This is a genomic window from Deinococcus depolymerans (assembly GCF_039522025.1).
GTDB lineage: Bacteria > Deinococcota > Deinococci > Deinococcales > Deinococcaceae > Deinococcus > Deinococcus depolymerans.
Genome location: NZ_BAAADB010000003.1, coordinates 252143 through 365442 on the forward strand (window position 1 = coordinate 252143; position 113300 = coordinate 365442).

Consider the following 113300-nt stretch of genomic DNA (forward strand, 5'->3'; position numbering starts at 1 on the left):
TGGGGAACAACACCATCTTCAGCAAGGCCGACGACACCCCCGCCAGCACCGACACCGGCTGGGACTACACCCGCCGCACCAACTCCTTCAGCGTCAGCCTGGGCCGCAACCTCGCCAGGAACCTCTACGCCACGGCCGGCGTCAGCACCGGGTACTCCACGTACTACCTCGAGGCGCTCAAGGATAAGGAAAACGTCGTCACGTACAAGGACGCCAGCGGCGCCGAACAGACCCGCACCTTCGAGAAGGCCACCGCCGAGGGCCTCGTGCCGGCCGCCTCGCTGACCACCAGCGTCAACACCGGCCTGAACTACGACAGCACCACCAACCCCGACTTCCCTGACAGCGGCGTGCGCGCCAGCGTCGGCGCCGGGTACAACTTCGGCCGGCAGAACAACACCGACGTCCGCTGGGGCACCGTCGAGGGCGGCGCCAGCACCTACCTGGGCTTCGGGAACACCCTGGAAAAAACCCTGGGCACCACCAGCAAGCAGCAGGTGTTCGCCGTGCGCGCCAACGCCGGCACCACCCTGGGCCTCGGCACGGCTCCCAGCGGCACCGGCTACGCGATCGGCGGCGGCAGCAGCGCCAGCGCCGCCCGTCAGATCCGCGGCCTTGAGGACGGCGCGCTGTTCGGCACGAACTACCTGACCACCAGCGCCGAGTACCGTTACGACTTCGGCCTGAAGGCCGGCATCGCGCAGGGACTGTACGGCGTGGTCTTCGCGGACGCCGGCAGCGCCTGGGGCGGCACGGCCGCCAACACCAACTTCGACCTGAAGTACGGCGTCGGGGCCGGCGTGCAGCTCGACCTCGGCATCGGCGGGGCGCTGCTGCCCAGCCTGCGCTTCGACTACGGCTTCAGCCCCCAGACCGGCAACGGCAAGTTCTACTTCCGTCTCGGCAAGTTCTTCTGAAGCCAGGGCTCTGACACGACCCCGGATTGAACGGTTGACCGACACCGTTCAATCCGAGCGAAGCGAGTCGGAGAGCGGCTCCGCACCGTGGGAGCAGACCGGACTGCCGGGCGTGGCGTTGGCAACCCGGCGCGTGGGCGGATGGTGAGAGCCGTTCTCCGAAGGGAGGCATCGGAAGTCTGGTCTTCCGATGCCTCCCCATTCTGTGTTTCATACGGACTCCGATTGAACGGCTTTGTCAGCCATTCAATCGGAGTCCGTATCACAGCTGTGCCAGTCCGTCCGGCCCGTCATCTTCACCCGCTCTCCTGCGGAGCTTTCCCAGTCTGCCCGGCCATGCAGACGGCCTCTTCATGGCAACTGCTCTGACGAACCAGCCGGCAGATCGCGCTGCATGAAGTGTTCGCGGCCTGCCGGCGCCACTGCCCGCACGCGTCCACGCCGCCCGGAGGGGTAGCATGCCCGGATGACGTTCCCACCCTCCCCCCCCGTACCCGGAGGTCCGGCATGGAAGGCCTGATGCTCGCGCGGGTGCTGCGCGACCTGCAAGGTCACCTGCCGCTGCGGACCCTCGGCTGGGTGTTCCCGGACGAAACCACCGCCGCCCTGCTGCTCGAACGGCCGGGCGAGGGCCGCACCAACCTGGTGCTGTCGTACCGGCCGCCGCAGCCGGTGGTGTTCCTGTCGCGCGAGCGGCTGCGCGGCGATCCCCGCAGTCCCTTCCAGCGGTTCCTGGCGAACCGCGTACGCGGCGACCTGCTGGCTGCCGAGCAGTTGAAACTCGACCGGGTGATCGCGCTGCACTTTGCCGGCGAGACGGGGTTCGTGGACCAGCCGCCCACCCGACTGCTGTTCGAGGTCACGGGCCGCAACGCCAACCTGCTCGTCCTGGACGCCGGCGAGGGCTTCACCGGCCGGATCGTGATGGCCGCGCGCGAGATCACCGGCAGCCGCAACCGCTTCCGCACCATCCGCACCGGCGGGCCGTACACGCCCCCGCCGCCCTACGAGAAACTCGACCCGCGCACCCTGAACGCCGATCAGGCACGCGAACTGGCCGCGCTGCCCATCGGCCGCTGGCGCGAGCGGCTCGACGGGCTGGGACCGCTGCTGAGCGCGGAACTGGCCCGCCGCGCCGGCCTGAACCCCGACCAGCCGCCGGGCGAACGCTGGCCCGAGGCGCTGGCCGCCGCGCAGTCCGTCGCAGCGGACCCCACCGTCAGCGAGGGCGTCATGGAGGGCGGCGCGCGCGAGGTCGCCCGCAGCGAGAAGGCCGCGAACCTCCGCAAGGCGCTGCGCGAACCGCTGGAGAAACGCGTGACCCTGCTGCGCAACCAGCTGGCCGACGTGACCCGCGCCGAGGCCGGCCTGAACGACGCCGCGCAGGACCGCGGGGAGGCCGACCTGCTGATGGCCTACGCGCACACCGTTCCGCCCGGCGCGACCAGCGTCCTGCTGAGCGCCTTCGACGGCAGCGGCGAGCGTCCGGTCGCGCTGGAACCCAACCTGAGTGCCGTGCAGAACGCCGAGAAGCGCTACGCCCGCGCCCGCCGCCGCGAGGACGTGTACCTGCGGCTCGCCGAGCGCGAGGGCCCCCTGCGGGCCGAGCTGGCCGAAGCCGAGGCCCGCGTGCGCGACCTTGACCTTGCGCCGCTGGAACAGCTCAGCGCGCTGGCTGAGCAGGTGCAGAGCGAGAAACCCGAGAAGAGCCCCTACGGCACCCGCTTCGTGAGCCCCTCCGGGCTGGAGGTACTCGTGGGCCGCAACAACAAGGAGAACGCCACCCTGACCCACCGGGTCGGGCGCAGCATGGACTTCTGGTTCCACGCGCAGGGCTACCCTGGCAGTCACGTGCTGGTCCGGAGCGGGCCGCGCGAACTGGACCTGCCCGACATCCTGTTCGCCGCGCGACTGGCCGCCGCGAACAGCAAGGCGCGCGGCAGCAGCAACGTCCCGGTGGACTACACCCGCATCAAGCACGTCTGGAAACCCCGCGGCGCGCCGGCCGGGCAGGTTCACTACACCGACCAGAAGACCGTGTTCGTGGACGGCACCCTCCCGGACTGACCGGTCCGGGCGTTCCTGGTGAGCGGGCTCGCTGTTGCCCGGTCCGGGACGGGTACAATGCCCGCTCGTGGAACGCATCATGTTCAGGGCCAAGATTCACCGCGCGACCGTCACCCAGGCGGACCTCGACTACGTCGGCAGCGTCACCATCGACCAGGACCTGCTCGACGCGGCGGACATCCTGGTGAACGAGCGCGTCGACATCTACAACATCACCAACGGCAACCGCCTGAGCACCTACGCCCTCAGCGGCCCGCGTGGCAGCGGCGTGATCGGCATCAACGGCGCGGCCGCGCACCTCGTGCAGCCGGGTGACATGGTCATCATCGCCGCGTACGGCAACTTCACCGAGCAGGAGGCCCGCACGCTGGAACCCCGTGTGGTGCTCGTCGATGCCCGCAACCGCGCGCTCGACGCCCTGCAGCCTGCCTGAGCGCCGCGGGGCGGGGAAGGGCCCAGGGGCTGAACGCGGAATGAAGCCCGTCTGTCCGTCCCGCTCCTCTGCGGGGCAGCGCTCCGGGTCCGTATGAGCAATGGTGCGGACAGGTTCATACTTTCCTTGCAGACCAGCGATGAACACCCAGTGTTCACCCCTCCCCCTTGAGGGGGGAGGCTGGGAGGGGGTGAGCAGGAATGGCGTTACAGAGGACGTTTTCCATGCCCGTCCCCTCCGGCGCTTGAAAAGTGTCCGCACCATTGATGAGACGGACTGCCGTTTGTTTCGCCGACCATCCGGAACTTCGCCGGATGGCCAGCTCCACGGCCGGCAGCCCGCTGTTGCTCCTTCTCTGCGGAGCAGCTCTCCGAGTCGCATCCGCTCGGACCCAGCGGGCTTTGCAGCCCCTTCAATCGGAGTCCGTATGACCCCGCCCCGGCTTCCCGGGACACCCGTCCGGCCAGCCGGTCAGGCACCTTTAATCAAGGTTCATGCTGGTGCTACACTCCCGGGGTGCCCCGCCCGAATCACTGGAGGTCCCTGCTGCTGGTACTCGCCGCAGCCCTGCTCGGCTACGCCGCCTACCGGGACCTGCAGGGACTGATGGCGGCCGGCGCCCTCCTGATGGCCGCCGTCACCATGGACAGCAGCGGACCGCTGCGCTGGAGCGCCCTGGGCGCCTACTCGGCCGCGTTCATCGTGTCGCTGGCGCTGCCCGGCGCGTCCGCCACGCCCCTGGACCTGCTGGGCGCGCTGCTGGTGCTGGGTGCCGCCGGGTACATGATCCTGCGCGAGCAGGGCGTCGTGCGGGAACTCGCCTGGCAGCGCAACACCATCACGGCCCTGCGCGCCGGGAGCGAACGCCTCGCCGAGGCCCGCGACGCCGACGCCATCATCCGCGCCGGCATCGGCATCCTCGACAAACTCCAGGTCGCGCCGAACCTCGCCTTCGTCGCCTACCGCCAGGGCACGCCCCACATCCTGGCCGCCAAGGGCGCCTTCGAACCCTTCCTCGAACGGCCCATCCATCCCAGCGACAACGACAGCCGCAGCGTCCAGGCCGACCACTGGGTGGCCGAGGAAGCCCTGGCGCTGCTCAAGAAACCCCAGCGGCAGAGTTACCACGTCGCCCCGGTCTACGGCCGCGCGTCCACCCACCTGGGCGTGCTGATCCTCACCCGCAACGACGGCAGCGCCTTCGACGAGGTCGAGAAGAGCGTCGTCGCGTCCTTCGCGCGGATCCTGGGCGCGCAGCTGGGCCAGTGGAACGCCATCCGCGACCTGCGTGACGCGAACGACCTGACGCTGCGCTCGCTGGGTGCCGCGCTGGAACGCCGCGACGACGACACCGGCGGTCACACCACCCGCGTCGTCAGCATGAGCGTCCGCCTGGCCCGCCGCCTCGGCTGGGACGAGGATCAGGTCAAGGCCCTGCGCTGGGGCGCGTACCTGCACGACCTGGGCAAGCTGGCCATCCCCGACCGGGTGCTGCACAAACGCGGCCCCCTGGACCCCGACGAGCGCAAGGTCATCCAGACGCACACCACCATCGGGTACGACATGCTGCAGGACCTGCACTTCCTGCCGGCCGAGACCCTGGACCTCGTCCGCTACCACCACGAACGCTGGGACGGCACCGGCTACCCCAGTGGCCTGCGCGGCCCCACCATTCCCGACACGGCGCGCCTGTTCACCATCATCGACGTGTTCGACGCCCTCACGAACGCCCGCCCCTACAAGCCCGCCTGGACCCGCGAACGCGCCGTGAACGAGATCCGCCTGCAGGCCAGCCGGCAGTTCGACCCGCAGTACGTGGACGCCTTCCTGCGCATGATGGCCGAACACGACGACGCCCACCTCGTGCTGTAAGGGCCCGGAGGGCAGCTGAACGTCAACAGTCGATGGTCGGTAGAGGGAAGGTCCGCGCTATCGACCATCGACTTTTAACCATCAACGACTACAGGTTCAGGTCGGCCCGCGTGGGGGCGTACGCGCCGGCATGCGCGCAGGCGGCAGCGGCGGCGGCCAGTCCGACCCGCAGGTGCTCGCTCCAGAGGGCCTCGGGGCGTTCGGCGGCGCTGACCAGCAGACCCGCGCACAGGGCGTCCCCGGCCCCCACGGTGTCCACGACCTGCACGGGCGCCGCCGGCAGGTTCGCCTGACCCGCCGCGTGGTACAGGGTCGCCCCCTGCGCGCCGCGCGTGACGATGATGGGCGCCTGGGCGTTCAGGCCGCGCAGGCGGCGCAGCACGTCCGCCTCGCTGAGCCCGGGAAAGAAGAACGCGAGGTCCTCGTCACTGAACTTCATCAGGTCCGCGCGGCGGGCGACCGCCTCGAACACCCGCGGGTAGTCCGGGTGGCGGTGCGTGACGCGGGCATTCGGGTCGAAGCTGATCTTCACGCCGGCCGCGCGGGCCGTCTCGATCAGGCCCAGCAGCGTGTCTGCCAGCGGCCAGCGCGCCAGACTGATGCCGCCCACGTGCAACCAGCGGGCCTCGCGCAGCCACCCGGCGGGCAGGCGCGTCGGGTCGAAGTGCAGGTCGGCGCTGTTCTCCCCCAGGAACCGGTACGCGGGCGGGTTGGCGCTGTACACCACCGCCAGCAGGGTCGGGGCGGGCACGCGCTGCATGAAGCGCAGGTCCAGCCCGGCCTCCACGGACGCGCGGATCAGGTCGTCCCCGAAGTTGTCCTGCCCGACCGCCCCGGCAAAGGCGCTGGGCACGCCCAGGGACGCGCAGGCCCGCGCGACGTTCCAGGCCGCGCCGCCCGGATGGGCGTGCCAGACGTTGCCCCCGGCGGTCACGAGGTCAGTCAGGGCTTCCCCGGCACTCACGATGAACGGTAGTTGCATTCCCCCAAATCTACCGCGCGCCGCGCCGGGCCGGGCCGCGCACACGGCCGGCCCTCCAGTCATGGCCGCAGGCCAACCTGATCACAGGCTGATCATGGCCTGATCACGGGCCCTGAGGAAGATGGCCTCAGGCGAGGTTCAGAGCAGCTTCCGGGGGGGAGTCAACAGCCTGAACCCGCCCCCCCACCCAGGAGGACACCGCATGAAGGATGCAGCCACCCACACGCCCACACCCGTACCCGGCACCCCTGCACCGCAGGCCGCCCCGGCCGTCCTGACCCACAGGGAACGCGACCTGAACCGCCTGACCCGCGAGATCGACACCCTGCGCGGCGACCTGCGAGCCCTGGCCGACACCCCGCACCTGGACGAACTGCTGAAGTTGATTCCCCGCCCCGGCTGGACCACCCCGGCCGAATTCGAACTGGTCAGCGCGGGCGTGCGGCAGCTGAACGCGCACGTGCACCTGCTCCGTGACGCGCAGGAGCGGCTGCTGCGCGGCGCGCGACTGGTCGGCCACCCCTGAGACGGACTCCGGCTGAACGGCTTGCAGAACCGCCGGGTCCGAGCGGAGGCGACTCGCAGGGCGGCCCGGCAGTCCGTAGGACGCTCCCTCCCGGCACTCCACGTACCCCGTCCCCCACGCGCACAGGAGAACCCATCATGCCCCAGCACACCCAGTCCAGGTCCGCCCCGCTGTCCCTCCGCCCGCCCCGCCGCTCCCTGGGCGCCCTGCTGGGCCTGTCGCTGCTGGCCTCGTGCGGCGGCCCCGCCGCAACGCCCGCCCCGACCACGCCCACCGCCACGACCATGCAACTGAACGGCACGCGCGTGCTGGGCCCGGCGCAGGTGCAGTTCGGCGTGACCCCCCTGAACGGCACGCAGACGGTCAGCGGCACCCTCAGCAACCCGTCCGTGACCTTCAGCACAGCGGGCGTGAGCGGCGCGGTCAGCGTGTGCGGACAGGTGACCGTGCAGAACACCGTGACGGCCGCCGTGACCCTCGACGCGACGGGCAGCATGACCACCACCGACCCGAACGAGAAACGCCGCGACGCCGCCCGGGCATTCGTGGGCCGCCTGACCGGCGGCAGTCAGGCGGCCGTGCTGTCCTTCGAGGCCAGCAGTACACCGTCGGCCGGCATGATCGGCAGCGTGCTGCACCAGGACCTCACGGCCGATCAGGCCCTCCTGAACACCGCCATCGACCGCGCCACGTACGCCCGCGGCAGCACCAACTTCTACGACGCGGTCATCGACGCCGTGAAGGTCGCCAGCCGCGCCGGACGGCCCGGACCGATCGTGCTGGCCCTCACGGACGGCATCGACAACCGCAGCAGCAACTCGCCGGACAACGCCATCGCCGCCGCGAAGGCCGCGGGTGTGCCCGTGTACACCATCGGCCTGGACGCCACGGGCAGCCTCGACTTCACCGAGATGGAACGCATCGCCAGCGAGACCGGCGGCCTGTTCCGCAGCAACGTCGCCGCCGGGGACCTCGACGCGTACTTCTCGCAGCTGTACAACGCCTTCACCGCGCAGGGCTGCCTGGAACTGAACCTCGCCGCCGCGCCCGCCCCCGGCACGACCGTCGCCGGCACGCTGTGGGTGGACGTCACCGACTACGGCAAGGCCACCTCGCGCCTGAGCGTCCCCTTCAGTTACGCCGTCCGGGACAGCGGCGCTCCCAAGTAATACGGATTCCGTTTGTTTCGTTAACAACCCGGAACAGCACCGGGTTGCCAACTCCACGTCCGGAACCCGCCCAGCTCCCACTCGCATCCGCTCGGATTGAACGGGCCTTGCAGCCCATTCAATCGGAGTCCGTATAACGACGCACGTGCAGCGGGCGGCGGCCCCCCGTCACGGGGGGCCGCCGCCCGCTGCGGGGATGGGCAGGCGGTACAGGATGACGGTCAGGCCGAACACGTCGCGCTGGCCGCAGCGTTCGAACCCGAACGAGTCGTACAGGTGGTGCAGGGCGGGCCGCGCGGCGTCGGTGTCGAGTTTCAGCCACGGTCGCCCGGCCAGGGCGGTCACGCGGGCCGCCTCGCGCAGCAGCGTGTGCGCCAGCCCCTGCCCCTGCGCGGACGGATGCACGGCCAGTTTGTGCAGGTACAGCGCCTCGCCCGGCGGGTCGTCCGGCCAGAAGGGCGGGTCGCTGGTCAGCAGGCAGAAACACCCGACAGGCTGACCGGTCGCCGCTGCGTCACTCCACGCGACGTGCCACCCGCCGGGCGGATAGTGCCGCTGTAGGTGCTCCGGCGTGAGCCTATCCGGCGGCCAGAGCGTTCGCCCGCGCACCTGCAGCTGCGTGGCGGTGGCCGTGAGCACGGCGCTGGCGGCCTGCGCGTCCCCGGTGGTGAAGGACAGGGGGGCGTGGGTGGGCTTCATCCCGTGAAGTCCGGGGCGGGTTCGATGCCGGTGGCCCACAGGTCCGCGCCGCGCCGCTCCAGCTGCACGCGCGGCAGCGGCAGCAGCGCCTTGCCGAATACCGCCTCACCGGAGCGCAGCGGATCGAACACGCTGTAATGGCAGCGGCAACCCAGTTGCGGGTGCTGCTCTTCGCGCGGCGGGCGGTAATTGAACGCGAAGGCCAGGATCTCCGGGTCGCGCACCAGGTTCACGTTGCAGCCCAGGTGCGTGCACACCCGCGAGTACGCGATCAGGAACGACCCGCCGTCCGGCAGCGCGCCCGGCACGTCCCGCGGCACGCGCAGCGCCGTGCAGGGCCGCCCGGCATACGTGAAGGTCCGTTCGGCCCACTCGCCGTTCAGGTCGCTCAGGGCCGCCACCCGCTGCGGGGGTGCGGGCCGGAAGTCAGGCGTTCCGGCGGTGCGTTTCCCGGTGGTGACGCGCGTGGCGTACCAGCCCATGTACCCGAACGCGCCGGCCGTCCCGGCGACCGGCAGCAGCCACCAGCGGTCCAGCAGGGCGCGGCGGGTCAGGCGGCGGGCCGGAGTCCTGTCATCCGGCACGCTCAGCGGCTCCCGGTGTCCTGCCAGCTTTCCAGCAGGTTCAGCAGGGCGTTCAGATCGCTGGCCTTCAGGTCCGGGAAGGCGGGCATGGCCCCCTTGCCCTGCACGATGACCTGCCGCGCGGCCTCGCGGGTCAGGGCCGAGTCGCGCAGGCTGGGGCCGATCCCGCCGCCGCCGCTGGGACCGTGGCAGCTGGCGCAACTGGCGGCGTACACGCGCAGGGCCGGGTCACTGTCGTTCTGGCGGGCGCGGATGGCGGTGATCAGGTCGTCGGCGTCCCGGCCGCCGGGATCCAGGGTGCGGTAGCGTTCCAGCGCCGTCAGCGCCTGATCGTCCTGCCCGAAACGGGCCAGCGCGAAGCCCAGCAGCAACTGGGATTCCGGTTCGTCCGGCGCGAGCTGCGCGCCCGTGCGGATCAGCAGCGCGGCCCGCCGGGCGTCCTCGGCACTCAGGGGCTGGCCGCTCTGCTCGCCGCGCGTGAGGAGCAGGATGCCCAGTCGCCGCAGCGCCTCGGGTTGCCGGGGGTCGAGTTTCAGGGCGTTCCCGTACGCCGTGACCGCCTGATCGTACTTCGAGGAATCGAACGCCGCCTTCCCCCACGCGAGGTAATCGGCGGCCGCGCCGGTCCGCTCGGCCTGCGCTTTCAGGCCCGGCAGGCGCAGCGTGGCCTGCACGTTCGCCGCCTCGGCCGGTTGCAGGGACGCCAGTTGCCAGCGCGGCACGAACGTCACGGCCCCCACGGCGATCAGCGCAAACGCGGCGACCAGCGCGCCCAGCGCCAGGGTGCGGGTGCGCGGCGCGGGGCGCGGGCGGGGCGGCAGGGCGTCCAGGGCGCGCAGGGTCAGCGCGGCGCGGCGTTCCAGGTCCGGGCGGCGGCGTTCACCGTCCGGCCCGTCCGGCAGCGCGGCCAGTTCGGCGTACAGCTGCGCCTGCTGGGCGCTCAGGCGGTCGCGTTCCGGGGCGTCCGGGTCGCTGGGCTGCCCGGAACGCAGGGGTTCCAGCACCAGCCACAGCGCGGCTCCCACGATCAGGATCAGCAGGATCAGGCTCGGGACACTCACGCGTTTCCTCCGTCCGGGTGGTCGCCGGGCGCGCGGGTCTCGCGGCGCACCTGTTCCAGGAACGGGTCGAAGGTCTCGTCCGGTGCGGGTGTGGCGGCCGCACGGGGCGCGCGGCGCAGGAACGACCACAGGAACACGCCGCCCAGCGCCAGGGCCAGCAGCGGCGCCCCCCACAGCAGCAGGTTCCGGCCGGTGCGGGGCGGGTCGAGCAGCACGAAATTCCCGTACCGCTGCGCGAAGAACACGTAGATGTCCCCGTCGGTGCGTCCGGCCGCCACCTGTTCGCGCACGGACTGGCGCATCTTCACGCTGATGTCACTGCGGGAATCCGCGATGGACTCGCCGGTATCGCACAGCGGGCAGCGCAGGTTCTTCTGGATGGCGAGTGCCCGCTGCTCCTGCACGGCACTCAGGGCCGGGCCGGACGGCAGACTGGACGTGGCGTCCTGCGCCGCTGCCCGGCTGCCCAGCAGGGCCAGCAGGCACAGCAGCGCCGCCAGCAGCGGCCACCGGAGCAGAGCGGGGATGTGGGCGCGGCGGGACACGGCGTGCGTCACAGCGGGGGCACGCCGATCTTTTCCAGGCCGGCATTCAGGCGTTCGCGCGTCAGGCCGCCCCGGTCCATGTGCTGCACCACGCCGTCACGGTCGATGAACACCGTTTCCGGAATGCCGCTCACGCCGTACTCCACCCCGGTATCGATGCGGGGGTCTTTCAGGTTCGGGTACGCCAGCGCGTACTCGCGGATGAAGTCCCGCGCGTTCTGCTCGTTCGTCTCCTGGAACAGGATGCCGACCACCGCCAGGCCCTGCGCGCCGCCCTGACGGGTACTCAGTTCCCGGAACATCGGGGCTTCCTCACGGCACGGGCCGCACCAGGACGCCCAGAAGTTCAGGACCACGGGCCGGCCCCGCAGGCTGTCCAGGCTGACCTTCACGCCGTCCAGGCTTTCCAGCGCGAAGGCCGGGGCGGGCTTGCCGATCAGGGGGCCGCCGGTCGTGGCGTTCCGGGCGGGTTGCAGCAGCGCCGCGCCCAGCCCGGCGACCAGCCCGGCCGCGACCAGCGGCGGCAGGAATCGCCGCCACGCGGGCGGGGCGGAGGTCGGTGCAGGAGGGTTGGCCGGAGGGGGTGTATGGGTCATGGAAGTCCTTTTCAGGCTGGCGGGCCGTCACGGGCGTTCAGGCGGAAGCCGCCAGGGCAGGGGAGAGGAAAGGAATCGAAGGCGTGAAGCGGGGGGGGAGCTTCAGTCGGTCGCGGCGGCCAGTCCGGACGGCGCGCGCACGGTGGCCCGGCGGGGCGAGGCCAGCGTCAGGGCCGCGCCCACGCAGATGATCAGCGTGCCCCACCAGATCCACGACACCAGCGGCGACTCGATCAGGCGCACGCTGGCCCACTGGCCCCTGGGGTCCACGCTGGTCATCACGAGGTACGTGTCACCCAGCGGGCCGTAACGCACGGCAGGCGCGGGGAAGGCCGTGTCGCCGCCCTGCGTGTACGTGTTCAACCGTGCCTGGAAGGGCCGCCCGTCGATCTGCACGTCCGCGACCACGGACTTCCCGTCCGGGCGGGTCACGGCGTTCAGGCCGGTCAGCTGCAGCCGCTCGGCCAGCAGCGTGACGGGCGCGGCATTCAGGTTCAGGGTCACCTGCGCGTCCCGCCGGAACGACCCGCTGAACGCCAGTCCCAGCGCCACCACGATCAGACCCAGGTGCGCCAGGTACGCCCCGTAGCGGCGCGGCTGCGCGCCCAGCGCGGCGCCCAGCCCCCCGGCCTGCCGGGCAGCGCGGGTACTCAGCAGGATCAGGCCGATCACGTTGTACGCCGACAGCGCCAGCGTGCCCAGCACCCCGGCGTGCCGCACGCCCAGCGCGAACGCGGCCGCGGCCGTGACCACGCCGCCCGCCAGCAGCGGCAGCAGCGCCCGCCACAGGCTCTGGCCGTCCGCGCGCCGCCACGGCAGCAGCGGCCCCACGCCCATCAGCGCCAGCAGGCCCAGGCCCAGCGGAATGGCGAAGGCGTTGTAGAAGGCCGGCCCGACGCTGGCGTCGCGGCGTCCCTGCGCGGCCTCCACGAACGTCGGGAACAGCGTGCCCACCAGCACCATCACCGCGAATACCAGGAACAGCCAGTTCCCGGCCAGGAACGCTCCCTCGCGGCTCAGCGGGGCGGGCGGGTCCGTCTCGTCGCGCAGGGCCGGGGCGCGCCACGCGGCCAGCAGCGTGCCCGACACCAGCAGGAACGCCAGGAAACCCAGGAACACCGGCCCGACCGGACCGCCCGCGAAGGCATGCACGCTCTGCACGATGCCGCTGCGGTTCAGGAAGGTGCCCAGCACGGTGCTGGAGTACGCCAGCACGATCAGCCACACGTTCCACGAGCGCATCAGGCCCCGGCGTTCCTGAATCTGGATGGAATGCAGGAACGCGGTGGTCAGCAGCCACGGAATGAAACTGGCGTTCTCGACCGGATCCCACGCCCAGTACCCGCCCCAGCCGAGCGTCTCGTAACTCCACCAGCCGCCGGCCACGATCGCGGCCGTCAGGAACGCCCAGGCGATCAGCGTCCAGCGGCGCGTGACGACCACCCAGTGGTCCGACAGGCGGCCCGTGACGAGCGCCGCGACCGCGTACGCGAACGGCACGCTCAGGCCCACGAAGCCCAGGTACAGCAGCACCGGGTGCACCGCCATCATCCAGTGGTTCTGCAGGGCGGGGTTCGGGCCGCGCCCGTCGAGCGGCACGCTCGCCACCGGCGTGAACGGCGAGGCGACCGTGGCCACCACGCCCACGAAGAACAGCAGGCTCACGAACATCGCGCCCAGCGCCCAGGGCCGCAGCGCGTCGCGGCGCAGCGTGAGGCTCAGGATGAACGTGAAGCCGCCCAGCAACCACGCCCACAGCAGGATGCTGCCCTCCAGCGCCCCCCACAGCGCCGTGACCTTCACCCAGGTCGGGGAGGCCCGCATGGAATGCTCGGCCACGAACCGCACCGTGAAGTCGTCACGCAGCAGCGCCTTCAGCAGGATCAGGGTGCCCAGGGTCAGCAGCGCGAACACTGCCCAGGTGGCGCGGCGGGCCGCCTCGGTCACGTGGGCGTCGCCGCGCAGGCCGCCCAGCACCGCCAGCAGCAATCCCGCCACGCTGAAGGCCAGTGCGCCCAGCAGGCTCAGCTGTCCCAGCGCGCCCAGCGGACTGGCGGAGAACGAGATCAGGTTCAGCAGATTCACAACGGGTTACCTCTCTGGGGGGGCCGCGCAGGAGCGGCGCGCGGGGCCCGCGGCGGGCAGGCCCCGCGCGGCCGGGCGTGAACGGAGCAGGGCTACTCGGTGGTCCGGAGCAGGTCCTTGAGTTCCGCCTGCGTCTTGGGCACGTTGTACTCCTCGCTGTGCTTCACCACGAGGTCCGAGGCGTGGAAGGTGTCTCCCTCGAACTCGCCGCGCACGACCACACCCTGGTTCTCCTTGAACAGGTCACTGACCGCCCCCCGGTACTGCACGGGGAAACTGGCCCCGCCGTCCGAGACGGTGAAGCGCAGGTTCAGGGACTGCGGGTCGTACTGCACGTCCCGCACCAGACCGCCGATACGGATGGCGCGGCCCTGAAGCTGCGCCTGCTGCTGCCGGTACTCGGTGGGCGTCACGAAGTACTCCAGCGAGCGGTTCAGGTTCCCGAGGGCGATGAAGCCCGTCAGACCCACCAGCGCGGCCACGCCCAGCACGGCGGGCCAGGGACTGCGCCGCCGCCGCCGCGCCCGGCCCAGCGGGGCGGCCGGGGGCAGGGGAGAGGACGGCCGGGGGGAAGGCACGTTCACCGGGGCGCCTCCGGGAGCGGCTCGTCGCGCACGGCGCGCAGCCGCAGCCAGATCCACGCGAGGTACCCGACCAGCAGCACGAACGTCACGACGTACACGATCACCACGTACGCGGTGTACTTATCCACGGGCCACCTCCGCGCGGGTGTGCGCCGCGCCCAGTTCGTTCATCAGTTCGCGTTCCTCACGGGCTTCCTCACGGGCGGCCAGTGCGCCGCGCACCCGCAGCATGTACAGGTACAGGAACGTGAAGGCCACGACCGCCACCAGCAGCACCCACCCGTAGATGGGCGCCGCGTCGAAGCGCATCTTGCCCAGCAGTTTCAGCGTCTGCGTCTGGTGCACGCCGCGCCACCACTCGACCGCCATGTAGTTCACGGGCACGTACAGCGTCCCCACGATGCCCACCACGGCCGACACCCGCGCCCGGCGTTCCGGGTCGTCGATCAGCGTGCGGATCAGCAGGTACCCGCCGTACACCACGAGGCTCAGCGCGGTGGTCGTCAGGCGCGCGTCCCACACCCAGTACGTGCCCCAGGTGGGTTTGGCCCACAGCATCCCGCCCACGATGGTCACCACCGTGAACAGCACCCCGATCTCGGCGCTGGCCATCGCCAGCCGGTCCCAGCGGCGCTGACGCTGCAGGAGGTACAGCAGCCCGAACAGGCCCGTGCCGCCGTACGCGAGGTAACTCAGCCACGCGCTGGGCACATGCACGAACATCAGCCGCACCAGCGACCCCTGATTGATGTCCAGCGGCGCACTCAGGCCCAGTCCGACCGCGATCAGCAGCGTGACCAGGGTCGCGCCGCCCAGCAGTGTTGTCGTGAGGTCTCTCTTCATGTCGCTCCTCATTCTGAACCCCGGACGTGAGTCGGGACCGTGACGGTCACCGCGCCGGGCATTCCAACCGAATGCCCGCAGCATCGCGCCCAGGCGCTCACGCGGGCAAGTGCGAGTGTCCCCGTCACCTGTCCCTGTCGCCCCCCGCAGCAGACGGACGGCGGTCTCCTGCCACACGCGGGCGCGGCCGGGCATCCCTGGGGACGCCCGGCCGCGCTTGTACGGATTTCCACTTCTCTCCTGCTCGCCTCCGCTCGGATGGAACGGTCGTCACCGTTCCATCCGAGTCCGGATTACTGCTTGACGATGCGGTCCACCGACGCCTTGCCCGTGTAACTGGTGGGGGCGTTCAGGTAACCCTTGAGCACCACGCGCCAGTTCCCGGCCACCGGACGCGGCACCGACACGGCCTCACCGGTGCTGGCCCCCTGGGCGCTGGACCCCACCAGCTGCCCGGCCGGGTTGTACACCTCCAGGTCCAGGTCGTAGGCGGGGTTGCCCCACTCGGTCGAGACGCGCAGCACGCTCGCGCCGGACGGCACGTTCAGGACGTAGCTGTCCTGCGCGTTCTGCACGCAGTTCACGGTCGGGCCGCACACGGCGGTCTGCACCGTGCCGGTCCAGCCGGGCAGCGCGGTCGTCTGCACCGTGAAACGGTTGGGGTTCAGCTTGGCCGCCTCGCGCACCGCCGCGTCGGCGTTCACGTAGCCGTACCCGACCTCCCACTCCTCACGCTGCTTCACGACCACCTGGGCGGGATCGAAGCCGTTCGTGGCGGTCGCCACGTAGTACATGTTGCGGCTGGTCTTGCTGAAGATGTTCAGGACGCCGTCCATGTTCAGTTTCGGGTTGGCTTCCAGCATCAGCGCCACCACGCCGCTGATGTGCGGGGTCGCCATGCTGGTCCCGCTGATGGTCGAGTAGCGCGGGTTGTCGGTGTCGGGCGCGGTCGTGGCGGCCAGACCGGTCAGGGCGCGGGCGGCGCTGATCTTCACGCCGGGCGCGGTCACGTCGGGGTGCACCAGCGCGTCGCCGGGCCGGCCACGCGAGCTGAAGTCCGCCAGGTAGCCTTTCTTGTCACCGGCCGCGACGCTGATCACGCAGGGGCTGGCCGAGTAGGGGTTGAGGGTATTGGCGCCCGGGCCCTCGTTGCCGGCGGCGAACACCACGACCATCCCGGCGTCGTAGGCGCGCTTGGCGGCGATGCTGATCGGGTTGTACGGCGCGAACTCGCCGCTGCTGCCCCAGGAGTTGCTGATCACGCGGACGTTGTACGTCTCGCGGATCTCGGGTTTCATCAGGTAGTCGAAGCCCTGCAGCGCGTACAGGATGCTCAGGCCGTCGCCGGCGCCCACGCCCACCAGGGTCGCGCCGGGCGCCACGCCGCGGCGCATGCGGGTGCTGCCGGCCGAGGCGGCGCCGCTGCCGCCGATGGTGCTGGCCACGTGCGAACCGTGCCCGCTGCTGGTGTCGGTGTTGGGCAGGTCCACGTACAGGTACCCGCCGGCCGGGGTGTCGGTGATCGGTCCGACCAGCTTGACGTTCTTGGCGACGTGCGCCAGGTCGGGGTGCGTGCCGTCCACGCCGGAATCGATGATGCCCACGCCGATGCCCTTGCCGCTGACGCCGTAGGAGCTCTGGGCGGTGTCGGCCCCGATGAACTTCACGCTCTCGGCCAGCTTGTAGTCCAGCGGCGCGTCCTGGTAGATCGACGCGAGGCCCGGCAGGTTCGCCTTCAGGCTCTCGATGACCTCGGGGGTGATCAGGGTGCGGACCGCCACGATCGGCAGGTTCTCGAACGCGCCCAGCCCGTCACCCAGGTCCACGTCCCAGGTGGAGTCCATCCACGTGATGGCGCGGCCCTTGCTGCTGTCATCCAGGAAGGTCAGGATCAGCGTGCCGGTCTGGCCGTAGCGCATGTTGCTGTCCACCTGCACGCCGGTGGGTTCCTGGGCGTACAGGGCGCTGCACGCGGAAGGCGCCGTACCCTGCGCCGTCAGGTTGCCCTGCGGCGCGGCGGCGCGCAGGGAGCCCTGCGGGGTGCTCTGACCGCAGGCGGCGAGAAGGACCGTCAGACCCAGACCAATCGTGGACACTTTCTTCATCGTGAACTCCTTGTTACTGCGGGGATGGGACCGGTGAGGCGTGCCGTCATTCAAGCAGGCGGTCCTCAAAAAAATCGCAAACACCCCCGTTCGGGCCGGTCATTGCGCCGCCCACCAGCCACGGCCGTTGGGGGGAAGCCGGCCCGAAAGACGCGCCCTATAGTGGACAGATGGTTCCACTGCCCCTGCGTCTGCTGCCCCGGTTGGACCGGGCCAGCGGCGTCGTGGCCCCGGTCGACGCCGGAGCGAACCAGTCCGCGCTGCTCGCCTGGGCGGCCGCGCGCGGCTGGACCACCCAGCGCACCCCGCCCGACCCCGATCAGCGCAACTGGCTGTGGTGCCCGGAACGCCGCGCCGACCTGGCCCACCTGCCGCCCGAGCAGGCCGGCGCCCTGGTCCTCAGCGGCGCGGACCTGCTGCTCGACGCGGCCGACTGGAGGGCCGCGCTGCCGCAGCTGAGCGCCGACCAGCAGGAAGCGACCCTGGCCTACAGCGGCGGCTGGCCCGCCGCGCTGCCGCTCGCCGCCCGGCTACCGGACGACCCGGACCCCCACCTGCACCCGCTGGCGACCGCGCTGCTCTCCCCGCTGCTGCCGCCCGGCCCCCTGCTGGCCAGCGCCGCCCGGCTGGCCGTCGCCACCCTGGTCACGCCCACGACCGCCGCCCTCCTGAACGTGCCGCGCCCCGACGTGGACGCCCTGCACGGCGGCGGGTGGCTGTGGCCCGAACGGGACGGCTGGACCTTCCCCGCCCCGCTGCGCCGCCTGCTGGCCCCCCACCCGGACCCGCACGACGCCCGGCAGGCGGCCCGCGCGCTCGAGGACACCCACCCGGACGCCGCGCTGGACACCCTGGCCCGCGCCGGCCTGTGGGACGAACACCTGAACCTGCTGGCCCGCGTGGCCCGCGCCGGGCAGGGCGAGGGCAGCCTGCGCGCCGCGCTGCGCCGCCTGCCGGAAGCGTGGCGGGCCGCGCCGCCGGCCCTGTACCTCGCCGGACTGCTGGCCCGCGCCGCCCACGACCCCCACAACGCCGAGGCGCTGTACACCCGCGCCCTGAGCGGCCCCCTGAGCGGCCCCCTGAGCGCCACCGTCCACAACGCCCGCGGGGTGGTGCGCGCCCTGCAGGGCGACACCGAAGCGGCGCTGCGGGACTTCGGGCGGGCCGCGCAGGGGCAGGGCGTCACGGCCGGCGAGGCCGGGTACAACCGCGCCACGCTGCTCGTGCAGCTCGGCCAGCACGCCGAGGCGGAACGCAGCCTGCAGGACGCCGTCGCCGCCTTCCGCGAGGCGGGCGACCTGCCCCGCGAGGCCCAGAGTCTCGAAACCCTGGGCGCGCTGCACTTCGGGCGCGGCCTGCTGCGCGAGGCCCTCGGCCCGTACCGCCGCGCGCTGGCGCTGTTCCTGCCGGACCACCCCCACGACGCCGCCCTGACCCACCTGAACCTCGCCGAGTGCCACGTCTACCTGGGAGAACTCCCGCATGTCGAGCGGCACCTCGACGAGGCCGTCCGTCTCGGCGAGCAGCACCCCTCGGCGCAGACGCTCGGCTGGCTGCGCCGCGTGAAGGCGCTCATGGCCCTGCAGGCCGGGGAGCCCGCGCAGGCCCTGGCGCTGCTGGACCGCATTCAGTCCGACGACCGCACCCTGCAGGCCGAGACGGCCCTGCTGCGCGCCCGCGCGTACCGCGAACAGGGGCAGCTGGCCGCCGCGCACAGCGCGCTGCGCGGCGCGGGTTCCCTGGGCCTGCGCGCCGATCTGGAAGGCGCGCTGCTGGGCGACGACGGGTACAGCGGCGACCAGCACAGCGCCCTGGACGCCGTCATCGCCGCCGCCCGCCGCGAGGAGGCGCGGCTGGAACTCGTGACCGCGCTGCTGCACCGCGCCAACCCCGACGACCTGCGCGAGGCACTCGACCTGATCCGCACGCACGGATACCTGTCCCTGCTCGGCAGCCGCGCCGCCGCGCCCCTCACCAACCTCGCGCAGGACCCCGCCACCCGCGCGCTGTTCCCGCTGCGCGTGCAGACGCTCGGACCGCTGCGGTTCACGCACGCCGGACGGCAGGTGCAGCTCAGCGACTTCCCGACCCGCAAGAGCGCCGCGCTGCTGGTCGCCCTGGCCCTCAGCGAACACCCGCAACCCCGCGAGACGCTCGCGGAGCGCTTCTGGCCCGGCGCGAAGAACCCGCTGGCCAGCCTGCAGACCGCCGTGTACCACCTGCGCTCCACCTTCGGCGTGCCGGTGGTCGGCACCGAACGCGGCCTGCTGTACCTGCTGTTCCCGGTCAGCAGTGACCTCGGCGAACTGCGCCGCCTGCTGCGCAGCCAGGACCTGAAGGGACTGGCCGAGCTGCTGCGTCCCCTGACCGCCCCGCTGAGCGTCCTGCCGGACCTGCCGGTCGAACTCGGCGAGGAGCGCGCCGAGGTCGAACGCCTGCTGCACGACGCGCTGCGCGTCCACGCCAACGCCCAGCCGGACACCGACATCCGCCGGCGTGACGCGCTGCGCATCCTGATCGCGGCCGACCCCATGGACACCGACAGCCGCGAGGACCTGATCCGCTGGCACGAACTGCACGGCGAGCACGAACTCGCCGAGAGCGAACGGCAGCATCTGCGCGAGACTCGCGCCGCGCTGGGCCTCGACTGATACGGACTCCGATTGAATGGGCTGCAAAGCCCGTTCAATCCGAGCGGATGCGACTCGGAGAGCTGCGCCGCAGAGAAGGAGCAAAACGGGTTCCGGACGTGGAGTTGACGGATCGGTGGCGTTCCTATCTGTGAACGAAACAAACGGCAGTCCGTATGAGGCAGCGGGAACCCGGTTCAGCCCTCGGCGGCGTAGGGGAACAGCAGGGTCGCCAGGATCACGGTGCCCAGATCGAACGCCGCCAGGAAGGTCAGCCAGGTGCCCACCTCGGCCGTCCACCCGTCCGAGAGGAGCAGCGACGTGGCCTTCACGGTCGCGATCACGGCCGGCACCAGGATCGGGAAGGCCAGCGCCGGCAGCAGCGCCTCGCGGGCCCGCAGGCTGACCGTGACGCTCCCGTAGAAGGTCGTGCCGGCCGCAAAGCCGAGCACGCCCAGAACGGTCGTCAGCGCCAGGGCCGCCCACGGCACCGCGCGGCCGGCCGCGCTGACCGCCTCGGCCGCACCGAACAGCACCAGTCCGGCCGGGACCGTGAATGCCGCGACCAGCAGCAGCGGCCCCAGCACGCCCAGCAGCTTGCCCAGGTACAGCGCTCCGTGCGGGCCGGGGTACAGCAGCAGCTGCTCGAGCGCGCCGGCCTCCTGCTCCTGCGCGAAGGCCCGCTGCGCTCCCACGGCGGCAGCCAGCGCCAGCGCCGTCCAGATCGACCCGGCGGCCAGGGCCGCTCCCTGTGCGTCGCTGCGCACCGTGCCGCTCAGCGCCAGGCCCAGGATCAGCAGCACCAGCCCCGCGAAGAAGGCCGTGGCGAGCAGCGTGTCGCGGGTACGTCCGGCCACACGCAGGTCCTTGCCGGCCACCGCGCGGATCACGCGCCCCGCCTCCCCGTTCACGCAGACTCCGTCAGTTGCCCGGCGTGCAGCCGCAGGGTACGCGGGGCCACCTGCCGCGCCAGGGCCGGTTCGTGCGCCGCGACGACCAGCGTGCGCCCCCCGGCCCGCAGTTCGCCCAGCAGCGTCAGGACCAGCTGACGGCCGGCGTCGTCGAGGTTCGCGAACGGTTCGTCCACCAGCGTGACCGGCCGCGCCAGCAGGTGCGCGCGGGCCAGCGCCAGCCGCTTGCGCATGCCCGCCGACAGGAACCGCGTGCGGCGCGTGGCGGCGCCGTGCAGGTCCACGCGGCGCAGCGCGGCCCCCACGTCGCCGGACTGCCCGTGCATGGTGAGCGCGAAGTTCAGGTTCTCCTCGCAGGTCAGGTCGGGGTACAGGCCGCCGTCGACGGGCATCAGGTGCACGGCGTCCCGCACGGCGCGGCCGTCGCGCAGGTCGAAGCCCAGCACCCGTCCCTCGCCGCGGGTGGGTTTCAGGCCCGATCCCAGCAGGCGCAGCAGCGTGGTCTTCCCGGCGCCGTTCTCGCCGAGCAGGGTCAGGCCCTCACCGGCCGTGACGTCCAGCGTCACGCCACGCAGGATCACCTCACGGCCCAGGCGCAGCCAGACGTCCCGCAGCTGCAGCGCGAAGCCCGGTCCGGCCGGGGCGCTCACACCCGCAGCCAGTCAGGGGTCACCTGATAGAAGAACGTCGCCAGACGCGTGAACTGCCCGGTCAGCATCAGCAGGCCCACCGCGACGAGGACCGCGCCGCCCACCCGCTCGAACACGCCGGAGAAGCGGTTCAGGCGGCGCAGGTTCAGCCGGTGCCACAGCAGCGCGGCCAGCAGGAACGGCACGGCCAGCCCCAGCGTGTAGGCGGTCAGCAGCGCCACCCCGCTGCCCAGGCTGGCCGTGCTGGCCGCCAGGCCCAGAATGCTGCCCAGCGCCGGCCCCAGGCACGGGGACCACCCGAACGCGAACGCGGCGCCCAGCGTGACCGGCCCGTACCCGCCCGCGTCGGCCAGGGCGCGGGTGTCACGCATCAGCAGCGGCAGGCGCACCACCCCCAGCATCACCAGTCCGAAGAACACGATCAGCACGGCCGAAACCTGCCCCAGCAGCGCCTTGTGCGGCGCGAGCAGGCTACCCAGACTGCTGGCCGTCGCGCCCAGCGCCACGAAAACCAGCCCGAACCCCAGAACGAACCCCAGGGCGCGCGGCAGTGGCGCCCGCGCCCCGCCGATCACGCCCAGGTAACTCGGGACCAGGGGCAGCACGCAGGGACTCAGGAACGACACCAGCCCCGCCACAAAGGCCACCGCGAACGTCGGAGAGGCAGTCATACGCCGCGCAGTCTAGCCGCCGGACGGTCCCGCGCAGCAGAGGCGGGCGTCCCGGTCCCCTCGCGGCGGGCTCCACCCGGTGGGAATCCGCCCGGACGGGGGGAGCGGCGGCTCATGCGGACCGCTGTTGGTTTCGTTCACAGACCGGAACACCACCGATCTGTCAACTCCACGTCCGGAACCCGTGTTGCTCCTTCTCTGCGGCGCAGCTCTCCGAGTCGCATCCGCTCGGATTGAACGGGCTGCAAAGCCCATTCAACCGGAGTCCGTCTTACTCGAGCCGGCCGTCGAAGGTGCCCTCCCAGACGTTCAGAATGCGGCCCTCCTGCACGAGCAGTACCGCCGGGTACGTTCCCACCCGCAGCGCCCGCGAGAACCGGGTGGCGCCCTCGCCCTGCCACGCCTGCAGGCCGCCCGGTGCGGGGGACGGGCGGCCCTCGGCGTTCACGGCCCGGACCGGCAGGCCGCTGCCCAGCAGGGCGCCCCACAGGGCTCCCAGGTCGCCGCAGTCGTGCGTGTACACCACCACGACCTCCCGCCCGGCCGACACCCACGGATGCGCGGGCAGCGGCTCGCCCAGCCGCACGCGCGCCCCGGCCAGTGGGGCACCGAGAATCAGCAGCAGGGACAGCAGCGGCGCGCGGCGCAGGATCATGCCGCCCATCATGCCTTGCCCGGCGCCCCCCCGCGTGACGCCCGCATGAGGACCCGCCCGGCGGCAACGAGGAACCCCCGGTCAGGGGCCGGGGGTCGGACAGGGTGAAGGTCAGGGCGGGGCCGGCGTCGGCGCGGCCGGTCAGGGCGGGGTGGGTGCGGGTGAACCCGGCGTCGCAGCCGGCGCGGCCTGCGGCGCGCCACCCTGACTCCTGGCGGCCTTCAGGGCCGCCGGGTCGGCCTGCTCGTCCTTCAGCGGGGTGGGGGAGGGATCCGGCGCGTAGGCGGGCAGCGCCTCGATCTCCACGCGGCGTTCCACGATGTTCTCGGGCGGCGTGAACTCGGTCGCCAGGCGGTTGGTGACGCGGTCGAGGCTGACCATCACGGTGCGGGCATCGCTGCTGCCCGGCGTGTAGTCCGACTCGCGGTACTGCACGGGGGGCGGCGCGTCCGCCTGCAGGTCCGTGTTCGCCGCGTCACGGTAGCGGGGGTCCAGGACGGCCATTTTCACGCCCGGCAGGAACTGCTGGTCCGGGGCGTCCACGTACTGGATGCCCGGCGGCTCACTGAACTGGCGCAGCGGCTGCCCGGCGTGCGCGAGTTCCATCATGCGCCGCCAGATCGGCGCGTTCACGTACCCCGAGTAGTAGTAGATGGGCATCTCGCCGCCCTGCTGCCGGCCCACCCACACGGACCCGGTGTACAGCGGGGTGGTGCCCACGAACCAGAAGTCCTTCGGGCCGTTACTCGTGCCGGTCTTGCCGCCGACCGGCCAGTCACCGAATCTGGCGCGGCTGGCCAGACCGCCCTGACGTTCGCTCAGGTCGTTCACGACGCCGCGGATCATGTCCAGGCCCAGCCACGCCACCTGCGGCGTCCAGACCCGCGCCGGACGCAGCGCCTCGCTGCTGGCGTCGTACAGGATCTCGCCGCGCGCGGTCGTGACCTTGCTGAGGTACCGGGGCGCGCGGTACAGGCCGCCGTTCACGAACGGGGCGTACGCGGCCGCCATCTTGACCGGCGTGGTCTCCACGGCGCCCAGCGCGGCGGCCAGGCCGGTGCCGTCGTTCGTCTGCAGGCCCAGCTCGCGGATCTTCCCGAAGAAGGTCTGCAGGCCGATCCGGTCGGCCAGGCGCACCGTCACGAGGTTCAGGGAGCGGTCCAGGGCCTCGCGGATGGTCATGTCGCGGTAGGTGGTGGCACCCTCGAAGTTCTGCGGGGCGTACACGCCGTTACGGCAACCGGTACACGGGAAGCTGATCGGGCGGTCCTCCTCCCGGTGAGACTGGTCCAGGCCGGTGGACAGCGCCGTGGTGTACAGCAGCGGCTTGATGGTCGATCCGATCTGCCGCTGCCCCTGGGCGGCGTTGTTCCACGCGGCCGGCGGTTCGCTGCCCCGCAGTTTCTGCCCGATCATGCCCAGCACCTCGCCGGTGTACGGGTCCAGGATGGTGGCGGCCAGGGTGGCGCCGGGCGGCAGGCCGCTGGCCTCGCGGCTGGCGGTTTCCACGGCGTTCTGCACGCGGGGATCCAGGGTGGTGTACACGCGCAGCCCGCCGGAACCGTAGACCTTCTCCCGCCCGAAGCGGCGGATCAGTTCGTTCTCGACCTGCCCCATGAAGTGCGGCGCGCGGGTGGTGGTGACGGCCTTGAGTTCCTTCTGCGTGCGGTCGACCAGCTGCGCGGACCGGACGTTCCCGGCCGCGTCGTAGGTGACCTTCCAGCCGCGCGGCTGCAGGTTCTCCTTCCAGGCGGCGTCCATCTGCGCCTGCGTGATCCAGCGGTCCTCGACCATGCGGGTCAGCAGCACGCGCATCAGCGGGCGCATCGCCTGGTAGTTGAAGTACCGCCCGGCGCTGGGGACCAGGACCGTCAGGTACGCACTCTGCGCCAGCGTCAGGTTCTTCGGGGTGGTCCGGAAGTACGCCTGCGCCGCCGAGTAGATGCCGTACAGCTCGACCGGGCCGCCGTCGCCCCAGTAGATGGCGTTCAGGTAGTTCTGGAGGATCTCTTCCTTGGTGAAGGACCGCTCGACCTGCACGCTCAGGATCCACTCCTTGAACTTGCGGTCCGGGGCGCGCGACTGCTGGTACTCCTCGAGCAGCAGCGTGTTCTTGATCAGCTGGTTGGTCAGGGTGCTGCCGCCCTGCACGGAATCCCCGCGCGCGATCCGCTGGAACTGCCGGCCCAGCCCGTAGGGGTCCAGCCCGTAGTGCTCGAAGAACCGGCGGTCCTCGTTACTCACGAGCGCCGCGACCATGAACGGACTGATCTCGTTGAGGTTCACGATGGTCCGGCTGATCGCCTGATCTCCCACCTTGGGAATCAGACTGCCGAGCGGCGTGTTGTCACGCGCGTAGATTTTCGTCTCGGCCCCCAGGGACCGGGTCAGGTTGTCCAGTTCGCGGTAGTCCGGCAGTTCCCGGCCCCACTTGATCGCGAAGGTCGCCGCGACCCCCAGCCCGGCCACCAGCGCGGCCAGCAGGAACGACGTCAGGAATTTCAGGAAACGGCCGATGAAGATCATGCGGGCCCCGGTCGTGCGGCGCGCCTCAACGGCGGCGCGCCTCGATGAGCTGGTTCACGCGGCCGCGCAGGTTCTTGCCGGACAGCGGCTTGTACACGATGTCGTCCGCGCCGACCAGTTTCGCGTGATCGCGGGTCTGGTCGTCGTCGAACCCGGTGAGCAGCAGCACCGGGGTGTCCCGCAGCCGCTTGATGCGCTTGACGCGCGAGCAGATCTCGAATCCGTCCATGTGCGGCATCTTCACGTCCAGCAGCATCGCGTCCGGAGTGTGTTCACGCAGGTAATCCAGCGCCGACTTGCCATCAGAAACAGCCACGATATCGTGCCCGTCCGCCGACAGAATGACCTCCAGCATGGTCCGGATGGCCGGTTCGTCGTCTGCGACGAGAATGGTATACGCCATGCGGCCCATGATAGTGCAGCGGCCCGCAAAAATCCCACACGCCCCCGCCGGGACTGGCCGGGCCGGCTGCCGCCGCGCCGCGCCCCAAAGTCCTTCAGCCGATCTGGGTGCGCCGCAGGTCCGCAAGGTGAATGTCGTTGCGGCCCTGCTCCTTGACGGTGTACATCGCCGTGTCGGCCCGGCCCAGCACCCGCTCCGGGTCCTCGCCGGCCGTGGCGGTCGCCACGCCGAAACACGCCGTGACCCCGCTGACCTTCCCGTGCCGCTGGTGGCGCAGCTCCAGCCGCAGGGCGTCCAGCATGGCACGCACCTGCCGGTCGCGCTGTTCCGGCAGGATCAGCAGGAATTCCTCGCCGCCCCAGCGGGTCGCCAGTCCGCCCGGCGGCAGATGACTGAGCGCCGCCTGCGCCACGCCCTTGAGGACCAGGTCGCCGGCCGCGTGCCCGTGCATGTCGTTCACGCGCTTGAAGTGATCGAGGTCGAACATCACCAGGGTGTAGGTCTGCTGCGCCCGCGTGAGTTCCGCCAGCCGCTCCTCCGCCGCCCGGCGGTTCCCGATGCCGGTCAGGGTGTCGGTGTGCGCCGCCGCGTGAGACGCGAGCAGCTGCATGCGGTGAACGCCCAGCGTGGCCTGCATGACCGTCATGACCGTCCCCATCAGCAGGAACTGCACCGACGCGCCGGTCAGGTGCGTGCGGGTCAGCGGGGACACCGTGAACCCCAGGTGGTACGCGCAGATGGCGGCCGACAGCGCCAGCAGCCCCGATGCCAGGTACGTCGCCTGCCGCGGCGGGAACACCAGGAACGCGGCCGCGTACAGCACCGCGAACCAGTAGGTGTTCTCCATCAGCGTCCAGGAGGTGCGCGGCATCACGTTGAACTGGTGGTTCAGGGCCAGCAGCACGTACGCGGCCGCGCCCACGAAGGCCCCGGTCACGGCCGTCTGCAGCGTGATGCGCTGCGCCGAGAGCAGCAGTTGCAGCGCCACCATGTTCATGGCGAGCAGCGGCAGCGCCCAGCGGTCCAGCGGGTCGAGCGCCGGGAACTGCGCCAGCAGCGCCGCCCCGCAGGCCGCGCAGGCCAGCCACACCAGCAGCGTGAACATGCGGCGCTGCCCGGCGTGCCAGGAGGCCGGTTCGGACAGCACTTCGGGAACGGGACGGAAGAGACGCAGGATACGCAAGGTAACTCCGTGTTGGTGGGGGAAACGTGGGCGCGGCGCGGGTCCAGGTGCGGCGGGCCGGGTTCACGCGGCAGGCTGGCAGCGCGAGACGCAGCCCGGAAGGGAGCGGCACGCAAGCGGTGCGGGGCCGCGAACTGCGAACGGACGAGGGGAGTCTACAACTTCGCGGCGCGGCGCACCCCGGTCCGGCCCTCCCCGGAGCGGTTCAGGAACCGGGGGCCGGCGGCCGGACCTCGTGATGCACCCGGCAGCGCGCCTCGTAGCTCTCCAGGGCCCCCACCAGGACCACCGGGTCGTCGGCGCGGGCGGGTTCCCCGCCGATCAGCCGCTGCGAGCGGGTGGCGGGCGCACCGCACACCGTGCAGATGGCCGTCAGCTTCTCCACGCTCTCGGCGCGGGCCAGCAGGTCCGGCATGAACCCGAACGGCTCGGCCCGGAAGTCCAGGTCCAGGCCGGCCAGGATCACGCGCACGCCGGCGTCGGCGAGTTCCAGCACCAGCGGCACCAGGGCCGGGTCCAGGAACTGCACCTCGTCGATCCCGACCACGTCCGGCAGGTCGGCCGCGCCGGCACTCAGCAGCGCGCCCTCGCCGCTCAGGTGCGCGCGGATCTCGGCGGCGCCGCGCACCGGCACGGCCTCCAGGCTGCGTCCGGCGTGGCTGGCGACGGCCGCGCTGTGATACCGGTCGTCCAGGGCGGGCTTGAACACCTGCACGTTCTGCCGGGCGATCACCGCGCGGGTCAGGCGGCGGATGAGTTCCTCGCTCTTGCCGCTGAACATCGGGCCGACGATGACCTCCAGGTGACCGCCGTGGTAGGGGGACTTCAACACACGCGCGAGCATACCGCATGGGGTCGCGGCGCCGGCAGCAGGGCAGAAAGAACCCCCCGTTCACGCGGAACGGGGGGCGCACAGGGCAGGGTCTTACTTCTTCTTGTTGCGGTAGCTGTCGCCGAAGCGCTTGTTGAACTTGTCGACGCGGCCCTCGGTGTCGACGAAACGCTCCTCGCCGGTCCAGAAGGGGTGCACGCCGCTCCAGACGTCCACGTGGATCTCGGGCTTGGTGCTCAGGGTCTCCATGACGACCTTGCCCTGGTAGATGATCTTGGTGGGAACGGCTTTCGGGTGGATGTCTTTCTTCATATGCGCCTCCTCCGCCACGTCTGCCACCACCGGGGTGGGTGTGCGTAGCGGGCAACCCTGGCAGTATACACGCCGGCAAGCGGCCTGAACAGTGGCGCGGTCTGCCCCGGGCGGCGGGCCACCGTTCAGGGAACGGCCGGCACCAGCGGCGGCAGGTGGTCCGCGCAGGCCCACGCGCGCTGCCAGCCGGGCCAGGAGTGCCCCAGCCGCAGGGGTGGGCGCAGGGCTGCCGGGACCGTCAGGCCGCGCGCCCCGATCAGCGCGCCCACCACGCAGGCGACCGTGTCGCTGTCGTCCCCCAGCAGCGCCGCGGGTTCCACGCAGGCCAGCCAGTTCGCGCCCCGCGCGTGGACGAGCGCGGCCTCCAGCGTGTCCAGCACGAACCCGCTCTGCGCCGTCAGGTGCCCGTCCAGGGCCCGCCGGACCCGGGCGCGGACCAGCGCCCGCGCCTCCCGGTCCCGCTCGCGGAAGGCGCGGTGCGCCGCCTGCGTCTCCAGGCCCAGCACGCCGGCGTCCACCAGCGCGGCGCGGCTGTCGAGGGTGTCCGTGACCCGCAGGGCCGCGGCCGCCGCGTCCGGCAGGGCCGCCCCGGCCGCGAGCGCCTCCAGGCAGCCGGTCAGGAACACCGAGGCGTGCACGCAGCGCGGGTCGGCGTGCGTGAGGGCCGTCACGACCGCCGCTTCCGCCGCGAGCGCCTCGCCCCGGAAGCCGGCGATCCACACGGCGGCGACGCGCATCAGACCGCCGTTCCCGGCCCCGTCCAGTCCGCCCTGCTGCCAGGCCAGGGCCCCCCCGTCCAGCCGCGCCGGGTCGCTTGCCGTCACGCGCAGGGCGCTGCGGGTCAGGCTGCCCACGTCCGGCGGCGCGGCCGTCAACCAGTCACGCAGGCCCGCCAGGACCGCCCGGTGACGCGCGCCGGCCGTGGCGCCCGGCCCGGCCGCCCGGTAGCCCAGCAGGGTCGCGGCGACCATCTGACTGTCGTCGGTCGCCTCGCCCGGCGCGAACCCGAACACGCTGCCCGGCTGGTACGTCAGGATCCGCTCCCCGTACTGCGCGTGGATCGCGGCCGGACTCTTGAACTCGGTCGCGGCGCCCAGGGCGTCGGCGGCGCACAGGGACAGCAGGGTCGCCGTTCGGCGGTCGGGGCCAGGCGCGGCCGGCAAGGGCAGGGAATGCGGGTCGGTCATGCCGTGATCCTGACACAGGCCCGCGCGCGCCCCCCGCCCCGGCGGCGGCCACGCACGTCCGCCGGGGGGGAGGGGCGCAGACGCCGGTCAGGCCGCGCTAGACTGGAGCGCATATGGTGCGTGGCGACCTGAACGTGTTCCCCTTCCTGTCCGTGATGCAGATGTTCCTGACCAGCGGACGTTCCGGACGGCTGAGCATCGACCACGTGCGTGGCGGGCAGCTGTGGATCGAGCGGGGCGAGATCATTCACGCCGAGGTGGGCCGCCTGCGGGGTGACGCGGCGCTGCAACTGCTGTCCAGCCTGGACGGCGGCACCTTCACCTTCGAGGCGGAGCAGACGCCCAGCCAGCGCACCCTGAGCCTGCGCCGCGACTCCGCGCTGCGGCGACTGCTCGAGGACAGCGAGGCCTGGACGCCGCTGCTGCGCACCTTCCCCGACTGGACCCAGCGGCTGAGTTTCACCGACCGCTGGAACGAGGCGCAGCCCGTCACGCGCGGCCAGTACCGGATGCTGCACCTGATCTCCGACAGCAGCAGCATCCGCGCGCTGCTGGAACGCGCACCGGAGCCGCCCCGCGCGGCGCTGGACACCCTGCGGCCCTTCCTGCTGGCCGGCCTGATCGAACTGGTCTGACCGCCCGCACGGACCCGGTCCACCACAAGTGACGTCCGGTCAGGCATGATGAGGGCAGCAGCGGAGGACCCATGAGCGCGATCACGCGAACGAACAACCGAGGCACCCCCGAAGGCGACCCCACCAGACGGGACCCCCAGGCGCGCCATGAACAGCGTCAGGACCAGACCGAACGGTCCGGCGCCAGCCTGCCCACCCATCCCAGCTGGCGCTTCCAGGACCGCTTCGAACTGTGGGTCGACTGGCTCGAACGCGATTCCGGCGGGCACTGGAACCCGCACCAGAGCGTCCTGCAACGCAGCTTCCGCACCCGCGAGGACACCCTGCTGCAGGCCGAACGCTTCATCGGCCGCGGGGACTTTCCCATGAACGGCGGCAGCGCCACGCCGGTCACGCTGCTGCGCAACCGCCGCGAGGCCCTGCTGGCGGCCTTCCGTGAGGCCGAGGGAGACGGCGTGACCCTGATCCGCGAGGTGATCTTCCCGGTCGGGGAGTACGCCCTGAGCCTGAAAGTCACCCGCGAACGCCTCGCGGACCCCATCCGCGCCAGTTTCGGCAGCGCCGCCAACCCGCTGCGCAGCCTCGCCGGGCAACCCGTGAAACTCACGGTGCTGATCGAACACCCCTACGACGTACTGGAACGCGCGGGCGGCCTGCTGACCCTGGGTGACCGGGCCGCGCAGGTCGGCGCGCACACCCAGGACTTCGCGGCGGGAACGCCGGTCACGGGCGTCCCGTACCGCCACGCGACCGTCAGCGTGTCACGCGGCCTGCTGAAAAAACCCCTGCTGTACCGCTACGAGGTCATGGAACCCGATCCCGAAGACCCCCCGTCCCCGCCCGGCCCCTGACGGTCAGGCGCGCAGTTCACCCAGCGCCCCCAGCGGCACGCTTCCCCTGTACAGCACGTGCGGCACGTCCATCCACAGGATCAGCGGCGCGCCGACCGGCAGGGCGTGCAGGCGCGCGAGCGTCCCGGCTGGTGGCTCACTGACGGCCCGCAGCGTCCGGGCATCCAGCGGCCGCTCGTCGGCCGGGTCGTGGTCCGGTTTCACCCCACCCGGCCAGGGCCGCGGCAGGTGCACGCAGGCCCGCGCCGGGTCCAGATCGGCCGCGCTGAGCGTCCAGAACCGGACAGGCGGCACCTCGCGCCCGCCGGCCCGCACGGCGTCCAGCAGTGGCCCCGGATGCACCGGGGAGAAGAACAGCACGTCGTTCCACAGACAGGCCAGCCGCTCCACCCGCTCCTGCATCAGGGCCTCGCGGCCCACGTACTTGGCGGCCTCACGGGCATACACGTCCGGATGAAGCTCCCGCAGGACATTCAGGGACAGCAGTGAGTCGCCGCGCACGTCCCGCACCGCCCGGTGGTACAGCGTGAAAGGGCGCAGGGCCTCAGGGTCACTCGATTCCGGCATCGGCCCATCATGCGGCCCAGCTGGCCGGGAGGACCATGCGCCCTCTGGCAGATGCGCCGGCCCCCCCGCCCGCCCTATACTGCGTGGGCAGTGACCGGGAAGAGTACCCGGGGAACGCGCCCACAGGAAGCCCGCCCCGTGACTGAGAGGGCGGCGCGGGAGGCACCCGGCGAACGTCGCCCGCGAGCAGGTCGGCAGAAATCCCCCGCGCCGGGGGAGAGTAGATCCGTCCGGGTGCGCCCGACACAGCGCGACGAGCGCCCCGCCCGCAGCGGGGAACAGCGGTGGTACCGCGGGACGGTCACGTGACGTCTCGTCCGCAGGAGGCCTGTTCAGCAGAGGCCCGGCGGACGGGACGTTTTTCTGATTCCCGCCGCCCCATTCCCACCGGAGGTGCTCTTTTCGCATGGTCACGTTCTACCCAACCCAGCCGGCTGCCCGCGCCGACGCCGCCGTGCGCGGCCTGCGCGAGAAGGTCGTGTGCTTCGTGGTGCGCGGCGAGGCCAGCCCGGAACTGCTGGTGTTCGATCACGTGCCGGACGACAGCGGCGTGCAACTCCCGGCAGGCGGCGTGGAACCCGGCGAGACGCCAGAGCAGGCCGCCGTGCGTGAACTGCGCGAGGAATCCGGCCTGAACCTCACCGGCCCGGAGTTCCTGACCTCCTACCTGTGGGAGGCGCACCTGCCCACCCGGTTCACGCGGCAGGTCTGCCACGCGTTCCTGCTGCGCGCCCCGCACGACCTGCCCCACACCTGGGCGTGCGACGCGGACGGCGAGCGCTTCGCATTCCGCTGGGCCCCGCTGCCCGCCCCCGCGCTGGACTGGGAGATGGACGCCGCCCTGCCGTGGGCGTGCGCGGCCCTGCGTCCCGCTCCCTCCTGCGCCACCCCGGACAGCGCTGAATCTGTCATCCTACCGAATTGACTGCCGACTGGCCCGCTGCCCCTGTTCTGACCGCCCCCGTACCAAGGAGACCCGCGCATGACTGACCACACCCCCGACACCACCCCCGACCTGGACACCACCCCGGATCAGACGCCCGAGAACGACGCCGGTACGCTGGCGAAGGCCTTCGATCCGCAGGCCATCGAGCCCGCCTGGGCCGCCAAGTGGCGCAGCGAACCGTTCCGCGCGGACGCGACGAGCGGCAAGCCGCCCTTCACCATCGTGATCCCGCCGCCCAACGTGACCGGAAACCTGCACCTGGGGCACGCGCTGGACAACACCCTGATCGACACGCTGATCCGCTTCAAGCGCATGGCGGGCTTCGAGGCGCTGTACCTGCCGGGCATGGACCACGCGGGCATCAGCACGCAGGTGGTCGTGGAACGGCAGCTGCGCGATCAGGGCGTGAGCCGTCACGACCTGGGCCGCGAGGAGTTCCTGAAGCGCGTCTGGGACTGGAAGGCCGAGTCCGGCGGGATGATCCTGAACCAGCTCTCGCGCCTGGGCGTCAGCGCCGACTGGACCCGCGAGCGCTTCACCATGGACGAGGGCCTGAGCCGCGCCGTGCGCCATCAGTTCGTGCGGCTGTACCACGACGGCCTCGCGTACCGGGGCGAGCGGATCGTGAACTGGGACGTGGCGGCGCAGACGACCCTCTCGGAACTGGAAATCGACCGCGAGGTCCGCAAGGGCAAGATGACGACCCTGTCCTACAAACTGCGCGACCCGAACGCGGCGGCCAGCAACGGCGAGCCCGGCGAGATCCGCATTGCCACCGTGCGCCCCGAGACGATCTTCGCGGATCAGGCGATCGCCGTTCACCCCAGCGACCCCCGCTTCGCTCATCTGGTCGGGCAGGAGGCCCGCATTCCCCTCACCGACCGCTGGGTGCCGATCATCGCCGACGAGGCGGTCGAGATGGAGTTCGGGGTGGGCGCCCTGAAGATCACGCCCGCGCACGACCCCACCGACTTCGAGGTCGGGGAACGCCACGGTCTGAGCCGGCCCAGCGTGATCGACCTGCACGGCAACCTGACGGGCGACCTCGTGCCCGAAGCCTTCCGGGGCCTGGAACGCTTCGCGGCCCGCAAGGCGGTCGTGAAGGCCCTGACCGAGAGCGGCGACCTGATCGAGGAGAAGGACCACGACACCGCCATCGGCCTCTCGGAACGCACCAAGGTGCCGGTCGAACCGATCATCAGCGAGCAGTGGTACGTGAAGACCCGGCCCTTCGCCGAGCAGGTCCTCGCCGGACTGGAAGGCGGCGACATGACGCTGGTCCCCGACCGTTACGGCAAGGTGAACCGTGACTGGCTGGAGAACATCCGCGACTGGAACATCAGCCGCCAGCTGTGGTGGGGCCACCAGATTCCCGCGTGGTACGACGACCAGGGCAACATCTACGTGCCGGACCCCGAGAACCCCGACCTGGACTGCGATCAGGACCCCCGCTACGCGCACCTGAACCTGCGCCGCGACCCCGACGTGTTCGACACGTGGTTCTCCAGCAACCTCTGGCCGTTCAGCACCCTCGGCTGGCCCGACACGGACAGCGAGGACTTCCGTAAGTTCTACCCCACCCAGGTCCTCGTGACCGGCTACGACATCCTGTTCTTCTGGGTGGCCCGCATGCAGATGGCCGCCTACGGCCTGACCGGCCAGGCCCCCTTCGGCACGGTCATGCTGCACGGCCTGTACCTGGACGCCAAGGGCCAGAAGATGTCCAAGAGCAAGGGCAACGGCATCGACCCCCTGAACCTCTTCGACCAGTACGGCGTGGACGCCAGCCGCTTCGCCTTCGCGTACCTCTCGACCGGCGGGCAGGACATCCGCCACGACCCGCGCCGCTTCGAGCAGGGCCGCAACTTCGCGAACAAACTCTGGAACGCCGCCCGCTTCGCCCTGCTGCGCCTCGGTGAGGCCCTCCCCAACCTCGCCACCAGCGGCGCCGAGGGCGACACCGACCTGATCCGCTACGTGCAGAGCGCCCTGGACGACACCGCAGGCGAACCCGTCCGCAGCCGCGACGCCCTGAGCATGCTGCGCGCCCGGACGGACCTGAGCCTCGCCGACCGCTGGATCCTGTCCCGCCTGAACGCCGTGACCGCCGAGGCGACCGCGCAGCTGAACGCCTTCGACATCGGCGCCGCCACCCGCACGCTGTACTCGTTCACCTGGGACGAATTCTGCGACTGGTACATCGAGGCCGCCAAACCCGCCCTGGCTGAAGGCAAACTGAGCACGCTGGTCACCCTGAAAGCCACGCTGGAACACATCCTGAAGATGCTGCACCCCATCATGCCGTTCATCACCAGCGAACTGTACGCCGCGCTCGGCCACCGCCGCCAGCTGGCCGTGCACACCTGGCCGGAACCCGACGCCGCCCTGCACGACGCCGAAGCCACCCGCGCCTTCGACGCCCTGCGCGCCGCCGTCGCCGCCGCCCGCAACCTCAAGAACGAACTCGGCATGGCCCCCCAGGAACGCCTGAACATGGCCGTCGAGGGCGACCTGGCCCCCACCGTGCTGGAAAACGCCCGCGTGGTCGAGAGCATCGCCCGCGTCACCCTGACCACCCTGGAAGCCCGCACCCTCAGCGCTGTCGAGCAGGGTGTCACCCTGCGCGCCCCGCTGGAAGGCACCGTGGACATCGCCGACTGGCTGGGCAAGCAGAAAAAACGCCTGACCGAACTGGACAAGCAGATCAAGCAGGCGCAGAACAAGCTCGGGAACGAGAGCTTCGTCGCCCGCGCCCCCGCCGAGGTCATCGAGGAAGAGAAACGCCGCGTGACCGACTTCGGCGCGCAGAAAGAGCGGCTCCAGGCCGTGCTGGCGCAGTTCGAGTAATCCCATGAGAGAAAGGCCGGACCCTGCACCGGGGTCCGGCCTTCCTGTCTGTCGGGAGCGGGCGTGCCCTCCCTTCAGGTCAGGCGCGGCTCCAGGCGGCGGCCTGCGCCAGCGCGTGCACGGCGGCGTCCACATCCTGCTCGGTGGTGGCGGCCCCGAAGGAGAAGCGCAGGGTGGCGCGGGCGTCGGCGTCGTTCAGGCCCACGGCGGTCAGGACGTGGCTGGGCTGCATGGTCCCGGCGCTGCACGCGCTGCCGGCGCTGGCGGCCACGCCCAGCATGTCGAGGTTCATCAGCAGGGCCTCGCCGTCCGCGCCGGGCAGGGTGACGCTGGCGACCTTGGGGCTGCCGTGCGGGGCGTGGTTCACGCGCAGGTCCGGGATGGCCCGCGCGCCCGCCTCGAACCGGGCGCGCAGGGCGCTCAGGTGGGCGTGCGTGGTTTCGCGCGTCTGCTCGGCGTGCGTGAGGGCCACGCCGGCCGCGTACACCCCGGCGGTGTCCTGCGTGCCGGGGCGGGTGCCGCCCTCCTGCCCGCCGCCGAGCGTGACGGCGTTCAGGTGCGTGCCGCGCTGCACGTACAGGAAACCCACGCCGCGCGGCCCGCCCCACTTGTGCGCGCTGAACGTGGCGAACGTGACGCCCCAGGCGCCCAGGTCGACCGGCAGGACGCCGGGGGCCTGCACGGCGTCCGTGTGGTACGGCACGCCCCGCGCGGCGGCCAGCGCGGCCAGGGCGGGTGTGTCCTGCACGCTGCCGAGTTCGTTGTTGGCGTGGTGGATGGACACCAGCGCCGTGTCGTCCCGCAGCGCGCCCGCCAGTTCGGCCGGGTCGTACTGCCCGTGCCGGTCGGGGGTCAGGAACGTGACCTGCCAGCCCTGCGCGGCCAGGGCGCGTGCCGGGGCCAGCACCGCCGAGTGCTCGGTGGGCGTGGTGATCAGGTGACCGGGCCGGCCGCGCGCGTCCTGCCACGCGCGGGTCACGCTCAGCAGCACGTGGTTGTCGCCCTCGGTGCCGCCCCCGTTGGCGATCAGGGTGCGCGGGTCGACCCGCAGCGCGGCGGCCACGCGGGCACGCCCTTCCTCCAGGCGTTCGCGGGCGGCCTGCCCGGCGGCGTGCACGCTGGCCGGGTTGCCGGGCAGCGCGGCGGCCTGCGCGTACGCGGCGAGCGCCTCGGGCGTCATGGGGTGCGTGGCGGCGTAGTCGAGGTAGATCATCTCTGGTCAGCGTGTCACGTGGGTCAGGGCGTGACCGTGGCGTAATCCACGCCGTCGCGGCGGATGATGAACACCGCGTCGCCGCGCACGGGAATCGCGCCGGCCGCCCGCTGGTTCGCCAGGGTCGCTGCGGGCGCGGCCGAGCGCACCACCCGTTCACCGTCGGCGTCCCGCACCAGGATGGCGTAGTTTCCGTCCGGCAGGTCACCGGGGAACACGTACTCGAAATTCACGGTGCGGGTCGCCGCGCTGCTGGGCGCAATTTCTGGCGTGACCGGCGCGGGCGCGCTGGTATCCGGCGTGACCGGCGTGCGGTCCGGAACGGCGGGTTCCGGTTCGGGCGGTGTGACCGGCGCTTCCGGCTGGGTCGGGACGGGCGGCACGTAGGCGGGCGGCAGGGGCAGGTTGCCGGCCGGGCGACTGGGCGCACTGTAGCGGGCGGAGGCGACCGTGAGTTTCACGGGGCTGCCGACCGCCACGCGCACGTAGGGGGCGGGTGACTGTTCCAGTACGCTGTTCTCCGGTTTGTCGCTGGGCCGGCGTTCCACGGACGTCACGACCAGCCCGGCGGCGCGGGCGTGTTCGCGCGCCTGCTCGTAGGTCAGGCCGGCGAGGTCTGTCAGCCACGTCTCCTTGCCGCTGACGCCGGTGCTGATCAGCAGCTGCACCGGCTGGCCGCGCTGGGCGCTGGACCCGGCCTCCGGCAGCTGCGCGATCACGCGGCCCTCGGCGGTGTTCGACAGCGTGCCGTCCACCTTCAGGACCTTGCCGATCAGCATGTTGCGGTCCTTCAGCGCGTCGCGCGCCTGATCGAGGTTCATCTCCTCCAGGCGCGGCACCTCGATGGCCGGCGGGTTGTTCACGGTCAGGGTCACGAGGCGACCCATCGGGAGTTTCGTGCCGCCCGCCGGGTCCTGCCGGATGATGCTGCCGATGGCCCGGCCGCCCGCCTGTCCCTGCGTGTACTCCACGCGGAACCCGGCGTCCGTGAGGGCGCGGGCGGCGACCTTGGCTTCCTGCCCGGTGACGCTGACCACGTCCCTGACCGGAGGATTGAGGTAGATGGTGACGGCCTGCGATCCCAGGTACGCCGCGCCGCCCAGCAGCAGCAGGCCCGGCACGAAGGTCAGCCACGCGCCGGGCTCGCGGCGGCGGCGGACCCGGCCCGTCTGCAGGGGCGCGAGCGTCTGGGCGTTGCGGGCCGCGATGTCCTCCGGGGAGCGCGGGGCGGGCAGCGGCGTCAGGTACGCGATCTGGGCGGCGTGATCCTCGATCAGGATCTCGGCGTCCGAGAGGGCGTACCCCTGCTCGGCCAGACGGGCAGCGAGGGTCTGCACGGCGTCCACGGTCTCCTGCGGCCGGACCTTGTGCGCCAGTGCCGCCGCGAGCGGCTGCCCGGTCACGGGTTTCCACACGGCGTAGTAGGCGCCGGGGCGGGCGACCACGTCCGTCAGGCCCGCCGGTTCCAGGGCGCGCAGCGCGGTGCGGTACGCGTGGAAGACCTGCCGGTCGGCGGGTGTGGCCACGGCGAACCACGCCACCCGCCGCGTGACCCCCTCGGCCGCGCGAACCTCCGAGAGGGTCACCATGCCTCCAGCCGAGAGTTCACGAAGAACCTCGTACTTGCCGTCGATGACCCTGACCCTGCCCTCCTGACCCGTCATGCGCTGCCCAGCATAGCGCGGCCGCGTGCGAACGCGCCGCCGCCAGCGGGTGGCCCGCACGCCCCCCGCTTCACAGGCCGGCCGCGCGGGCCACCCAGTACGCCGCGAAGCCCCCCAGGATGCCCGCGGCGAGGTTGCGGCTGCGCCACATCAGCAGCCCGCCGGCCACCGCTCCCACCAGCCGCCGCGCCCACTCGGGGCTGCCCAGCACGTCCGGCACGACCAGCGCCGCGAACACGCTGACCGGCACGAAGCGCAGGAACGCCAGCCAGAACGGCGGCAGGTGCAGGCGGCCCAGGCTGAGACCCAGCAGCCGGGCCGGGTACGTGACCGCCCACATCAGCAGCGTGACCAGCCAGCCGCTCACGTCGCCTTCCCGCGGGCGGCGCGGCGGGTGGTGATCCGCGCGCCCAGCAGCGCCCCGCCCACCCCGGCCAGCAGGATCACCACTCCGCCCGGCAGCACCCGCCCCAGCAGCCACGCGCCCACCCCGGACGCCAGCGCCACCAGCAGCGTCACGCGGCCGTCCAGCAGCGGCACCAGCAGGCCCAGGAACGCCAGCGGGAAGATCACGCCCACCCCCAGCGCCTGCGGGTCCGGCAGCGCGGCGCCCGCCAGCGACCCCAGCAGCGTCGAGGCGTTCCACACGGCGTACAGGCTGAGTTCGGCGCCCAGCAGGAACGCCAGACTCAGGCCGCCCGGATCGCGCGGTCCCGCCACGACCGTGACGCCGTACGCCTCGTCCGTCAGGAACTGCGCTGCCAGCAGACGCTGTCCCCACGGCAGCGGCAGCGTCCGCGACAGGCTCAGGCCGTACAGCACGTGCCGCGCGTTCAGCAGGAACGTGGTGGCCACCAGCGCCAGCGCGCCCGTCAGGGTCGACAGGCCGCCCCCCACGAACTGCCCGGCCGCCGCGAACTGACTGGCCCCGGCGAACACGGTCAGGCTCATCAGTTGCGTCTCCCAGACGCTCAGGCCCCCGGCCCGCGCGGTCACGGCGTACGCCACCGCGAACGGCACCATGCCCGGCCACAGCGGCAGCAGCGCCCGGAACCCCCGCCAGAACGGCGGCCAGAACGCGGAACCAGGGGCGTGGGGGGCCGTCATCGCCGCGCAGTCTGACACAGCGCCGCCCGGAAGCCGCGTGATTCGGACTGCCGTTTGTTTCGTTCACAGATCGGAACACCACCGATCTGTCAACGCCACGTCCGGAACCCGCCCAGCTCCTCCTCTGCGGCGCAGCTCTCCGGGTCGCATCTGCTCGGACTGAAAGGTGGTGGCAACCCATTCAAGCGGAGTGCGTGTTACTGGCCGGGCGTGGCAGGCTGGACCCGGCCAGCCTGGAGGTCGGCGCGGTAGTTCGCCAGTTCCCGTTTCACGACGGGGAGCATCAGGTACAGCCCGATGATGTTCGGGACGCTCATGATGAACAGCATCGCGTCACTCAGGTCGATCACGGCGCCCAGGTCCATGCTCGCGCCGATCACGATGAACAGCAGGAACACCCCCTTGAAGATGTTCGTGGCGACCTCGCTGGGACCGAACAGGTAACGCACGGCGCGCGTGCCGTAGTACGCGTAACTGATCATGGTGGAGTACGCGAACATCAGGACCGCCACGGTCAGCAGCCAGCTGAACCACGGCGCGACGCTGCGGAAGGCGGTGTCCGTGATGCCCACGCCGTCCAGGCCTGCCCGGGTATACGCGCCGGTCACGACGATGGCGAGCGCGGTCATGGTGCAGATGACCACCGTGTCGATGAACGGTTCGAGCAGGCCCACGAATCCCTCCGTGACGGGCCGCTGGGTCTTGACCGGACTGTGCGCGATGGACGCCGTGCCGATCCCGGCCTCGTTGCTGAACGTGGCGCGCCGGATGCCCTGGATCATCACGCCGATCACGCCGCCCGTCACGCCCTGCGGTGAGAACGCGCCCTGCCAGATGGCGTTGAAGGCCGCCGGAATGGCGCCGGCGTTCGTGATCAGGATCACGATCACGGACCCCACGTACAGCACCGCCATGACCGGCACGAGTTTCCCCGTCACGTTCGCGATCGAGCGGATACCGCCCAGGATGACCGCCCCGACCAGCGCCGCGAGGACCAGGCCGGCCAGCCAGCCGTTCCCGGCCAGCGGACTGGCGGCGCCGCCCGTGGCGTTCACCAGCTGCTGGAACGCCTGGTTGCTCTGGAACATGTTCCCGCCCCCCAGACTGGCGAAGACCATGCACACCGCGAACACCGACGCCATGACGCGCCCCAGCCCGGCGCGGCCCAGTTCGGCCAGTCCGTCGCGCAGGTAGAACATGGGGCCGCCGTCCACCCGTCCGTCCGGCTGGATCTGGCGGTACTTCACGCCCAGCGTGCATTCCACGAACTTGGTGCTCATGCCCAGCAGGCCCGCCAGGATCATCCAGAAGGTCGCGCCGGGTCCGCCGAGGCTGATGGCGACCGCCACGCCCGCGATGTTGCCCAGACCGACCGTGCCGGACACGGCGGTCGACAGCGCCTGGAAATGCGTGATGGTGCCGGGCGTGTCTGCGCCGGGCGTGTCGAAGCGGCCCCGGACGATCTGGATGGCGTGCCAGAACCCGGTCAGGTTCACGAAGCGGAAACTGACGGTGCAGACGACCGCGGCCAGCAGCAGCCACATGACGATCAGGGGAACCGGGACGCCAGCGACCGGCACGCTGGCGAACACCACGTCACTCAGAAAGGAACTGACGGGCGAGACGACCGAATTGATGCGGGCGTCGAAACTCGCCTCAGGGGCGGCGGGAGTGGCCAGGGCCGTGGCCGTCAGGAAGGACAGGCAGACTGCCAGCCGTCCGGGGGATGGAAAATTTGAACTCATGAAGGTTCACCCTACCGAGCGGACCTTCATGAAGATGAAACGCCCCTGAAGGACGCGCCCGGTCAGGTCCGTTCCACCCTGTGGTTCTGCCGCGCGGGCGGTGGCCGGACCCGGCGGGCCCATCATGAAGACGGGCGGCGCAGCTCACCGGGGGGGCCGCGCTCCCCGCTTGACCCTCACGTGGCGGGAGGGCCTACGCTGCCTTTCAGGAGGGATGGCCCTGGACGAGCAGCGCTGGACGGTGGGGGAGGTCGCGGCCCTGACGGGCGTGAGCGTCCGTACCCTGCACCATTACGACGAGATCGGGCTGCTGCGCCCCGCCGAGCGCAGCGACGGGAATTACCGCCTGTACACGCCGGGTGATCTGGCGCGGCTGCGGCGGGTGCTGACGTGGCGGGCGCTGGGCGTGCCCCTGGCCGAGGTGGCGGGTGTGCTGGACGCCCCGCCGGACCTGGAACGCGAGGCCCTGCGCGCGCACGCCGGGCGGCTGCGCGAGGACCTGCGCCGCGCCGAGCACACGCTGCGGGAGGTGCAGGCCCGCCTGAAGGCCCTGGAGGACGGGGCAGAGGAGACCACCATGACGAACGAGGACGTGAAGGCCGTGTTCGACGGATTCGACCCCGCGCCCTACGAGGCCGAGGCCCGCGAACGCTGGGGCGAGACGGACGCCTACCGCCAGAGTGCCGCGCGCGCGGCCCGGTACGGCAGGGCTGACTGGGCGCGCATCCGCGCGGAGATGGACGCCATCACCGCCGGGTACGTGGACCTGATGGACGCGGGCGTACCCCCCACCGACGCGCGGGCGCAGGCGGTCGCGGCGCGGCACCGCGCGCACATCAGCGGGGCGTACTACGACGCGTCGGCGCAGATGATGCGCGGGCTGGCGCAGATGTGGGTGGCGGACGGGCGCTTCACGCGGACCATCGACCGGGCGCGGGCCGGACTGGCCGCGTACCAGAGTGCCGCCGTGACCGCCTGGGCCGACGCGCAGGCGGAGTAGCGGGCGGGGAGAGGCTGCGCCCGCGCGTCCGTCACGCCGCGCCGTGCCGCACGAACCGGGTGGGGGGCTGCGCGGCGACCTCGGCGGCTTCGCGCGTGAGGCGCTGCCACCCGGCGCGCACCCCGTCCGGGCCGAGCACCTGCACCTGCGGCCCCCAGGACAGCAGCCACGGGAGGACGCCGCGCGCCGTGCCTCCGGCGTCCAGCGGGGTCAGCAGCGGCGCGTCCACGCTGCCGTCCGGGTTGATGCTCGGCTCGCCCAGGCAGGCGTGCCCGCCTTCCAGCACGCGGAATTTCGCCTCGCCGGTGAAGCGCAGCGTGACGGTCACGCTGCCTGCCTCCTCGGCGGGCAGCGGCGTGCTGGGCAGGGCGGGCGTCTGAGCCGGGTCGAGGAGGTCGGGTGTGAAGGTGTCCGGGTCCAGCGTGACGTGCAGCATCCGGCCCAGGCGGTAGGTGCGGACCTCGCCCGCGTGGTCGGGGTCGCGGCCCACGACGAGCAGGTCGCCGCTGACCGGGTGCGCCTCGATCCGCAGGGGGTGCAGCCGCGCGGCGCGCCGCGTGCCGGGCTGCCATTCCTGGAAGCGGATGGGGCGGCAGGCCAGCCACGCCTGCGTGACGAGGGTGAGGGCGTGTTCCAGCGCGGAGGGCCGTGCGGTGCGGGCCTGGACTGGTCGGGCCTGGGCTGGCAGCGCCGCGCGGACATGTGCGGGCAGGGCGGCGGCCAGCGTGGCGCGCAGCGGGGCGAGGGTGGCCGCCGGTTCGCTCCCGCGCGCCGCGAGGGCGTCCAGGCCGCGCAGCAGCGTCAGCCGCGCCGCGTCGTCCAGTTCCGGTGCCCCGATGACGTATCCCTGGGGTGGGCCGGGCTGCACGTGCAGGTCGGGTTCCAGGCGTTCCAGTTGGCGCAGGTCACGGGCCGTGACGGCCAGGGACTGACCGGTGGCTGCCGCGAGTTCCGCGATGGTGTGGGGCCGGGCGCGCAGCAGGCGTGCCAGGAGGAACAGGCGCTGGACGGGGCTCTGGACACGCTCGGTCGGCTCGTCGGGGGTCATGCCTCCAGTCTGCGGAGCGGGTGTCCGCAGAACGTCCACGTTTCTGAGAATGCAATCTCAGCAGTGGGTCATACGGATTCCGTTTGTTTCGCCGACAATCCGGAACCCGCCCAGCTCCCACTCGCTTCGCTCGGATTGAACGGGCCTTGCAGCCCATTCAATCGGAGTCCGTATCACTCCGGTACGCCGGCCAGGGCCCGCTCCTCCCGCCACTCCAGCACCCACGGGTCGAAGCGGCCCTCGCAGAAGAAATCCTCCCGTCCCCGCTCCGGCAGCGTGGGCTCCTCCCAGCGCGGCCCGTCCGACAGTCGCAGCACGCCCCCGTCCACGCTCAGCGCCTGCGGCCAGCCCAGCAGCCCACGCAGCGCCGCCGCCGCCGCACTCAGCGCCTTGCGCCGCGCGGTCGGTGTCCTGCCCGGCAGGTCCAGCGCGTCCAGCGCCCGCTCGCGCGACACCTGCCCCCCCGCCGTCACCAGCAGCGCCAGCAGGCCCGCCTCGGGCCGCGTCGAACGCAGCGGCAACTCGTCCCCGGACATCCACACCCGCACCGGCCCGGCCAGACTGACCCGCACCGTCCACTCCGGCGGCGTGAACGTCACCACCCCGTACTGCTCCAGCAGCGCGGGCAGGTACGCGCGCACCCATGACCACCGCAGCGTCGCCAGCTGCGCGCGGATGCCGTCGCCCGGCGGCAGCGGCTCGCCCCCCGCCTGCCGGGCGCACTCCGCGCGGGCCAGCCACGAGAGGGTTCCGGCATGCTGCGCGTAACTGTCCGCGCGGCTCAGGGCTTCCTGGGCGCGCGGCAGATCCCCCGCGTGCAGGTACGCCAGCGTCAGGTGGTTGAGGATCGCGTGCCGACCCGAGTCCAGCACCCGGTGCAGGGCGGCCGCCTCCTGCGCCATGAGGACGGCCTCGAACGTCTGCCCCATGAGGGCCAGGGCCTTTGCACCCATGACCAGCGTCGAGGCCAGCCGATCAGGAGCCGAGGCGTGCTCGCGGGCCGAGATGGCCGTGTGGACCGTGATGGGGTACTGAGCCAGGCTCACGGTCAGCAGGACCCGTGACAGGAACAGCTCTGAGGAGAGCAGGCCATCCTGAGCTACCGATTCCGCCTTCCGCAGGGTCTTGAGCGCTGCGCCCGGTTGGTTGGTGTCGAGGGCGATGGACACGAGCGTCCGGTAGACGTAGGTGGAGGTCGTCGGGTCGTGCCGCAGGTCACCCAGCGCCCACGTGAGTTCGCTGGTCGCCTCGCCCAGTTCCAAGTGCTGTTGCAGGTCGAAAGCGAACTGAACGCGGGCCATGCCCCGGTAGAAGGGGAGGGACTCAGCAATCTGAAACCGGTACAGCTCCTTCCAGTGGGGGTGATCGAGCATGGCGGCCGCACCCGCCAGTTGCGTGAGGGTCAGCGAACGGGTGGGGCCGTCGGGTGCCTGCAGGACGCTGAAGCGCGCGAGGTTCAGGGCCACTTCGCTGCGCCGGTGAATCAGGTGCAGGTGCGCCCGGAACGGCAGGAGCTGTTCGGCCGGTCGGGTGTCCAGCAGGTCGTCGAGCTGGCGGTGCTGCATGCCCCGGAAGGAAAGCCAGGCCAGGGCGAGACCGCCCAGTTCGCTCCTGAGCCAGTCCTGCGGCACCTCCGGCAGGGCCGCGATGAGTGGGAGGACGTCTGCCGCTCTGTGGGCGTGTTGTGCCGCCCGGATCAGGTGCCTCAGCGTTCCCTCTGCGTCGTCACGGAGGAGCAGTTGACGGAGCGGGATGAGGGGATCAGCCACAGCGAGAGAGTAGCGGGCTTTGGCTAACCACGGGGCCGATCTTCGTCACCTGCCAGGAACGGCGAGCTCGGCACATGGGCGGTATTGCTGAGCAGGCGGAAGATCCAGATCAAAAAATACGCTGAAAACATAACAAAGTTCCAGTCGCGGCCTGTCCGGTGTCCGTGGGGTGCCGGATGGTCTGGGCCGACTGTGGGTGGGGGAGGTGGCGCGGCCACCAGAGCGGGATGTCACCCGCTTCGGGCCGCCAGTGGGCGTGGAACGCCGTTCACCTCCGGCATCGCTGGGGTGAAGGGTCCGGGTGGAACGCAGATTGAATCGGAGAATTCAGGGTCGGTCGGGGGTGCCCTGACGACTATGTAAAGTATAGAACAATGTCATGTATTTAGCAAATAACAGAATGAGCGTAGGGGGGAATGCGCCACCTCATGCAGGGCGCACACGCCAGATCGCCGACCTCACCCCAGGCGTGCAGCAGGCCACAACCCCTACCGCCATGCGAAAAACGGCAGGCAAAAAGGCGACCCACGCCGCCTCGATTCACCGGCCCTGCCTTCAGATCACCCGGCGTTCCGGCAACGTCACGCCCCGACTCAGGCGCGCCTCCAGCCCACGCACCACCCGCGACAGCGCGAACGTCAGCCCGAAATACACCAGCGCCAGCACCGCGTACACCTCGAACTGCCGGTACGTCGCGTTCGTGATGAACCGCCCCTGACTGAACAGCTCCTGCAACGTCACCGCGCTTGCCAGACTGCTGCCCAGGATCAGGCTGATGAACTCGTTCCCCAGTGCGGGCAGCGCCACCCGCCACGCCTGCGGCAGCACCACGAAGCGCAGCGCCTGAACGCGGCTGAGCCCCAGACTCCGCGCCGCCTCCGCCTGCCCCGCCGGAACGCTGCTGATCCCGCCGCGCACGATCTCACTCGTGTACGCCGCCGAGTACAGCCCCAGCGCGAGCACCGCCGCCGGAAAATCCGGCAGGGTCACCCCCAGCGTCGGCAGACCGTAGTACACCACCGACAGCAGCACGATCAGCGGAATGCCGCGCACCACCGTCACGTAGGCGTCCCCCAGCCGCCCCAGCACCGGCACGCGCAGCACCCTCAATGCCCCCAGCGCCGTCCCCACCAGCACCGACACGGCAAGGGCGCACACGCTCACCGCCAGCGTCAGGCCCAGACCCGACAGCAGCAGGCGAGGATACTCCCCCGACAGCACCGCCCGGAACCCCTCCAGCACCTCGTTCAACACGCACTCCGCCCCGCACGGAACAAGCGAACGGCACCGCCAGACACCCACCAGAACACCATCACGCCCCCGAGCATAGCCCCGGCGCGCTCCATCACGCGCGGACGGACGCCCCACACCCGGCCCGCCCCGCCCCGGCCGTTCACGAAACGTGAATGCGCAGACGGTCAGCTGATACCGACCCGGTAAGCTGAACACCAGCGGGTCAACGTGACCTGCCCTTCGACCGGGCCCCTGCCCCGCACCAGCGCGGCGGACGAGGTCCCACCCGCACCGGCGGGTGCCACAGGAAGAGTGAACCACCATGTGCATCACCTGGACGAACACCAGCCGCGCCGCACAACTCAGCATCCGCCTGGACCGCCCGCCCCCCGGAGCCACCCAGGCCACCTGATACGGATTCCGTCTGTTTCGCCGACAATCCGGAACTTCACCGGATTGCCAGCTCCACGCCCGGAATCCGCTCTGCTCCGCAGCTCTACGAGTCCGCCCGGATTGAACGGTTTTTGCAAACCCTTCAACCGGAGTCCGTATGGCACGCACCCGCCTCGCACGGAGCGGCACGTGCCCCCTGCACACCCGGACCCGCCACCCGCGCGGCCCGGCGTGCCCCCCGAACTCACCCCGCCCACGCGGGGAAGGACCGGTGTTCCCCCATGCGCGCCTGGACGGCGCTTCTCTCCGCCATTGCCCTGGAAGTCACAGGAACCCTCAGCCTCAAGGTGTTCACGACCGCCCCGTTCACCACTGCCGCCACGCCCGGCCTGCAACTGATCTTCACGTACGCCCTGCTCGCCGCGTCCTACGTGCTGCTGTCCCGCGCGTTCCGGCAGATTCCGGTCGCCGTGGCCTTCGCCGTCTGGGAAGCCGCCGGACTGCTCCTGATCACCTGCCTGGGCGCCCTGATCCTCGGCGAACACCTGCGCCCCGCCCAGCTGCTCGCCATGCTTGCCCTGGGAGTCGGCGCGGCCCTCCTGCACCGCGGCACACGCCCCCCCACCCAACCGGTGGGCGCATGAACGCCACGCCCATCCTGCTGATCGTCGGTGCCGTCACCCTCGACGTCCTGGCCAACGTCCTGCTCAAGAAATCCGACGGGTTCCGCCACCGGCGACCCGGACTGGCCGCCGTCGCCGTGATCCTGTTGGCATTCACGCTGCTGGGCGTCGCCGTGCAGCACATGCCCGTCGCCGTCGCCTACGCCGCGTGGGGCGGCCTGGGCATCGTCACCACCGCCCTGCTCAGCCGCCGCATCGACGGCGTGCGCCTGACCCCCACCGCCTGGGCCGGCGTCGCCCTGATCCTCGGCAGCGTCGCCGTGCTCAGCAGCCACTGACCCGCACCCCGTCCCTCTCCCACCCTGCGGGCCGCTCTCCGGGTTGCAACCGCCCGGATCGAACGGTTTTGGTCGACCGTGCCATCGGAGCCCGTCTTATAAGGATTCCGTCTGTTCCGTTAACAACCCGGAACGTCGCCGGGGTGCCAACTCCACGCCCGGAACCCGTTTCTCTCCTCCTCTGCGGAGCAGCGCTACGAGTCGCCTCCGCTCGGATTGAAGCGGCTTGCAGCCCCTTCAATCCGAGCCCGTCTTACTTCTGCACGATCCACTTCTTCAGCAGGTTCTGGTACTCCCCGCTGGCCTTCAGTCGCGCCAGCGTCCCGTTCGCGGCGGCCGCCAGATCGCTGCCCTTGCCGAACACCATGCCGTAATCCTCGGCGGCCAGGTCCTTCCCGGCCTGCTCGAACTGCCCCGGCAGGCGCTTTTTCAGGTCGTCCACCGTCGGCGCGTCTCCCACCAGCGCCGCGATCCGCCCCGCCCGGACGTCCGCCAGTCCCGCCGCGAAATCGTCGTACACCTTCAGCGCCGCGCCCCTGGGTTTCAGCGTGTCGTTCGCCACGAACTGCCCGGTCGTGTTCCCCTGCACGCCGATCACCTTCCCCTTCACGCTCGCAGGCCACGCGAACTTCCCGGGATTCCCGGCCCGCACGATGAACACCTGCGCCGACCGGAAGTACGGATTGCTGAACGACACGACCTTCGCCCGCTCGGGCGTGATCGTGATCGCACTGATCGCCATGTCCACCCGGCCCGACGTGACCGCCTGCGGCATCAGCGCCCCGAACCCCACCGCGCGGATCTCGAGCCGCACGCCCAGGTCCTTCGCCACCGCCCGCGCGATATCGATCTCGAAGCCCTGAATCGTCCCGTCCGGCCCCTTGAACTCGAACGGCGCGAACGTCGGATCCGTCCCCAGCACCAGCACGCCCTTCTTCTTCACCCCGGCCACCGTCGCCGCCTGGGTCACGCCCGCCACCGCCACGCCCAGCACCGCCGCAATCATCACGAAACGCTTCATGCGCCCAGCATAGGACCGCCCCGCCAGTCCAGTACGCTGCCTGCATGGATTGGCCCGCCCCCACCGACTTCGTCCACGGCGACCCCCTCCCCCCACCACAGGACTGGGCGCGGCCCGGCCTCGTCATGACCTTCAACCTCGAATGCCCCGGCTGCGTCTCGCGCGGTATCCCGTTCCTCAAACGCCTGCATGCCGAATTCGGCGACGCCGTGCACCTGCTGGCCGTGCACACCAGCCACGGACACCGCCTCCTGCCCAGAGGGGACGTCGAACCCACCCTGAAAAAATTCGCGCAGACCTACGCGAAACTCCCGTTCCCCGTCGCCCTCGACCTCAGCGGCACCCTCGCCCGGCACTGGCACACCGAAGGCACCCCCCACTGGCTCGCCTTCGCGCCCGGCGGCGACCTGATCCGCAGCGTGTACGGCAGTCAGGAGAACGCCCAGACCAGACTCCAGTACCTCCTGGAAGAATGGACCGGGCGCAGTGGGGACGAGGGTTAGCGGGCGTCCGAGGTCGCCTGGGCAGGCACGAACACGCCGGATCGAAGGTCGTTCAGGGGCAGGTTCGTGATCCGCACGAGCAGGGCGCTGCGGCGGCCCCCGGACAGGTACGGCCCGAGCTGATCGAGGCTGGAGACGAACCGGAGCTGCCGGTCCTGACTGTGGACGCTCAGCCGCCCCTGGGTGTCCACCTTGCCGGTGTCCACCATGAAGTGCGTGCCGCCGCGACTGGTGACGAGCATGACGGCCTCACCCGCCCTGAGTCCCGTCGAGATCAGGTGTTCAGGGCCGGTCTTTTCCTCGACAAAGTAACTGCCCCAGATGGGCTGGCCGGTCAGCGCCGACAGGAACACGCTGTTGCTGGAGTTGTAGAACGCAGCCCCGATGTCCTCCGGGCCTGCATTCAGCAGGAGGGTGGCGTTGCCCACCTGCATGCGTGGGGAGGTGTACCCGCTGAAGCGTACGGAACGGGCCTGGACCAGCAGGTTGACGACGCTGCTGGCCTCGAAGAACGCCGCGCCGTGACGGGTAAACCGCGCGTTGACTGAAGTGCCCCCCAGGGTCAGCGACCGGCCATCCCGGCTGAGCGTGATCCCCTGGGCATCCAGGGCTCGGGTGACGTCGGTGCCTTTCAGGAAGACACCCTTGTTCACCCCGTTGTCATTGAAGGTGTAACAGGTAACGCCGCCTTTTTCACTGACGATGGTGATGTTGTCTCCGGAGGGTTTGGTGCCGCGCGCGCAGCTCGGCTTGACGGGTGCCTGCCGGACGACGGTGAGGGTCGTGCTGGTCGCGCCGCTACCCGCGAGGGCGTAGAGTCCGGCGCTGATGCCGAGGGCGAGGGTTGTGGTGGCCAGGATGAGTTTCGGCATGGTGTACACCTTTGCCATGCCCAGGGTCACGCGGGCGGGTGGCCCGAGTTCATGGATTGCCTGGGCGGTGGCCTGAGTGGGGGTGAGGCCGGTCAGGATCAGGTGGTCGGCGCGCGTCAGGACGTGCTCTTCGAGTTCGTCCCAGAGTTCCTGGCGGCGCGCCTCCGGCAGGCCCCAGGTGGCGCGCCGCAGGTACGCGGTCAGGGCGCGGGGGGTGGTGTGGGCGGCGGTGGTCATGTGCCGTTCCGGCCGAGCTGCTGCACGGCGCCGGTGAAGGCGGCGAATTCCTGGCGTTTGGCGTTCAGGGTGTCGCGGCCCCGGTCGGTGATGGCGTAGTACTTGCGGGGTTTGCCGTTGCGGCCGGTTTCGCCGTGCTGCGCGGCGAGCAGCCCCTCGGCTTCCAGGCGGTGCAGGGCGGGGTAGAGGCTGCCTTCCTTGAAGTCGAAGTACCCGCCGGTGCGGTCGCGGGCGGCCTGGATGATCGCGAAGCCGTACAGGGGCTGCTGTTCGAGGAGGGTCAGGAGGATCAGGTCGAGGTTGCCGCGCAGCAGGTCTGGGTTCATGGGTGCTCCGGTGTGGGGCTTTGGCCGCGTGGCGTCCCGCGTGGTTGCCGCCCCTGCATAGCTATGTCTGTCTACATAGTCTGCCTTGGTTGGCTCGCTGTCAAGCCCAGTCTGTCTATGTAGTGGGTGGCCGATGCACCGGAGGGACTGAACGGCCACACTGGATCCATGCGCCCCTGGATGCTGACCGCCCCGCAGACCACCCTCTCCGAATCTGCCACCACCGCATTCCAGGCCGCGTGGGACGCCTGCGACCCGGCGCTCCTGCCGCCCGAGACACCCCGCTGGCTGTTCCTGCGCTGGCTTCAGGGGCAGGGCGTCCTGTTCCACGGCTCCCCGCAGGCCGGACTGACCGTCTTCGAGCCGCGCACGCCGCATGACCTGAGCGCCGACGACTTCAGCAAACGTACGGGCGTGTTCGCCACCTCCGACGCGCTGTGGGCCTTGATGTACGCCCTGCGGGAGCGCAGTCGGGTGAAGCGCATGGTGAACGCTGCCCTGCAGGTGCAGCAGACGGGCAGTTGGAGCGAGACACGGTACTTCCTGTCTCTGGCCCCACAACCGGACCTGACCGTGACGGGTGGTCAGGAACTGCTCTCGACCGGCTTCGTGTACGTCCTGCCACCAGACGGCTTCGAGCGGATGCCGGACTATGACTGGCCGGGTCTGGGACGGGTGCGCGAACCGCACCTGATCTGCCCGCAGCCTGTCCGGCCACTGCTGTCGGTGCCGGTCACGCCGGCCGACTTTCCCCTGCCGGTGCGATTGCACGACGCCGCCACGGTCGACGCCCGTTGCGCGGCCGATCCGTGGGGGTTTCCCTGGCTGGACTGATCCGGATTCAGGGGATTCCCGGTGGTCAGGGCGTCTGCTCTTCCACGTTCAGGGTGCTGCTGTCGGTGTTCTCGCTGGTCACGTCGGGGGCGGGTTCGGTGTACGTGCCGGCCTGCTCCGCGGCCGCTTCGGCGTCGCCACGGTCCACGTAGCGGAACGTTTCGTCGTTCAGGCTGGTGACGGTGACGGTGTAGTCGCTCAGGCGCCGGGGGTCCAGGGTCACGGCGCTCGCCTTGACGGTGGCGGCCATGTCGGCGCTCAGGGCGTAGTCGCCCAGCAGGGCTGAGGTGCAGGGCTGGCCGTTCAGTCCGGCGGGCAGTTGCTGGGGCGTGGCGGTGGCGCGGGCGCGTTCGAGGGCCGTGACGCACTGCGTCCGGAAGTACAGGGCGTTGTCGTGCCGGAGTTGCCGGGCGCGTTTCTCGTTGTGGGCTTCGAACATGCCGCTGCACGAGGCCAGCGCGGCGGGCAGGGCCAGGATCAGCAGGAGGGGAAGGCGCATGACCCGAGTGTAGATGCCGGGGAAACAGCCGGAGACCGCAGGTGTGGAGGGTAGGCCAGAGGGCCTACCGCGCGAAAGAGACCCCCGGCGCCACGTGGGGGCTCGGGGGTCCTGGGGAACGAACTGGCTTCAGTCGATGCTGACGCGCCAGCGCCATTCGCTCGCGCGTTTCATGACGTGGGCGATGCCGCCGGTGATGGCGAGCTTCTGGTTCCAGGGGAGTTTCATCCAGCCGACGGCCATCAGGCCGCCCAGGCTGACGAATTCGCCCAGGGTGGTGGGTTCGTAGGCTTCGAGTTCCTCACCCTTGACCATTCGCATGATGTTCTTGCCGGTCAGGCGGCCCTGCTGTCCGGCGTGCTGGGCGGTGGTGGGGACGGGTTTGCCTTCCTGGTTGAGGGCCAGGCCCATGTCACCGATGATGAACACGTCGGGGTAGCCCTTGGCGCGGAGTTTGTCGTCCACGGCGATGCGGCCGCCGGGGCCTTTTTCCAGCTTCTCGCCCCGGACGATGTCGCGGGCCTGGATGCCGCCGGTCCAGATGATCTTGCCGGCGCCGATGACCTTCTGTTCGCCGTCGGCGGTCTGCACGGTGACGCTGTCGGCGGTGGCCTGCATCAGGCGGTGCCCGACGAGGATGTGGATGCCGTACTCCTCGAGGGTTTTCTGGGCCTTGGCGCGCAGGCCGTCGTCGAGGATCGGGAGGATCTTGGGACCGGCCTCGACGAGGTAGATGTTGAAGGGGGGCAGGCCGCGTTCCTTGCTGAGCAGCTGGGCGCGCTGCGCGAGTTCCGTGACGAGTTCCACGCCGGTCAGGCCCGCGCCGCCGACGACGATGTCGCGGTTGCCCTGGTACTCGGTGGTGTAGGCGCGGTTGACGAAGTTGAAGATGTCGTCGGCGTCGCTGAGCTGCTTGAGTTCGGCGGCGTTCTCGGCCAGGCCGGGAATGCGGTAGAAGTTGGTGACGCTGCCCAGCCCGACGACCAGGGTGTCGTAGGTGAGGACGCGGCCGTCTTTCAGGGTGACTTCACGGTCGTCGAGGTTCACGCCTTCGACCTGGGCCTGTTCGAGGTTCACGCCGGTGCCGCGCAGCAGCGGGGCCAGGGGCAGGGTGACGCGGGTGTTGTGTGCGGCGGCCTCGTGGAGGCGGGTTTCGAAGGTGTGGTAGGCGTTCTGCTCGACCATCAGCGCTTCGAGTCCGGGCGCGGGTTTCATTTTCGTGGCGACAGCAAGGCCGGAGTAACCAGCACCGAGGATGAGGGTCTTCATGTCAATCTCCTGTGAACGAATTCACGAGTTCTGTGGGCGGTCGGCCTACTCCCCCGCAAACACCGTCGGAACCACACGTCCCGAATCGGCAACAGTGTACATCCTACACCAAATCGGACTTGCGTGACCCGCTCCATCACAACACCATGAAGACCCCCCCGCACAACGCAGGAACAACCACAATGCCCCATCCAGCGTCCCGGAGCCCTGATCACCCCCCACGGCCCGCTGTCCGGCGCCCCGGACAGCCCCCGCCCGAACGCTCCGCCTCCACGCGCCCCCGCCCGGACCGCAGGCCCCCGCCGACACCCGCTGTCCGGGCAGGGACGCCACACGCCGGCGCTAGCGCACGGCCAGCAGGGCCGCGCGGCGCGCCCGCACCACCTCCCGCCGCGCGTCGCCCGCCTCCAGCAGCGACTCCAGCAGCGCCAACGCCTCCAGGTCATCGAAGCGCGCCGCGTACCGCCACAGCAACGCCGGATCCCGCCGCCCGCACACCGCGCGCCGCAGCGCCCCGTCCAGGTACGACCGCCAGTACGACAGCAGCGGCGACTCGCTCAACGGCAGCGGCGGCCCGTCGAACAGATCCAGCGCCCCGTCCAGCGCCCCGGCCAGCAGCAGCCCCTCCAGCCGCGTCACATCCAGCTCCACCGGCACCGACAGCCGGTACGGCCGCGACGCGATCTGCCCGCCCAGCAGGCCCCGCAGGGTGCTGACCTCGGACTTCAGGGTGCTGGACGTGATGGGCGCGTCCCCGTACACGTGCGCGTGCAGGGCGTCCAGCGTCAGGCCCTCCGGGTGCAGCGCCAGGACCGCCAGCAACTCCAGCTGCCGGGGGGTCAGGTGCAGGCAGCGCCCGCCCAGCTGCACCAGCGGCGTCCCGCACAGCCGCACCCGCAGCGTCACCTGCGGCCCCTGCGCCAGCTGCGCCTCGATGCGCTGCGCGTAATGCTGCGCGCTCGCCAGGCCCAGCGGCGTGCTCTGCTCCCACACGGTACTCAGGTTCAGGACGCCCAGCAGCGTTCCCTGCGCGTCCCGCAGCGGCGCGCCGTAACACACCCAGTCGTGGACCGCCTGCACGTAATGCTCGGCGGCGAACACCCGCACCGCCGTCCGCTCGCGCAGCGCCAGCGCCAGCGCGTTCGTGCCCACGCTGCCCTCGTCCCAGTGGCCGCCCGGCACGAAATTCAGCGCCTGCCCCAGCCGCTGCATGCGCGCGCTGCCGGCCGTCCAGAGCAGCTGCCCGCGCGCGTCGGCCAGCGCCACCATCAGGTCACCGTCCTGCGCCAGCGCCATCAGTTCCGGCCGCAGGTCCCGCGTGGCGAACTCCAGCGGCGACCCCGTCCAGGCGGGCGCCTGATCCGACACCGGGGCCGACACCCGGTCCGCCGGGACCGACGCGGCCGACCGCGCCCACGAGGCCAGCACGCCCGCCGGAACGCTCCGGTCCGGAACGCCGCGCGACACGAACCGCTGCCAGGCCGTCACGCGGCGCTGCCTTTCCAGTACGAGTCGCTCGTTCATGCCCACGCGCACACCCTCCCCGGTCCCACCGGCCTGCGCCGCCCGGTCACGCCCCCACCCGGTCCGGGGCGACACTGCCTTTCTCTGCTGACCGTTTCAGGCTACCACGCGCCGCCCGGGCGGACCCCGGCACCCTTTTCCAACCTTTTTTGTGTTTCAATGAACGCGTCACACAATCCAGTCCTGGCGGCCGGTCACAGGCAGCCGCCCCCACGCACCCCGCAGTCTCACCGGAGGCCCGCATGAACGTCACCCTGACCGTGAACGGCAAGTCCTACACCCGCGACGTGGAGCCCCGAACCCTCCTCGTTCACTTCCTGCGCGAGGAACTCCTGCTGACCGGCACGCACGTCGGCTGCGACACCAGCCAGTGCGGCGCCTGCACCGTCCACGTGAACGGCGACGCCGTGAAGAGCTGCACGCTGCTCGCCGTGCAGGCCGACGGCATGGACGTCACCACCATCGAGGGCATCGGCACGGTCGCGGACCTGCACGCCCTCCAGACCGGCTTCTGGGAGGAACACGGCCTGCAGTGCGGCTTCTGCACGCCCGGCATGATCATGAGCTCCGCCGAACTGCTCAGGCACACCCCCAACCCCACCGAGGACCAGATCCGCCACCACCTCGAAGGCAACTACTGCCGCTGCACCGGGTACCACAACATCGTCCGGGCCGTGCAGCACGCCGCGAGCGCCATGCAGGGCGCCAGTCAGGCCGCCGACGACTGAATCCGGGGGCCATGAGCTCTGAGCCGTGAGCTCAGAGCCCACGCGCCGCTTCCTCACAGCCCACAGCCCACAGCTCACAGGCCACAGCTCAGAGCCCACAGCCCACTCCCAGGGAGGCATCACCCCATGAGCGATACCAGAACCGAGAAGTACTTCGGACAGGCACTCAAGCGCAAGGAAGACCCGCGCTTCATCACGGGCACCGGCAACTACACCGACGACATCGTCATTCCCGGCATGCTGCACGCCGCGATGGTCCGCAGTCCCTACGCGCACGCGAAGATCAGCGGCATCAACAAGGACTCCGTGACGGGCCTGCCCGGCGTGGTGCACGTGCTGACCGGGCAGGACGTCGCGGACGCCGGGCTGGGCAGCATCCCGGTCGGGTGGCTGCTGCCGGACCTGAAAACCCCCGCGCACCCCGCCATCGCCCTGCATGAAGCCAACCACGTGGGCGACATCGTGGCCGTCGTGATCGCCGAGACCCGCGCGCAGGCCGAGGACGCCGCCGCCGCCCTGGAAGTCGACTACGACGCGCTGCCTGCCGTCTCCACCGCCAGCGCCGCCCTGAAAGAGGGCGCGCCCCTGGTGCACGACGACGTACCCGGCAACGTGGCCTTCAACTTCGAGATCGGGGACGAGGCCGCCACCAACGAGGCCTTCAAGGCCGCGCCCCGCCGGGTCAGCGTGAAACTCAAGAACCACCGCCTGATCGCCAACCCCATCGAGCCGCGCAGCAGCCTCGCGCAGTTCACGCCCGCCAGCGGCGAGTACCTGCTGTACACCACCAGCCAGAACCCCCACATTCACCGCCTGATCCTCGCGGCGTTCGTGATGAGCATCCCCGAACACAAACTGCGCGTGATTTCCCCCGACGTGGGCGGCGGCTTCGGCACCAAGATCTTCCAGTACCAGGAGGAAGTCATCGTGCTGCTCGCCGCGAGGCTGCTGGGCCGCGCCGTCAAGTGGACCGCGCGCCGCTCCGAGGCCTTCGTCAGTGACGCGCAGGGCCGCGACCACGAAACCGAGGCCGAACTGGCCCTGAGCAACGAGGGCAAGATCCTGGGCTTCCGCGTGAACACCCTGGCGAACCTCGGCGCGTACCAGACGCTGTTCGCGCCCGCCGTGCCCACCTACCTGTACGCCACGCTGCTGAACGGCGTGTACAAGATCCCCGCCATTCACGCGAAGGTCACGGGCGTCATGACGAACACCGTGCCTGTCGACGCCTACCGCGGCGCCGGCCGCCCCGAGGCCACGTACCTCGTCGAGCGGATCGTGGACATCGCCGCGCACGAACTGAACATGGACCCCGCCGAACTGCGCCGCCAGAACTTCATCCAGGCCGACGAGTTCCCGTACCAGACGCCCGTAGCCCTCGTGTACGACAGCGGCAACTACGAACCGGCCCTCGACAAGGCCATGACCATGATGAACTACCCGGCCCTGCGCGAGGAACAGCAGCGCATGAAAGGCAGCAACAAGATCCTGGGCGTCGGCCTGATCTCGTTCCTCGAAGCCTGCGGACTGGCCCCCAGCGCCCTCGTCGGGCAGCTCGGCGCGCAGGCCGGACAGTGGGAATCGAGCCTCGTGCGCGTGCACCCCACCGGGAAGGTCGAACTGTACACCGGCAGCCACAGCCACGGCCAGGGCCACGAGACCGCGTTCCCGCAGATCGCCGCCGACGAACTCCAGATTCCCATCGAGGACATCGACCTGATCCACGGTGACACCGGCCGCATGCCCTACGGCTGGGGCACCTACGGCAGCCGCTCGGCAGCGGTGGGCGGCAGCGCCCTGAAAGTCGCGCTGCAGAAGATCACCACCAAGATGAAGAAGATCGCCGCGCACCTCCTGGAAGCCAGCGTGGACGACATCGAGCACGAGGGCGGCGTGTTCCGCATCAAGGGCGCGCCCGAGAAGAGCAAGACCTTCTTCGACATCTCCCTGATGGCCCACCTGGCGCACAACTACCCCGAGGACCTCGAACCCGGCCTGGAAGCCACCGCTTTCTACGACCCCAAGAACTTCGTGTACCCCTTCGGCACGCACATCGCCGTCGTCGAGATCGACACCGACACCGGCCACGTGAAACTCCGCAACTACGGCTGCATCGACGACTGCGGCCCCCTGATCAACCCCCTGATCGCCGAGGGACAGGTGCACGGCGGCATCACGCAGGGCATGGGACAGGCGCTGCTGGAAGACGCCGCGTACGACGAGGACGGCAACCTGCTGGCCGGCACGTACATGGAGTACGCCATGCCCCGCGCCGACGACGTGCCCACCTTCCAGCTCGGGCACACCGTCACCCCCAGCCCCCACAACCCCCTGGGCGTCAAGGGCATCGGCGAGGCCGGCACCATCGCCAGCACCGCCGCCGTCGCCAACGCCGTCATGGACGCCCTGTGGCACGAGTGCGGCATCGCGCACCTCGACATGCCCTACACCGCCGAGAAAGTCTGGAAGGCCATCAGGGACGCCCGCAACCAGCCGCAGGCCGCCGACGACTAAGGCGTTGACAGGTGAAGGTTGATGGTTGATAGAAACCGCCAACCTTCTCTATCAACTGTCACCTTTCACCCATCAACCCCATCCCGGAGGGATTCATGTATCCAGCCAACTTCGAGTACCAGAAAGCCGACAGTGTCGATCAGGCCATCGCTGCGCTCGCCGCGAACCCCGATCTGAAACTCATCGCCGGGGGTCACAGCCTGCTGCCCGCCATGAAACTCCGGCTGGCGCAGCCGCCCGCCCTGCTGGACATCTGGGGCATTCAGGAAATGAAAGGGATTACCCGCGACGGCGACTGGTACGTGGTGGGCGCCATGACCACCCACGCCGAAGTGCTGCGCAGCGACCTCCCGCTGTTCCCCGAGGTGGCCGGGTGGGTCGGTGACCCCATGGTCCGCAACCGGGGCACCATCGGCGGCAGTCTGGCGCACGCCGACCCCAGCGCCGACTACCCGGCCGCCGCGCTGGCACTGGGCGTGCAGTTCGTCATCCGCGGCCCCGGCGGCGAACGCACCGTGGACGCCGACGACATGTTCGTCGGGATGTTCGAGAGTGCCGTGCAGCCGGGCGAACTCCTGACCCACATCCGCATTCCCGCCACCACGCAGGCGAGCGCGTACGAGAAGTTCCGCCACCCCGCCAGCCACTACGCCGTCGTGGGCGTCGCCGTCGCGCGGCACGCCAGCGGCGAGGTCCGCGCCGCGTACACCGGCGCCGCCGAGAAAGCCCACCGCCTGACCAAACTGGAAGACGCCGTGAACTCCTCCCAGGCCGTCCCCACCGGACTGGTCGAGGCGGGCGACCTGCTCGGCGACCGCTTCGCCAGCGCCGAGTACCGCGCGCACCTCGTGGACGTCCTCGCTGCCCGCGCCGTGGAACGCCTCGGCTGAACCTCACGGCGGCGCCCACCCTCCGCTGCGGGGGTGGGCGCCGCCAGTTCCCACCTCCGGCTACTGGATCAGGCCCGCCACCCCGTTGATCGTCACGGCAATGATCACCGTGCCGAACACGAACGACAGCAGCGCGTGCCCCAGCAGCAGGCGGCGCATCGCGCGGGTGTTCAGGTTCGTGTCGCTCACCTGATACGTCATGCCGATGGTCACGCTCAGGTACGCGAAATCCCAGTACGTGGGTTCCTCCAGATGATCGTTCCCGTGCGGGAACAGCACGCCACGCCCGTCCCGGTAGTACCGGCGGGCGTAATGCAGGGTGTACTCGGTCTGCACCAGCAGCCATGAGGCGACGACCGTCACAACAGCCAGGACCGTCAGCAGCACCTCCGGCAGGCCACGCTGGTCATGCGCGGCAGACAGCAGGAAAACCACGCCGACCAGACTGATGATGGCCGTGAACGTCGTGATGGTCGCCGCGACGGCACGCGTGTCGTCCTCGCGGGTGGCGAGCTGCCGGGTACGTTCGGGCCCGGCCGTCATCATGACGGGCCACAGCTGCGCCATCACCGTCACGCAGAAGGTCACCCAGGCGCTCAGCGTGCGGGTTTCCGGCAGCCAGTCACGCGGGGTCAACAGGGTGATGATGAGAGCCGCGCCGAGGCCGATCAGGAGCCGCGTGGCGGCGTGTGGGCGCGGCTTGCGGTCACGTGGCATGCCTGGAGCATACGCCGGGCGTTGTCACGCGCCGCTCGGATTCCCTTCATGCGCCGGGCCTAGGGTAAGGGCATGAGTGTTCGTTCCTGGTTGACTGGTGCCCTGGTGGGGTGCGTGGCGTACGGATCCACGGCGGTGGCGGTCACGCCGCCCGTGCAGGTGAACTACCGCGTGTTCCAGTACGCCTGCGCGGGCGGGCAGAACCTGAAGGTGTACTACGTGCAGTTCGGGAATCAGCCCATGTTCGCCATGCTCGACTGGAAGGGCCAGCGGCACGGACTGGCGCAGGCCATCAGCGCCAGCGGCGCCCGCTACGCCAGCCTCAGCGGCCCCGCCGGCGCGCGCGGCGGCCTGCAGTGGTGGGAACACCAGGGCGCGGCGGAACTCAGCACCTTCACCGGGAACAGCACCACCACCACGAAAACCCTCCTGACCGGCTGCAAGACCACCGGGCGCTGACCTGAGGCACGGCAGGGCCGGGCGCGCCGCTAGGCTCCGGACGTGCCCACCCCCCCTCCGGTCGCCGTGCGGATGATCAGCTGGGACCACCCGCAGGTGGAGGTCCCAGCGAGTGCCTTCAGCGCCTTCCCCGACCGGGTGCTGGCCCTCGCGCAGGCGCCGCTGGCCCTTCGCTAAGTCTTTTCGCTCTCGGTCTTTCCAGGGGGGGGCGGGTACACTCTTCCGGTGACTGTTGCTGCGCCGAACCTGTCGAAACTCCTGCCCGCCGCCCCGCCCGGAAACCTGCTGCTGCTGCCGCAGGTGGCGCGCGCGGCGCTGTTCGCGGCGTTCCCCGGCCCGGCGGTGCTGCTGACCACCCCCGACCGCCTGGGCAGTTACGCCACGGCAGGCGTGCTGGGCGCGCCGGTCAGCGTGAACCCGGGCCTGCGCGACTGGGACGCCCGCCACGGGCACGTGGTACTGGACGTGAACACCGCGCTGGACCTGTTCCCGTCCCGCCCGGAGGACCACGCGCTGACCCTGAAGGTGGGCGCCAGCTACCCGCGCGAGGCGCTGCTCTCCCGCCTGGAACGCCTGGGTTATGAACGCGGCGAGGAGCCGGGCTTCGAGATTCAGGGCGACACGCTGGAGCTGCGCCTGTCGGCCGGGTCGGGCCTGCCCGCGGAAGCAGAGGAGGGCCTGTGGGTCCGCGCCGAGTTCTTCGGGGACGAACTGGACACCCTGCGCTTCCTGAAACCGGGCGCACTGACGGGCGAGAAGGCGCAGAGCTTCACGCTGGAACCCACCGCCGAGTACCTGACGGAGGTGAAGTGGGACGCCACCCGCCTGGACCTGCTGCCGGGGCGGGTGTTCCTGGACTCGCCGGAGTTCTACGCCTCGGCGCTGGGCGTGCTGATCGACACGCTGTGGCCGAAACTCGCAGGGCGCGAGGTCACCAGCTTCGGGCGCTCACCCCTGAACCTGCCGGACCTGGACACCGGCCTGACCACCCTCCCGTTCTACCGCGCTCGCCTGAGCGACCTGGAACGCGACGTCACCGAGTGGCGCGACGCGGACTACCGCGTGATGATCCTCGTCCGGCACGACCGCACCGCCGCGTACCTCGCCGACAAGCTGCTGAACACCCACGAGATCCCCTGGCTGAAGATTCCCCGCGTGAAGGAGGGCGGCCTGGGCTTCCTGCGCGCCGCGGGCGAGGGCGGCTTCGTCATCCCCGAGCACCGGACGGTCGTGCTGACCGAGGACCTCATCTACGGCTTCCAGGGTGGCAGCGCCCTGCGCGGCAAGCGCCTCAATGGCAAGCCCGTCACGGACGCGCTGGGCCTGCACGTCGGCGACTACCTGATCCACCCCGAGCACGGCATCGGGCAGTTCGAGGGCCTGGAAACCCGCAAGGTGCTGGGCGTCACGCGCGACTACCTGAACCTCACGTACCGGGGCGGCGCGCGCCTGAGCGTCCCCATCGAGCAGCTGCCCGTCCTGCGCCGCCACCCCGGCACCACCGACGACCCACCCAGCCTGAGTTCCTTCGACAAGAAAGACTGGGCGAAAGCCAAGGAGAAGGCCCGCAAGAACGCCGAGGCCGTCGCCGCGAAACTGCTCGTCCAGTACGCCGCGCGGCAGGTCACGCCCGGCAACGCCTTCCCCGCGCAGCCCGAATGGGACGAGCAGGTCGAGAAGAACTTCAGTTTCGAACTGACCGCCGACCAGAAAACTGCGCTCAAGGAAACCATGCGCGACCTGGAAAAAGCCAACCCCGCCGACCGCCTCATCTCCGGCGACGTGGGCTTCGGGAAGACCGAGGTGGCCCTGCGCGCCGCGCACCGCGTCGTCGGGCACGGCAAGCAGGTCGCCGTGCTCGTGCCCACCACCCTGCTCGCCGAGCAGCACACCAGCACCTTCGTCGAACGCTTCAAGGGCCTCCCCGTCCGCGTCGAGGGCCTCTCCCGCTTCACCACCCCCCAGCAGGCCCGGAGCATCCTCGCCGACACCGCCAAGGGCAAGGTGGACATCCTCATCGGCACGCACCGCCTCCTGAGCGGCGACGTGCAATTCCGCGACCTGGGCCTGATCATCGTCGACGAGGAACACCGCTTCGGCGTCGGCCAGAAAGAAAAACTCCGCGCCCTGCGCGGCCTCCCCGACGTGCCCAGGGACGGCAAGCTCGACATCCCCGAGGACGCCCGCGCCGTCGACACCCTCGCCCTGTCCGCCACGCCCATCCCCCGCACCCTCTACATGAGCATGGTCGGCCTGCGCGACATGAGCTCCATCCAGACCCCACCCAAGGGCCGCAAACCCATCCAGACGGTCCTCGCTCCCTTCGACCCCATCACCGTCCGCGACGCCATCCTCACCGAGATCGAACGCGGCGGCAAGGTCTTCTACATCCACGACCGCATCGCCAGCATCGGCGCCCGCAGCCTCTACCTGCGTAACCTCGTGCCCGAGGCCCGCATCGGCGTCGCGCACGGCCGCATGAACGAGGAAGAACTCGAGGAGATCATGCTCGGCTTCGAACAGGGCGCCTTCGACGTCCTGCTCGCCACCACCATCGTCGAGACCGGCCTGGACATCCCCGAGGCGAACACCATCCTGATCGAACGCAGCGACCGCCTCGGCCTCGCCCAGCTCTACCAGCTGCGCGGCCGCGTCGGCCGCCGCGCCCAGACCGCCTACGCGTACCTGTTCTACCCGCCCCGCATGACCGAGAACGCCCAGCGCCGCCTCTGGGCCATCGCCGACCTCCAGGACCTCGGCAGCGGCCACCTGCTGGCCGAGAAGGACATGGAAATCCGCGGCGTCGGCAACATCCTCGGCGAGGAACAGCACGGCCACGTCCAGGCCGTCTCCATCGACGTGTACACCGAACTGCTCGCCGAGGCCGTCGCCAAACTCAAGGGCGAGAAGATCGAAACGCCCACCACCATCAGCATCGACCTGCCCATCGACGCCCGCCTCTCACCCGAATACTTCGTGAACACCGACGGCAAAAGCGACGAGGAAGCCCGCATCGCCACCTACGGCCGCCTCAGCGAGAGCCGCACCCTCCAGGCCATCAGCCGCGTCGAACGCGACCTGCGCAAGAAGTACGGCCCCCCCACCTCCGAAGTGCAGAACTTCATCGACCTCGCCAAACTCCGCCTCACCGCCGCCGCCCGCCGCGTCCTCAGCATCGGCGAAACCATGACCCAACTCCAGATCACCTTCGCCTACAAAACCCTTGACTACGACGCCCCCGGCCTGCGCGCCTTCCCCTTCAAGACCGAAGTCGTCACCTTCCCGCCCAGCGTGAAACTCGACAAACGCGGCCTGAAACCCAACGACTACGCGCGCACGCTGATCGACCTGCTCGGGTACTTCGGGTAAGCCGGCACTCATACGACCTCCGGTAGCACGGTCTGGTTGCAGATGCTGGATCAGTTTCAGGCGCTGGCTACTTATCGAGGTGAGGTGGAAGGTGGGTGCCTGGCGGCGGGCCTCCCCACCCCCCAGCCCCCTCCGCAAGCGGCTCATACGAGTACCCCAGGGGGGCAGGGGGAGCAGTCGCTGCGCTCGGCAAGAGGTTTTACTGGTGCGGCGTGGTTGTGTTGAGCGCTGACGTGTCCGGCTTCGACGCCATCCTGCCGCCCCCCGTGGAAGGCCCGCGCGCTGCGCGCACGACGGCCGGTGGTGATCTGCGGTGGCTGGCAGGGCACCTTGCTGAACGCCGCTGATCTACTTCGAAACCCGGCTTTGGCAACAGCCGAAAAAGTAGAACCTTCTGGTACTCACCAAGTTGGCTGGCCCGCCCGGCGTCGTGGCAACGCGGCCCGTCGTGCGCGCAGCGCGCGGGGCGCCCGCCGCGAACTCGGAGGTCTGCAACCCCATCCGTGGCCGAACCCGCCAGTCACCCACCCATAAAGCCAGAGAAATACCTGCCCAGTGCAACGCTGCTCCCCCTGCCCCCCTGGGGTACTCGTATGAGCCGCTTGCGGAGGGGGCTGGGGGGTGGGGAAGCCCACACGGAAACCCCACCGTCAGGCGCCCACCTTCCACCGCCGGGGAAAAGCTGGACCCCCCGTCTGCCTGTTCGTGGAACGGTGATGACCCCCGGTACACTGGTGGCATGACCACCGTTTCGCCCCTGCTGCCGCAGGCCGGGCTGTCCGGCGCCCCGTACCGCGCTTCGACGCGGCAGAATCTGCTGACCATCGCGCTGGGCTGGTGGTTGCTGGGCGGGATCTTCGTGGACGGCTGGGCGCACAATCAGTTCGGGGAGTCGCTGGAGACGTTCTTCACGCCGTGGCACGCGCTGTTCTACAGCGGGTTCCTGGCCGTGGCGGGCTGGTGCCTGCTGCTGGCGTCGCGTGGGTGGCGGCGGGGGCGGCGCGGTCTGGCGGCGTTTCCGGAGGGGTACCATCTGGCGGCGTTGGGTGTGCCGTTGTTCGGACTGGGTGGGTTGGGTGACATGGGGTGGCACACGGTTTTTGGGATCGAGGTGGGGATCGAGGCGCTGCTGTCTCCCACGCACCTGCTGCTGTTCGCGGGGGCGGCCCTGATCGTGGCGTCGCCCCTGAATGCGGCGTGGCGGTCCCCGGCGGCGCGCACGGCAGCGGGTGGCGTGCGGTGGGTGGCGGCGCTGTCCGGCACGTCCCTGCTGGCAGCGACGGCGTTCATGCACATGTACCTGTGGGGTCTGATGACCGTCCCGCAGGGGTTGGGGTGGGTGCAGACGCGCGGCGAACTGAGCGCGATCCTGCTGACGGCGCTGATCATGACGGCGCCGGTCCTGCTGATCCTGCGCCGGTTTGCGTTGCCGTTCGGGGCGGTGACGGTCATGTACTTCGTGACGAACCTGGGTATGAGTTTCATGCTCGCGCCGGGCGAGTGGCGCGTGCCGGTGCTCGCGGCGTTCAGTGGCCTGCTGGTGGACGCCCTGCACGCCCTGCTGCGTCCCGGTGCGGCGCGGGTGTGGCAGCTTCGGGCGTTCGCGTTCCTGCTGCCGCTGTGCGTGTGGGTGCCGTACCTGGGCGGGGCCGTGCGCCTGGGCCTGAGTAACCTGAGCCTGGAACTGTGGCTGGGCGTGGCGGTCATGACTGGCCTGGGCGGCGTGGCCCTGAGTGCCCTGGTGTTTCCCGCGCCGCTGCCCCCGCAGGCGCTGGAGGAATAGCGCCGGGCAGGAGGGAGGCGGCGGACCGTCAGTGGTGGTGCGTGGGTGCCGGGCTGCCGGGGTCCAGGCCCGGCGGGGGCGGCAGCGGGGTCTGGGTGCGCCGCCGCAGCAGGGCGCTCAGGGTGGTGATCTCGCCGCGTTGCGTACCCGTGATCTGCCGTGCCAGCAGGCCCACCTGCGGAAGCACGCCGGCCTCCAGCGCAGGCCGCGCCATGACCAGCGCTCCCTGGTGGTGGCGGATCATCAGGCGCAGGAACAGTGCCTCGGCCTCCGGGACGGGGCTGGTGTTCAGGGCATTCAGTTCGGCGGGGGACGCCATGCCCATCTGGCGGGCGTGAGCGGCGGGCAGGGGCGCGGCCGGGTCCACGGGCGGCAGGGTCCACAGGCGCAGCCAGCCCTGCATCTGCCGGATCTGTTCCTGCTGCCCCAGCTCGATGTCCAGTGCCAGCGAGCGCAGCGTGCGGTCCCCGGAACGCCGCCGCAGGGCCTGTGCCATCGTGATCGCCTGGGTGTGGTGGGGGATCATGCCGCGCACGAACGTCACCTCGGCGCTGTGCGGGCCGGGCGCTGTCTGCCGGGGCGTGAGGGCCAGCAGCGCCCCGCCGCCCAGCAGCAGCGCCGCCAGCACGCCCGCTGCCATGCGCCTCACGCGGCTGCCTTCACGGGGCGGTGGTGGTCGCCTGCCGGTCGAAGTGTCGTTGCCGCGCCCGGAACGCCGCCTTCTGCTCCGGCGTGGTCTGCGCGTGGCAGTGGCGGCAACTGACGCCCTCCTCGAACAGCGCGTCCGCGCGTTCCTGCGCGTCCAGCGGCCACCCGCACGAGTGGCACATGACGGCCCCGCCCTCGCGCAGGCCGTGCCCGACGGTCACGCGGCCGTCGAACACGAAGCACTCGCCGTCCCAGCGGCTGTCCCCCTCGGGTACGTCCTCCAGGTACTGCAGGATGCCGCCCTGAAGGTGGAACACGTCCGCGTGCCCGCGCTGGCGCAGCAGGCTGGTGCTCTTCTCGCAGCGGATACCGCCCGTGCAGAACATCGCCACGCGCTTGCCTTCCAGCTCGGTGGCGTGCGCGTCCAGCCACGCCGGGAACTCCCGGAACGAATCGATCCCAGGGTCCAGCGCGCCCCGGAACGTTCCGGCCTTCACCTCGTAGCGGTTGCGGGTGTCGATCACGACCACGTCCGGCGCGCTGATCAGGGCGTTCCAGTCGTGCGGGGCCACGTACTGCCCGGCCTCGCGGGTCGGTTCGACCGGTACGCCCATCGTCACGATCTCGGCCTTCACGCGCACCTTGAAGCGCCGGAACGGCTGCTCGCTGGCCGCCGATTCCTTGTACTCCAGTCCCGTGAAGCCCTCGGCGTGCAGCGCCCCGTGCAGCGCGTCAATGCCCGCGCGGCTTCCGGCGACCGTGCCGTTGATTCCCTCGGACGCCACGATCAGCGTGCCGCACAGGCCGTGCGCGGCCCCCAGCGGCAGCAGCCGTTCGCGCAGGCCCGCCGGGTCGGCCACCGCCCGGAACTGGTACAGCGCCGCAACCACGAAGGCAGGCGGGGCGACCGTGTCAGAGGGAACGTCGGGCAGGGAAGGGACAGGGTGGGGCGCAGACATCCCCTGCATGATACCGAGGGGATCTGGATGCCTGGGGGCCGGGCCTCACGGTTGTTCCCGCTACATCTTCGAGGCGTAGCGGAAGTAGGCGTTCACCTGCGGAACGAAGCACAGCGCGGCGGCGCCCAGCAGCGGCACGACGCCCAGGACGGCGCTGAACGGGTTCCCGGCGCTCAGCAGCAGTGCGCCCGTGCCGAGCAGCACCAGCACCAGCAGCGCGCGTGCCCAGCCGCGTCCCCGGTACACGTTCCAGCACAGCGCGACCTCCAGCAGGAAACGGATCTGGCCGGCGCCGCTGCTGCCGAGCAGCATGCCGATCAGGGAGGTCAGCAGCACGACCCCCAGGATCACGGTGGTGATCGTCCACCCGGCGCGGATGGCGGCGGCCTGCGCGGGCGTCTCGGTGGGGGTGTCGGTCAGGCTCTCCAGGAGACTGTCGGTCATGGGGGTAGCTTACGGGGCGCCAGGGTCCGGCGTTGCTGCATGTGACCGGCGGTCATGCGGGTGTGGTCGCGTGTGGGAATGCGCGTTCTGGCGGAGTCGCGGGGCGCTGGCCTCTGCTAGCCTTGCGGGCGTGTCTGCGCCTTCCACCCTGATCACCGCGTCCGGCCTGAGCGTCGTGTACGGCGAGCGGGCCGTGCTGAGCGGCGTGGACCTGAGCGTGACGGCCGGCGAGCGCGTGGCGCTGCTGGGCCGCAACGGGGCGGGCAAGACGACGCTGCTGCGCGTCCTGACCGGCGAGCGCACCCCGGACGATGGTGAGGTCTGGCGTGCGGACGGGCTGCGGGTGGCGGTGCTGGCGCAGCATCACGCGCACCCGCCGGGCCTGAGTGTGCGCGCCCTGCTGGACGCCGCGCACCCGTACCGGGAACTGGAGGCCGACCTGCTGGCGCTGGAGGCGGACCTGGGCGACCCGGACACCCTGGACCGCTGGACGGCGCTGCACGCCCGCCTGGACGACCTGGACGCCTTCCGCTGGCCGGCGCGGGCGGCGCGGGTGCTGGGCATGCTGGACCTCACGCGCTTCCTGGGGCGCGAGGCAGTCACCCTGTCCGGCGGGGAACGCACCCGGCTGGCGCTGGCGCTGGCGCTGGCCAGGGAGCCGGACCTGCTGGTGCTGGACGAACCCACCAACCACCTGGACATCCGCATGCGCGAGTGGCTGGAGGGCTGGTTGCGGGACTTCCGGGGCGGGGTGCTGCTGACCAGCCATGACCGCGACTTCCTGGACAGCGTGGCGACCCGCAGCGTGTGGCTGGACGCGGGCGAGGCGACCCCGTACGCGGGCGGGTACTCGCGCGCGCGGGCGCAGCGGGACCTGGAGCGGCGCACGCAGTCCCGCGCGGCCCGGCTGGGCGAACGGGAGGCCGGGCGGCTGGCGGGCAGCGTGGACACCCTGGACCGCTGGGGCCGCCGCTCGCGCGCCCTGAAAAGCCGTGCCGGGCGGGTCGCGGTGCCCGAGGCGCCCCTGCCGGAACGGCAGATCCGCATGCGCCTGCTGGCCGGCACGGCGAAAGCGCCGCTGGTCGCGTGGGGCGAGCACCTGAGCAAGGGGTACGCCGGGCGGCCCGTGTTGCACGGCGCGGCCTTCCGGCTGCGGCAGGGCGACCGGGTGGCCCTGATGGGCGCCAACGGCACCGGCAAGACCACCCTGATGCGCCTGCTGTCCGGCGAACTGCACCCGGACCCGCCGGGCCGTGACCCGGACACGGGCCTGCCGCTGCCCGAGCCGCTGCTGCGCGTGGCGGGCGGCGTGACGGTCGCCAGCCTCGACCAGACCTGGCACGGCCTGACGCCCGGCGAGGGCCTGCACGCGCAGTTCGAGCGGCGGTTCGGGCGGCAGGCGACCACGCTGCTGGGCCGCGCGGGCTTCGGCGCGGCCGACTGGCCCAAGACGCCCGAGGTGCTGTCCGGCGGGGAACGCGCCCGCGCCGGACTGGCGCTCGTCAGCGGCCTGCGCGCCGACCTGCTGCTGCTGGACGAACCCACCAACCACCTGGACGTGGAGGCCCTGCTGGCTCTGGAGGGCGCGGTGCAGGCGTACGCGGGCGCGGTCGTGATCGTCACGCACGACCGCCGCTTCGCGCGGGAGGTCGCCACGAGGCTGTGGGTGATCGAGGACGCTGCGCTGCGCGAGGTGGGCGGCTGGGGCAGCCGCGAGTACCGCGACCCGGCCGCCACGTTGCAGGGCGACCCGCCGCCCCCGCCGCCCGCGCCCACGCCCCGGCAACGCCTCGCGCCGCTGGAGGCGCGGCTGGGCAGCCTGCGCGCCGAACTGGACCGCCCGCCCGGCACCCTGACCGGCCGCGAGGAGGCCCGCGTGCGCGCCCAGGCGCACGACCTGCAACAGTCGCTGTACGCCCTGTACGCGCAGGTGTGGCACGAAGCGCAGTACGACACCCAGGTCCGCGAGCCGCCCCTGACCGTGCGCGCCCAGCGCCTCGGGGACGCGCCGGGCGAGGGGGGCGGCATGTTCTGGGCCGCGCAGGACCCCACCTGCCCGCACCTCGCCTGGGACGGCCACACCCTGCGCTGGAACGGCACGCCGCCCGCGTGGTTCGGCGCGGCGCTGCTGGGCGGCACCCTGCGGATCCTGTTCGAACGCTGGAACGTGGGCCGCGTGACCCTGGGTGACGGTGGCCCCGTTCTCACGCGCCGCGCTTACTTCGGGCGGCTGGGACTGATCCGCCCCACCTGACCGGGCTGGTCCGGGCGGTCCGGGCACGCCTCATGCTGGACCCCGCTATACTTCCGCGCATGGAAGACCTCATCAAGGGCCGCCTTGGTGGAGCGGACGGTTACGACATCCGCTGCACCATCGACGGCGACACCATCAAGGGCCGCGCGGGCGGAAAACTGCACGGCAAGGACATCAACCTCGAGATCACCGAGCGCGGCGTGCAGGGCAGCGTCGGCGCGGACCCCGTCAAGATCGAACTGCAGGACGGCGAACTCAAGGGGAACGTCGGCGCGCAGAAACTCACGCTGCGCGGCGTGGACCGCGTCACGGGCTTCATGGGTGAACCCATCATCGGCTGGAACGTCGTGGCGCAGCAGACCGGCGAACGCCTGACCGGGCAGCTGGGCAGCACCATCCTGGGCCGCCCCTTCGACCTGGAACTGGGCAGCGCGCCCGGCTGGGTGGGCACGCTGGTCGCCGTGGTGGCCTTCTACGCCCTGGAACCCCGCGCGAACATCACGACCAGCCGTTAAGGTCAGGACAGCCGCGAGAGGGGGGCCGCCCAGGTGCAGACCGGGCGGCCCCCCCTCTTGGCTGTGCGGGTCAGCGGCCGCCGATGCGGTAGGTCACGCCGAATCGGAACTTGGTGCCGCGGTCGGCGTCCCCGCTTTCCAGGCCCACGCTGACGTTCGTGCGGGGGTTCAGGTTGTACCCGGCCTTGAAGCTGGGGCGGATGGACTGCAGGTTCAGGCCGCTCAGCGGCGTCGTGACCCGGAACGTGAAGCGGTTGTCCGGGGTGCTGTACGCCGCGTCGATCAGGCCGTTGCCGTTCAGGTCCACCTGGTACTGCAGGTACAGGTCCCGGGTCAGGTACGACCCGAGCGTGATGGTCGCCCCCAGCGTGCCGTCCGCGTTCGACAGTTGCGGGGTCAGGCGGAACACGTCCAGGCCGAACGCCGTGGCGATGGTGCGTTCCAGTTCGCCCAGGATGAACACGTTCAGGGTGGTCTGCAGGGCGCTGCTGCCCAGCGCGCCCAGGTTCAGGTTGGTGAGGTTCGGGACGCCGGTGGCGACCAGCGCGTACAGTTCGGCCTCGCTGTACGCAGCCCCGGTGGTCGGGTCGGCGCAGTCCGGGCTGTCCTGGGTGCAGCGCAGCGTGGTGTTCAGGTCCAGGGCGCTGCTGCCGTCGGCGCGGGTCGTGAACTCGCCCCGCAGGTTCAGGGTGACCGGTACGCGCTGGCGCAGGCTGTCCGCGCCGGCCGGGGTGGCGTTCACCAGTCCGGCGGCGGTGATGTCGAATTTCGGGTACAGGTTCTCGCCGCTGAAGGTGACGGCGCTGTCACCCAGCGTGAACTCGTTCTCGCGCAGGTACACGAACCCGCGCTGCGAGCGGATCTCGCCGCTCAGGCGGGGGCGGTCGCCGGTGCCCGACACCAGCAGTTTCCCGGTGAACTCGGCCCGCACGAGGTTCTCGTCGACCCGGATGCCGTTCGGCGCGCGGACCGGGATGTCGTCGAAGACCAGCCGTTCCAGGAAGGGCCTGGCCGGGCGGGCCTGCGGGTCCGTCGCGGGCCGCGGGAAGGTCGTGAGCGACTCGGGCAGCGGACTGGCGAAATTGTCGGTGGTGCGGCCGTTGCGGCCCTTCCCGTCCGCGGCGCCGGTCTGCCCGGGGGCGGGCAGCGTGGCGGGCGCGTTCACGCGGCCCAGGATCAGCCGCGTGAAGTCCGCCGCGCCGCTCACGCGGATGTTCGTGCCGTCGTCCACGGCGCGCAGGTCGGCGTTGACTGCACTCTCACGGCCGTAGATCAGCGCCAGGGGGAGGTTGTAGTTGCGGGCGGCCAGCGTCAGGTCCCAGCGGGGCGCGAGGTCACCGCTGAGGGTCAGGGTGCCGGGTCCGGCCGCGTTGCTGCGGCTCAGGCCGCTCAGGGTCCAGCGGGTGTCGCTCTGCTGCGCCAGCGTCACGGTCGTGTCGGGCAGCGCGCCCAGGACCTGCGGGGCCAGCAGGCCCGTGAAGTCCACGCGCGTGCCGCTCAGGCGGCCCAGCGTGAGCTGTCCGGCCAGCGTCACCCGGCCGTTCGAGCCGACCGTGCCGCCGGTCAGGACCGTGCCGCTCCCGCTGAACGCGCCGCTGTCCGGCAGGTCCCCGGCGAACTGCGGGATCTGCACGCTCAGGCCCGCCACGGCGCCCGTGATGTTCTGCGCGCGGATCAGGCCGCGCGGCCGCTCGTACGTGCCGGCGGCGCTGAGGGTCAGGCTGCCCTTCAGGTCCGGGTCGAGCGCCGCGAGGCTGGGAATCAGGACCAGCGCGGGCGTGAAGGTGGTGTTCGAGAACTGCGCGCTCAGGTCCACGCGCCCGCGGGTGTACTGACCGCGCACGTTCCAGGTGCCGGCCCCGCTCAGCTGGATGTTCACGCCGAGCAGTTCCCGCGCGGCGTACTCCAGCGTGCCGGTGCCGGTCAGGGTTTCCGTGACGGCGGCCGCGCCCTGGCCGGTGGTGCCGCTCACGCGGATACGCTCGGCCACCACGTTCACCCGCCCGGCCAGCGGGTCGGCCAGCGGGAAGCGGAAGCGGGCCAGGCCGGTCACGACGCCCTCGCCCGGACTGGTGCCCGCGAAGGCGCCCACGACCGCGCCCAGCGGCAGGGCGCGCAGGGTTCCCTGCCCGAACACCTCGCCGCCGCCCAGGCCGGCCGTGAAGTCCGATTCGCCCAGGAAGCCGCGGATGCGCCAGTCGCCGGCCACCTGCGTGCCCTCCAGCCGGGCGGGCAGGGTCTTCGGGCCGACCTTCAGGTTGTCGCTGCGGATCACGAAGGTTCCGCCCCCGTCGCGCAGGTTCGCCTCGCCGCTGATCCGGCCCGACAGGTCCGGGGCGATCTTCAGGTTGCGGACCTCCACGTTGTCCAGTGACGCCCGCACCGAGTACCCGTCCCCGCTGGGCTGCACGGCCAGCGGTCCCTCCAGCGCGGGCAGCAGGTCCGCGAGCCCGCCGCTGGCGGTCACGGTCGCCTCGCCCATGGCGTTCACGCCGCGCAGGTCCGCGCGGAAGGTCTGCCCGTTCAGGGCGAGCAGGCCGCTGACGTCCAGTGCCTGACCGGCCACGTCCAGCGGGTAACGGTCCGCGCTGACCCGACCGGTCAGGCCGGCCGCGTCCGCCCGGACATCCAGGCCGATGGAACCCTGCGCGGCCCGCAGCGTCCCGGCCACCTGCCCGGTCCAGTCGCGTTCGCCCTGCGCGGCCGTGAAGGTCAGTTCCCCGGCGCTCAGGTCGGCGGTTCCGCGTAGTTGGGGCCGGCCGCCACGCAGCGTCACGGCCGCGTTCAGGTTCCCGGCCAGCGGCAGGTCCAGGTACGGCAGGCGGTAGGGGCTGCCGAGGTCCGTGACGTTCAGCTGCAACTGCCCGTCCAGCGCGTCGGTCTGCACCCGCCCGGACGCGCTGATCAGGCCGCCCACGCCGCGCACGCCCAGCCGGCCCAGGTTCAGGCCCGGCAGGTTCGCGGCCAGCTGACCGGCCTGCCAGCGCAGCGTGCCGTCTTTCAGGCCGTCCGAGACGGTCAGGTCCGCGTCGGTCAGGCTCAGGTGGCCCGAGGCGCGCCACTCGCCCCGCCGGACGCTGACGGTGGCCCGGGGAGCGCTGATCGGCCCGGTGGGCGTGACGCTCAGGGACAGTTCCGGGCGCGTGAGGCTCGCGGCGCCCAGCAGCGTCCACACGCCCCCGCGTGGCCGCAACTCGACCGCGCCACTGGCCCGCGCTCCCGCGCCGTCCACCAGGCGCAGCTGCACGCCGTCCGCCGAGGCGACCACGCGCAGGCCCGCGCCCAGCAGGCCTCCCTCGCCCTGCGCGAGCGGTGAGGCGAGGCGGCCACCGGCCGTCAGGACCAGCGGGCGGCTCAGGACGCCGGCCGGTCCGCCGGTCAGGCGGGCGGTGCCGTGCCAGCCAGTGGTGGGATCGGCCCGCAGGTCCAGCGCCGCCCGCAGCGACTGCGGGCCGAGCAGGGACCCGGTCAGGGTCAGGGCCCGCGCCGCGTAGGTCGCCTGCACCCGGCCGTCCAGGGTGCCGGTGGCGTTCACGTTCAGGTCCGCGCGCCCATCCAGGCGGGCGCTGCCGTCGACGCTCAGTTCACTGCCGGCCGCCGAGGCCCGCAGGCCGCTGAGGTTCAGGGCCGGGCCGTCCAGGACCGCGACCACCGCGTTGCTGCCGGCCGCGTTCCGCTGCGTGAGCGTGCCGCGCAGCCCGTTCAGGGTGGCGCTGACACTGCCGCTCAGGTCCGCCACGGTGACGCCCGCCACCGACGCGCCGCGCGACTGCACGGTCGCGGCGGCGGTGGGCGAGGCGAGCGTGCCGCCCAGCGTGCCCGTCAGGCTCAGGTCGCCCGCGCCGCCCAGCAGGGACAGCGGGGTCAGCTGCAGGGTGCCGCGCAGGTCCGGCACGAAGCCGCTCCCGCCCGCGAGGGTCAGGTCGGCGCGGCCGAGGGGACCGGCGTTCAGGGCGTAGCCGCCGCGCCCGTTCCCGCTGAGGACCACCGGGCCGTTCAGGCCCGCCACCCGCGCCTGTACGCGGCCCGACAGTTCCGGCCACACGCCGCTCAGGTCCAGGTCCGCGCGACTGCCGCCCGACGTCAGCGTGCCGTACACCCGCGCCCGCACCCGTCCGGACGCGAGGTTCAGGTCACGCGCCTCGGCGTACACGGTGCCCGAGGCGCTCCCGCGCAGGCCCAGGCGGGCGTTCAGGGTGGGCGAGGCCACCCGGCCCGACACGGTCACGCGCCCGTCGAGCGCGCCGGTTTGCAGGGTCACGCTGCCCTGCACCGCCGGGTCGGTCACGGCGCCGCGCAGCGTCAGGTCCGCGCCCAGCTCGCCTCTGTCCAGCGAGGCCGCGTTCAGGTAGGCGCTGTCCACGTCCCGCGCCGTGACCCGCAGGCCGCCGGGCAGCGAGCCGCTGGCCCGCAGCACGCCGCCGCGCAGGCTGCCGCTCAGGTCGGCATTCAGGGTGCCGGTGCGCGGCACGTACGCCGCCTGCCCGTACAGGCTGAACGGCCCGCCCTGCGCCTGCACGCCCCTGACGGCCAGCGTGCGCGCCGTGACCTCCCGCAGCCCGCCGGACAGCGAGCCCGTGGCGTTCACGGTTCCGGCCGCCGTGAGGGCGTCCACGCCCAGCCCGGCGGGCAGCAGGCGCGCGACCCGCAGCGGGGCCTGCGCCGTTCCGGCCCGCAGGGTCAGGCGGTACTCGCCGCCCTCCAGCGTGCCGCCACCCGAGACCCGCTCGCCGCTCAGGCGCAGGCTGGCGTTCCCGGCGCGGTAGCTGGCGCCCAGGTCGCCCGTGAAATCCCCGGCACTGTCCAGCACGCGTCCGGTAAAGGAGGCGTTCAGGGCCGCCCAGCTCGCGCCGCCCAGGGTCGCCTGCCCACTCAGGGTCAACTGGTCGGCGCGGCCCCACAGGGCGCCCGCGTCGAAGGCCTGCAGGTCCAGGGTGCCGCCGGGCCGGAAGGGCAGGTCCGCCGGAAGCTGCCCGGTCACGCGGGCCTGCCGCGCACCCGTGCCGATCAGCGCCGCGATCTTCAGGCGACCGCCGTCCGTGCCGTCCAGCAGGGCGTCCAGGGCTCCGCCGGGAATGTCACCCACGGCCCGCAGGTTTCCGCTGAAGCCCGCCCCGCTGCGCCAGCCGATGGGACCGTTCAGGCGCACCGTGTTCTGGCCGCTCAGGTAGGTGGTGTTCAGCGTCAGCGCGGCGTTCAGCAGGCCGCCCAGCGCGTTCGCGCCCAGCTGGCCGCGCAGCGCGCCGTTCAGGGGTTCGCCCGTGAACGCCGCGCGGTAGTCGCGTCCCAGCAGGTGCGCCTGCACCCGCGAGCCCGCCGCGCGCAGTCCGCCCGGACCGTCCGCCAGGACGCCCTGCACGCTCACGTCCGGCCGGGCCAGCGCGCCGCCGATCTGCGCGGTGTACGTACCGGGCAGCCACTCGTTCAGCGTCGCCCGCGCGCTCAGCTTCAGGGCCGGCAGGACCGTCCCGCTGGCGCGCACACGGCCCTGCGGCAGGGTCGCCTGCGCGCCGTCCACGCGCAGCACCCCGCCCGAGTAACGCGCCGGGGCGTCAAAGCGCACGCCCGCCGCCACGCCGCTGGCCTGCACGCGCAGGTCGCCCAGCGTGCCGCCCAGCGCGGCGCTCAGGGTGCCGTCCACGCCCGCGAGGGACCGCAGGTCCGCCACGCTGACACTCCCGGCCGTCTGCCAGTCCAGCAGCCCCGCGGCGCCCGCTGCCTGCCGCGCAGTCAGGTTCACGGCGGCTCCGGCCAGCGTGCCGCTCAGGGTCACGGCGGCGCGGCGCGCAAGGTCCGTGCCCGTCAGGTTGGTACCCGTCGCGGTCAGGTTCACGGCGCGGCCCTGGTACGTGCCGGCCACGCGCAGGTCCAGCGCCGAGTCGGCGCGGCCGGTCAGGGTGGCGCGCAGGTCGTCGAGGGTCAGGGCCGCGTTCGCCTGCGGGTACAGCGGGCCGCGCAGGGTCACGGCGGCCCCGGCCAGGGTGCTCTGCAGGTCCGCGGACAGCTGCCCGCGCGAGAGGGTCACGCGGCCCTGCGCGCGCTGCCCCTCGCCCTGGACGCGCACGTTCACGTCGGCGCGGCCACTGGCGCGGGCCAGCGGGTCGGGCCCGGTCAGGTCCGGCAGGGTCAGGGCCAGGGTCACGCGGCCCGAGGCGCCCGTCAGCACGGGCCGCAGCACCCGCGCGTCCAGCGTCGCGCCGCTCACGGTCAGCGCCCGGCCGTCGAAGCGCACCGGGACGCGCGTGCCGGGGTGCGTCAGGGTGCCGCTGGCCCGCAGGCCGCGCTGCCAGTCCACGCGGGCCGTCAGCGTCAGCGGGTCGCCCAGGTAGCGGGTGCCCGCCGTGCCCAGCGCGGCGCCGGTGGGGGAGAGGACCGCGCTGAGCCGCCCCGCCACGACCTCCGGGCGGACGCTTTCGGGCAGCAGCGCCCGCACCGCCCCCAGGTCCGCACTGACCGCGCCGCCCAGCGCCGGGAGGACCGTCACGCGGCCCGTCACCGGACCGGTCGGGGCGACCACCAGCCGCGCCGCCTCGCCCAGCACCCGCAGCGTGCCCGGCTGCCCGGACAGCGCGTAGCGGGCGCCCAGCGCGCCGGACCACGTTCCGCCCCGGTAGGTCAGGCCGCCCACGGTCACGCGCGCCCCGGTCAGGGACCCGGTCAGCGGGAAGGTCTGCGCCGGCACGCTCAGGCTGGCGGCCCCCGGGCCGTACGACCGGGCGTTCAGGGTCAGGGTGCCGCGCAGGTTCGCCACGCTCCCCCCGGCCTGCGCCGAGAAGTACGGGCCGGTCACGCGCAGCTTCAGGTTCTCCAGGGTGGCGGGCAGCGTGACCTTCCCGGTCGCCAGGACCGTCTGCCCGGCCAGTTCGCCACGGACCCGCAACTGCCCGTTCACGGCGGTCACGTCCAGCGGGCCGGCCTTCAGGGTGCCGCTCAGCACGCCGCTCACGGCACTCAGGTCGCCCCGCAGGGTCTGTCCGCCCAGTGTCAGGCCCTGCGCCTGCACGCTCAGGTTCTCGAAGCCGCGCAGCGTCACCTGCGCCCGCCCGCCCTGCGCGTCGGTGACGGTCACGTTCCCGCGTGGGTCCAGGCCGGTGCCCTGCACGTTCCCGTCCACGAACAGCCCGCCGCCCAGCGGGCCGCTCACGTCCACGTCGTACCGGCCTGTCGGGAGCGAGGCGGTGCCGCGCGCACGCAGGCCCTCACCGTCGGTCAGCAGCAGGTTCAGGCCGTCCCACGGGCCGTCCAGGGTCACGGCGTACTGGTCCAGCACACCGCTGGCCGCCACCGCGCCCCGGAACGACCCGCCGGGGCCGGGACCCCAGGTCGCGCGGCCCTGCACGCGGCCCGCCTGCCCGAAGGCGGTCAGGGCCTGCTGCCCGGTCACGCGGGCCAGTCCGGACGCCGCGTCGTACCTGACGTTCAGGTCGCCCCAGGTGCCGCTCGCGGTCAGGCGCGGCGTCAGGGTGCCGCTCAGGTTCACGGCCTGCGCCGGGAGCGTCACCCCGCCGAACGACAGCGGCCCGGTCTGCCCGGTCACGCGCGCCCGCAGGGCCCCGTACGCTCCAGTCACGTTCAGGTTCAGGGTCTGCCCCTGCGCACTCACGCGGCCCTGCGCCTGCACGTCCGGGTACACCCGGCCGGACAGCGCCGCCTGCGCGCCCGCGTACGTGACCCGCAGGTCCGCGCCCAGCGGGCCGCCCGCGCGGGTCAGGGTGCCGGTCACGGCCGCGCCCAGCGCCCGCGCGTTCACGCGGGCCGAGCCGCCCTGGGCGGCCAGGTTCAGGTCCAGCGTGCCGCCCAGGCCGTCCACGTTCAGCAGGGGCCGCAGCGCCGCGAGGTTCACGCGGCCCGTCGCGTTCCAGCGGTTCCCGTCGATCACGCCGCGCGCCGTGTCCCCGGCGGTCGTCAGGGTGAAGCGTACGCCCCGGTCCACGCTCAGGACACCCTGAATGTCTGCGCCCTGCACCCGCGCGGTCGTCAGGTACGGCGCCTGGAGCTGCGTGTCGGCCAGCACGGTCACGCCGCCCGCCGAGCCGCGCAGGCTGGCGGCCGTGCCGCGCGCCGCAGCGGTCAGGGTCACGCCCGCCCCGGTCGCCCGCAGCGTCCCGAAGGCCTTCAGGGTGTTCGTGACGGTCAGGTCGCCGGTCACGGCCAGGCCGCCCGTCACGGCCAGGTTGCGCGCCTGCACGCCGAAAGTGTCGCCGTTCCAGGTCAGGACCTGCGCGCCGCTGCGGAACGTGCCGCGCTGCCGGGTGTAGTTCAGGTTCAGCGGCCCGGCCAGCGTGTCCCGCACGCCCGGCACGGTCGCCTCCAGCTGCCCGGTCACGTCGCCGCCGGTCAGGTCCAGCCTCCCGCGCCCGCTGAGGATGATGCCCGAGCCGCTCAGGCCCTGCGCCTGCCACGTGCCCCGGAACGCGCGGTCCAGGTCGATGCGCGCCGCGCCCAGAGCGGCCCGCAGGCCCCGGCGGTCCAGGGCCGCCGTGCCCGACAGGCCGCTGAACGGCCCGGCCTGCGCGCCGCTGATGGTCGCCCGCAGGTCGTCCGGCGTGCCGCGCACCGCCACCCGGGCCTGCGCGGCCCCGTAGGTGGGGTTCAGCAGGGCGTTCAGCGTCAGGTCGTTCAGGTTCAGCGTGCCGGACAGCGGGCCGCCCAGCCCCTCGCCGCGCAGCGTCAGGAGGTTCCGCGCGTCGATGGTGGCGTTCACGTTCAGCGGTTTCTGCCCGAACGCGCCGACCAGCGAGGCCTCCCCGGACTTCCCGAACGCCCAGCGTCCCGCCACTTTCTGATCCGACCCGGCCAGCGAGGTCGCCGCGCTGAAGCTCAGGTCGTTCGTCTGGGTCGCCACGTTCCCGTTCTCGCTGAGGAAGGCGTACTTCGCGGTCGCGTCGCGGAAGCCCACCCCCGCCACCTCACCGGCCCCCTGCGCGGTCGCCGTGACCCGCACGGTCGTCCAGCCGCCCGCCGTGACCTGCAGGTTCAGGTTCCCGCGGCCGGTCGTGCCGAGCGCCCCGGCCAGTCCGGCCACGGTCGGCGCGGCGTTCGCCGTGACCCGCCAGTTCAGGGCCTTCAGGTCCACGCCGCCAGACGCCGTGACCGGGCCGTTCCAGCCGCGCCCCGCCAACTGCAGGTCGATCAGGTCGCCCCGGTGCGTGGCCGTCCCGGCGACGCCGGTCACGGTCACGAAGTTCGCCTCGGGTACGCGCAGGCTGGCGTCCGTGACCGTCAGGTCCCCGCGGATCGGGCCGCTGCCGATCACGTACTGCCCGCCGATACGGCCGCCCGTCACGCCCGGCCAGAAGTGATTCAGGACCCGCGCGTCCGCGTCGAGGTCCACCGTGAACACGTTCCCGTCCGGTCCCTCGGTCACGCGCAGGTCGGCGTTCAGCTCACCCTCGCCGGTCGCGCCGCGCAGCAGCGTCCGTCCGTCCTGGCCGCGCGTGAGCCGGAACCGGCCGTCCGGCAGGTTGATGCCGCGTCCGTCCACCGTCACCCGCGAGTCCTGCACGTCCAGCCCGGACAGCGCCACCTTCCAGCCGCTCCCGCCTGCGCTGCCGCCCGTTCCGCCCAGCAGGTCCGCGAGTTTCAGGCGCACGTCCGCGTCGCGCGCCGACACGTTCAGCCTCAGCGTCCGCGTGAAGGGGTTGACCGCCGTGACCGTCACGCCCACCGACCCCGCGCGGCCCGTCACGCCCGGCAGGGCGACCCGCGCCCCGCCCAGCGTCGGCGCCCACAGCGGCCCGCTCACCCGGTCCGCCGACACCACGTTCCCGCCCAGGCGGGCCAGCAGCGCCCCGCCCAGCAGGGTGGGCAGGGCCAGGATCAGCAGCAGGACCAGCGCGCCCAGCACCCACGGCCAGCGCGGACGGCGGGGACGTGCGGGACGCTCCCCGGGTTCCGGAGGGTCCTGCGGCACGTTCAGTTCATCCGGCCGGTCCTCGCCGGTCACGGCCGGACCCGGTCACGTCCGCCCGACGACGCACCTGCCCCCACCTTCACCCTGATCATCGCTTCCAGCCGCATTCCCCGCATTCTACGCAGGCCCGCGTGAACGCCGCACCCACCGCATCCTCACGCAACCGTCAGGAAAGCACCCTGCCCGGGCGCCGAAAGCCGCTACCATGACCCGCATGCGCCTGACCGCCCTCATCACCGGTACCGTGCAGGGCGTCGGCTACCGACGCTACGTGCAGCGCCACGCCCGCGACCTGAACCTCGCCGGGTACGCCGAGAACCTCAGCGACGGCCGCGTCGAGATCGTCGCCGAGGGCCCACAACCCGAACTGGACCGCCTGCTGCACTGGCTGCGGCTCGGCCCCCCGCACGCCCGCGTGCGGGACGTGCAGACCAGCTACAGCGACCGCACCGGCCTGAACGACTTCCACGTGTACTGACGGGGCGGTGGGCTCTGGCCTTTCCCGGACCCCACAGCGATGACTCATACGGACTCCGATTGAATGGTCTTTGCAGCCCATTCAATCGGAGTCCGTATCATGCGCGTCAGCCTGTCACACGCGGGCCCGGCGCACATGCGCCCATTGGCCTGCCGCCACGGAAAACGGCGCCCCTGGTGATCGGGGGCGCCGCAGAAGCCGGAACCTTATTCCAGGATGGCTTCGTGGGTGATCTCCACGTTGCCTTTCATGACCTGACTCATGGGGCACATGTCGGCGGCCTGCCGGACGTGCTCCTCAAAGTCTGCCTGGTCGCTGCCCGTGACCTTGCCGCGCACCACGAGTTTCATGGCGCTGACCTTGAACCCGGCGCCGTCCTTGACCATCTCGCAGGTCGCCTGGGTGTCCAGCGCCTCGATGGTGTGCCCGTGGTTGGCGAGCAGCGCGCTGAGCTGCATGGTGAAGCACCCGGCGTGCGCGCTGGCCAGGAGTTCTTCGGGGTTGGTGCCCCTGCCGTTCTCGAAGCGGGTGCCGAACGAGTACTGCGCGCCGTCCAGCACGCCGCTCTCGGTGCTCACGGTGCCTTTGCCGTGCCTCAAGTCGCCTTCCCAGTGGGCCGTTGCCTTGCGTGCGATGTCTGCCATACGGCCCAGTCTGCGCGGCGGGCGACTCCCCCGGGTCAGCCGGGGGTTGAGCGGCACTTCATGCTCGCCGGAAGCCGCTACACTCGGGCCATGCAAAGTCAGGACTGGACGGTGCCCGGCGCTCCCGTGAAGGGGTACGTGTGGCACGCGCAGACCCCGCGCGCCAACGTGCTGCTCACCCACGGCTTCGGGGAGTACGCCGGGAGGTACGTGGACCGCTACCACGCCCTGATTCCCACGCTGGTCGCGGCGGGCTTCACGGTGTACGCCGCCGACCAGCGCGGTCACGGCGCTTCCGGGGGGCGGCGCGCGGTCGTCGACCTGAACGACCTGGTCGGTGATCACCTGAAGGCCCGCGAGGCCCTGCGCGCCGGGCCCGGGCCGCTGTTCCTGCTGGGTCACTCCATGGGCGGTCTGGTCGCGGCGGCCAGCGTGGCCCGCGATCCGCGCGGCGTCAGCGGCGTGATCCTGAGCAGCCCGGCCCTGCTGGTCGGCGAGAACGAGCCGGCGCTCGTGAAACGGCTGGCCCCGCTGATCGCGCGGGTCGCGCCGGGCCTGCCCACCACCGACCTGGGGACCGGCGGTCTGTCGCGCCTGTCCGAGGAGGTCGCGGCGTACGAGGCGGACCCGCGCATGTACCACGGGAAGGTCCCGGCCCTGACCGGCGCGAGCATGCTGGCGCTGAGCGCGTCGCTGTGGCCGGCGTACGCCCGCTGGACGCTGCCGACACTGGTCGTGCACGGCAGCGCCGACCGCCTGACGGACCCGCGCGGCAGCCAGCGGTTCATGCAGGCCATCGCGTCCACCGACCGTGAACTGCACGTCGAGGAAGGGGGCTATCACGAACTGCTGAACGATCAGCCGCGTGACCGGGTCCGGGCGCGGATCGTGGACTGGCTGCGCGCGCACGCCTGATACGGACTCCGATTGGATGGGCTGCAAAGCCCGCTGGGTCCGAGCGAAGCGAGTGGGAGCTGGGCGGGTTCCGGACGTGGAGGCGGCAATCCGGTGAAGTTCCGGATTGTCGGCGAAACAAACGGCATCCGTATGATTCCGGCGCTCCGTACAGGGGTGGGGTGGTCCTGCGGGCGTGGCGTGGACGGACCGGTGTGGTGCCGGTCGGCGCGGGTGCCGGGGGCGGCGCCGACTTTACAAACTTCTCAGTCTCCTCTAATATTTATGCATCCCACAACCGAGGTGCCCTGTCATGCGTAAAGTCACACCTGTCCTGCTGCTGTCCCTGCTGCTCGCCGCCTGCTCCACCCAGTCCGCCCCGGAGCAGGACGGACCGTCTGCCCGCACCGCCCCGAACGCCCGGGCCGCCACCCTGATCCTCCCGGACGGCACCCGCCAGCAGGTGACCGGCTTCGAGAAGGACGGCTACCTGATGCTCGAGGACGACATCATCCTCGCGGACCTCGGCAGCGTCACCCCGCAGGGCACCTACGTCGTGGACACCCGCTACCGCTGGACCGCGCGCACCATTCCCTACACCTTCGCCGCGAACGTCCCGCAGGCCATCCGGGACCGCGTGGCCGCCGCCGCGTCCACCATCCGCTCGACCACGAACGTGGTGGTCACGCCCCGCACCAGCACCACGCAGCGCAACTACGTGGAGATCACGTACAACACCGGCACCAGTTGCGCGTCCAGCCTGGGCATGGTGGGCGGCAAGCAGACCATCACCCTGGCCGACCGCTGCACGACCGGTTCGATCATCCACGAATTCGGGCACGCCATGGGCCTGTTCCACGAGCAGACCCGCCCGGACCGCGACCAGTACGTGCAGATCGTCTGGGCGAACATCCCCGCCGACTGGCAGAGCCAGTACCAGATCCGCAGCGGCAGCGCCGGCTACGGCGCGTACGACTTCGATTCGATCATGCACTACCCCGCCTTCTTCGACGGCAAGATCGCCATCCAGCCGCTCGACAGCAGCGTGGACCTGAACCGCATGGGCCAGCGCAACGGCTTCTCGGTCACGGACAAGAGCACCGTGAACGCCATGTACCCCCGCTGAACAGCGGAAAGCAGGGGCCGCCACACGAAGGATGTGTGGCGGCCCCTCCTCTGTGTATTGGATCAGTCGGCGGCGCTCTCTGCGGTGGCGGTGTCCTGCGCGGCAGGCACGCCGTCACGGATGCTGGGGTGAATGCCGAAGTCCTCGGCGATCAGGCGGGCGGTCATCTTGGCGCTCATCATGACGCTGGGCGTCCCGCCGCCCGGCTGCGCGCCCGCCCCGACCATGTAGAGGTTGCCCACGTCCTCGCTGCGGTTGTGCGGGCGGAAGAACGCACTCTGGATCAGCGTCGGCTCCGGGCCGAAGGCGTTGCCCAGGTAACTGTCCAGCGTCTGGGCAAAGTAGTCGGGCGTGATGAACTCGCTGTGCGTCAGGCGGGCGCGCAGGTCCGGGATGTACCCGCGTTCCTCCAGGAAGGCGTAGACCCGCTCGACCAGTTTCGGACCTTCCACCGTCCAGTCCAGGCCGCTGGCGTTGTGCGGCACCGGCACCAGCGTGTACGCCGCGTGGTGACCTTCCGGCGCGAGGCTGGGGTCGGTCAGGGTGGGCACGTGCAGGTACTGGCTGAAGTCGCGGCCCAGCACCTTCTTCCCGAAGATCTCGGTCAGCAGTTCCTGGTAGCGCGGCCCCAGGATGATGTTGTGGTGACGTAACTTCAGGTCCGTGCCGTCCTTGCGGAACCCGAAGTAGATGACGAGCAGACTCATGCTCTGGCGGGCGGCCTTCACGCGCACGTCGCTGTTCACGAGGCGTGCGGCCGCCGGAACACGCTTGAGGTACGTGTTCGCCCAGTCGCCGTTGCTGACCACGATGTCCGCGTGGCGTTCCTGCCCGCTCTCCAGCCGCACGCCGCGCGCCACGCGCCGTCCCAGCGGGTGCCGGACCGGGCGGCCCCGGTCGTCCGTGACGAGGATCTCCTGCACGCCCTGTCCGTACTCGATGCGCCCCCCGAGTTCCTCGAACTTGCGCACGAGGCCCTGCACCAGCGCGCCCGTGCCGCCCATGGCGTAGTGGATGCCCCAGGTCTTCTCCACGAAGTGGATCATGGCGTAGATGGCGGGCACGCTCAGGGGGTTCCCGCCGACCAGCAGCGTCTCGAACGAGAACACCTGCTGCATCTTGGGGTTCGTGAAGTACTTGCCCGTGAAGCTGAACAGGGTGCGCACGGCGTCCAGCCGCATCAGGTCCGGCACGACCCGCAGCATGGTCGCCACGTCCCCGAAGTGCGTGTACCCCAGTTCCAGGAAACCGCGCTCGAAGATGGCGCGGGCGTCCTCGTGGAAGCGTTCGTACCCGGCGAGATCCTCGGGGGCCAGTTCGCCGATCTGGCGGCGGGTGCTGACCGGGTCGCCGTCGTAATCGAAGAAGGTGCCGTCGTCGAAGTAGATGCGGTAGAACGGCAGGATCGGCACGAGCTTCACGTACTCGCGGGTGCGGGGGCCGCCGCTCTCGCCCTCGCGCACGCGGGCGTCGTCGGCCAGGACCGCCGGCGGGTAGTCCGCCCCGGCGAGCATCCCGGCGTCGCGTTCCAGCGCGAACAGTTCCTCGATGAAGTGCGGCACCGTGATCACGGTCGGCCCCATGTCGAACACGTACCCGTCCGGCGTGCGTTTCTGGTAGGCGCGGCCGCCCGCCTGATCCAGGCGTTCGAGGATGGTGGTGTCGAAGCCCAGCGACTGCAGGCGGATGCCGAGGCTCAGGCCGCCGATGCCGGACCCGATGATCAGCGCGGTCTTGCGTTTGCCGGGGGTGGAGCGAACAGGGATGGAAGAAGCAGTCATGAGCAAACCTCCGCCGCGTGGGGCGGCGCGTGACGGGAAAGGCTGAAAGGGGAGAGGGACGGCGCGGACGGGGTCCGGACCGGACGGCGCTCAGCCGGCGGTGGTCGGTGTCGGTGCGGAACGCAGTTCCCACCAGGCCTGCGGCAGCATCATCAGCTTGCGCGTGCCGCTGACATGCGCCCGCCGCCCGAAATTGTCGAAGTCGTTGCGGGCCAGGTCATCCAGGATGCCCTCGTAAGCACGCGCGGCGGTCGCCACGGCGAGGCGCGCGCTGCCGTGCAGGCACGGAATCCCGGCGCGGCCTTCCCGGTACCAGTCGCGTGCCAGGCCCGACAGGTGCTCCATCAGCGCCCGGTACGCGGGCGTGACCACCCCGCGCTCCAGGTCGCCGCGGGTCACGCCGTACTCGCTCAGCAGCGCCTGCGGCAGGTACACCCGGCCGCGGCGCAGGTCCTCGCCCACGTCCCGCAGGATGTTGGTCAGCTGCATCGCCTGACCCAGCATCAGCGCGGCGTGCAGGGTGCGTTCGCCTCCGCTGTACCCGCTGACGGGCGCGATCATGAACCCCACCACGCCCGCCACCCGGCGGCAGTACAGGATCAGGTCGTCCATGGTGCCGTACTCGTGCCCGGCGAGGTCCATGCGCAGTCCCTCGTGCAGTTCCGCGAACGCCGACAGCGGGATGGGGTAAGTGCTGGCCGCCCAGGCGAGGGCCGCGTCGATGGGATGGTCGCCGGGCCGGCCCGCGAAGGCCGCCTGCGTGCGCGCCCACCAGTCGTCCAGGCCCGCGCGGGCATCGTCGCCGCTGCGTTCGTCGACGGTGTCGTCCCCATCGCGGCAGGCGGCGTACACGGCCCACACCGCCTGCCGCTGCCTCGCCGGAAAGAACCGTGAGCCCAGGTAGAAGGTCTTGCTGTGCTCCCGCGTGATGTCCTGACAGTGCGCCACGGCCTGGGCCAGGGCGTTCCGGGTGGGGGGAGGGAAGGTCGCGTCAGTCACGGTTGGGTTCCTTTCCACCGAGTGTAGGGGGCGTCTGAATGGGAAACGTCACGCATTCTTACAGAGTTTCCCGTTCACTGCTCGCCGCGCCGGCCACGTACCGCTCGAACTGCACCGCGCCCACCGCCAGCGCGTCCGTGCGGGTCAGGCCCGGCAGTTGCCGCTGCACCCACGCGGGGTCCGGGAAGTTCAGGCCGCCCGCCGCCGGGCGTTCGAACAGCGCCTGCAGCGGCCCGCCCGTGCGGCGCAGGTACATCAGCCACAGTTGCCCGCCGGGCCGCAGCACCCGGGCGCACTCGCGCAGCAGCGCCGCCGGACCGCGCGTCTCGTTCAGGGTCGCGCCGACCGTCACGCCGTCGAACGCGCCGGTCGGCAGGTCGCTGCGCTCCATGTTCAGCTGCGCCCAGTCGATCCGCGCGTCCGGTTCGCGCCGCGCGCCCTCGCGCAGCATCGGGGCGCTGATGTCCACGGCCAGCACCTCGCAGCCCGCGCGGGCCAGCACCCCCGCGTAGAAGCCGGCGCTCGTGCCCACGTCCAGCCAGCGCTGCCCGGCCCGGGGCGAGCAGCGCGCCCGGAACAGCCGGGCCTCGCGTTCCAGCGTGTAGTCCGCGCCCAGCGCCCGCAGGGACCGCTGGCGCCACCAGGCGTACCCGGCAGCGGTCAGCGGGAAGAGGTTGCTGCGCTGCGCGGCACTCAGCGCCGGAACAGCCGGGTGGGAATTCAGATTTTCTTGGCTCTGGGCAGGGAGAGGCACAGGGTTCATTATGCTGATGAACATTGAGGCCCGCTGTTCACGGTTCGTGAGGGTCCCCGGAGGAACGCATGGAAGAACGCAAGAGTATGGGAGGAGCGCTGGTGGACGTCTTCGACGCCGGCCTGACCCTCGTGAAATCCGAGATCAACGCCGTCGCCCGCAAGGCCGGTCAGATCGCCAAGGCCAAGGGCATCGGCGCGGTGCTGCTGCTGGCCGCCACCGGCCCGCTGATCCTGGGGCTGGTGTTCGTCATCCTGGCGGTGTTCTACGGCCTGATGCGCCTGGGCCTGGGTGCCTGGGCCGCCGCGCTGATCATCGCGCTGCTGAGCTTCGCCGTGACCGGCGCCCTGATCTTCATCGGCATCCAGAAACTGGGTGCGGAGGTCCACATGGACGAACCCCGTTACCGCCGTCCCGAACCCGACCGCGTGGACAGCGCCGTTCCCCCCGCCGCGGCCACGCCCCGTCCGGCGGGCAGCACCACCGAACGTGACGCCCACAACCCCAGCGGCCCCCGCGTCGAGATCGGCCGTGACGCCGGTCAGTACGCCGCCGGCGAGAACCGCGTGACCCGCGAGGGCGGCGGCACCGCCACCGTCCGCACCGAGGGCGGCGAGACCACCGTGCCCGTGTACGAGAGCAAACCCGGCGGCGAACCCGCCCATTACGGCAGCGGCCTGAACAAGGAGATCGACGGCAGCGAGGTCGGCAAGGGCCACCGCGGCGACGGGCACCACGCCCACGACCCCAACCTGCAGGAACCGGTCGTGCTCAAGGACGCCCCGGGCATTCCGGTCAGCACCGCGCCCACCTTCCGCGACGACATGAAGAAAGGAGGTCAGTCCTGATGGCCGAGTACCTGACGGAACGCGAGGAAGCCCGCGAACGCCTGAAGAACAGCGTGGACGCCCTGACGCAGCAGGCCAGCCTGCAGGTCAACCTGCAGAAGGATCCCCTGAAGATGCTGGGCGGCGCGTCCGCCGTGGGCGCCGTGATCGGCATGGTCGTCGGCCGCCAGTTCCGGCGCAGCCGCAAGATCTATGTGGACGCCGCCAGCCCCGTCAAGCACCAGAAGGCCCTCGTCAAGGCGCAGAAGTCCAGCAAGGGCGGCGGGGTGGGCGGCGCGCTCGTCGCGACGCTCGGAACGCTGGCCGTGAAGACCGTCATGGACCGCGTGGTCACGCCCCGGCTCGAGCAGCTGGCCGACAGTCTGCTTGAAAAGTCCGGCCAGCCCGCCGGCGCCGCCAGCCGGGCGACTTCCGTTCCGGCCGCTCCCGCACGGACGGTGCCCGCCGGAACGGCCAGTTTCGTCAAGGCGGCGGCCCCGGCGGCCACGCCGGCCGTCCAGACCCCGGTGGCCGCGCAGGGTGCGCAGCAGGTGACCGCCGAGGGCCGCGTTGCGCCCGCGCCCGCCCCGGCGCATCCCGGCGTGAAACCTGCGCCCGTCAGTCACGTGGAAGCCAAGGCGGTCGGCAGCGCCATCGCACCCGACGAGATGGCCAACCCCAACCGCCGCTGAGTCACGGCCCGCCTCCCGGCAGCCCACCCGCAGAAGGTGGGCTGCTTTTTGATACGCCCCGATCAGGAGTGCTAGCCTGCTCCCATGACCGCCACCCGCAGCACCCGCCAGCGCGACGTGATCTCCCGCATCATGCAGGACGCGGAAGGCCCCCTCGCCGTCGGTGACGTGCTCGACCGCGCGCGCGGCGACCTGCCCGGCCTGGGGGTCGCCACCGTCTACCGCACCCTGAAGCTCCTGACCGACCAGGGCCGCATCCATCCCGTCACCCTCGACGGCGAGACCCGTTACGAGGCCAGCGGCAAGGGCCACCACCACCACTTCTCCTGCCAGGACTGCGGCCGGGTGTTCACCCTGCACACCTGCCCGGTCGCGCTGCCCAGCGGTACCGTGTACCCCGGCGGGTTCATCGTGCGCGCCCACGAGGTCACCCTCTACGGGCAGTGCCCGGACTGCGCCGCCCGCCCCGCCCCGACCTGAGCGCCGGTCACCGGCCCGGTCGGACGCTGCCCTTGACCCTGGGGGTGCGGCGGCGCTACCTTGACACTCAGCTCCTGCGTGGAGCGACCCACTTCAGAGCGCCCGAGAGAACTGGCTCGTAGACGGCGCGGCAACCGGACCTCATCGCGTCACGGTGCCAAGGCCAGCCCACCCGCCGCGGGTCAACGATGACCGCCGGGAGGGACCAAGAGGGAAGGTCACGCGGTTGATTCGTTTCAGCGCCCCTTCTCGATCCTTACGAGCAGGGGCGCGGCCTTTCGACACAGGCGGCGTCCCACGGTCCCCACCGAGGAGGCGCACGTCATGGCGCACAGATTCGAAACGTTGCAGGTTCACGCCGGTCAGCAGCCCGACCCCACCACCGGGGCGCAGCAGACGCCCATCTACGCCACGAACAGCTACGTGTTCCAGTCGCCGGAACACGCCGCGGACCTGTTCGGCCTGCGGGCGTTCGGGAACATCTACAGCCGCATCATGAACCCCACGAACGCCGTGTTCGAGCAGAGGGTCGCGGCGCTGGAGGGCGGCGTGGGCGCGCTGGCCGTTGCCAGTGGGCACGCCGCGCAGTTCCTGGCGATCACGAACGTCGCGCAGGCCGGGGACAACATCGTGTCCAGCCCGAACCTGTACGGCGGGACCGTCAACCAGTTCCGCGTGACCCTGAAACGGCTGGGCATCGAGGTGCGCTTCACCAGCCGCGAGGAACGCCCGGAGGAATTCACGGCCCTGATCGACGACCGCACCCGCGCCGTGTACCTGGAAACCATCGGGAACCCGGCCCTGAACATCCCGGATTTCGGGGCGATCGCGGCCGCCGCGCACGCCCAGGGCGTCGCGGTGTTCGTGGACAACACCTTCGGCGCCGGCGGGTACTACTGCCAGCCGCTGCGGCACGGCGCGGACGTGGTGCTGCACTCGGCCAGCAAGTGGATCGGCGGGCACGGCAACGGCATCGGCGGCGTGATCGTGGACGGCGGCACCTTCGACTGGGGCAACGGCCGCTACCCCCTGATGACCGAGGCCAGCCCCAGCTACCACGGCCTGAACTTCTGGGAGACGTTCGGCACCGGGAACCCGCTGGGCCTGCCGAACGTGGCGTTCATCACCCGCGCCCGCACCGAGGGCCTGCGCGACCTGGGCCCCACCCTGGCCCCGCAGCAGGCCTGGCAGTTCCTGCAGGGCCTGGAGACCCTGAGCCTGCGCGCCGAGCGGCACGCGCAGAACACCCTGGCGCTCGCGTCATGGCTGGCAGCGCACCCGGACGTGGCGCGCGTCACGTACCCGGGCCTGAGCAACCACCCGCACTACGACCGGGCGCAGCATTACCTGCCGCGCGGCGCGGGCGCGGTCCTGACCTTCGAACTGCGCGGCGGGCGCGCGGCGGGCGAGGCGTTCATCCGCGCCGTGAGTCTGGCGCAGCACGTGGCGAACGTCGGGGACACCCGCACGCTGGTCATCCACCCGGCCAGCACCACCCACAGTCAGCTGAGCGCCGAGGCTCAGGCGGCGGCGGGCGTCACGCCCGGACTGGTGCGCGTGTCGGTGGGCATCGAACACATCGACGACATCCGCGACGACTTCGCGCAGGCGCTGGCCGCCGCGCTGACCGAAACCGAAGCCGTTCAGCCGGAAGTTACGCCGGCAGGAGTGGCGCCGGCAGGAGTGGCGCAGTGACCGCCCAGACGCACCCGGCCCAGGTCCACCTCCCGGTCCCCGCGAGCGCTGGGCCGGACGACGGGACGGCCGCCACGGACCGATGTCGGGCGGGCCAGCCTGACCTGACCCCCGCCGCGCAGACCGCCCGGCTGTTCCGGCACGCGCCGCTGCTGCTCGACTGCGGCGTCCCCGTGAACGACGTGACCGTCACCTACCACACGTACGGCACGCCGCAGCCCACCGCCACCCTCGTCCTGCACGCCCTGACCGGCACGAGCGCCGTGCACGAGTGGTGGCCGGACTTCCTGGGCGAGGGCCGCCCCCTGGACCCAGGGCGCGACTACGTGATCTGCGCGAACGTGCTGGGCGGCTGCGCCGGCACGACCGGCCCCGCCGACCTGCCCCGCGTGGCCGGCGCCGACGCGCCCCTGACCCTGAGCGACATGGTCCGCACCGGCCGCGCGCTGCTCGAACACCTCGGCGTGAACCGCGTGCGGATCGTGGGCGCCAGCATGGGCGGCATGCTCGCCTACGCCTGGCTGCTGGAATGCCCGGACCTGGTGGAACGCGCCGTGATCATCGGCGCCCCGGCCCGGCACTCGCCGTGGGCCATCGGGCTGAACACCGCCGCCCGCAGCGCCATCCGCGCCGCCCCCGGGGGGGAGGGGCTGAAGGTCGCCCGGCAGATCGCCATGCTCTCGTACCGCAGCCCCGAGAGTTTCGCCGTCACGCAGGCCGGCCAGCGGGCGCCCGGCGTGCCCGCCATCACCAGTTACCTGCACCACCACGGAGAGAAACTCCAGGCCCGTTTCTGCGAGCGCAGTTACGTCGCCCTGACCGGCGCCATGGACGCCTTCCAGCCCACCGACGACGACCTGCGCACGGTCCAGACGCCCACCCTGGTCGTCGGGATCAGCAGCGACGTCCTGTACCCCCCGGCCGAGGTGAAGGCCGGCGCGGCCCTGCTGCCCCGCGCCGACTACCGCGAACTGAACTCCATTCACGGGCACGACGCCTTCCTGATGGACCCCGGCCCCCTGCCGGCACTGGTCGGCGCCTTCCTGAAAGGCTGAAGCGGGAACGGACGGGTGATACGGACTCCGATTGAACGGCTTATAAAGCCATTCAATCCGAGCGGATGCGACTCGTAGAGCTGCTCCGCAGAGGAGGAGAGAAACGGGTTCCGTTTGTTTCGTTGACGACCCGGTGCCGTTCCGGGTTGTCAACGAAACAAACGGCAGTCCGTATGAATCCGGTCCGCCTGACCTGGTCAGTCCGGCAGGCAGGCGCGCAGCCGCGCCGCCACCTGCGCGGCCGTGCCGGTCAGGGTGTGGCGTTCCAGCACGCGCTGGCGGGCCGCCGCGCCGAACTGCGCCGTGCGGTCCGGCGCGGCGGCCATCGCCTGCAGGGCGCGGGCCAGCAGGTGCGGGGCGGGGGAGACGAGCAGGCCGTCCACGCCGTCGCGGATCAGTTCCGCCTGTGCGGGAATGGGGGTGGTCACGACCGGCAGGCCCGAGGCCATGGCCTCCAGCGTCACCAGTGACTGGTTCTCGGCCAGGGTGGGTTGCAGCAGCGCGTCGGCGGCGCGGTACAGGTCCGGCAGGTCCCAGCGGCGGCCCAGGAAGGTCACGTTCCGCAGCCGCAGCGTGCCGGCCAGCACCTGCGCGGCGCGTCCCACGCCCGAGTCCATGTCGCCCGCGAACACGAAGTTCAGGTTCCGGGCGTGCCGGGCGGCCAGGACGGCGGCCAGCTGATTCTTCTCCGGCGCGAAGCGGCCCGGGACCAGCACCGTGAACCCCCGGAACCCCAGGCGGGCACGCAGCGCCTCCCGCTCGGCGGGCGTGGCGGGCCGGTAACGGTCGGGGTTCACGCCGTTTCTCAGGCCCCCCACGCGCGGCAGTCCCATGCGGCCCTGCAAGAAGGCCTGCCCCCACGCCGAGACGGTCATGACCGAGTCGGCGCGTCGCAGGCCGCCCAGCTTGGTCGCGCGGTACACCAGCCGGTACCAGCCTTTCAGGCCGGCGGGGTAGTGGTAGTCCAGCTGGTCGTGCACCACGGCCACGCGCGGGGCGTGCAGGGCGTCCAGCAGACGGTACGTGCCGGGATCCCAGGCCTGCACGACCCGCAGGCCGAAGCGGTTCAGGTCGGCGGTGATGGCCTGCGGGTCGTCGAAGCGCCGGACGGGAACGCCGGCCTCCCCGAAGCGGCGGGCGAGTTCGTCGAGCGCCTCGCCACGCGGCAGGAAGACCGTGGGACTCAGCCCGTGCGTGGGCAGCAGCGGCAGCACGTCCAGCAGCCAGACTTCGCTGCCGGCCACGCGCGGCGCGTCGGTCACGAAGGCCACCTGGGCGGCGGTCGGCTGCCTCACTCGACCGGCTCGCCGCGCTGGAGTTTCACGGCGCGCACGAGGTTCTGGTACATCAGGGCGCTGGTGAGGGGGCCCACCCCCCCGGGGACGGGGGTCTGCGCGCGGACCGGCAGGTCCGGGCTGGCGTCCCCGACCACGCCGCCGGACTGGACGTTGATGCCGGCATCGATGACCACGTGGTGGGGCTGCACGTGTTCCGGGCGTAGCAGGCCGGCGCGGCCCACGGCGATCACGACGGCGTCCATGGGGGCCAGCACGCGGCGCAGGTCGCGGGTGTGTTCGTTGCAGAGCGTGACGGTCGCGCCGCGGTTGTTCAGCATGAAGGTCAGGGGGCGGCCGACGGTGCGGCCGGGGCCGATCACGGCGATGTTCAGGCCGCGCAGGTCGTCGCCGAGGGCGGCGCGCAGCAGGAAGCGGACCGAGCGGGGGGTGGGTGGCAGCAGCGCCTCGGTTTCACGTCCGGCGGCGATCAGGGCGAGGTTGGCGGGGCTGAGGCCCTCGACGTCCTTGCGGGGCGCGAGTCGCAGCAGGGCGGCGTCGGCGTCCAGACCGGCGGCGAGGGGCAGTTCGAGCATGATGCCGTGCACGCCGGGGTCGGCGGAGAGGTCGTTCAGCGCGGCGTGCAGGGCGGTGTCGGTCAGGTTCGCGCCGAGGTCGTGGGCGGTGAACTTCACGCCGAGCCGTTCGGCGCGGCGGGCCTTGCTGTCCACGTACACGCGGGAGGCCGGGTCGCCGCTGGCGAGGACGCTGACGAGGTGGGGGCGGAAGGTCCAGGCGTTCAGGTCGTTCCTGACGCCGCGCGTGACCTGCTCGGCCAGGGCCTTGCCGGTCAGCGGTCCGGTCAGGCGGGTGGTCGGGGGCTCGGTGGGGGTGGGGTCCGGTGTGGTCATGGGGCCGTCCAGTCTGGTGAGGAACGCGGGGTGGGGGTGGGCGGGTGCGGCTTCCCGGGTGGGGGCGGAGCGGGCACGTTGCGGCACAGCATACCGGGTCCCGGCGGGGCGGGCGGCGGCCCGTGTGGACGTGCCGCAACCCGCCGACGTGAAACCGTTTCATGTTCGCGGGTGTCTGATCCCCTGGGGGGGGATTCGTGAAGACCTTCACAGCGGCCCGCAGCGCACACCCCTATCTTCTGAACAGATGGTCATTGATACGCCCCGCCCCGCCCGCGCCCGCAGCGCCGAAGAAAAGAACCGCCGCCGCGACGATATCCTCCGCGCCGCCGAACGCCTGTGGACCACCACCACCTACGCGGACCTCAGCATGAACCAGGTGGCGCGCGAGGCCCGCCTGGCCAAGGGAACGCTCTACCTGTACTTCGACACCAAGGAAGAACTGTTCCTGGCGCTGCTGAGCGAACACCTGCACGCCTGGATCACCCGCACGGCCGAACTGCTGCAGGAGCGCCAGCCGCGCACGCCGCAGCAGGTCAGTGACGCCCTGCTGGACTCCAGCGAGACCCTGACCCCGCTGCGCCGCCTGCTGGTCCTGCTGGGCACCGTCCTGGAACGCAACGTCCGCCCGGAACTCGCCACCGAATTCCGCCGCGACCTGGACGCCCAGCTGGGCCGCCTGGTCGAGCACATGCCGTACTCGCCCGCCACCACGCTGCGCATCCTGCGTCACCTGTACGCGGTCGCCATCGGCTGGCAGCAGTTCAGCGAATCGCTGCCCGGCCTGGACCCCGCCACGGGCGAGCCCCTGCGCGACAGCCAGTGGACCTTCCAGAGCGAGTTCGAACTGGTCCTGCGTGCCGTCGTGGACCGCCTCGCCGCGGCCGACAGCTGATAAGGACTCGGATGGAACGGGGCTGGTACACCCTTCCATCCGAGCGGGACGGGTTCCGGGTGGGGCGCTGGCAACCCGGCGCGTTGGCGGGGTGTGAACGGAACAGACGGCAGTCCGTCCGCCCCACCCGGCCTACCAGCGGAACTTGCCGACCGCGGGCGTCCAGTTCAGACGCAGGGGCCGGGTGGCGGTGATCACGTTCACCCCGGCCGACTCGCAGGTGCGCTGCGCCCCGTCCGGCACCAGTGGCAGCACGTTCAGGTTCGTGCCGCGCCGCGCCGGCAGGTACTGCACGCCCAGCGTCACGCCGCGCAGACAGGGCGGCAGTGCCCCCGCGCCGAAGTCCGCGTCCCGGATGGCCGGGATCACGCTGCTTTCCGGCGCGGCCTTCCAGCCGCCGCTTCCCTGCCACGCGAAGGTCGTGCGGGACTCACAGCGGCCCGCCGCGCACCACTCGCGGTTCAGGACCAGCAGCGCCTGCCCGGCGCGCAGGTACGTGGCGGCCCGCACGGTCGTGAAGGTCTGCCCGGCCCCGCTGCCCGGCGTGCCGGCGCTGTGGCCGCGCCACTCCAGGTAACGGTTCGGGGCGTCGTGCACCTGCACCGCGAACAGGTTCTGCGTGGCACTCCAGTCGAGCTGCTCGCGGCGGGCGTAGGCCAGCAGGGACCGTTCGGCCGGGTCGGGCTTGAACGATCCCATGAACTGCCGCAGGCCCTCCAGCGGCCCGAGCGGGTCGGGCGCGGCGGCCTGCGCGGCGCAGGTCAGGAGCAGCAGGGCCGGCAGGACGCCGCGGCGCAGCCTCGGAAGCGGAACGGAACGCGTGAACACTTCCCTGTTGATACCCCATTCACTCTGACCGGAACCTGACGGTCCCCGCCCCGGCCCCTGTCTGAGCGTGCCCGGCCCGGGCTGCCCGGCCTGGCGCGTATGCTGCGCGGCGTATGCGCGTCGTCCTGAAACTCGGCACCAGCGTCCTGACTGGCGGCACCGACCGCCTGCACCGCCCCCGGCTGGTGGACCTGATGCGCGGCCTGGCTGCCGTCCGCGCCGCCGGACACGAGGCGGTCCTGGTCACGAGCGGGGCCGTCCTGGCCGGCTGGGAGGCGCTGGGCTTCCCGCCGCGCGACCGGACCCTGGCCGAGAAGCAACTGCTCGCCGCTGTCGGTCAGGGCCGCCTGATGCACCTGTACGCGCAGCTGGCCGACCTGTACGGCGTGCCGGTCGCGCAGGTCCTGCTGACCGCCGACGACTTCCGGGACCGCACCCGTTACCTCAACGCCCGCACCACCCTGGACGCCTGCCTGGCGCGCGGGGTCATGCCGATCATCAACGAGAACGACGCTGTCGCCCTCGAACAGATCAAGGTGGGGGACAACGACACCCTCTCGGCGTTCGTGGCGAACCTGACCGAGGCGGACCTGCTGGTCATCCTGACCGACGCGCCCGGCCTGTACACCGCCGATCCCCGCAGCGACCCGTCCGCGACCCTGATTCCGGTCGTGGAGCGCGTCACGCCGGACATCTGGGCGCGGGCGGGCGGGGTGGGTTCGCACCGCGGCACCGGCGGGATGCACACCAAGATCCAGGCGGCCGAGATCGCCACGCGCGCCGGCACCCCGGTCGTCATCGCGCCCGGCGACGCGCCGGACGCCCTGCTGCGCATCGTGGGCGGCGAGGGCCTCGGAACGCGCTTCCTGGCTGCCGGGTCGCGCCTGGAGGCCCGCAAACGCTGGATCCTGGCCGAGATCGCCGCCGGCCGCGTCCTGCTCGACGAGGGCGCGGCCCGCGCGGTCCGCGAGCGCGGTGGGAGCCTGCTGCCGGCCGGCATCACCCGGGTCGAGGGCAGTTTCCGGCGGGGGCACACCATCCGCCTGATCGACCCGGCCGGGCAGGAGATCGCGCGCGGCCTCACCCGCTACGCCTCGGCCGACCTGACCCGCATCGCCGGGCGGCAGTCCCGCGAGATCGAGGGCCTGCTGGGCTTCACGTACGGCCCGGAAGCCGTGCACCGCGACGACCTCGTGCGCCTGTAGCGTGCCCCGCCCCGCCCCGGACCGCTGCCGGTCCGCCCGCGCCGCCTATACTGCCGTGCGTGCTGTTGCCCATGCTTTCCATTCCGCTGCTGGCCGCCCAGATCACCGTGACCGACCCGGCCGGTGACGCGCGCGGCGACGGTGGGTACGTGCTGCCCACCCGCCCGGCCCTGACCGCCGAGATGCTCGACCTGCGCTCCTTCACCGCCGACAGCAGCGGACAGACCATGCGCTTTACCGTCAGTTTCGGGCAGATGGGAAACCCCTGGAACGCCCCGGGCGGCTTCAGTGCCGGCGTGACCGACATCTTCATCAAGGGCGCCCTGGGCGGGCAGCAGGTGCTGGCCGACACCGGGCTGCGCGTGCGCGGGCAGGGCGGCTGGCAGTACCACCTGCGCGTGACGGGAAGCGGCTCGACCCTGCAGGAAGCCAACAGCCTGGGCCGCCTGACCGACCGGCCCGCCCCGAGCGTGCGGGTCGAGGGGACCAGCCTCGTCATCGACACCGACGTGCCCGCCGGGAAGTACGGGTACTGGGTGACCAGCAGCGTGTACACGCCCCTGTCCGCCAGCGGCCTGCTGCGCCCCGTCCAGGACAGCCGGCCGACCGCGCTGCAGGCCGGACGCGCGAACGCCCCCACGCCCGTGGACGTCCTCGCGCCGGGCGGTGACGTCCAGGCCTTCACGAACGACACGCTCGCCCCGGTCGGTGAGACCCGCGACTGGGTCAGCATCACCCTGATCGCGCTGGGAGGCGTGGGCCTGCTGCTCACCGTGATCGCCACCGTCCTGGTCTGGCGCAGGCTGGGCCGGTGACGCCCGCCCGCCCCGCCGCGCCCCACCTGCCCGCCCCGCTGCTGATCCTGACCGCCGCCGTCCTGTGGGGCCTGCTGGGCATCCTGGGCAAGCAGGCGCAGCAGGCCGGGGTCGCGCCGCTGGAAGTCGCGTTCTGGCGCGCGGCCCTCGCCGGGGGGCTGTACGCGCTGCATGCGGCCGTGATCCGCGCGCCCCTGCCGCGCGGGCGGGACCTGCTCGTCACGGCCGCGTTCGGCGTGGCGGGCGTCAGCGTGTTCTACGGCAGCTACCAGCTGGCCGTCCGGGCAGGCGGCGCGAGCCTCGCGAGCGTGCTGCTGTACACCGCGCCGGCCTTCGTTGCCCTGATCGGCTGGGCCGGGTGGCGCGAGCGGCTGGGGGGCCGCGAGGCCCTCGCCATCGGCGGCACGCTGATCGGCGTCACCCTGATCAGCCTGGGCGGCGGGCAGGGCGTGACCGTCAGTCCCGCCGCGCTGGGCCTGGGCCTGACCGCCGGGTTCACGTACTCGCTGTACTACGTCTACGGCCGCGCCTTCTTCGACCGCTACGCCCCGCCCGCCCTGCTGGCGGTCGCGCTGCCGGTGGGGGCCGCGTGCCTGCTGCCGTTCGTGACGTTCAGCGCCAAGACCGCGCCCGCCTGGGGCAGCCTGGTCGCGCTGTCGTTCTTCAGCACGTACCTGGCGTACCTGGCGTACAGCGCGGGCCTGCGCCGCCTGAACGCCACGCGCGCCAGCGTGATCGCCAGCCTGGAACCGGTCGTGGCGGCCGGTCTGGCGGCCCTGCTGTTCGGTGAGCGGCCCGCGCCGCTGGCGTTGCTGGGCGCGGCTTTGGTGATCGGGGCGGCCCTGCTGCTCAGCCTGCAACCCGCCGAGAAGCACCCGCCCGTCGAGTAGGCGGCTGCGGGCCGGCCGTTCCTGTCGCCCCCACCCCGCTCATACGGACTCCGATTGAATGGCTGACAAAGCCGTTCAATCCGAGCGGATGCGACTCGGAGAGCTGCGCCGCAGAGCAGGAGAGAAACGCCCCTCCGGACGTGGAGCTGGCAATCCGGTGAACTTCCGGATTGTCGGCGAAACAAACGGAATCCGTATCAGGCGAGCGCGGCGTTCAGTTCGTCGCGGAAGGTGCGGGCGGCCTGCACGCTGGCCGGCACGTCCAGGCCCCGCGCGTACTGCACGCCCCGGCTGGCGCTCGCCAGCGCCCCGGTGCCGCCCGCGTCGAAGGCGGGGGCCAGTTGCGCGGCCGTGGCGCCCTGCGCGCCCAGACCCGGCAGCAGCAGCAGCGCGCGCGGCATCCGGGCGCGGAATGCGGCGAGGTCCTGCGGGTGCGTGGCGCCCACGACCGCGCCGACACTGGCGTACTCGCCGTCCTCGGCGGCGTTCAGGCGCGTGATCTCGTCCGCCACGCGCTCGCTGACACCGTGCCCCTGCAGGTCCGCCTGTCCGGGGTTGCTGGTCTTGACCAGCACGAACACCGCGCCGCCACTGGCGCGGGCCGTGTCCACGAACGGCGTCAGGGTCTCGAAGCCCAGGAAGGGATTGACGGTCAGGGCCGCGCCCGCGTGCCGTCCGGTCAGCCAGCCCTGCGCGTACGCCTGCGCGGTGCTGCCGATGTCGCCGCGTTTGGCGTCCAGCAGCACGGGCAGCCCCAGCGTGCGGGCGGCGGCGCACACGTCCTCCAGGATGCGCATTCCCTCCAGGCCCAGGGCCTCGTAGAACGCCAGTTGCGGTTTGACGCACGCGGCGTACGGCGCGGTCGCCTCCAGCACGTCCAGGGTGTGGGCGCGCAGGTGCGCGGCGTCCCGGTACCCGTCCAGGCGGGGGTCCAGGCCCACGCACAGGCGGGTGTTCAGGCGGCGGGTTCGGTCGGTGACAGCCTGCGCGAAGTTCATCGGGTCCGAGGCTACCGCATCTGCTCCTCCCGAGACCCGTCCGTGCACGCTGACCGGACGCCCCCGCGCAGGCGCTACCCTGACACGCATGACCTTTTCCATCGTGGGCCGCGACGCCCGCACGGGCGACCTGGGCGTGGCCGTCGCCAGCAAGTTCCTGGCCGTGGGCGCGCTGGTGCCGTTCGTGCAGGCCGGCGTGGGCGCCGTCGCCACCCAGAGTTACGTGAACCCCACCTTCGGCCCGGAAGGGCTGCGCCTGCTCTCGGGCGGCCTGGACGCGCAGGCCGTCAGCGCGCACTTCCAGGGAACGGACCCCGGCATCGCGCAGCGGCAGTTCGGGCTGGTGGCCGCCAGCGGCGGCAGCGCCACCTTCACCGGCCCCGGCTGCCACGCCTGGGCGGGCGGGTACGCCGGGCCGGACGTGGCGATCCAGGGCAACATCCTGGCCGGGCCGGGCGTCGTGACCGCCATGCGCGCCGCCTGGGAGGCCGGGCCGGACCTGCCGCTGCCGCGCCGCCTGCTGGCCGCCCTGATGGCCGGCGACGCGGCCGGGGGTGACCGCCGGGGCCGTCAGTCGGCCGCGCTGCTGTGCGCCGGCCCCGGACGGGGGTACGGCGGCCTGAGCGACGACTGGGTGAACCTGCGTGCCGACGACCACGACGCCCCCTGCACCGAACTGGCCCGCTTGCTCGACCTGCACGACCTGCTGTTCACCCGCCCCGAAACCACCCGGCCCCTCACGCCGGAGCAGCTGGACTGGCTGCGCGCCCTGCTGGTCCGCCAGGGGTACGCCGCCGCCCTGCCCGCCGGACCCTGGGACGCCGATACCGAGGCGGCCGCCTGGGCGCTGTACGGCACCGAGAACCTCGAGGAACGCTGGGTGCCCGGCGGTCAGGTGGACCCCGTCGCGCTGGCGTACCTCCAGAAACGCCACGGCTCGCAGGGGTAACGCAGGCCAGCCGGGAGGGTGGGGGGTGCGCCGGCCGGTCACGGCGCACCCCCCGCAGCCGCATACCCTGGGGTGGTGTAGTCGCGCGGCGCGGTACACTGCCTGGCATGCGGCTTTCAGCCACCGACGTGTACGCCTTTCAGGCGCTGGGATTCCTGGGCACCCAGGACCCGGCCCGCTGGGTGTCCAGCGAGGAGATCAGCGAATCGACCGGCGTTCACCGCCCCTACCTGGTGCGGATCCTGGCGGCCCTGACCGCCAAGGGTGTCGTCAAGAGCAAGAAAGGCATCGGCGGCGGGTACGCCCTGGCGCGCCGCCCGCAGCTGATCAGCCTGTGCGAGGTCGTGCGCGCCATCGACGGGCCGGTCGCGCCGCTGTCGTGCATCAGCCTCAACTGGCACGAGCACTGCCCCGAGGAGGACCGTTGCCACGCCCGCAGCACCATCTACACCCGCATGCGAGACGCCATGCTGGGCGTGCTGCAGGAGTTCAGCGTGCAGGACCTCGTGACCGACGCGCAGCAGGGCGTCAGTTACGGCCACTGCCTCGGCCACCTCCTGAAACCCAACGCGTAAGCAGGGCACAGGTCAAAAGGTGATGGGTGATGGAAGGAACGCCCCTCCATCACCCATCAACTCTCGACCATCAACCTACTTCAGGTAAGGTTCGAAGCGGTTGCGGTCGCTGCTGTCGGGATCCTCGGTGGCCCGGACGACCGAGCGGGCGCTGAACACCAGCAGCAGGCGGCCGGTGGCGGGCGCGTCGGCTCGCAGGGTGCCCTGGTTCACGCGGTACGGGCCGGCCAGCATGGCCTGCATGGTGCTGGGATCGAAGGCCAGCGTCTGGGCGGTCATGGCGGGCTTGACGGCCTTCACGCCGCCCCGCGCGGTCACGAACCCGGACCTGACGTTCAGGGTCATGCCGGGCGCGCTGAGGGCCGTGAAGCGGGCGTCGTCATACGTGACGTTCCCGCTGGCGGTGACCGTCCCGGCCCGCAGGTCGTACGTGACCTGGGCGGCCTTCAGGGTCCCGCCCTGCCGGGTGGTGATCGTCGCGCCCTGCGCGCTGAGCGTCTGCCCCGGCTGAAGCTGCATGCGGGCCGCGCTGAGTTTCAGGCCGCCGCGACCGTCGGTGGCGGTGCCGCCCTGGGGCAGGTCGGTCGCGCCGGTCTCGAGGTTCAGGTTCTGCGCGCCGCGCGGCGTGACGTTCAGCCCGCCGAACGTGACAGCCTGCGCGCCACCCAGGGCGAGCGTCAGGGCGGTCAGCGTGCCGGTCAGCACGCGGGTCAGGGTGGGGGAGAGGCGGGTCATGCGGTCCACCGTAACGGGCGCGGCCCTGAGCGGCGTGAGGAAGTCCGTCAGCTGCCGTTCAGAGCCGGCCGCCCACCGGGTTGCCAGCGCCACGCCAGTCCGGTCTGCGTCCCCCTGGATCGGCGGCGCAGCCCGGCGGGTCCGCTCGGATCGAACGGTTGTGGTCAACCGTTCAGCCGGGGTGTTCCGGCTCATGTATTCCCACCCGTCGGGGCGGGTGTGGGCGCTACACTCCGCGCAGTGAAGCGTCCGACTGTTTCCCTCCTGCGGCCCGCGCTGGCCGCCGCCCTGGCCGGGGCGCTGCTGCCGGCTGCGTACGCCGCGCCCCGCGTCGGCTCTCACGACGGATTCACCCGGCTGGTGTTCGACCTGCCCGGCCAGGGAGCCGTGAGCAGCAGCGTGAAGGTCGGCGCGCAGGCGGTCACCGTGAAGCTCGGCGCCTCCCTGAAAAGTGAACAGGGCGCCCTGAACGCCCCGGGTGTCACGGCGTACGCCGTGTCGGGCGGGACGGTCACGGTCACGCTCGCGCCCGGGGGGTCCCGCGCCACCGCCAGCGTCCTGCCGGGCAGCGGCGGGCAACCCGCGCGGCTGGTGATCGACGTGCCCACCGTGGGGGCCGTGCCGGCCCGCCCGCCCGCAACGGCCCGCCCGCCCGCGACGGTCGTGCGTCCGGTGAACACGGCCGCCATGGCGCGCCCGCGCGTGGTGCTGGACGCCGGGCACGGCGGGGTCGATCCGGGAATGCAGAGCCGCTGGGTATCCGAGGAGGACGTGACCCTGGACGTGGCGCTGCGCACCCGCGCCGAGCTGCAGCGGCACGGGGTGGACGTGACCATGACCCGCACCGCTGACCGGCACCTGAGCGTGAACAAGGGCGCCGACTTGGAGGCCCGGTCCCGCCTGGCGAACACCGGGCAGGTCAGCGCGTTCGTCAGCATTCACGTGAACTCGGCCGGGCCGTCCGCGCAGGGCATCGAGACGTACTACTTCGGGCAGCCGCTCGCCGGCAGCAACCGCAGCCTGGCTGTTCAGGAGAACGGGGGGGGCAGCGTGGGTGTGGAACTGACCCGCAAGGCCGCCAGCACCGCTCAGAACCTGCTGGGCGACATTCTGGCGCAGGCGAAGATCGCCTTCAGCCGGCAGCTGGCACAGCGGGTGCAGTCGCGCCTGATCGCCGCGACGGGCGCCGTGAACCGTGGCGTGCAGACCGACGCGTTCTACGTGATCCGCAACCCCACCACGCCCGCGATTCTGGTCGAGGTGGGCTTCGGGTCCCACCCGGTCGAGGGCCCGAGACTGGCCTCCGCCGAGTACCGGGAGCGGCTGGCGCAGGCGCTGGCACGCGCGATCCTGGATTTCCTGAACACCAAGTAGGCGCCGGGAGAGGCCGCGCCCAGCGGCCGCCCGGGGCGGCCCGGGGTGACGGAGGCTGTGGGACACGCTACTATCCTTGACAGTCAACTTGGAATCACTTCCATACTCCGTTCCACCCGGTCCTGCCGGACCACCGCACGCCCGCACCGCCGTCTTCCCGCCGCATTCCGGCCCACCCCCACACGCCCACCGGCCCAGGAGGTTTCCCCGCATGACCATTTCACGCTCCAGCGGCGTCCTGCTGCACCCCACCAGCCTCCCCGGCCCGTACGGCATCGGGGAACTCGGCGCGCACGCCCGCGCCTTCGTCGACTGGCTCTCCCGCGCCGGCCAGAAGTACTGGCAGGTCATGCCGCTCGGCCCCACCGGCTACGGCGACAGCCCCTACCAGGCGTTCAGCGCCTTCGCGGGCAACCCCTACCTGATCGACCTGACCGCCCTGCGCGAACACGGCCTGCTGCAGGACACCGACTTCAACGCCCTGCCCGACTTCAACCCCGACAAGGTCGACTTCGGCCAGCAGTACGTCTGGCGCAACCAGATGCTGGGCCGCGCCCACGCCCACTACGCCTTCGGCGGCGCGCAGCACCTGAAAGCCGACTTCGAAGCCTTCAAGCAGCAGGAAGCCGCCTGGCTCGACGACTACGCGCTGTTCATGGCCCTCAAGGACGCGCACGGCGGCCTCCCCTGGAACGCCTGGGAGGCGAGCACCCGCGACCGCCACCCCGAGGCGCTGGCCGCCGCCCGCGAACAGCTGACCGGCACCACCGAACGCGTGAAGTTCATCCAGTTCTTGTTCTTCCGCCAGTGGACCGTCCTGCGCCGCTACGCTGCCGAGAAGGGCATCCAGATCATCGGGGACATCCCGATCTTCGTCGCCATGGACTCCAGCGACGTCTGGGCCAACCGCGACCAGTTCTACTTCGACGACCAGGGCCAGCCGACCGTCGTGGCGGGCGTCCCACCGGACTACTTCAGCGAGACCGGCCAGCTGTGGGGCAACCCGCTGTACAACTGGCAGGTCATGCAGGACACCGGCTTCCAGTGGTGGATCGACCGGTTCAGGGGCAGCCTGAACCTCTTTGACCTGATCCGCATCGACCACTTCCGGGGCTTCGCGGCCAGCTGGGAGATTCCCTTCCCCGCCGAGACCGCCATCCACGGCCAGTGGGTGCCCGCCATGGGCCACGAGATGTTCACGGCCGTCCGCGAGGCCCTGGGCGTCCTGCCCATCATCGCCGAGGACCTGGGCGTCATCACGCCGGACGTCGAGAAACTCCGCGACGACTTCGGCTTCCCCGGCATGGCCGTCCTGCAGTTCGCGTTCGGTGGCGGCGACTTCAGCGTCAACGACTTCCTGCCGCACAACCTGCGCGAGAACCAGGTCGTGTACACCGGCACGCACGACAACGACACCACCCGCGGCTGGTGGGCGCACGCCAGCGAGCAGGAGAAACACAACTTCCGCGTGTACACCAGCAGCGATCCCGCCGAGGACACCTTCGCCGCCCAGCTGACCCGCATGGCCTTCGAGAGCCGCGCCGCGCTGGCCGTCGTGCCCCTCCAGGATCTCCTGAACCTCGGCACGGACGCCCGCATGAACCTGCCCGGCACGACCGGCGACCACAACTGGACCTGGCGTTACCGCGCCGCCGACCTGCGCCCGGACGTCGCCAGCCGCCTGCGCGAACTGACCGAAGCGACCGGACGGTAACAACCGGAGAAAGTTGAAGGTGGATGGCTGATGGAGGGTCCGGCGACCTTCCATCAACCATCCACCTTCACCATCCACTACCCTGTGGGGCATGAAGCTCTACACCAAGACCGGCGACGGCGGCACCACCGGCCTGTACGGCGCGGACCGCGTCAGCAAGGCGAACATCCGCGTCGAAGCGTACGGCACCGTCGACGAACTGAACAGCGCCATCGGACTGGCCCGCGCGCACAACACCCGTAGCCACAAACCCGACCCGGCGCTGGACGCCGACCTGGAATACCTGCAGAACGCCCTGTTCGACGTCGGCGCTGACCTCGCCACCCGCAGCGGCACCCCGTACGAGAAGAAGATCACCCGCATGGACGAACAGGACACCGCGTTCATCGAGGCGATGATCGACCGCTACCAGGAAGCCGCGCCGCCCTTCACGGGCTTCGTGCACCCCGGCGGCACCCCGGTCGCCGCCAGCCTGCACGTGGCCCGCACCGTCGCCCGCCGCGCCGAACGCGAGGTGATCCGCCTGCTGCACGAGGAGGACGCCAACCCGCACGTGCAGGTGTACCTGAACCGCCTGTCGGACCTGCTGTTCGTGATGGCCCGCGCCGCCAACCAGGCCGCCGGGATCGAGGAACACGCCTGGCTGGTCAAGGGCCGGCGCTGAGCGACCGACCGCAGGAGGGCCGACGGCACAGGCGCGTCGCCCCCCTCCGGCGTCACTCCAGCGCCTTGCCGCAGTGCGGGCAGCAGGCCGCCGTCTCCTGCTGCCGGAGGCGCGAGAGTTCCTCGGCGAAGCCGCTGGCGATCATGCCCGCCGGGAGGGCCACCATGCCCACCCCGAACAGCATGATCAGCCCCGCCGCCGCCTTGCCCAGCGGCGTGGCGGGGTACACGTCCCCGTACCCGGTGGTGGTGAGGGTCACGACCGCCCACCACAGCGCCTGCGGGATGCTCTCGAAGCCCCTGGTGCCGGCGCTGGATTCCACCTGATACAGCAGGCTGGCGGCGATGAAGACCAGCACCAGCACGATCAGCACGGTGGAGAGCAGTTCCCCGGTCCGCTGGCGGATGACCCGCCCGATCAGTTGCAGCGAGTCCGAGTACCGGCCCAGCTTGAGCAGGCTCAGGAGTTTCAGCAGGCGCAGGCCGCGCAGGCTGGCCAGGGCGGTCGTGGCAGGCACCATGAGCGAGATGAGCACCAGCAGGTCGATCAGCGGCAGCGGCGAGGTCGCGTACCGCAGGTACGACCGCGCGCGGCCATCAAAGCCGGGCCGCAGCGGCGTGACGTACAGCCGCCCCAGGTACTCCAGCCCGAACACCAGCGCACACACGAGGTCGAATGCGCGGATGAATCCCCCGTACGTCCGCCCGATGCCGGGGACGGTGCCCAGGATCGTCACGGCGATCGTCAGGAGGATCAGCGTGACGAGCAGCGCGTTGAACAGCCGCTCGGCCGTTCCCGCCCCGTCACTCGGGTCGAGGAACGAGTGCAGCCGCTCCCGGAAGGTGGTGGGCGCACTCATCCGGGCAGCACCACGTGCGGCGCGAAGGTGGCGCGGTTGTCCGTCACGCGCGAGCGGCCCTCGCGGATGCCCAGGCCGCACACCTCGTCCCCGGCGACCCACACGCCCAGCACCGGGTAACGCGGGCTGTCCGGGGCGAGCGCGGTGGGCAGCTCGGTGTACGCCTGCTCGACCACCGGCAGGTCGGCGTACGCGCCGGGCGTGCTCTCTTGGCCGGGCAGCTGCACGTTCTGGCCCTCGCGGGAGTACAGCGGCTTACGCACCACGTCCGCCCCCAGCGTGCCGGGCGTCAGGGTGGCGGGCAGCAGGTTCGGGTGGCCGGGGTTCAGTTCGTGCAGCAGCGCCAGCAGGCCCTTGCTGCCGGTGGCGGCCTTCCACAGCGGCTCGATGAAGCGCGTGCCGGTGCTCGCCAGGAACGCCGCGTCGCGGGATTCCCACGCGAACTCGAACGGCCACAGCCACATCAGCCTCCGGATCGGGAGGCTCCAGGTGTCCAGCAGGTACGCCTCCGCGGGGCTGGTCCCCAGGTCCTCGGTGAAGATGAACGACGTTCGCAGTCCCGCCGCCCCGGCCAGGTCCCGCAGGTACGTGACGGTCGCGGCGTCCTCGTCCACGCGGGCGGAGCTGAACGCCACCTCGGTCAGGCCCCGCGCGGCCTTCAGGTGCGCCCACTGCTCGGTCAGGCCCTCGTGAATGGTGTTCCACTGCGTCGCCCCGGCCGGCAGCTCGCCGCGTGCCTGCTGGTCTTCGAGCCACTGCCACTGGCTGACCGCCGCCTCCAGCAGACTGGTGGGCGTCTGCGCGTTCACCTCCAGCAGCTTCACGCCCCCGCGCCCGTCATACGCGAGATCCAGGCGCATGTACACCGCCGGATCGTCCCCCTCCCAGGAGTCCCGCACGGCGCTGTGCAGGAACGCGGGGATGCCGAGTTCCGCCAGCCGCCCGTGCTCGATGGCGTGCCCGGTGGCCTCCAGCACCAGCGTCGTCAGCTCCTGGCTGGCCGCCCGGAGCTGCTCGATCTGCGCGGGCGTGAAGGCGTAATACCCGTCCTCGCTCCAGTACGGCACCGGATGCTCGGGCGTGGGCGCGAACCACGTGAAGCCCACCTCGCGCAGCCTTGCCTGCCAGTCCGGGCGGGGGGTGACGGTGCGCCGGATCATCCGCCGGCCCCGCTGCCCGTGCTGCCCGCGCGGGCCGAGGTGGTGAATCCGCCCCGCGACACGCCCGACGCGGAGTTCACACCCGGTGTGGAGGTCGAGCGGCTGACCGTGCGGGCCGCGACGCCCGCCACGACCGCCCGGGCCACCTTGCTGGTCGTGTTCTTCTTCCCGGACCTGGGCTTGACGCTGTCGTCACAGTCGATCTCGCCGTCGGGTTCGAGCTCACACCCGTCCGGGACGGTCTGCGCGCCGTACTGCGCGTACGGCTGGTTGACCTGCTGCGCGGGCTGGTTCGCACACGCTGCGATCAGGGCGGGAAGGACGGCGGTCATCAGGGGCAGGCTGAATTCTCTGGGCATGGGGGCTCCGGCGCGCCAGTGGAGGAGCGCAAAAAGAACGAGTGGAACGGGACCGTGGACGGAGGTCAGCCGCCGAAGCTGCCCGAGCGGCTGCCGGACGTGAAGCCGCCCCGGCTGACCGGCGCCTTGAAACTGCCGTACGAGCCGCGCTTGCTGTCGTAGGTGAGGCCCGAACCCGACAGTTTGCCCAGCCGGTCGTAGCCGACGTAGCGGGTCGTGCCCCCCGCGATCAGCATGTACGGCCCGTAATACCCGCCGCCCGTGCGGTACACGCAGGGGTTGTTCAGGCCCCGGTCGATCAGGACGCGGTTGGCGATCAGACACTGCTCGTAACTGCTGTACGTGGTGCGGGAATACCGGTCCAGGTCGTTCCCGCAGGAGGCCAGCAGGACGGGCAGCGCCGCCATCAGGGGCAGGGTGAAGGACTTGCTCATGCGTCAGAGTACGGCGCGAGTCCCGCGCGGGTTGCACAACTTCGCACGGCGCCCGCGATCACCCGCCCACCCGCCGCCGCCTGCGCCGCGCTGAGGCCCCCGTGCCCCAGCAGCAGCGCGTTGGGGGCCTCGCCCAGCGTGTAGGTGTCCAGGGTGGTGACATGCACGCCCTGCGCGGCCAGCCCCGCCGCCACGTCCCGTGCGGGGACCGCCGGGTGGAGGTGCAGGCAGACGTGCAGCCCCGCCTCTATGCCGCCCAGGTGCGCCACGCCTTCCAGGCCGCCCAGCGCCCCGGTCAGCGCCGCGCGGACCTGCGCGTGCCAGCGGCGCGAGCGGCGGATGTGGCGGTCCACGTGCCCGCCGGTCAGCAGGTGCGTCAGGGCCGCCTGCACCGCCGTGGGCGGCCCGAAGTCCAGCAGCGTCCGCGCCCGCACCAGCCGCGACAGCAGCGGCGGGGCCGCCACCACGAACCCCGTCCGCACCGAGGGCGTCAGGACCTTGCTCAGGGTGCCCAGGTACAGCACCCGGCCCCCCGCGCCCGTCTGGGCCGCCAGCGCCGCCAGCGGCGGCAGCGGGGGCGCGCCGTAGCGGAACTCACCGTCATAGTCGTCCTCGACGATCAGCGCGTCATGCCGCGCCGCCCAGTCCAGCAGTTCCAGGCGGCGCGGCAGGCACATGCGGCCCCCCAGCGGGAACTGGTGGCTGGGCGTCACGTACACCAGCCGCGCGGCGGGCGTGTCCGCGTTCACGATCAGGCCGTCGGCGTCCACCGGGACGGGAACGACCTCGTGCCCGGCGTCCAGCAGCACCTGCCGCGCCGCGCGGTACCCCGGATTCTCCATCAGGACCCGCGATCCCGGCGGCAGCAGTGCGCGTACGATCAGGTTCAGGGCGTGCAGCGTGCCGCCCGTCACGAGCACGTCCTCGGCCTGCGCGCCCAGCCCGCGCTGCCGCCCCGCGAACGCCGCCAGGGCCGCGCGCAGCCGGTGCTCGCCCGCCGGGTCGGCGTAGTCGCCGCTGACGTCCTCACGCGCCGCGTCCGCCCAGGCCTGCCGCCACGCGCGGCGGTCCAGGGTGGTGGTCCCGGTCACGCCCACCCGGAAGTCCAGGCCCGGCCGCACCCCCGGCCCGTCCACCGGCAGCGGGGGCATGACCGGCAGCCACGCCGGAACGCCCGCCCCGGACGCCCCGGCGGGCGGGGTGGGCGCGGGCGTCTCGTCGCGCACGCGGGTGCCGCGCCCCACCAGAGATTGCGCGGTGCCGTCCGCGAGCAGTTCCGCGTACGCCGTCTCCACGACGCCGCGCGTGACGCCCAGCGTCCGGGCCAGCGTGCGGGTGCCGGGCAGTGGCGTGCCGCCCGGCAGCAGGCCGGACAGGACCGCCTCGCGGATCTGCCGGGCCAGCTGCGCGTGCAGCGCTTCCGTCTGGTCGCGGCGCAGGTCGAGCGGGAAGGGCAGCTCGTCCGTCCGGGCCGGCAGTGTCCCCCGCATCTGAGCAGGAAGTGGAGCTACCAGGGGGGCCACCATGCCCCGTAGTGTACGCCCATGACCGAGCCCCGCGACCTCCGCCCCATCCCGCCCGCGCTGGCGCATCTGGCCCTCCCGGCCCTGCGCGCCCTGCGGCCCGACTCACCCCACACCGCCACGCCGGACGCCCTGCGCGCCTTCCTGACCACCGCCGCGCCCGAGGGCTACGCGCTGGTCGGCGCCTTCGAACCGGGCCGCGAGGAGGCCGCCGCCGTCGCCGGGTACCGCGTCATGCACCTGCTCTGCGCCGGGCGCACCCTGTACGTGGACGACCTGAGCACCCTCCAAGGCGCCCGAGGACGGGGCCACGCCCGCGCGCTGCTGCACTGGCTGGAGGGCCGCGCCCGGGACCTGGACTGCGCGGAACTCCACCTCGACTCCGGAGTGGGGGAGACCCGCCACGCGGCCCACCGCCTGTACCACCGCGCCGGGATGAACGTCACCGCGCACCACTTCAGCCTCCCGCTGGCCCGGGGGACGGCGTGACTTTTACCGTCGGCATCCTGATCTTCGACGGCATCGAGGTCCTCGACCTCGGCGGACCCTTCGAGGTCCTGAGTGTCGCCACGCGGCTGGCCGGGCGCGACGGCGAGGCGGCGCCCTTCCAGCCGGTCCTGATCGGCATGGCCGGTGCCCCGGCAGTCGGGCGCGGGGGCTTCCGGGTGCTGCCGCACGCCACGCTGGACGACCACCCGCCGCTGGACGTGCTGATCGTGCCCGGCGGCGTGATGGACGTGCCCCTGGCCGACCCGCGCGTGCGCGGGTGGGTGCGGGCGCAGGCCGCGCGGGTGGAGGTGCTGGCGTCGATCTGCACCGGCGCGTTCCTGCTCGCCTCGGAGGGCCTGCTGGATGGCCGGCGCGTCACCACCCACTGGGAGGATCAGGCGGACCTTCAGGCGCAGTTCCCGGCGCTGACGGTCGTGCCGGACGTCGCCTGGGTGGACTCGGGCGCGGTTCTCACCTCCGGCGGGATCAGCGCGGGCATCGACATGACCCTGCACCTCGTGGGGCGGCTGCACTCGCGCGCGCTGGCCGAACGCACCGCCCGCCAGATGGAATTCCGCCCGACCGGTCAGGGCCTGCGGGACGGGGTGACCCCGTGAGCGGCTTCTACGACCCCGCGCAGCGGGACCCCAGCGTGGGCCGCCGCCCGCAGAACCGCCGCGACGACGCCTGGATCGAGAACCTGCTGCTGCGGGTGTCGCTGGGCCGCGTGGCGACCGTGTACCGGTCCGAGGATGGCCGCGTGTGGCCGTTCGTGACGCCGCTGGCCTTCGCGTACCGGCCCGAATCGCACGACCTCGTGTACCACACGAACGTCGTGGGCCGCCTGCGCGCGAACACCGAACAGGCAGGGGCAGAGGGTCACCCCGCGACCTTCGAGGTCACCGAGACCGGCGCGCTGCTGCCCAGCAACTCCCCGCTGGAACTGAGCGTGCAGTACCGCTCCGTGATCGTGTTCGGCACGGCCCGCGTCCTGCACGGCGAGGACGCCCGCGCGGCCCTGACCACCCTGAGTGAACGGGTGTTCCCTGGCCTGCGCGTGGGCACGCACACCCGCCCGATCACGGACGCCGATCTGGCCCGCACCGCCGTCTACGCCCTGAGCATCGAGCGCTGGAGCGGCAAGGAGAACTGGGCGGACGGGGCCGCGCAGGAGGACAGCTGGCCCGCGCTGCCCGCGCACCTTGCTCAGCTGCGCCCCAGTCACCCGGAGGCCACCCATGAGTGAACACGATTTCGACTTCCTGCACGGTGACTGGGTCATCCACAACCGGCGCCTGCGCGACCGTCTGGTCGGCTCGCAGGACTGGGAGAAATTCCAGACCGTCGCCCGAGTCCGCCCCGCACTGGGTGGCCTGGGGAACGTGGAGGACATCAACCGCCCGGACGGCACCCCGCTGGGCCTGACCGTCCGCGCCTTCGAGCGGACCGCGCAGCACTGGACCATTCAGTGGATCGGCGCGTCCGACGGAGCGTTCCAGCCCCCCATGACCGGGACCTTCACGGCTGGCGTGGGCACCTTTTACGGGGAGGAAGAGTGGAAGGGACAGCCCTGCCGTTGCCGATTCACCTGGCAGGTGCTGAGCCCCAGTGAGGCCCGCTGGGAACAGGCCCTCTCCACCGACGGTGGGGTCAGCTGGGAGACGAACTGGACGATGGACTTCCGCCGCTCTGGGAGCCGCGCGTGACCCGCCGCGACGCGCTGGACATGTTCCTGCTCTCGGCGTTCTGGGGCGTGTCGTTCCTGCTGATCCGCCTGAGCGGCGAGGTGTTCCCGCCCGTGTGGGTGGCGCTGCTGCGGTCCGTGTTCGGCGCGGCGGTGCTGCTGGTCGCGCTGCGGCTGGGCCGCCACAGCCTGCCGCCCGCCCGACTGTGGAAACCGCTGCTGCTGGTCGCGCTGTTCAACAACGTGATTCCGTGGTCGTTCTTCGCGTGGGGCGAACAGACCGTCAGCTCCAACATCGCGGCGATCATCAACGCGACCACGCCGCTGTTCGCGCTGCTGATCGGCCTGACCCTGCGCGACACGCGCCTGCGCGGCGTGACGCTGGCCGGGGTGCTGCTGGGAATGGGCGGCGTGGCGCTCACCGTGTCCGGCGGGCTGGGTGGCGGGCACGCCACGCTGCGCGGCGTGATCATCCTGCTGCTGGCCAGCCTGGGGTACGCGGTCGCCACCACCATCGCCAAACGCACCCTGGGCGGCCTGAACCCGGTCGGGCTGGCGACCACGCAACTGGGCCTGAGCAGCGTCATGCTGCTGCCGGTCGCGCTGATCGGCCCGGCCCCCGCCCCGCTGACGGTCACGGCGCTGGGCGCGGTGGCCTTCCTGGGCGTGGTCGGGAGCGGTCTGGCGTACCTGCTGTACTACGGCCTGCTGGCCCGCGTCAGCCCCACCCAGGTGACGGCCGTCACGTACGCCCTGCCGGTCTGGGGCCTGGGCTGGGCGGCGCTGGCCGGGGAGCCGGTGGGGTGGCTGTCCGTGCTGGGCGTGCTCGTGGTGCTCGCGGGACTGGGGCTGATCAACCTGCCGCCCCGTGCAAAGCCGGTGCAGGGGGCCGTGAAGCCGGGGGCCTGAACCGCCTCCGGGTATGGCCAGATGTCCTGGCGGATGAAAGGCTTACTCGCACCTTTGCCTGTCATGTGCCATGATCGTGTTCCCTGGACACCCAGGCACCCGGACCGGCCGCAGGGCCTACACTGTCGCATCAACCGCGCCCCGGCCGGGCGCGCACCCCACGGAGGACAAGAGCATGACTGGAGCACCCACCCCCACCCACAGCAAATGGCTGGAAGCCGAACTGAAGTACGACAGCCGCGTCGTCGGCAAGCACGAGGTCGTCATGACGCGCGGCCTGGGTGCCACCGTCTGGGACGAATCGGGCCGGTCGTACATCGACTGCGTGGCCGGGTACGGCGTCGCCAACGTCGGCCACAGCCACCCGGACGTGGTGCGCGCCGTCAAGGAACAGGTGGACCGCCTGATGGTCATGCCCCAGAGCCTCCCCAACGACAAACGCGCCGAGTTCCTCTCGGAACTGGTCAGCGTCACCCCCGCCGGCCTCGACCGCGTGTTCCTGTGCAACAGCGGCACCGAGGCCATGGAAGCAGCCAAGAAGTTCGCCATCACCGGCACGGGCCGGGGGCGCTTCGTGAGCATGAAACGCGGCTTCTCGGGCCGCAGCCTGGGTGCCCTGGCGTTCACCTGGGAACCCAAGTACCGCGAACCCTTCGGTGAGGCCGTGGACAACCGCAACGTGGACTTCGTGACGTACGGCAACATCGAGGAACTGCGCGCCGCGATCACCGAGGAGACGGCCGCCGTGATCCTCGAACCCGTGCAGGGCGAGGGCGGCGTGCGCCCCGCCAGCCGCGAATTCATCCAGGAAGCCCGCCGCCTGACGCAGGAGAAGGGCGCGCTGCTGATCCTCGACGAGATCCAGACCGGTTTCTGCCGCACCGGCAAGATGTTCGCCGCCGAGCACTACGGCGTCATTCCCGACGGCATGACGCTTGCCAAGGCCATGGGCGGCGGTATTCCCATCGGCGCGTTCGTCATGACCCAGGACGTCGCCGACCGCATGCCGGCCGGCGGGCACGGCGGCACCTTCGGCGGGAACCCCCTGGCGATGGCGGCGGGCCTGGCGACCATCCGCGCCATGAAACGCGAGGGCATGGCCGAACAGGCCCGCGAGAAGGGCGAGTACTTCATGGAGCGGCTGCGCGCCATCCAGAGTCCCAAGATCCGCGAGGTGCGCGGCCTGGGCCTGATGATCGGCGTGGAACTCAAGGAGAAGAGCGCGCCGTACATCCACGCGCTGGAACACGAGGAGGGCGTGCTGGCCCTGCAGGCCACGCCGCTGGTCGTGCGGTTCCTGCCGCCCATGACCATCAGCCGCGAGCAGATCGACACGGTCGTGGCCG

General features: G+C 71.6%; 103 protein-coding genes (2 of these 103 running past the window's edge). 48 read left to right on the forward strand and 55 right to left on the reverse strand.

Features of this window, described 5'->3' with window-relative positions:
* The 4 genes from ABDZ66_RS01585 to ABDZ66_RS01600 all read left to right on the forward strand — a co-directional run.
* Window positions 1-917: the 3' end of a BamA/OMP85 family outer membrane protein gene (locus tag ABDZ66_RS01585; protein WP_343755309.1), read on the forward strand. Its footprint begins 1675 nt before the window's first position; only the last 917 of its 2592 coding nucleotides appear in the window; its start codon lies beyond the left edge, outside the window; it ends in the stop codon at window positions 915-917.
* A gap of 507 nt (window positions 918-1424) precedes the next feature.
* Window positions 1425-2984, forward strand: coding sequence for an Rqc2 family fibronectin-binding protein (locus tag ABDZ66_RS01590; RefSeq protein WP_343755311.1), 1560 nt, complete (start codon window positions 1425-1427; stop codon window positions 2982-2984).
* A gap of 67 nt (window positions 2985-3051) precedes the next feature.
* Entirely contained in the window at window positions 3052-3417 is a 366-nt protein-coding gene (panD, locus tag ABDZ66_RS01595) for an aspartate 1-decarboxylase (protein ID WP_343755313.1), read from the forward strand.
* Between the two features lie 516 nt (window positions 3418-3933).
* A complete protein-coding gene (locus ABDZ66_RS01600) occupies window positions 3934-5289 on the forward strand; it encodes an HD-GYP domain-containing protein (protein ID WP_343755315.1) in 1356 nt (451 codons plus the stop codon).
* 88 nt (window positions 5290-5377) lie between these two features.
* Here the strand turns inward: ABDZ66_RS01600 and ABDZ66_RS01605 are convergent, their stop codons facing one another.
* A complete protein-coding gene (locus ABDZ66_RS01605) occupies window positions 5378-6271 on the reverse strand; it encodes a carbohydrate kinase family protein (RefSeq protein ID WP_343755317.1) in 894 nt (297 codons plus the stop codon).
* A gap of 202 nt (window positions 6272-6473) precedes the next feature.
* Between ABDZ66_RS01605 and ABDZ66_RS01610 the strand changes: the two genes are divergently transcribed.
* Together ABDZ66_RS01610 and ABDZ66_RS01615 are read left to right on the forward strand one after the other, a co-directional pair.
* Window positions 6474-6797, forward strand: a complete 324-nt coding sequence (locus ABDZ66_RS01610) for a hypothetical protein (RefSeq protein ID WP_343755319.1) — start codon at window positions 6474-6476, stop codon at window positions 6795-6797.
* 137 nt (window positions 6798-6934) lie between these two features.
* On the forward strand, window positions 6935-7966 hold the full coding sequence (locus ABDZ66_RS01615; RefSeq protein WP_343755322.1) for a vWA domain-containing protein: 1032 nt from the start codon (window positions 6935-6937) through the stop codon (window positions 7964-7966).
* A 168-nt stretch (window positions 7967-8134) separates the two neighbouring features.
* Here ABDZ66_RS01615 and ABDZ66_RS01620 read toward each other — a convergent pair whose 3' ends face one another.
* The 10 genes from ABDZ66_RS01620 to ABDZ66_RS01665 all read right to left on the reverse strand — a co-directional run bounded on the left by ABDZ66_RS01620 (window position 8135) and on the right by ABDZ66_RS01665 (window position 17068).
* Window positions 8135-8665, reverse strand: a complete 531-nt coding sequence (locus ABDZ66_RS01620; RefSeq protein WP_343755324.1) for a GNAT family N-acetyltransferase — start codon at window positions 8663-8665, stop codon at window positions 8135-8137.
* Entirely contained in the window at window positions 8662-9249 is a 588-nt protein-coding gene (locus ABDZ66_RS01625; RefSeq protein WP_343755326.1) for a Rieske (2Fe-2S) protein, read from the reverse strand. Before ABDZ66_RS01625 ends, ABDZ66_RS01620 begins: the two co-directional genes overlap by 4 nt.
* 2 nt (window positions 9250-9251) lie before the next feature.
* Window positions 9252-10310 (reverse strand): c-type cytochrome, encoded by a 1059-nt coding sequence (locus ABDZ66_RS01630; RefSeq protein ID WP_343755328.1) that lies wholly within the window; start codon window positions 10308-10310, stop codon window positions 9252-9254.
* Window positions 10307-10867 carry a cytochrome c-type biogenesis protein gene (locus ABDZ66_RS01635; RefSeq protein WP_343755329.1) on the reverse strand — a complete coding sequence of 187 codons (561 nt, stop codon included), beginning with the start codon at window positions 10865-10867 and terminating at the stop codon, window positions 10307-10309. The genes ABDZ66_RS01630 and ABDZ66_RS01635 overlap by 4 nt, the downstream gene beginning before the upstream one ends.
* The gene (locus ABDZ66_RS01640; protein ID WP_343755331.1) at window positions 10864-11451 is read right to left on the reverse strand and encodes a TlpA family protein disulfide reductase; all 588 of its coding nucleotides are present in this window, start codon (window positions 11449-11451) and stop codon (window positions 10864-10866) included. Before ABDZ66_RS01640 ends, ABDZ66_RS01635 begins: the two co-directional genes overlap by 4 nt.
* 102 nt (window positions 11452-11553) lie before the next feature.
* Window positions 11554-13530, reverse strand: coding sequence for a heme lyase CcmF/NrfE family subunit (locus ABDZ66_RS01645; RefSeq protein ID WP_343755837.1), 1977 nt, complete (start codon window positions 13528-13530; stop codon window positions 11554-11556).
* Between the two features lie 98 nt (window positions 13531-13628).
* Complete coding sequence (gene ccmE / locus ABDZ66_RS01650) at window positions 13629-14120, reverse strand: cytochrome c maturation protein CcmE (protein ID WP_343755333.1); 492 nt, start codon at window positions 14118-14120, stop codon at window positions 13629-13631.
* Window positions 14117-14248, reverse strand: coding sequence for a heme exporter protein CcmD (gene ccmD / locus ABDZ66_RS01655; protein ID WP_343755335.1), 132 nt, complete (start codon window positions 14246-14248; stop codon window positions 14117-14119). The genes ccmE and ccmD overlap by 4 nt, the downstream gene beginning before the upstream one ends.
* On the reverse strand, window positions 14241-14963 hold the full coding sequence (gene ccsA, locus ABDZ66_RS01660; RefSeq protein WP_343755337.1) for a cytochrome c biogenesis protein CcsA: 723 nt from the start codon (window positions 14961-14963) through the stop codon (window positions 14241-14243). The genes ccmD and ccsA overlap by 8 nt, the downstream gene beginning before the upstream one ends.
* A 293-nt stretch (window positions 14964-15256) precedes the next feature.
* Window positions 15257-17068 (reverse strand): S8 family serine peptidase, encoded by a 1812-nt coding sequence (locus ABDZ66_RS01665; RefSeq protein WP_343755339.1) that lies wholly within the window; start codon window positions 17066-17068, stop codon window positions 15257-15259.
* A gap of 170 nt (window positions 17069-17238) precedes the next feature.
* Between ABDZ66_RS01665 and ABDZ66_RS01670 the strand changes: the two genes are divergently transcribed.
* Entirely contained in the window at window positions 17239-19719 is a 2481-nt protein-coding gene (locus ABDZ66_RS01670) for a tetratricopeptide repeat protein (protein ID WP_343755341.1), read from the forward strand.
* A gap of 176 nt (window positions 19720-19895) precedes the next feature.
* Here ABDZ66_RS01670 and ABDZ66_RS01675 read toward each other — a convergent pair whose 3' ends face one another.
* From ABDZ66_RS01675 to ABDZ66_RS01720, 10 genes are all read right to left on the reverse strand, one after another.
* Window positions 19896-20609: a heme exporter protein CcmB gene (locus ABDZ66_RS01675; RefSeq protein WP_343755343.1), complete on the reverse strand. Its 714-nt coding sequence runs from the start codon at window positions 20607-20609 to the stop codon at window positions 19896-19898.
* The gene (locus ABDZ66_RS01680) at window positions 20606-21259 is read right to left on the reverse strand and encodes an ABC transporter ATP-binding protein (protein ID WP_343755345.1); all 654 of its coding nucleotides are present in this window, start codon (window positions 21257-21259) and stop codon (window positions 20606-20608) included. Before ABDZ66_RS01680 ends, ABDZ66_RS01675 begins: the two co-directional genes overlap by 4 nt.
* Window positions 21256-21930, reverse strand: a complete 675-nt coding sequence (locus ABDZ66_RS01685; RefSeq protein WP_343755348.1) for a cytochrome c biogenesis CcdA family protein — start codon at window positions 21928-21930, stop codon at window positions 21256-21258. Before ABDZ66_RS01685 ends, ABDZ66_RS01680 begins: the two co-directional genes overlap by 4 nt.
* A 271-nt stretch (window positions 21931-22201) precedes the next feature.
* Window positions 22202-22585 carry a penicillin-binding protein gene (locus ABDZ66_RS01690; protein WP_425544385.1) on the reverse strand — a complete coding sequence of 128 codons (384 nt, stop codon included), beginning with the start codon at window positions 22583-22585 and terminating at the stop codon, window positions 22202-22204.
* A 141-nt stretch (window positions 22586-22726) separates the two neighbouring features.
* The gene (locus ABDZ66_RS01695) at window positions 22727-25111 is read right to left on the reverse strand and encodes a transglycosylase domain-containing protein (RefSeq protein WP_343755350.1); all 2385 of its coding nucleotides are present in this window, start codon (window positions 25109-25111) and stop codon (window positions 22727-22729) included.
* A 25-nt stretch (window positions 25112-25136) separates the two neighbouring features.
* Window positions 25137-25523, reverse strand: coding sequence for a response regulator (locus tag ABDZ66_RS01700; protein ID WP_055362428.1), 387 nt, complete (start codon window positions 25521-25523; stop codon window positions 25137-25139).
* 85 nt (window positions 25524-25608) lie between these two features.
* On the reverse strand, window positions 25609-26697 hold the full coding sequence (locus ABDZ66_RS01705) for a GGDEF domain-containing protein (RefSeq protein WP_343755356.1): 1089 nt from the start codon (window positions 26695-26697) through the stop codon (window positions 25609-25611).
* 205 nt (window positions 26698-26902) lie between these two features.
* Window positions 26903-27529 carry a thymidine kinase gene (locus ABDZ66_RS01710; protein WP_343755358.1) on the reverse strand — a complete coding sequence of 209 codons (627 nt, stop codon included), beginning with the start codon at window positions 27527-27529 and terminating at the stop codon, window positions 26903-26905.
* A 93-nt stretch (window positions 27530-27622) separates the two neighbouring features.
* Window positions 27623-27841 carry a 50S ribosomal protein L31 gene (gene rpmE, locus ABDZ66_RS01715; protein ID WP_343755360.1) on the reverse strand — a complete coding sequence of 73 codons (219 nt, stop codon included), beginning with the start codon at window positions 27839-27841 and terminating at the stop codon, window positions 27623-27625.
* Between the two features lie 125 nt (window positions 27842-27966).
* Window positions 27967-29028: an ADP-ribosylglycohydrolase family protein gene (locus ABDZ66_RS01720; protein ID WP_343755362.1), complete on the reverse strand. Its 1062-nt coding sequence runs from the start codon at window positions 29026-29028 to the stop codon at window positions 27967-27969.
* Between the two features lie 113 nt (window positions 29029-29141).
* On the opposite strand from ABDZ66_RS01720, the gene ABDZ66_RS01725 reads away from it, so the two are divergent.
* Both ABDZ66_RS01725 and ABDZ66_RS01730 read left to right on the forward strand, forming a co-directional pair.
* Window positions 29142-29663: a DUF4388 domain-containing protein gene (locus ABDZ66_RS01725; RefSeq protein WP_343755364.1), complete on the forward strand. Its 522-nt coding sequence runs from the start codon at window positions 29142-29144 to the stop codon at window positions 29661-29663.
* A gap of 71 nt (window positions 29664-29734) precedes the next feature.
* Window positions 29735-30514, forward strand: coding sequence for a hypothetical protein (locus ABDZ66_RS01730; protein ID WP_343755366.1), 780 nt, complete (start codon window positions 29735-29737; stop codon window positions 30512-30514).
* 3 nt (window positions 30515-30517) lie between these two features.
* Here ABDZ66_RS01730 and ABDZ66_RS01735 read toward each other — a convergent pair whose 3' ends face one another.
* The gene (locus ABDZ66_RS01735) at window positions 30518-31081 is read right to left on the reverse strand and encodes a hypothetical protein (RefSeq protein WP_343755368.1); all 564 of its coding nucleotides are present in this window, start codon (window positions 31079-31081) and stop codon (window positions 30518-30520) included.
* A gap of 406 nt (window positions 31082-31487) precedes the next feature.
* Between ABDZ66_RS01735 and ABDZ66_RS01740 the strand changes: the two genes are divergently transcribed.
* On the forward strand, window positions 31488-32006 hold the full coding sequence (locus ABDZ66_RS01740; RefSeq protein ID WP_343755370.1) for an NUDIX hydrolase: 519 nt from the start codon (window positions 31488-31490) through the stop codon (window positions 32004-32006).
* A 57-nt stretch (window positions 32007-32063) separates the two neighbouring features.
* Window positions 32064-34874: a valine--tRNA ligase gene (locus ABDZ66_RS01745; RefSeq protein WP_343755372.1), complete on the forward strand. Its 2811-nt coding sequence runs from the start codon at window positions 32064-32066 to the stop codon at window positions 34872-34874.
* Between the two features lie 79 nt (window positions 34875-34953).
* Here ABDZ66_RS01745 and ABDZ66_RS01750 read toward each other — a convergent pair whose 3' ends face one another.
* The 5 genes from ABDZ66_RS01750 to ABDZ66_RS01770 all read right to left on the reverse strand — a co-directional run bounded on the left by ABDZ66_RS01750 (window position 34954) and on the right by ABDZ66_RS01770 (window position 40603).
* Window positions 34954-36087, reverse strand: a complete 1134-nt coding sequence (locus ABDZ66_RS01750; RefSeq protein ID WP_343755374.1) for a cysteine desulfurase family protein — start codon at window positions 36085-36087, stop codon at window positions 34954-34956.
* Between the two features lie 23 nt (window positions 36088-36110).
* The gene (locus tag ABDZ66_RS01755; RefSeq protein ID WP_343755376.1) at window positions 36111-37751 is read right to left on the reverse strand and encodes a PASTA domain-containing protein; all 1641 of its coding nucleotides are present in this window, start codon (window positions 37749-37751) and stop codon (window positions 36111-36113) included.
* 70 nt (window positions 37752-37821) lie between these two features.
* Entirely contained in the window at window positions 37822-38118 is a 297-nt protein-coding gene (locus ABDZ66_RS01760; protein WP_343755378.1) for an AzlD domain-containing protein, read from the reverse strand.
* Window positions 38115-38858, reverse strand: coding sequence for an AzlC family ABC transporter permease (locus ABDZ66_RS01765; protein ID WP_343755380.1), 744 nt, complete (start codon window positions 38856-38858; stop codon window positions 38115-38117). Before ABDZ66_RS01765 ends, ABDZ66_RS01760 begins: the two co-directional genes overlap by 4 nt.
* Window positions 38859-39055: 197 nt before the next feature.
* Entirely contained in the window at window positions 39056-40603 is a 1548-nt protein-coding gene (locus tag ABDZ66_RS01770) for an alanine/glycine:cation symporter family protein (RefSeq protein WP_343755382.1), read from the reverse strand.
* Between the two features lie 214 nt (window positions 40604-40817).
* Between ABDZ66_RS01770 and ABDZ66_RS01775 the strand changes: the two genes are divergently transcribed.
* Window positions 40818-41603: a MerR family transcriptional regulator gene (locus ABDZ66_RS01775; protein ID WP_343755384.1), complete on the forward strand. Its 786-nt coding sequence runs from the start codon at window positions 40818-40820 to the stop codon at window positions 41601-41603.
* 31 nt (window positions 41604-41634) lie between these two features.
* On the opposite strand, the gene ABDZ66_RS01780 is transcribed toward ABDZ66_RS01775, so the two are convergent.
* The 3 genes from ABDZ66_RS01780 to ABDZ66_RS01790 all read right to left on the reverse strand — a co-directional run bounded on the left by ABDZ66_RS01780 (window position 41635) and on the right by ABDZ66_RS01790 (window position 45674).
* The gene (locus ABDZ66_RS01780) at window positions 41635-42651 is read right to left on the reverse strand and encodes a helix-turn-helix transcriptional regulator (protein ID WP_343755386.1); all 1017 of its coding nucleotides are present in this window, start codon (window positions 42649-42651) and stop codon (window positions 41635-41637) included.
* Window positions 42652-42824: 173 nt separating this feature from the next.
* Window positions 42825-44420, reverse strand: coding sequence for an AfsR/SARP family transcriptional regulator (locus ABDZ66_RS01785; RefSeq protein ID WP_343755388.1), 1596 nt, complete (start codon window positions 44418-44420; stop codon window positions 42825-42827).
* A gap of 555 nt (window positions 44421-44975) precedes the next feature.
* The gene (locus ABDZ66_RS01790; RefSeq protein WP_343755390.1) at window positions 44976-45674 is read right to left on the reverse strand and encodes an amino acid ABC transporter permease; all 699 of its coding nucleotides are present in this window, start codon (window positions 45672-45674) and stop codon (window positions 44976-44978) included.
* 653 nt (window positions 45675-46327) lie between these two features.
* Here ABDZ66_RS01790 and ABDZ66_RS01795 point away from each other — a divergent pair.
* Window positions 46328-46690, forward strand: coding sequence for an SMR family transporter (locus ABDZ66_RS01795; protein WP_343755392.1), 363 nt, complete (start codon window positions 46328-46330; stop codon window positions 46688-46690).
* The gene (locus ABDZ66_RS01800) at window positions 46687-47007 is read left to right on the forward strand and encodes an SMR family transporter (protein ID WP_343755394.1); all 321 of its coding nucleotides are present in this window, start codon (window positions 46687-46689) and stop codon (window positions 47005-47007) included. The genes ABDZ66_RS01795 and ABDZ66_RS01800 overlap by 4 nt, the downstream gene beginning before the upstream one ends.
* A gap of 253 nt (window positions 47008-47260) precedes the next feature.
* Here ABDZ66_RS01800 and ABDZ66_RS01805 read toward each other — a convergent pair whose 3' ends face one another.
* Window positions 47261-48028, reverse strand: coding sequence for an ABC transporter substrate-binding protein (locus tag ABDZ66_RS01805; protein WP_343755396.1), 768 nt, complete (start codon window positions 48026-48028; stop codon window positions 47261-47263).
* 44 nt (window positions 48029-48072) lie between these two features.
* On the opposite strand from ABDZ66_RS01805, the gene ABDZ66_RS01810 reads away from it, so the two are divergent.
* Window positions 48073-48531, forward strand: coding sequence for a TlpA family protein disulfide reductase (locus tag ABDZ66_RS01810; protein ID WP_343755398.1), 459 nt, complete (start codon window positions 48073-48075; stop codon window positions 48529-48531).
* Here ABDZ66_RS01810 and ABDZ66_RS01815 read toward each other — a convergent pair.
* Window positions 48528-49640: a permease prefix domain 1-containing protein gene (locus ABDZ66_RS01815; protein ID WP_343755400.1), complete on the reverse strand. Its 1113-nt coding sequence runs from the start codon at window positions 49638-49640 to the stop codon at window positions 48528-48530. The genes ABDZ66_RS01810 and ABDZ66_RS01815 overlap by 4 nt on opposite strands.
* Complete coding sequence (locus ABDZ66_RS01820) at window positions 49637-49966, reverse strand: PadR family transcriptional regulator (RefSeq protein WP_343755402.1); 330 nt, start codon at window positions 49964-49966, stop codon at window positions 49637-49639. Before ABDZ66_RS01820 ends, ABDZ66_RS01815 begins: the two co-directional genes overlap by 4 nt.
* A 168-nt stretch (window positions 49967-50134) precedes the next feature.
* Here ABDZ66_RS01820 and ABDZ66_RS01825 point away from each other — a divergent pair, with 168 nt between their 5' ends.
* A complete protein-coding gene (locus ABDZ66_RS01825; protein WP_343755404.1) occupies window positions 50135-50800 on the forward strand; it encodes a hypothetical protein in 666 nt (221 codons plus the stop codon).
* A 25-nt stretch (window positions 50801-50825) separates the two neighbouring features.
* On the opposite strand, the gene ABDZ66_RS01830 is transcribed toward ABDZ66_RS01825, so the two are convergent.
* The 3 genes from ABDZ66_RS01830 to ABDZ66_RS01840 form a co-directional block, all read right to left on the reverse strand.
* Window positions 50826-51299 (reverse strand): hypothetical protein, encoded by a 474-nt coding sequence (locus ABDZ66_RS01830; protein WP_343755406.1) that lies wholly within the window; start codon window positions 51297-51299, stop codon window positions 50826-50828.
* 129 nt (window positions 51300-51428) lie between these two features.
* A complete protein-coding gene (locus tag ABDZ66_RS01835) occupies window positions 51429-52568 on the reverse strand; it encodes an NAD(P)/FAD-dependent oxidoreductase (RefSeq protein ID WP_343755408.1) in 1140 nt (379 codons plus the stop codon).
* Window positions 52569-52910: 342 nt separating this feature from the next.
* Entirely contained in the window at window positions 52911-54092 is a 1182-nt protein-coding gene (locus ABDZ66_RS01840) for a transcriptional regulator (RefSeq protein ID WP_343755410.1), read from the reverse strand.
* A gap of 242 nt (window positions 54093-54334) precedes the next feature.
* Here ABDZ66_RS01840 and ABDZ66_RS01845 point away from each other — a divergent pair, with 242 nt between their 5' ends.
* The 3 genes from ABDZ66_RS01845 to ABDZ66_RS01855 all read left to right on the forward strand — a co-directional run bounded on the left by ABDZ66_RS01845 (window position 54335) and on the right by ABDZ66_RS01855 (window position 58224).
* Window positions 54335-54820, forward strand: coding sequence for a (2Fe-2S)-binding protein (locus tag ABDZ66_RS01845; protein WP_343755412.1), 486 nt, complete (start codon window positions 54335-54337; stop codon window positions 54818-54820).
* A 126-nt stretch (window positions 54821-54946) separates the two neighbouring features.
* A complete protein-coding gene (locus ABDZ66_RS01850; RefSeq protein ID WP_343755414.1) occupies window positions 54947-57334 on the forward strand; it encodes a xanthine dehydrogenase family protein molybdopterin-binding subunit in 2388 nt (795 codons plus the stop codon).
* Window positions 57335-57429: 95 nt separating this feature from the next.
* Complete coding sequence (locus ABDZ66_RS01855) at window positions 57430-58224, forward strand: FAD binding domain-containing protein (RefSeq protein WP_343755416.1); 795 nt, start codon at window positions 57430-57432, stop codon at window positions 58222-58224.
* A gap of 60 nt (window positions 58225-58284) precedes the next feature.
* On the opposite strand, the gene ABDZ66_RS01860 is transcribed toward ABDZ66_RS01855, so the two are convergent.
* Window positions 58285-58941: a DUF1345 domain-containing protein gene (locus ABDZ66_RS01860; protein ID WP_343755419.1), complete on the reverse strand. Its 657-nt coding sequence runs from the start codon at window positions 58939-58941 to the stop codon at window positions 58285-58287.
* A gap of 72 nt (window positions 58942-59013) precedes the next feature.
* On the opposite strand from ABDZ66_RS01860, the gene ABDZ66_RS01865 reads away from it, so the two are divergent.
* The 4 genes from ABDZ66_RS01865 to ABDZ66_RS01880 all read left to right on the forward strand — a co-directional run bounded on the left by ABDZ66_RS01865 (window position 59014) and on the right by ABDZ66_RS01880 (window position 64552).
* On the forward strand, window positions 59014-59400 hold the full coding sequence (locus ABDZ66_RS01865; protein WP_343755421.1) for an MliC family protein: 387 nt from the start codon (window positions 59014-59016) through the stop codon (window positions 59398-59400).
* Window positions 59401-59442: 42 nt separating this feature from the next.
* The gene (locus ABDZ66_RS01870) at window positions 59443-59577 is read left to right on the forward strand and encodes a hypothetical protein (RefSeq protein WP_343755423.1); all 135 of its coding nucleotides are present in this window, start codon (window positions 59443-59445) and stop codon (window positions 59575-59577) included.
* Between the two features lie 48 nt (window positions 59578-59625).
* On the forward strand, window positions 59626-62769 hold the full coding sequence (locus tag ABDZ66_RS01875; RefSeq protein ID WP_343755426.1) for a DEAD/DEAH box helicase: 3144 nt from the start codon (window positions 59626-59628) through the stop codon (window positions 62767-62769).
* 739 nt (window positions 62770-63508) lie between these two features.
* On the forward strand, window positions 63509-64552 hold the full coding sequence (locus tag ABDZ66_RS01880) for a hypothetical protein (protein WP_343755428.1): 1044 nt from the start codon (window positions 63509-63511) through the stop codon (window positions 64550-64552).
* 28 nt (window positions 64553-64580) lie between these two features.
* Here ABDZ66_RS01880 and ABDZ66_RS01885 read toward each other — a convergent pair whose 3' ends face one another.
* From ABDZ66_RS01885 to ABDZ66_RS01895, 3 genes are read right to left on the reverse strand one after another with little or no spacing between them, the layout of a single operon-like run.
* Window positions 64581-65192, reverse strand: a complete 612-nt coding sequence (locus tag ABDZ66_RS01885) for a DUF305 domain-containing protein (RefSeq protein WP_343755841.1) — start codon at window positions 65190-65192, stop codon at window positions 64581-64583.
* 19 nt (window positions 65193-65211) lie between these two features.
* The gene (trhO, locus tag ABDZ66_RS01890; RefSeq protein WP_343755430.1) at window positions 65212-66159 is read right to left on the reverse strand and encodes an oxygen-dependent tRNA uridine(34) hydroxylase TrhO; all 948 of its coding nucleotides are present in this window, start codon (window positions 66157-66159) and stop codon (window positions 65212-65214) included.
* Window positions 66160-66219: 60 nt separating this feature from the next.
* Window positions 66220-66603, reverse strand: coding sequence for a hypothetical protein (locus ABDZ66_RS01895; protein WP_343755432.1), 384 nt, complete (start codon window positions 66601-66603; stop codon window positions 66220-66222).
* Window positions 66604-66733: 130 nt separating this feature from the next.
* On the opposite strand from ABDZ66_RS01895, the gene ABDZ66_RS01900 reads away from it, so the two are divergent.
* The gene (locus tag ABDZ66_RS01900) at window positions 66734-68857 is read left to right on the forward strand and encodes an ATP-binding cassette domain-containing protein (RefSeq protein ID WP_343755434.1); all 2124 of its coding nucleotides are present in this window, start codon (window positions 66734-66736) and stop codon (window positions 68855-68857) included.
* A 59-nt stretch (window positions 68858-68916) separates the two neighbouring features.
* On the forward strand, window positions 68917-69372 hold the full coding sequence (locus ABDZ66_RS01905) for a hypothetical protein (RefSeq protein WP_343755436.1): 456 nt from the start codon (window positions 68917-68919) through the stop codon (window positions 69370-69372).
* 70 nt (window positions 69373-69442) lie between these two features.
* Here the strand turns inward: ABDZ66_RS01905 and ABDZ66_RS01910 are convergent, their stop codons facing one another.
* Window positions 69443-79318: a translocation/assembly module TamB domain-containing protein gene (locus ABDZ66_RS01910; RefSeq protein WP_343755438.1), complete on the reverse strand. Its 9876-nt coding sequence runs from the start codon at window positions 79316-79318 to the stop codon at window positions 69443-69445.
* A 181-nt stretch (window positions 79319-79499) separates the two neighbouring features.
* Between ABDZ66_RS01910 and ABDZ66_RS01915 the strand changes: the two genes are divergently transcribed.
* Window positions 79500-79763, forward strand: coding sequence for an acylphosphatase (locus ABDZ66_RS01915; protein WP_343755440.1), 264 nt, complete (start codon window positions 79500-79502; stop codon window positions 79761-79763).
* A 206-nt stretch (window positions 79764-79969) separates the two neighbouring features.
* Here ABDZ66_RS01915 and ABDZ66_RS01920 read toward each other — a convergent pair whose 3' ends face one another.
* Window positions 79970-80407, reverse strand: coding sequence for an OsmC family protein (locus ABDZ66_RS01920; RefSeq protein ID WP_343755442.1), 438 nt, complete (start codon window positions 80405-80407; stop codon window positions 79970-79972).
* A gap of 90 nt (window positions 80408-80497) precedes the next feature.
* Between ABDZ66_RS01920 and ABDZ66_RS01925 the strand changes: the two genes are divergently transcribed.
* Complete coding sequence (locus tag ABDZ66_RS01925) at window positions 80498-81322, forward strand: alpha/beta hydrolase (RefSeq protein ID WP_343755444.1); 825 nt, start codon at window positions 80498-80500, stop codon at window positions 81320-81322.
* A 292-nt stretch (window positions 81323-81614) separates the two neighbouring features.
* Window positions 81615-82427 carry a M12 family metallopeptidase gene (locus ABDZ66_RS01930; RefSeq protein ID WP_343755446.1) on the forward strand — a complete coding sequence of 271 codons (813 nt, stop codon included), beginning with the start codon at window positions 81615-81617 and terminating at the stop codon, window positions 82425-82427.
* 62 nt (window positions 82428-82489) lie between these two features.
* On the opposite strand, the gene crtI is transcribed toward ABDZ66_RS01930, so the two are convergent.
* The 3 genes from crtI to ABDZ66_RS01945 form a co-directional block, all read right to left on the reverse strand.
* Complete coding sequence (gene crtI, locus ABDZ66_RS01935) at window positions 82490-84208, reverse strand: phytoene desaturase family protein (RefSeq protein WP_343755448.1); 1719 nt, start codon at window positions 84206-84208, stop codon at window positions 82490-82492.
* Window positions 84209-84298: 90 nt separating this feature from the next.
* Window positions 84299-85207: a phytoene/squalene synthase family protein gene (locus ABDZ66_RS01940; protein ID WP_343755450.1), complete on the reverse strand. Its 909-nt coding sequence runs from the start codon at window positions 85205-85207 to the stop codon at window positions 84299-84301.
* Between the two features lie 58 nt (window positions 85208-85265).
* Window positions 85266-85970: a class I SAM-dependent methyltransferase gene (locus ABDZ66_RS01945; RefSeq protein WP_343755452.1), complete on the reverse strand. Its 705-nt coding sequence runs from the start codon at window positions 85968-85970 to the stop codon at window positions 85266-85268.
* Between the two features lie 59 nt (window positions 85971-86029).
* Here ABDZ66_RS01945 and ABDZ66_RS01950 point away from each other — a divergent pair, with 59 nt between their 5' ends.
* From ABDZ66_RS01950 to ABDZ66_RS01970, 5 genes are all read left to right on the forward strand, one after another.
* The gene (locus tag ABDZ66_RS01950; protein ID WP_343755454.1) at window positions 86030-86809 is read left to right on the forward strand and encodes a phage holin family protein; all 780 of its coding nucleotides are present in this window, start codon (window positions 86030-86032) and stop codon (window positions 86807-86809) included.
* Complete coding sequence (locus ABDZ66_RS01955) at window positions 86809-87480, forward strand: hypothetical protein (RefSeq protein ID WP_343755456.1); 672 nt, start codon at window positions 86809-86811, stop codon at window positions 87478-87480. Before ABDZ66_RS01950 ends, ABDZ66_RS01955 begins: the two co-directional genes overlap by 1 nt.
* A gap of 84 nt (window positions 87481-87564) precedes the next feature.
* The gene (locus tag ABDZ66_RS01960; RefSeq protein ID WP_343755458.1) at window positions 87565-87960 is read left to right on the forward strand and encodes a Fur family transcriptional regulator; all 396 of its coding nucleotides are present in this window, start codon (window positions 87565-87567) and stop codon (window positions 87958-87960) included.
* Window positions 87961-88284: 324 nt separating this feature from the next.
* Window positions 88285-89655, forward strand: coding sequence for an O-acetylhomoserine aminocarboxypropyltransferase/cysteine synthase family protein (locus ABDZ66_RS01965; protein WP_343755460.1), 1371 nt, complete (start codon window positions 88285-88287; stop codon window positions 89653-89655).
* Window positions 89652-90710, forward strand: a complete 1059-nt coding sequence (locus ABDZ66_RS01970; protein WP_343755462.1) for a homoserine O-acetyltransferase family protein — start codon at window positions 89652-89654, stop codon at window positions 90708-90710. The genes ABDZ66_RS01965 and ABDZ66_RS01970 overlap by 4 nt, the downstream gene beginning before the upstream one ends.
* A 197-nt stretch (window positions 90711-90907) precedes the next feature.
* Here ABDZ66_RS01970 and ABDZ66_RS01975 read toward each other — a convergent pair whose 3' ends face one another.
* Together ABDZ66_RS01975 and ABDZ66_RS01980 are read right to left on the reverse strand one after the other, a co-directional pair.
* Window positions 90908-92005: a glycosyltransferase family 4 protein gene (locus ABDZ66_RS01975; RefSeq protein WP_343755464.1), complete on the reverse strand. Its 1098-nt coding sequence runs from the start codon at window positions 92003-92005 to the stop codon at window positions 90908-90910.
* Window positions 92002-92895: a tetrahydrofolate dehydrogenase/cyclohydrolase catalytic domain-containing protein gene (locus ABDZ66_RS01980; protein ID WP_343755466.1), complete on the reverse strand. Its 894-nt coding sequence runs from the start codon at window positions 92893-92895 to the stop codon at window positions 92002-92004. The genes ABDZ66_RS01975 and ABDZ66_RS01980 overlap by 4 nt, the downstream gene beginning before the upstream one ends.
* Window positions 92896-93142: 247 nt before the next feature.
* Between ABDZ66_RS01980 and ABDZ66_RS01985 the strand changes: the two genes are divergently transcribed.
* Window positions 93143-93790 carry a TetR/AcrR family transcriptional regulator gene (locus ABDZ66_RS01985; RefSeq protein WP_343755468.1) on the forward strand — a complete coding sequence of 216 codons (648 nt, stop codon included), beginning with the start codon at window positions 93143-93145 and terminating at the stop codon, window positions 93788-93790.
* A gap of 132 nt (window positions 93791-93922) precedes the next feature.
* On the opposite strand, the gene ABDZ66_RS01990 is transcribed toward ABDZ66_RS01985, so the two are convergent.
* Window positions 93923-94618, reverse strand: a complete 696-nt coding sequence (locus ABDZ66_RS01990) for a hypothetical protein (protein ID WP_343755470.1) — start codon at window positions 94616-94618, stop codon at window positions 93923-93925.
* 113 nt (window positions 94619-94731) lie between these two features.
* Here ABDZ66_RS01990 and proB point away from each other — a divergent pair, with 113 nt between their 5' ends.
* From proB to ABDZ66_RS02005, 3 genes are read left to right on the forward strand one after another with little or no spacing between them, the layout of a single operon-like run.
* On the forward strand, window positions 94732-95823 hold the full coding sequence (gene proB / locus ABDZ66_RS01995; RefSeq protein WP_343755472.1) for a glutamate 5-kinase: 1092 nt from the start codon (window positions 94732-94734) through the stop codon (window positions 95821-95823).
* A 59-nt stretch (window positions 95824-95882) separates the two neighbouring features.
* Complete coding sequence (locus ABDZ66_RS02000) at window positions 95883-96638, forward strand: glucodextranase DOMON-like domain-containing protein (protein ID WP_343755474.1); 756 nt, start codon at window positions 95883-95885, stop codon at window positions 96636-96638.
* On the forward strand, window positions 96635-97528 hold the full coding sequence (locus ABDZ66_RS02005; RefSeq protein ID WP_343755476.1) for a DMT family transporter: 894 nt from the start codon (window positions 96635-96637) through the stop codon (window positions 97526-97528). The genes ABDZ66_RS02000 and ABDZ66_RS02005 overlap by 4 nt, the downstream gene beginning before the upstream one ends.
* A gap of 197 nt (window positions 97529-97725) precedes the next feature.
* On the opposite strand, the gene pyrF is transcribed toward ABDZ66_RS02005, so the two are convergent.
* Window positions 97726-98526, reverse strand: a complete 801-nt coding sequence (pyrF, locus tag ABDZ66_RS02010; protein ID WP_189099202.1) for an orotidine-5'-phosphate decarboxylase — start codon at window positions 98524-98526, stop codon at window positions 97726-97728.
* 88 nt (window positions 98527-98614) lie between these two features.
* On the opposite strand from pyrF, the gene ABDZ66_RS02015 reads away from it, so the two are divergent.
* The gene (locus ABDZ66_RS02015) at window positions 98615-99475 is read left to right on the forward strand and encodes a DUF1028 domain-containing protein (protein WP_343755481.1); all 861 of its coding nucleotides are present in this window, start codon (window positions 98615-98617) and stop codon (window positions 99473-99475) included.
* A gap of 107 nt (window positions 99476-99582) precedes the next feature.
* A complete protein-coding gene (locus ABDZ66_RS02020; RefSeq protein WP_088247350.1) occupies window positions 99583-100050 on the forward strand; it encodes an Rrf2 family transcriptional regulator in 468 nt (155 codons plus the stop codon).
* Window positions 100051-100125: 75 nt separating this feature from the next.
* On the opposite strand, the gene ABDZ66_RS02025 is transcribed toward ABDZ66_RS02020, so the two are convergent.
* Complete coding sequence (locus tag ABDZ66_RS02025) at window positions 100126-100785, reverse strand: hypothetical protein (protein ID WP_343755485.1); 660 nt, start codon at window positions 100783-100785, stop codon at window positions 100126-100128.
* A 240-nt stretch (window positions 100786-101025) separates the two neighbouring features.
* Here ABDZ66_RS02025 and ABDZ66_RS02030 point away from each other — a divergent pair, with 240 nt between their 5' ends.
* From ABDZ66_RS02030 to ABDZ66_RS02040, 3 genes are all read left to right on the forward strand, one after another.
* Window positions 101026-102159, forward strand: coding sequence for an N-acetylmuramoyl-L-alanine amidase family protein (locus tag ABDZ66_RS02030; RefSeq protein WP_343755487.1), 1134 nt, complete (start codon window positions 101026-101028; stop codon window positions 102157-102159).
* A gap of 211 nt (window positions 102160-102370) precedes the next feature.
* Window positions 102371-103873, forward strand: a complete 1503-nt coding sequence (gene malQ, locus ABDZ66_RS02035; RefSeq protein WP_343755490.1) for a 4-alpha-glucanotransferase — start codon at window positions 102371-102373, stop codon at window positions 103871-103873.
* A 91-nt stretch (window positions 103874-103964) separates the two neighbouring features.
* Window positions 103965-104537 (forward strand): cob(I)yrinic acid a,c-diamide adenosyltransferase, encoded by a 573-nt coding sequence (locus ABDZ66_RS02040; protein ID WP_343755492.1) that lies wholly within the window; start codon window positions 103965-103967, stop codon window positions 104535-104537.
* 52 nt (window positions 104538-104589) lie between these two features.
* Here the strand turns inward: ABDZ66_RS02040 and ABDZ66_RS02045 are convergent, their stop codons facing one another.
* The 5 genes from ABDZ66_RS02045 to pdxR form a co-directional block, all read right to left on the reverse strand.
* Window positions 104590-105396, reverse strand: coding sequence for an ion transporter (locus ABDZ66_RS02045; protein ID WP_343755494.1), 807 nt, complete (start codon window positions 105394-105396; stop codon window positions 104590-104592).
* On the reverse strand, window positions 105393-106556 hold the full coding sequence (locus ABDZ66_RS02050) for a glutathionylspermidine synthase family protein (RefSeq protein WP_343755496.1): 1164 nt from the start codon (window positions 106554-106556) through the stop codon (window positions 105393-105395). Before ABDZ66_RS02050 ends, ABDZ66_RS02045 begins: the two co-directional genes overlap by 4 nt.
* Window positions 106553-106888 carry a hypothetical protein gene (locus tag ABDZ66_RS02055; RefSeq protein ID WP_343755498.1) on the reverse strand — a complete coding sequence of 112 codons (336 nt, stop codon included), beginning with the start codon at window positions 106886-106888 and terminating at the stop codon, window positions 106553-106555. Before ABDZ66_RS02055 ends, ABDZ66_RS02050 begins: the two co-directional genes overlap by 4 nt.
* A gap of 92 nt (window positions 106889-106980) precedes the next feature.
* The gene (locus tag ABDZ66_RS02060) at window positions 106981-107349 is read right to left on the reverse strand and encodes a hypothetical protein (RefSeq protein ID WP_343755500.1); all 369 of its coding nucleotides are present in this window, start codon (window positions 107347-107349) and stop codon (window positions 106981-106983) included.
* Window positions 107346-108875 (reverse strand): MocR-like pyridoxine biosynthesis transcription factor PdxR, encoded by a 1530-nt coding sequence (gene pdxR / locus ABDZ66_RS02065; protein WP_343755503.1) that lies wholly within the window; start codon window positions 108873-108875, stop codon window positions 107346-107348. The genes ABDZ66_RS02060 and pdxR overlap by 4 nt, the downstream gene beginning before the upstream one ends.
* A gap of 18 nt (window positions 108876-108893) precedes the next feature.
* Between pdxR and ABDZ66_RS02070 the strand changes: the two genes are divergently transcribed.
* The 6 genes from ABDZ66_RS02070 to ABDZ66_RS02095 all read left to right on the forward strand — a co-directional run.
* Complete coding sequence (locus tag ABDZ66_RS02070; protein ID WP_343755505.1) at window positions 108894-109361, forward strand: GNAT family N-acetyltransferase; 468 nt, start codon at window positions 108894-108896, stop codon at window positions 109359-109361.
* Entirely contained in the window at window positions 109358-109978 is a 621-nt protein-coding gene (locus ABDZ66_RS02075) for a DJ-1/PfpI family protein (protein WP_343755507.1), read from the forward strand. Before ABDZ66_RS02070 ends, ABDZ66_RS02075 begins: the two co-directional genes overlap by 4 nt.
* Complete coding sequence (locus tag ABDZ66_RS02080) at window positions 109975-110607, forward strand: pyridoxamine 5'-phosphate oxidase family protein (protein WP_343755509.1); 633 nt, start codon at window positions 109975-109977, stop codon at window positions 110605-110607. The genes ABDZ66_RS02075 and ABDZ66_RS02080 overlap by 4 nt, the downstream gene beginning before the upstream one ends.
* On the forward strand, window positions 110600-111067 hold the full coding sequence (locus tag ABDZ66_RS02085) for a hypothetical protein (RefSeq protein ID WP_343755511.1): 468 nt from the start codon (window positions 110600-110602) through the stop codon (window positions 111065-111067). Before ABDZ66_RS02080 ends, ABDZ66_RS02085 begins: the two co-directional genes overlap by 8 nt.
* Entirely contained in the window at window positions 111064-111954 is an 891-nt protein-coding gene (locus ABDZ66_RS02090) for a DMT family transporter (RefSeq protein WP_343755513.1), read from the forward strand. Before ABDZ66_RS02085 ends, ABDZ66_RS02090 begins: the two co-directional genes overlap by 4 nt.
* 175 nt (window positions 111955-112129) lie before the next feature.
* Window positions 112130-113300, forward strand: the 5' portion of a protein-coding gene (locus ABDZ66_RS02095; RefSeq protein ID WP_343755515.1) for an acetylornithine/succinylornithine family transaminase. It continues 98 nt past the right edge of the window; the window shows 1171 of its 1269 coding nt (coding positions 1-1171); the start codon lies at window positions 112130-112132; the stop codon falls past the right edge of the window.

Excerpts from the sequence above, each read along its gene's own strand:
- ABDZ66_RS01755 (WP_343755376.1), bottom strand. The coding sequence starts at position 37,751 with ATGACGGGTCAGGAGGGCAGGGTCAGGGTCATCGACGGCAAGTACGAG.
- ABDZ66_RS01775 (WP_343755384.1), top strand. The coding sequence starts at position 40,818 with ATGGCCCTGGACGAGCAGCGCTGGACGGTGGGGGAGGTCGCGGCCCTG.
- ABDZ66_RS01835 (WP_343755408.1), bottom strand. The coding sequence starts at position 52,568 with ATGAAGACCCTCATCCTCGGTGCTGGTTACTCCGGCCTTGCTGTCGCC.
- ABDZ66_RS01770 (WP_343755382.1), bottom strand. The coding sequence starts at position 40,603 with ATGAGTTCAAATTTTCCATCCCCCGGACGGCTGGCAGTCTGCCTGTCC.
- ABDZ66_RS01850 (WP_343755414.1), top strand. The coding sequence starts at position 54,947 with ATGAGCGATACCAGAACCGAGAAGTACTTCGGACAGGCACTCAAGCGC.
- ABDZ66_RS01885 (WP_343755841.1), bottom strand. The coding sequence starts at position 65,192 with ATGGCAGCGGGCGTGCTGGCGGCGCTGCTGCTGGGCGGCGGGGCGCTG.
- ABDZ66_RS01815 (WP_343755400.1), bottom strand. The coding sequence starts at position 49,640 with ATGACCACCGCCGCCCACACCACCCCCCGCGCCCTGACCGCGTACCTG.
- crtI (WP_343755448.1), bottom strand. The coding sequence starts at position 84,208 with ATGACTGCTTCTTCCATCCCTGTTCGCTCCACCCCCGGCAAACGCAAG.
- ABDZ66_RS01840 (WP_343755410.1), bottom strand. The coding sequence starts at position 54,092 with ATGAACGAGCGACTCGTACTGGAAAGGCAGCGCCGCGTGACGGCCTGG.
- ABDZ66_RS01865 (WP_343755421.1), top strand. The coding sequence starts at position 59,014 with ATGAGTGTTCGTTCCTGGTTGACTGGTGCCCTGGTGGGGTGCGTGGCG.
- ABDZ66_RS01610 (WP_343755319.1), top strand. The coding sequence starts at position 6,474 with ATGAAGGATGCAGCCACCCACACGCCCACACCCGTACCCGGCACCCCT.
- ABDZ66_RS01960 (WP_343755458.1), top strand. The coding sequence starts at position 87,565 with ATGACCGCCACCCGCAGCACCCGCCAGCGCGACGTGATCTCCCGCATC.
- pyrF (WP_189099202.1), bottom strand. The coding sequence starts at position 98,526 with ATGAACTTCGCGCAGGCTGTCACCGACCGAACCCGCCGCCTGAACACC.
- ABDZ66_RS01930 (WP_343755446.1), top strand. The coding sequence starts at position 81,615 with ATGCGTAAAGTCACACCTGTCCTGCTGCTGTCCCTGCTGCTCGCCGCC.
- ABDZ66_RS01730 (WP_343755366.1), top strand. The coding sequence starts at position 29,735 with ATGAGCGCGATCACGCGAACGAACAACCGAGGCACCCCCGAAGGCGAC.
- ABDZ66_RS01820 (WP_343755402.1), bottom strand. The coding sequence starts at position 49,966 with ATGAACCCAGACCTGCTGCGCGGCAACCTCGACCTGATCCTCCTGACC.
- ABDZ66_RS01725 (WP_343755364.1), top strand. The coding sequence starts at position 29,142 with ATGGTGCGTGGCGACCTGAACGTGTTCCCCTTCCTGTCCGTGATGCAG.
- ABDZ66_RS01920 (WP_343755442.1), bottom strand. The coding sequence starts at position 80,407 with ATGGCAGACATCGCACGCAAGGCAACGGCCCACTGGGAAGGCGACTTG.
- ABDZ66_RS02020 (WP_088247350.1), top strand. The coding sequence starts at position 99,583 with ATGCGGCTTTCAGCCACCGACGTGTACGCCTTTCAGGCGCTGGGATTC.
- ABDZ66_RS01915 (WP_343755440.1), top strand. The coding sequence starts at position 79,500 with ATGCGCCTGACCGCCCTCATCACCGGTACCGTGCAGGGCGTCGGCTAC.
- ABDZ66_RS01690 (WP_425544385.1), bottom strand. The coding sequence starts at position 22,585 with ATGATCCTGCGCCGCGCGCCGCTGCTGTCCCTGCTGCTGATTCTCGGT.
- ABDZ66_RS02070 (WP_343755505.1), top strand. The coding sequence starts at position 108,894 with ATGACCGAGCCCCGCGACCTCCGCCCCATCCCGCCCGCGCTGGCGCAT.
- proB (WP_343755472.1), top strand. The coding sequence starts at position 94,732 with ATGCGCGTCGTCCTGAAACTCGGCACCAGCGTCCTGACTGGCGGCACC.
- ABDZ66_RS01805 (WP_343755396.1), bottom strand. The coding sequence starts at position 48,028 with ATGAAGCGTTTCGTGATGATTGCGGCGGTGCTGGGCGTGGCGGTGGCG.
- ABDZ66_RS01980 (WP_343755466.1), bottom strand. The coding sequence starts at position 92,895 with ATGACCACACCGGACCCCACCCCCACCGAGCCCCCGACCACCCGCCTG.
- ABDZ66_RS01800 (WP_343755394.1), top strand. The coding sequence starts at position 46,687 with ATGAACGCCACGCCCATCCTGCTGATCGTCGGTGCCGTCACCCTCGAC.
- ABDZ66_RS01620 (WP_343755324.1), bottom strand. The coding sequence starts at position 8,665 with ATGAAGCCCACCCACGCCCCCCTGTCCTTCACCACCGGGGACGCGCAG.
- ABDZ66_RS01665 (WP_343755339.1), bottom strand. The coding sequence starts at position 17,068 with ATGAAGAAAGTGTCCACGATTGGTCTGGGTCTGACGGTCCTTCTCGCC.
- ABDZ66_RS02040 (WP_343755492.1), top strand. The coding sequence starts at position 103,965 with ATGAAGCTCTACACCAAGACCGGCGACGGCGGCACCACCGGCCTGTAC.
- ABDZ66_RS02025 (WP_343755485.1), bottom strand. The coding sequence starts at position 100,785 with ATGACCCGCCTCTCCCCCACCCTGACCCGCGTGCTGACCGGCACGCTG.
- ABDZ66_RS01945 (WP_343755452.1), bottom strand. The coding sequence starts at position 85,970 with ATGAACCCTGTGCCTCTCCCTGCCCAGAGCCAAGAAAATCTGAATTCC.
- ABDZ66_RS01735 (WP_343755368.1), bottom strand. The coding sequence starts at position 31,081 with ATGCCGGAATCGAGTGACCCTGAGGCCCTGCGCCCTTTCACGCTGTAC.
- ABDZ66_RS02060 (WP_343755500.1), bottom strand. The coding sequence starts at position 107,349 with ATGAGCAAGTCCTTCACCCTGCCCCTGATGGCGGCGCTGCCCGTCCTG.
- ABDZ66_RS01745 (WP_343755372.1), top strand. The coding sequence starts at position 32,064 with ATGACTGACCACACCCCCGACACCACCCCCGACCTGGACACCACCCCG.
- ABDZ66_RS02050 (WP_343755496.1), bottom strand. The coding sequence starts at position 106,556 with ATGATCCGGCGCACCGTCACCCCCCGCCCGGACTGGCAGGCAAGGCTG.
- ABDZ66_RS01965 (WP_343755460.1), top strand. The coding sequence starts at position 88,285 with ATGGCGCACAGATTCGAAACGTTGCAGGTTCACGCCGGTCAGCAGCCC.
- ABDZ66_RS02045 (WP_343755494.1), bottom strand. The coding sequence starts at position 105,396 with ATGAGTGCGCCCACCACCTTCCGGGAGCGGCTGCACTCGTTCCTCGAC.
- ABDZ66_RS01590 (WP_343755311.1), top strand. The coding sequence starts at position 1,425 with ATGGAAGGCCTGATGCTCGCGCGGGTGCTGCGCGACCTGCAAGGTCAC.
- ABDZ66_RS01880 (WP_343755428.1), top strand. The coding sequence starts at position 63,509 with ATGACCACCGTTTCGCCCCTGCTGCCGCAGGCCGGGCTGTCCGGCGCC.
- ABDZ66_RS01810 (WP_343755398.1), top strand. The coding sequence starts at position 48,073 with ATGGATTGGCCCGCCCCCACCGACTTCGTCCACGGCGACCCCCTCCCC.
- ABDZ66_RS01855 (WP_343755416.1), top strand. The coding sequence starts at position 57,430 with ATGTATCCAGCCAACTTCGAGTACCAGAAAGCCGACAGTGTCGATCAG.
- pdxR (WP_343755503.1), bottom strand. The coding sequence starts at position 108,875 with ATGGTGGCCCCCCTGGTAGCTCCACTTCCTGCTCAGATGCGGGGGACA.
- ABDZ66_RS01640 (WP_343755331.1), bottom strand. The coding sequence starts at position 11,451 with ATGACCCATACACCCCCTCCGGCCAACCCTCCTGCACCGACCTCCGCC.
- ABDZ66_RS01845 (WP_343755412.1), top strand. The coding sequence starts at position 54,335 with ATGAACGTCACCCTGACCGTGAACGGCAAGTCCTACACCCGCGACGTG.
- ABDZ66_RS01765 (WP_343755380.1), bottom strand. The coding sequence starts at position 38,858 with ATGACGGCCCCCCACGCCCCTGGTTCCGCGTTCTGGCCGCCGTTCTGG.
- ABDZ66_RS02015 (WP_343755481.1), top strand. The coding sequence starts at position 98,615 with ATGACCTTTTCCATCGTGGGCCGCGACGCCCGCACGGGCGACCTGGGC.
- ABDZ66_RS02055 (WP_343755498.1), bottom strand. The coding sequence starts at position 106,888 with ATGACCGCCGTCCTTCCCGCCCTGATCGCAGCGTGTGCGAACCAGCCC.
- ABDZ66_RS02085 (WP_343755511.1), top strand. The coding sequence starts at position 110,600 with ATGAGTGAACACGATTTCGACTTCCTGCACGGTGACTGGGTCATCCAC.
- rpmE (WP_343755360.1), bottom strand. The coding sequence starts at position 27,841 with ATGAAGAAAGACATCCACCCGAAAGCCGTTCCCACCAAGATCATCTAC.
- ABDZ66_RS01795 (WP_343755392.1), top strand. The coding sequence starts at position 46,328 with ATGCGCGCCTGGACGGCGCTTCTCTCCGCCATTGCCCTGGAAGTCACA.
- ABDZ66_RS01605 (WP_343755317.1), bottom strand. The coding sequence starts at position 6,271 with ATGCAACTACCGTTCATCGTGAGTGCCGGGGAAGCCCTGACTGACCTC.
- ccsA (WP_343755337.1), bottom strand. The coding sequence starts at position 14,963 with ATGAAGAGAGACCTCACGACAACACTGCTGGGCGGCGCGACCCTGGTC.
- ABDZ66_RS01830 (WP_343755406.1), bottom strand. The coding sequence starts at position 51,299 with ATGCGCCTTCCCCTCCTGCTGATCCTGGCCCTGCCCGCCGCGCTGGCC.
- ABDZ66_RS01950 (WP_343755454.1), top strand. The coding sequence starts at position 86,030 with ATGGAAGAACGCAAGAGTATGGGAGGAGCGCTGGTGGACGTCTTCGAC.
- ABDZ66_RS01615 (WP_343755322.1), top strand. The coding sequence starts at position 6,935 with ATGCCCCAGCACACCCAGTCCAGGTCCGCCCCGCTGTCCCTCCGCCCG.
- ABDZ66_RS01825 (WP_343755404.1), top strand. The coding sequence starts at position 50,135 with ATGCGCCCCTGGATGCTGACCGCCCCGCAGACCACCCTCTCCGAATCT.
- ABDZ66_RS01700 (WP_055362428.1), bottom strand. The coding sequence starts at position 25,523 with ATGGGCCGCATGGCGTATACCATTCTCGTCGCAGACGACGAACCGGCC.
- ABDZ66_RS01780 (WP_343755386.1), bottom strand. The coding sequence starts at position 42,651 with ATGACCCCCGACGAGCCGACCGAGCGTGTCCAGAGCCCCGTCCAGCGC.
- ABDZ66_RS01905 (WP_343755436.1), top strand. The coding sequence starts at position 68,917 with ATGGAAGACCTCATCAAGGGCCGCCTTGGTGGAGCGGACGGTTACGAC.
- ABDZ66_RS01895 (WP_343755432.1), bottom strand. The coding sequence starts at position 66,603 with ATGACCGACAGTCTCCTGGAGAGCCTGACCGACACCCCCACCGAGACG.
- trhO (WP_343755430.1), bottom strand. The coding sequence starts at position 66,159 with ATGTCTGCGCCCCACCCTGTCCCTTCCCTGCCCGACGTTCCCTCTGAC.
- ABDZ66_RS01720 (WP_343755362.1), bottom strand. The coding sequence starts at position 29,028 with ATGACCGACCCGCATTCCCTGCCCTTGCCGGCCGCGCCTGGCCCCGAC.
- ABDZ66_RS01750 (WP_343755374.1), bottom strand. The coding sequence starts at position 36,087 with ATGATCTACCTCGACTACGCCGCCACGCACCCCATGACGCCCGAGGCG.
- ABDZ66_RS01685 (WP_343755348.1), bottom strand. The coding sequence starts at position 21,930 with ATGACTGCCTCTCCGACGTTCGCGGTGGCCTTTGTGGCGGGGCTGGTG.
- ABDZ66_RS01925 (WP_343755444.1), top strand. The coding sequence starts at position 80,498 with ATGCAAAGTCAGGACTGGACGGTGCCCGGCGCTCCCGTGAAGGGGTAC.
- ABDZ66_RS01740 (WP_343755370.1), top strand. The coding sequence starts at position 31,488 with ATGGTCACGTTCTACCCAACCCAGCCGGCTGCCCGCGCCGACGCCGCC.
- ABDZ66_RS01860 (WP_343755419.1), bottom strand. The coding sequence starts at position 58,941 with ATGCCACGTGACCGCAAGCCGCGCCCACACGCCGCCACGCGGCTCCTG.
- ABDZ66_RS01695 (WP_343755350.1), bottom strand. The coding sequence starts at position 25,111 with ATGATCTTCATCGGCCGTTTCCTGAAATTCCTGACGTCGTTCCTGCTG.
- malQ (WP_343755490.1), top strand. The coding sequence starts at position 102,371 with ATGACCATTTCACGCTCCAGCGGCGTCCTGCTGCACCCCACCAGCCTC.
- ABDZ66_RS01955 (WP_343755456.1), top strand. The coding sequence starts at position 86,809 with ATGGCCGAGTACCTGACGGAACGCGAGGAAGCCCGCGAACGCCTGAAG.
- ABDZ66_RS01985 (WP_343755468.1), top strand. The coding sequence starts at position 93,143 with ATGGTCATTGATACGCCCCGCCCCGCCCGCGCCCGCAGCGCCGAAGAA.
- ABDZ66_RS01670 (WP_343755341.1), top strand. The coding sequence starts at position 17,239 with ATGGTTCCACTGCCCCTGCGTCTGCTGCCCCGGTTGGACCGGGCCAGC.